Source organism: Cohnella mopanensis, from assembly GCF_022352055.1.
In the GTDB taxonomy this organism is placed as follows: Bacteria; Bacillota; Bacilli; order Paenibacillales; family Paenibacillaceae; genus Cohnella; species Cohnella mopanensis.
In genome coordinates, this window is record NZ_JAKRWM010000010.1 from 288358 (window position 1) to 403700 (window position 115343).

94 protein-coding genes, 1 riboswitch and 1 other annotated feature (2 of these 96 only partly in view) are annotated in these 115343 nt (G+C 51.0%); of the genes, 17 read left to right on the forward strand and 77 right to left on the reverse strand.

Annotated features, from left to right (window positions below; translation table 11 throughout):
- Both L3D05_RS17280 and L3D05_RS17285 read left to right on the forward strand, forming a co-directional pair.
- On the forward strand, positions 1–518 hold the 3' portion of the coding sequence (locus L3D05_RS17280) for a TetR-like C-terminal domain-containing protein (RefSeq protein ID WP_239617545.1). The gene continues 46 nt to the left of window position 1, outside the view; only the last 518 of its 564 coding nucleotides appear in the window; the start codon falls outside the window, past its left edge; its stop codon occupies positions 516–518.
- Between the two features lie 122 nt (positions 519–640).
- On the forward strand, positions 641–1750 hold the full coding sequence (locus tag L3D05_RS17285) for an HD domain-containing phosphohydrolase (RefSeq protein WP_239617546.1): 1110 nt from the start codon (positions 641–643) through the stop codon (positions 1748–1750).
- Positions 1751–2352: 602 nt separating this feature from the next.
- Here the strand turns inward: L3D05_RS17285 and L3D05_RS17290 are convergent.
- The 15 genes from L3D05_RS17290 to L3D05_RS17360 form a co-directional block, all read right to left on the reverse strand.
- Complete coding sequence (locus L3D05_RS17290; protein ID WP_239617547.1) at positions 2353–3006, reverse strand: fumarylacetoacetate hydrolase family protein; 654 nt, start codon at positions 3004–3006, stop codon at positions 2353–2355.
- The gene (locus L3D05_RS17295; RefSeq protein ID WP_239617548.1) at positions 2999–3766 is read right to left on the reverse strand and encodes a glycerophosphodiester phosphodiesterase; all 768 of its coding nucleotides are present in this window, start codon (positions 3764–3766) and stop codon (positions 2999–3001) included. The genes L3D05_RS17290 and L3D05_RS17295 overlap by 8 nt, the downstream gene beginning before the upstream one ends.
- A 61-nt stretch (positions 3767–3827) precedes the next feature.
- Positions 3828–5078, reverse strand: coding sequence for a CapA family protein (locus L3D05_RS17300; protein ID WP_239617549.1), 1251 nt, complete (start codon positions 5076–5078; stop codon positions 3828–3830).
- Positions 5079–5190: 112 nt separating this feature from the next.
- Positions 5191–6150 (reverse strand): ROK family protein, encoded by a 960-nt coding sequence (locus L3D05_RS17305; protein ID WP_239617550.1) that lies wholly within the window; start codon positions 6148–6150, stop codon positions 5191–5193.
- 2 nt (positions 6151–6152) lie between these two features.
- Positions 6153–7745, reverse strand: a complete 1593-nt coding sequence (gene nagZ / locus L3D05_RS17310) for a beta-N-acetylhexosaminidase (RefSeq protein ID WP_239617551.1) — start codon at positions 7743–7745, stop codon at positions 6153–6155.
- 45 nt (positions 7746–7790) lie between these two features.
- The gene (locus L3D05_RS17315) at positions 7791–9413 is read right to left on the reverse strand and encodes a response regulator (RefSeq protein WP_239617552.1); all 1623 of its coding nucleotides are present in this window, start codon (positions 9411–9413) and stop codon (positions 7791–7793) included.
- Positions 9414–9420: 7 nt separating this feature from the next.
- Entirely contained in the window at positions 9421–11265 is a 1845-nt protein-coding gene (locus L3D05_RS17320; RefSeq protein ID WP_239617553.1) for a cache domain-containing sensor histidine kinase, read from the reverse strand.
- A gap of 223 nt (positions 11266–11488) precedes the next feature.
- Positions 11489–12310, reverse strand: coding sequence for a BtpA/SgcQ family protein (locus tag L3D05_RS17325; protein WP_239617554.1), 822 nt, complete (start codon positions 12308–12310; stop codon positions 11489–11491).
- Between the two features lie 34 nt (positions 12311–12344).
- Complete coding sequence (locus L3D05_RS17330) at positions 12345–13220, reverse strand: carbohydrate ABC transporter permease (protein WP_239617555.1); 876 nt, start codon at positions 13218–13220, stop codon at positions 12345–12347.
- Positions 13221–13265: 45 nt separating this feature from the next.
- Positions 13266–14573, reverse strand: coding sequence for an extracellular solute-binding protein (locus L3D05_RS17335; protein ID WP_239617556.1), 1308 nt, complete (start codon positions 14571–14573; stop codon positions 13266–13268).
- A 14-nt stretch (positions 14574–14587) separates the two neighbouring features.
- Entirely contained in the window at positions 14588–15415 is an 828-nt protein-coding gene (locus L3D05_RS17340; protein WP_239617557.1) for a carbohydrate ABC transporter permease, read from the reverse strand.
- An 18-nt stretch (positions 15416–15433) separates the two neighbouring features.
- Complete coding sequence (locus L3D05_RS17345) at positions 15434–16183, reverse strand: HAD family hydrolase (RefSeq protein WP_239617558.1); 750 nt, start codon at positions 16181–16183, stop codon at positions 15434–15436.
- Positions 16180–16965: an SDR family NAD(P)-dependent oxidoreductase gene (locus L3D05_RS17350; protein ID WP_239617559.1), complete on the reverse strand. Its 786-nt coding sequence runs from the start codon at positions 16963–16965 to the stop codon at positions 16180–16182. Before L3D05_RS17350 ends, L3D05_RS17345 begins: the two co-directional genes overlap by 4 nt.
- Before the next feature lie 15 nt (positions 16966–16980).
- Positions 16981–18480 (reverse strand): FGGY-family carbohydrate kinase, encoded by a 1500-nt coding sequence (locus L3D05_RS17355; RefSeq protein ID WP_239617560.1) that lies wholly within the window; start codon positions 18478–18480, stop codon positions 16981–16983.
- A 255-nt stretch (positions 18481–18735) separates the two neighbouring features.
- The gene (locus L3D05_RS17360) at positions 18736–19482 is read right to left on the reverse strand and encodes a DeoR/GlpR family DNA-binding transcription regulator (RefSeq protein ID WP_239617561.1); all 747 of its coding nucleotides are present in this window, start codon (positions 19480–19482) and stop codon (positions 18736–18738) included.
- Positions 19483–19722: 240 nt separating this feature from the next.
- Here L3D05_RS17360 and L3D05_RS17365 point away from each other — a divergent pair, with 240 nt between their 5' ends.
- The 3 genes from L3D05_RS17365 to L3D05_RS17375 all read left to right on the forward strand — a co-directional run bounded on the left by L3D05_RS17365 (position 19723) and on the right by L3D05_RS17375 (position 22129).
- A complete protein-coding gene (locus tag L3D05_RS17365; RefSeq protein WP_239617562.1) occupies positions 19723–20541 on the forward strand; it encodes an ABC transporter ATP-binding protein in 819 nt (272 codons plus the stop codon).
- Positions 20542–20647: 106 nt separating this feature from the next.
- Positions 20648–21340: an ABC transporter permease gene (locus L3D05_RS17370; protein WP_239617563.1), complete on the forward strand. Its 693-nt coding sequence runs from the start codon at positions 20648–20650 to the stop codon at positions 21338–21340.
- Between the two features lie 6 nt (positions 21341–21346).
- Positions 21347–22129 carry an ABC transporter permease gene (locus L3D05_RS17375; RefSeq protein WP_239617564.1) on the forward strand — a complete coding sequence of 261 codons (783 nt, stop codon included), beginning with the start codon at positions 21347–21349 and terminating at the stop codon, positions 22127–22129.
- Here L3D05_RS17375 and L3D05_RS17380 read toward each other — a convergent pair.
- The 4 genes from L3D05_RS17380 to mobA form a co-directional block, all read right to left on the reverse strand.
- Positions 22108–24339, reverse strand: a complete 2232-nt coding sequence (locus tag L3D05_RS17380) for an ATP-dependent helicase (protein WP_239617565.1) — start codon at positions 24337–24339, stop codon at positions 22108–22110. The two genes, L3D05_RS17375 and L3D05_RS17380, sit on opposite strands and share 22 nt — an antisense overlap.
- A gap of 89 nt (positions 24340–24428) precedes the next feature.
- A complete protein-coding gene (gene mobB, locus L3D05_RS17385) occupies positions 24429–24938 on the reverse strand; it encodes a molybdopterin-guanine dinucleotide biosynthesis protein B (protein WP_239617566.1) in 510 nt (169 codons plus the stop codon).
- 40 nt (positions 24939–24978) lie between these two features.
- Positions 24979–26238, reverse strand: a complete 1260-nt coding sequence (locus L3D05_RS17390) for a molybdopterin molybdotransferase MoeA (RefSeq protein ID WP_239617567.1) — start codon at positions 26236–26238, stop codon at positions 24979–24981.
- A gap of 55 nt (positions 26239–26293) precedes the next feature.
- Positions 26294–26926: a molybdenum cofactor guanylyltransferase gene (mobA, locus tag L3D05_RS17395; RefSeq protein WP_239617568.1), complete on the reverse strand. Its 633-nt coding sequence runs from the start codon at positions 26924–26926 to the stop codon at positions 26294–26296.
- Positions 26927–27145: 219 nt separating this feature from the next.
- Here mobA and L3D05_RS17400 point away from each other — a divergent pair, with 219 nt between their 5' ends.
- The gene (locus L3D05_RS17400) at positions 27146–27946 is read left to right on the forward strand and encodes a hypothetical protein (protein WP_239617569.1); all 801 of its coding nucleotides are present in this window, start codon (positions 27146–27148) and stop codon (positions 27944–27946) included.
- Between the two features lie 569 nt (positions 27947–28515).
- Here the strand turns inward: L3D05_RS17400 and hemG are convergent.
- From hemG to hemE, 3 genes are read right to left on the reverse strand one after another with little or no spacing between them, the layout of a single operon-like run.
- Positions 28516–30057 carry a protoporphyrinogen oxidase gene (hemG, locus tag L3D05_RS17405; RefSeq protein WP_239617570.1) on the reverse strand — a complete coding sequence of 514 codons (1542 nt, stop codon included), beginning with the start codon at positions 30055–30057 and terminating at the stop codon, positions 28516–28518.
- Positions 30057–31001 carry a ferrochelatase gene (gene hemH, locus L3D05_RS17410; RefSeq protein ID WP_239617571.1) on the reverse strand — a complete coding sequence of 315 codons (945 nt, stop codon included), beginning with the start codon at positions 30999–31001 and terminating at the stop codon, positions 30057–30059. The genes hemG and hemH overlap by 1 nt, the downstream gene beginning before the upstream one ends.
- Positions 30998–32053 carry a uroporphyrinogen decarboxylase gene (gene hemE / locus L3D05_RS17415; protein WP_239617572.1) on the reverse strand — a complete coding sequence of 352 codons (1056 nt, stop codon included), beginning with the start codon at positions 32051–32053 and terminating at the stop codon, positions 30998–31000. Before hemE ends, hemH begins: the two co-directional genes overlap by 4 nt.
- Positions 32054–32239: 186 nt before the next feature.
- Here hemE and L3D05_RS17420 point away from each other — a divergent pair, with 186 nt between their 5' ends.
- Entirely contained in the window at positions 32240–33457 is a 1218-nt protein-coding gene (locus L3D05_RS17420; RefSeq protein WP_239617573.1) for an MFS transporter, read from the forward strand.
- 85 nt (positions 33458–33542) lie between these two features.
- Here L3D05_RS17420 and tyrS read toward each other — a convergent pair whose 3' ends face one another.
- Positions 33543–34832 (reverse strand): tyrosine--tRNA ligase, encoded by a 1290-nt coding sequence (tyrS, locus tag L3D05_RS17425; RefSeq protein ID WP_239617574.1) that lies wholly within the window; start codon positions 34830–34832, stop codon positions 33543–33545.
- 51 nt (positions 34833–34883) lie between these two features.
- Positions 34884–35112 (reverse strand) — a binding site (T-box leader).
- Between the two features lie 372 nt (positions 35113–35484).
- Here tyrS and serS point away from each other — a divergent pair.
- Positions 35485–36774, forward strand: a complete 1290-nt coding sequence (gene serS, locus L3D05_RS17430) for a serine--tRNA ligase (RefSeq protein ID WP_239617575.1) — start codon at positions 35485–35487, stop codon at positions 36772–36774.
- A 358-nt stretch (positions 36775–37132) separates the two neighbouring features.
- Here the strand turns inward: serS and L3D05_RS17435 are convergent, their stop codons facing one another.
- From L3D05_RS17435 to L3D05_RS17460, 6 genes are all read right to left on the reverse strand, one after another.
- Positions 37133–38089, reverse strand: coding sequence for an ABC transporter ATP-binding protein (locus L3D05_RS17435; RefSeq protein ID WP_239617576.1), 957 nt, complete (start codon positions 38087–38089; stop codon positions 37133–37135).
- Entirely contained in the window at positions 38082–39116 is a 1035-nt protein-coding gene (locus L3D05_RS17440; protein WP_239617577.1) for an ABC transporter ATP-binding protein, read from the reverse strand. The genes L3D05_RS17435 and L3D05_RS17440 overlap by 8 nt, the downstream gene beginning before the upstream one ends.
- Before the next feature lie 13 nt (positions 39117–39129).
- Positions 39130–40044: an ABC transporter permease gene (locus tag L3D05_RS17445; protein WP_239617578.1), complete on the reverse strand. Its 915-nt coding sequence runs from the start codon at positions 40042–40044 to the stop codon at positions 39130–39132.
- A 3-nt stretch (positions 40045–40047) separates the two neighbouring features.
- The gene (locus tag L3D05_RS17450) at positions 40048–40977 is read right to left on the reverse strand and encodes an ABC transporter permease (protein ID WP_239617579.1); all 930 of its coding nucleotides are present in this window, start codon (positions 40975–40977) and stop codon (positions 40048–40050) included.
- A gap of 147 nt (positions 40978–41124) precedes the next feature.
- Positions 41125–42795 (reverse strand): peptide ABC transporter substrate-binding protein, encoded by a 1671-nt coding sequence (locus L3D05_RS17455; protein WP_239617580.1) that lies wholly within the window; start codon positions 42793–42795, stop codon positions 41125–41127.
- Positions 42796–43385: 590 nt separating this feature from the next.
- Entirely contained in the window at positions 43386–44024 is a 639-nt protein-coding gene (locus L3D05_RS17460) for an O-methyltransferase (protein WP_239617581.1), read from the reverse strand.
- A gap of 211 nt (positions 44025–44235) precedes the next feature.
- On the opposite strand from L3D05_RS17460, the gene L3D05_RS17465 reads away from it, so the two are divergent.
- Entirely contained in the window at positions 44236–46215 is a 1980-nt protein-coding gene (locus tag L3D05_RS17465) for an LTA synthase family protein (protein ID WP_239617582.1), read from the forward strand.
- 64 nt (positions 46216–46279) lie between these two features.
- Here the strand turns inward: L3D05_RS17465 and L3D05_RS17470 are convergent, their stop codons facing one another.
- From L3D05_RS17470 to L3D05_RS17555, 18 genes are all read right to left on the reverse strand, one after another.
- Positions 46280–46534, reverse strand: coding sequence for a YuzB family protein (locus L3D05_RS17470; protein WP_239617583.1), 255 nt, complete (start codon positions 46532–46534; stop codon positions 46280–46282).
- Positions 46521–46823 carry an iron-sulfur cluster assembly accessory protein gene (locus L3D05_RS17475; RefSeq protein WP_239617584.1) on the reverse strand — a complete coding sequence of 101 codons (303 nt, stop codon included), beginning with the start codon at positions 46821–46823 and terminating at the stop codon, positions 46521–46523. Before L3D05_RS17475 ends, L3D05_RS17470 begins: the two co-directional genes overlap by 14 nt.
- A gap of 102 nt (positions 46824–46925) precedes the next feature.
- Complete coding sequence (locus L3D05_RS17480; protein WP_239617585.1) at positions 46926–47528, reverse strand: cupin domain-containing protein; 603 nt, start codon at positions 47526–47528, stop codon at positions 46926–46928.
- Between the two features lie 70 nt (positions 47529–47598).
- Positions 47599–47829, reverse strand: a complete 231-nt coding sequence (locus tag L3D05_RS17485) for a hypothetical protein (RefSeq protein ID WP_239617586.1) — start codon at positions 47827–47829, stop codon at positions 47599–47601.
- A 78-nt stretch (positions 47830–47907) separates the two neighbouring features.
- Entirely contained in the window at positions 47908–48801 is an 894-nt protein-coding gene (locus L3D05_RS17490) for a M14 family metallopeptidase (protein ID WP_239617587.1), read from the reverse strand.
- Positions 48802–48936: 135 nt separating this feature from the next.
- Entirely contained in the window at positions 48937–49749 is an 813-nt protein-coding gene (gene racE, locus L3D05_RS17495; RefSeq protein ID WP_239617588.1) for a glutamate racemase, read from the reverse strand.
- A 163-nt stretch (positions 49750–49912) separates the two neighbouring features.
- Entirely contained in the window at positions 49913–50230 is a 318-nt protein-coding gene (locus tag L3D05_RS17500) for a YtxH domain-containing protein (protein WP_239617589.1), read from the reverse strand.
- 61 nt (positions 50231–50291) lie between these two features.
- A complete protein-coding gene (locus L3D05_RS17505) occupies positions 50292–50729 on the reverse strand; it encodes a hypothetical protein (RefSeq protein ID WP_239617590.1) in 438 nt (145 codons plus the stop codon).
- Between the two features lie 180 nt (positions 50730–50909).
- The gene (locus tag L3D05_RS17510; protein WP_239617591.1) at positions 50910–51332 is read right to left on the reverse strand and encodes a DUF86 domain-containing protein; all 423 of its coding nucleotides are present in this window, start codon (positions 51330–51332) and stop codon (positions 50910–50912) included.
- Between the two features lie 18 nt (positions 51333–51350).
- On the reverse strand, positions 51351–51488 hold the full coding sequence (locus L3D05_RS17515) for a hypothetical protein (RefSeq protein ID WP_239617592.1): 138 nt from the start codon (positions 51486–51488) through the stop codon (positions 51351–51353).
- Position 51489: 1 nt separating this feature from the next.
- Positions 51490–51777: a Dabb family protein gene (locus tag L3D05_RS17520; RefSeq protein WP_239617593.1), complete on the reverse strand. Its 288-nt coding sequence runs from the start codon at positions 51775–51777 to the stop codon at positions 51490–51492.
- 438 nt (positions 51778–52215) lie between these two features.
- Positions 52216–52596, reverse strand: a complete 381-nt coding sequence (locus L3D05_RS17525) for a cupredoxin domain-containing protein (RefSeq protein ID WP_239617594.1) — start codon at positions 52594–52596, stop codon at positions 52216–52218.
- A 157-nt stretch (positions 52597–52753) separates the two neighbouring features.
- Positions 52754–54178 carry an NAD-dependent malic enzyme gene (locus tag L3D05_RS17530; RefSeq protein WP_239617595.1) on the reverse strand — a complete coding sequence of 475 codons (1425 nt, stop codon included), beginning with the start codon at positions 54176–54178 and terminating at the stop codon, positions 52754–52756.
- A gap of 120 nt (positions 54179–54298) precedes the next feature.
- Positions 54299–54760, reverse strand: coding sequence for a phage holin family protein (locus L3D05_RS17535; RefSeq protein WP_239617596.1), 462 nt, complete (start codon positions 54758–54760; stop codon positions 54299–54301).
- A 290-nt stretch (positions 54761–55050) separates the two neighbouring features.
- The gene (locus L3D05_RS17540; RefSeq protein ID WP_239617597.1) at positions 55051–56835 is read right to left on the reverse strand and encodes an alpha-glycosidase; all 1785 of its coding nucleotides are present in this window, start codon (positions 56833–56835) and stop codon (positions 55051–55053) included.
- A gap of 30 nt (positions 56836–56865) precedes the next feature.
- Complete coding sequence (locus tag L3D05_RS17545) at positions 56866–57690, reverse strand: sugar ABC transporter permease (RefSeq protein ID WP_239617598.1); 825 nt, start codon at positions 57688–57690, stop codon at positions 56866–56868.
- Complete coding sequence (locus L3D05_RS17550) at positions 57687–58997, reverse strand: carbohydrate ABC transporter permease (protein ID WP_239617599.1); 1311 nt, start codon at positions 58995–58997, stop codon at positions 57687–57689. Before L3D05_RS17550 ends, L3D05_RS17545 begins: the two co-directional genes overlap by 4 nt.
- 66 nt (positions 58998–59063) lie before the next feature.
- Complete coding sequence (locus L3D05_RS17555) at positions 59064–60392, reverse strand: sugar ABC transporter substrate-binding protein (protein ID WP_239617600.1); 1329 nt, start codon at positions 60390–60392, stop codon at positions 59064–59066.
- A gap of 246 nt (positions 60393–60638) precedes the next feature.
- On the opposite strand from L3D05_RS17555, the gene L3D05_RS17560 reads away from it, so the two are divergent.
- On the forward strand, positions 60639–61658 hold the full coding sequence (locus tag L3D05_RS17560; RefSeq protein ID WP_239617601.1) for a LacI family DNA-binding transcriptional regulator: 1020 nt from the start codon (positions 60639–60641) through the stop codon (positions 61656–61658).
- Positions 61659–61737: 79 nt separating this feature from the next.
- Here L3D05_RS17560 and L3D05_RS17565 read toward each other — a convergent pair whose 3' ends face one another.
- The 8 genes from L3D05_RS17565 to L3D05_RS17600 form a co-directional block, all read right to left on the reverse strand.
- Complete coding sequence (locus tag L3D05_RS17565) at positions 61738–68367, reverse strand: S-layer homology domain-containing protein (RefSeq protein WP_239617602.1); 6630 nt, start codon at positions 68365–68367, stop codon at positions 61738–61740.
- Between the two features lie 161 nt (positions 68368–68528).
- A complete protein-coding gene (locus tag L3D05_RS17570; protein WP_239617603.1) occupies positions 68529–71255 on the reverse strand; it encodes a discoidin domain-containing protein in 2727 nt (908 codons plus the stop codon).
- A 16-nt stretch (positions 71256–71271) separates the two neighbouring features.
- A complete protein-coding gene (locus L3D05_RS17575) occupies positions 71272–73689 on the reverse strand; it encodes a glycoside hydrolase family 31 protein (protein ID WP_239617604.1) in 2418 nt (805 codons plus the stop codon).
- A 76-nt stretch (positions 73690–73765) separates the two neighbouring features.
- The gene (locus L3D05_RS17580) at positions 73766–75217 is read right to left on the reverse strand and encodes an ABC transporter substrate-binding protein (protein WP_239617605.1); all 1452 of its coding nucleotides are present in this window, start codon (positions 75215–75217) and stop codon (positions 73766–73768) included.
- A 127-nt stretch (positions 75218–75344) separates the two neighbouring features.
- Positions 75345–76217, reverse strand: coding sequence for a carbohydrate ABC transporter permease (locus L3D05_RS17585; protein WP_239617606.1), 873 nt, complete (start codon positions 76215–76217; stop codon positions 75345–75347).
- Between the two features lie 3 nt (positions 76218–76220).
- Positions 76221–77141, reverse strand: coding sequence for a carbohydrate ABC transporter permease (locus tag L3D05_RS17590; protein WP_239617607.1), 921 nt, complete (start codon positions 77139–77141; stop codon positions 76221–76223).
- 98 nt (positions 77142–77239) lie between these two features.
- The gene (locus L3D05_RS17595) at positions 77240–78571 is read right to left on the reverse strand and encodes a response regulator (protein WP_239617608.1); all 1332 of its coding nucleotides are present in this window, start codon (positions 78569–78571) and stop codon (positions 77240–77242) included.
- A 26-nt stretch (positions 78572–78597) separates the two neighbouring features.
- Complete coding sequence (locus tag L3D05_RS17600) at positions 78598–80415, reverse strand: cache domain-containing sensor histidine kinase (RefSeq protein ID WP_239617609.1); 1818 nt, start codon at positions 80413–80415, stop codon at positions 78598–78600.
- A gap of 182 nt (positions 80416–80597) precedes the next feature.
- Between L3D05_RS17600 and L3D05_RS17605 the strand changes: the two genes are divergently transcribed.
- Positions 80598–82577, forward strand: a complete 1980-nt coding sequence (locus L3D05_RS17605) for a methyl-accepting chemotaxis protein (protein ID WP_239617610.1) — start codon at positions 80598–80600, stop codon at positions 82575–82577.
- A gap of 69 nt (positions 82578–82646) precedes the next feature.
- On the opposite strand, the gene L3D05_RS17610 is transcribed toward L3D05_RS17605, so the two are convergent.
- From L3D05_RS17610 to L3D05_RS17625, 4 genes are all read right to left on the reverse strand, one after another.
- Complete coding sequence (locus L3D05_RS17610; RefSeq protein WP_239617611.1) at positions 82647–85016, reverse strand: sialidase family protein; 2370 nt, start codon at positions 85014–85016, stop codon at positions 82647–82649.
- Positions 85017–85302: 286 nt separating this feature from the next.
- Positions 85303–86292, reverse strand: a complete 990-nt coding sequence (locus tag L3D05_RS17615) for an aldose 1-epimerase (protein ID WP_239617612.1) — start codon at positions 86290–86292, stop codon at positions 85303–85305.
- Between the two features lie 80 nt (positions 86293–86372).
- Positions 86373–87197, reverse strand: coding sequence for a hypothetical protein (locus tag L3D05_RS17620; protein WP_239617613.1), 825 nt, complete (start codon positions 87195–87197; stop codon positions 86373–86375).
- Complete coding sequence (locus tag L3D05_RS17625; RefSeq protein WP_239617614.1) at positions 87163–88437, reverse strand: M48 family metallopeptidase; 1275 nt, start codon at positions 88435–88437, stop codon at positions 87163–87165. The genes L3D05_RS17620 and L3D05_RS17625 overlap by 35 nt, the downstream gene beginning before the upstream one ends.
- 165 nt (positions 88438–88602) lie before the next feature.
- Here L3D05_RS17625 and L3D05_RS17630 point away from each other — a divergent pair, with 165 nt between their 5' ends.
- On the forward strand, positions 88603–88941 hold the full coding sequence (locus L3D05_RS17630; protein WP_239617615.1) for a L,D-transpeptidase: 339 nt from the start codon (positions 88603–88605) through the stop codon (positions 88939–88941).
- Between the two features lie 23 nt (positions 88942–88964).
- On the opposite strand, the gene L3D05_RS17635 is transcribed toward L3D05_RS17630, so the two are convergent.
- Positions 88965–89942: a glycosyltransferase family 4 protein gene (locus L3D05_RS17635; RefSeq protein WP_239617616.1), complete on the reverse strand. Its 978-nt coding sequence runs from the start codon at positions 89940–89942 to the stop codon at positions 88965–88967.
- Between the two features lie 162 nt (positions 89943–90104).
- On the opposite strand from L3D05_RS17635, the gene L3D05_RS17640 reads away from it, so the two are divergent.
- Positions 90105–91055 (forward strand): aldo/keto reductase family protein, encoded by a 951-nt coding sequence (locus tag L3D05_RS17640; protein ID WP_239617617.1) that lies wholly within the window; start codon positions 90105–90107, stop codon positions 91053–91055.
- 90 nt (positions 91056–91145) lie between these two features.
- Here L3D05_RS17640 and L3D05_RS17645 read toward each other — a convergent pair whose 3' ends face one another.
- From L3D05_RS17645 to cobJ, 11 genes are read right to left on the reverse strand one after another with little or no spacing between them, the layout of a single operon-like run.
- Positions 91146–91703, reverse strand: coding sequence for a nitroreductase family protein (locus L3D05_RS17645; protein ID WP_239617618.1), 558 nt, complete (start codon positions 91701–91703; stop codon positions 91146–91148).
- A gap of 6 nt (positions 91704–91709) precedes the next feature.
- Positions 91710–93107 (reverse strand): cobyrinic acid a,c-diamide synthase CobB, encoded by a 1398-nt coding sequence (locus L3D05_RS17650; RefSeq protein WP_239617619.1) that lies wholly within the window; start codon positions 93105–93107, stop codon positions 91710–91712.
- Positions 93104–94258 (reverse strand): cobalt-precorrin 5A hydrolase, encoded by a 1155-nt coding sequence (locus tag L3D05_RS17655; protein WP_239617620.1) that lies wholly within the window; start codon positions 94256–94258, stop codon positions 93104–93106. Before L3D05_RS17655 ends, L3D05_RS17650 begins: the two co-directional genes overlap by 4 nt.
- The gene (gene cobM, locus L3D05_RS17660) at positions 94255–95034 is read right to left on the reverse strand and encodes a precorrin-4 C(11)-methyltransferase (protein ID WP_239617621.1); all 780 of its coding nucleotides are present in this window, start codon (positions 95032–95034) and stop codon (positions 94255–94257) included. The genes L3D05_RS17655 and cobM overlap by 4 nt, the downstream gene beginning before the upstream one ends.
- Positions 95031–95741, reverse strand: a complete 711-nt coding sequence (gene cobI, locus L3D05_RS17665; protein WP_239617622.1) for a precorrin-2 C(20)-methyltransferase — start codon at positions 95739–95741, stop codon at positions 95031–95033. The genes cobM and cobI overlap by 4 nt, the downstream gene beginning before the upstream one ends.
- Positions 95734–97017, reverse strand: coding sequence for a precorrin-6y C5,15-methyltransferase (decarboxylating) subunit CbiE (gene cbiE, locus L3D05_RS17670; protein WP_239617623.1), 1284 nt, complete (start codon positions 97015–97017; stop codon positions 95734–95736). Before cbiE ends, cobI begins: the two co-directional genes overlap by 8 nt.
- Before the next feature lie 31 nt (positions 97018–97048).
- Positions 97049–98155: a cobalt-precorrin-5B (C(1))-methyltransferase gene (locus L3D05_RS17675; RefSeq protein ID WP_439647956.1), complete on the reverse strand. Its 1107-nt coding sequence runs from the start codon at positions 98153–98155 to the stop codon at positions 97049–97051.
- Position 98156: 1 nt separating this feature from the next.
- The gene (locus tag L3D05_RS17680) at positions 98157–98807 is read right to left on the reverse strand and encodes a precorrin-8X methylmutase (RefSeq protein WP_239617624.1); all 651 of its coding nucleotides are present in this window, start codon (positions 98805–98807) and stop codon (positions 98157–98159) included.
- Position 98808: 1 nt separating this feature from the next.
- Positions 98809–99582, reverse strand: a complete 774-nt coding sequence (gene cobK / locus L3D05_RS17685) for a precorrin-6A reductase (protein ID WP_239617625.1) — start codon at positions 99580–99582, stop codon at positions 98809–98811.
- Positions 99583–99601: 19 nt separating this feature from the next.
- On the reverse strand, positions 99602–100660 hold the full coding sequence (locus L3D05_RS17690) for a sirohydrochlorin chelatase (RefSeq protein ID WP_239617626.1): 1059 nt from the start codon (positions 100658–100660) through the stop codon (positions 99602–99604).
- A gap of 25 nt (positions 100661–100685) precedes the next feature.
- Positions 100686–102425 (reverse strand): precorrin-3B C(17)-methyltransferase, encoded by a 1740-nt coding sequence (gene cobJ / locus L3D05_RS17695; protein ID WP_239617627.1) that lies wholly within the window; start codon positions 102423–102425, stop codon positions 100686–100688.
- A 108-nt stretch (positions 102426–102533) separates the two neighbouring features.
- On the opposite strand from cobJ, the gene L3D05_RS17700 reads away from it, so the two are divergent.
- Together L3D05_RS17700 and L3D05_RS17705 are read left to right on the forward strand one after the other, a co-directional pair.
- Positions 102534–103481 (forward strand): hypothetical protein, encoded by a 948-nt coding sequence (locus L3D05_RS17700; RefSeq protein WP_239617628.1) that lies wholly within the window; start codon positions 102534–102536, stop codon positions 103479–103481.
- A 22-nt stretch (positions 103482–103503) separates the two neighbouring features.
- Positions 103504–104367: a hypothetical protein gene (locus L3D05_RS17705; protein ID WP_239617629.1), complete on the forward strand. Its 864-nt coding sequence runs from the start codon at positions 103504–103506 to the stop codon at positions 104365–104367.
- A 66-nt stretch (positions 104368–104433) separates the two neighbouring features.
- Positions 104434–104659: riboswitch (cobalamin riboswitch) on the reverse strand.
- A 96-nt stretch (positions 104660–104755) separates the two neighbouring features.
- Here L3D05_RS17705 and L3D05_RS17710 read toward each other — a convergent pair.
- The 5 genes from L3D05_RS17710 to L3D05_RS17730 form a co-directional block, all read right to left on the reverse strand.
- Entirely contained in the window at positions 104756–105112 is a 357-nt protein-coding gene (locus L3D05_RS17710) for a (2Fe-2S) ferredoxin domain-containing protein (protein WP_239617630.1), read from the reverse strand.
- 168 nt (positions 105113–105280) lie between these two features.
- Entirely contained in the window at positions 105281–106168 is an 888-nt protein-coding gene (rarD, locus tag L3D05_RS17715; RefSeq protein ID WP_239617631.1) for an EamA family transporter RarD, read from the reverse strand.
- A 164-nt stretch (positions 106169–106332) separates the two neighbouring features.
- Positions 106333–108027: a type 2 periplasmic-binding domain-containing protein gene (locus L3D05_RS17720; RefSeq protein WP_239617632.1), complete on the reverse strand. Its 1695-nt coding sequence runs from the start codon at positions 108025–108027 to the stop codon at positions 106333–106335.
- A 108-nt stretch (positions 108028–108135) separates the two neighbouring features.
- Positions 108136–109743: a response regulator transcription factor gene (locus L3D05_RS17725; protein ID WP_239617633.1), complete on the reverse strand. Its 1608-nt coding sequence runs from the start codon at positions 109741–109743 to the stop codon at positions 108136–108138.
- Positions 109744–109780: 37 nt separating this feature from the next.
- A complete protein-coding gene (locus L3D05_RS17730; RefSeq protein WP_239617634.1) occupies positions 109781–111559 on the reverse strand; it encodes a sensor histidine kinase in 1779 nt (592 codons plus the stop codon).
- Between the two features lie 150 nt (positions 111560–111709).
- On the opposite strand from L3D05_RS17730, the gene L3D05_RS17735 reads away from it, so the two are divergent.
- Together L3D05_RS17735 and L3D05_RS17740 are read left to right on the forward strand one after the other, a co-directional pair.
- Entirely contained in the window at positions 111710–112663 is a 954-nt protein-coding gene (locus L3D05_RS17735; RefSeq protein WP_439647957.1) for an ABC transporter permease, read from the forward strand.
- Positions 112664–112678: 15 nt separating this feature from the next.
- A complete protein-coding gene (locus L3D05_RS17740; RefSeq protein ID WP_239617635.1) occupies positions 112679–113551 on the forward strand; it encodes a carbohydrate ABC transporter permease in 873 nt (290 codons plus the stop codon).
- Positions 113552–113957: 406 nt separating this feature from the next.
- On the opposite strand, the gene bglX is transcribed toward L3D05_RS17740, so the two are convergent.
- Positions 113958–115343, reverse strand: partial view of a beta-glucosidase BglX gene (gene bglX, locus L3D05_RS17745; RefSeq protein ID WP_239617636.1) — the 3' portion only. It continues 813 nt past the right edge of the window; 1386 of the gene's 2199 nt are visible here — the last part of the coding sequence; its start codon lies off the right edge, out of view; the stop codon is at positions 113958–113960.

Below are 115343 nucleotides of genomic sequence, written 5' to 3' on the forward strand. Positions count from 1 at the left end.
ACATTGCCGACCGAATCGGTTGGGAACAAATCACCTTAGCGAACGTAGCAGGCCAATTAGGCATTAAAACCCCTTCCTTATATAATCATGTTGAAGGATTACCCGATTTGCGCCAGAAGTTAGCCTTATACGCTTCCGAGCAATTGCGGGACCAGCTTCATGACGCGGCCATCGGCCACACCGGCAAACAAGCGTTCATCGAGGTCGGCAAAGCTTACGTTGCCTTTGTTCGCCAGCATCCCGGTCTATACGAAGCCATAAACCGTGTATCCGAGCCGAAACCCCAGATGTTCGAGCAGACCTCAGAAGCCATCTTGAATCTGTTCATTCGGCTCATGCAACCGCTCGGCATCCCCTCGGAGGAAGCCGTTCACGCGATACGCGGTTTACGCAGCATGGTGCACGGCTTCGCTTCGTTGGAGGCAATGGGCGGGTTCCAAATGCAGGAAGACTTAATGGAGAGCTTATCCAAAACCATCACCTACTATATCGACGGCTTAAGTAAACACTTCAACTAAAACAGCCCTATTCTCCTAAAAGCAACTTTTTCGATTCGAAAAAGTTGTTTTTTAACGTAAAAGGGCAGGATTCGACAATACTCTCGCGAATAATGGAAAGGAAGGCTAAGGAGTGAAATACGTTGTACAAAAATGAGCTGTCGCCGGAAGATTTATTACGGATTATATTTGACTATACGGCCAAAATCGCCAGCGAGCGAAAATTGAATGAAGTGCTAGTCCTTATGGCCAACATGGGTCGGGAAATGATTCTATCCGATCGATGCACGGTTTGGCTGATCGACTTGCCGAATCATGAGTTATATACGACGGTGGCGCACGGCGTCGACGAAATCCGCATTCCTTACGGTACAGGTTTTGTCGGAAGCGCGATCATTTCTGGAGAGCCTATCATCATCGATGATGCTTACGGTGATCCGAGGCACAACTCCGAGAATGACCGAAAGACGGGTTACCATACGAAATCGATTATCACCGTCCCGTTCCGCAACAACGACGGCGAAATCATCGGAGCTTACCAAGCCATTAACAAGTTGACCGCCATCGGCCATTTCACTGCGATGGACTTAGACTTACTCTCACTGGCTGCCTCGTATGCCGGCAAATCGCTCGAGTCCGTCATGCTCCATCAGGAGATTATCGATACCCAGCGCGAGATTATATCGGCGATGGGTGAAATCGGTGAAATCCGATCTAAGGAAACAGGCAATCACGTTAGACGTGTCGCCGAGTATTCTTATATCCTTGCACTCGGCCTAGGCCTCGGCACGAGCCAAGCCGAATTGCTGCGCACGGCTTCCCCGATGCACGACATCGGTAAAGTCGCGATTCCGGATGCGGTATTAAACAAACCGGGCAAATTGACGGCTGAAGAGTACGACCTTATTAAATCTCATACGGACATCGGACACCACTTACTTCGGGGCTCCCGAAGAGAGCTGCTGCGCACCGCCTCTATCGTAGCCGAGCAGCATCATGAGAAATGGGACGGCAGCGGTTATCCGTTAGGAAGAAAAGGCGAGGAAATCCATATTTTCGGACGAATCACCGCTGTTGCCGATGTATTCGACGCCTTAAGCGCAGAACGGGTATACAAGGCAGCATGGCCATTGGAAAAGATCGAGAGCTTATTCCGCAAGGAACGTGGCCATCACTTCGATCCGGCCGTGGTCGACGTATTCTTCGCAGAGCTGCCGAAGCTGCTTAAAGTACGCCAGCAACTCACCGATTGAGAGACTTCCTAGAAATAAGCTTGTTAGGCAGGCTTAAATTGCCAAAATGCTGATGAGCGCATGAATTAAGCCTGTTCGGCAGGCTTAAATTGCCAAAATGCTGATGAGCGCATGAATTAAGCCTGGTCGGCAGGCTTAATTTGCCAAAATGATGATGAGCGCATGAATTAAGCCTGGTCGGCAGGCTTAATTTGCCAAAATGATGATGAGCGCATGAATTAAGCCTGGTCGGCAGGCTTAATTTGCCAAAATGATGATGAGCGCATGAATTAAGCCTGTTCGGCAGGCTTAAATTGCCAAAATGCTGATGAGCGCATGAATTAAGCCTGCTCGGCAGGCTTAATTTGCCAAATTGCTGATGAGCGCATGAATTAAGCCTGCTGGGCAGGCTTAAATTTCCAAAATGCTGGTGGGCTCATGAAATAAGCTTGCTTGGCAGGCTTAATTTGCCAAAATGTTGATGAACTCCTTGAATTAAGCCTGCTCGGCAGGCTTAATTTTCCAAAATGCTGGTGGGCTTCGCAGTCCTAGGACTGTTGTACACGTTTGTATCGAGTTGTCAGATAAGCATGAAAATATGGATTTTTTACATTCTCATGACTTTACCCCTCAAATTTTGTCATCGCTACACCCAAGCTCGTCTCGTTCCACCAAACGTCCAGCTTGTCTCCGTCGTTCAGCTCGCCTACCCCTTCGGGTGTTCCCGTGAAGAGAATATCCCCCGTTCCCAAGCCATAATTCCGGCCTACGAAATCCACGATTTGCTGCAAATTGAATACCATATCCCGCACATTTCCGCGCTGTACCTCTTTACCATTCAATCTCAAGCCGAAATCATTTTCCGCCATAGCCTTTAAACCCGGATAGTTCAGCCAACGTCCGAGCGTCGCCGAATTGCGGAAGCCTTTAGCTGCCAACCATGGCTGCCCTTTCGCCTTCAGTTGGTCTTGAACGTCTCTAAGCGTAAAATCCAAACCCACCGTAAACGAAGTAATGATCTCATCGCAAGAAATGCCAGGCTCGTACGGTTTTCCTACGGCGAAAACGAGCTCCGCTTCGTAGTGGATACTCCCTTGCGATCCCGGAATCGCGATGATCCCTTCAGACATATCCGTAGCGGCATGGGTCGGTTTAGTGAAGATCATCGGAGAAGCCGGAACTTCGTTGCCAAGCTCTGCGGCATGAAGCCGATAATTTCTTCCGACGCAATAAATGTTGCGCAAGTTGGAGAAGGAAAGCTGATCATGATTATTCATGGGATGGATTCTCTTCTTTCATTACGGACAACCAGCGGTCCGGGTAGTTCGTGCACAGTTGAAACGGCTCAGAGCGGGTCGCTAACCTACGCAAATCGCCAATCGAATTAACCGTCCAAGCCATAACATCGATTGAGGCTTCCGACGTCTGTTCCAGCAAGGTCTCGTCGATATGCCTGAAACCGATGGAGAGATAGGTCGCGTCTAACGAGATCAACGTCTGAACGAGATGCTCGGGGCGTTCATCGATAATAAGCCCCAACCTTAAAGAGGGTGAATACCGACGAACGGCCCGAAGAATATCCGTGCGGAATGAAGTCACAATGATCTTATCCTCTAAACGGTGGGAACGAATGACCTCTACCGCCCGTTTTGCCAATAGGTCATGATCGGAATCGTCGCCCTTCAGCTCGACGTTTAGTAGGCATTTACCGGTTGTAGCGTTTAACACTTCATCAAGCGTAGGTACTCCTTCCGATGAGAAGGAAGAGTGAAACCAGCTGCCTGCATCCAATTTGCCCAGCTCTTCGGCTGTATGATCAATGACCCGGCCCTCGCTGTTCGTTGTCCGTTTCAAAGTGCTATCGTGAATAACGACCGGAACCTCATCCCGCGAAAGATGGACGTCTAGCTCGATCCATCCGACGTGGGCTTGGCTAATCGCCAAGTGAAAAGCAGCCATCGTGTTCTCGGGCGCTTTGCCCGAGAAGCCGCGATGGGCAACGCACGGGTGAAGATTAGCGAGACTTTTACCATTCATGGTGCCGACCCCTTTAATATGAAATCGAAAAGGCAAGTTTCGTAATCCTTTTACAAAACTTTTAATGCCGTGCCACAATAGTCCCATCCTCCTCTACGGATACTCCGTAGGATAATGCCGATAGGCGTGCCAACAAAGCCTTTCCTTCCTTGTCTTCCATTGGCGCAGGCTGCGAGTTGGTCGCGAACATCGGTGCGAATTTTAATGAGCATGCTCCGTCCTTACTACATTCCGCGTTTAACACGCCTGTTTCCGATGATTTGGTTGAGGTAGTCGAGAAAACGAAATTGCCTAAGCTATATGCGATCCATTTGCCCTTATATGCCTCAAAGCCTTGCAATACATGAGGATGGCCTCCGATGACCAAGTCGGCTCCGGCATCGACGAAGCGATGGGCTAAATCCGTCTGATGGCTGACCGGACGGTCTTCGCGTTCCACTCCCCAATGGACCATAACGACAACAATATCCGCATTTTGCTTAGCTTCCTTGATCGCGGCGACCGCGCGATCGGGAGAGTATGCTTCCGCGACTCCCGGATGCGTCCGGTCCGCTTTCCAAGACACTTCCGGCACGACCCGCGTCACGCTGACGTAACCTATAGTAAACCCTTTGCTCTCTATGTATGCAGGCGCGAACGCCTCGCGATCGTCGTTACCCGATCCCGCATGTTTTAACCCGGCATCGTCCAGAGCATCCATCGTGTCGCTAAGCCCTTCCCAACCGTAATCCAACGTATGGTTGTTAGCGAGCGATAAGAAGTCGAAGCCGGCCTCCTTCAAGGCTGGAATGGCTTCCGCGCTTCCCCGAAACACATACTGCTTGTTCAACGCGGGAGTGCCCCTTGTCGTAATCGGCGTTTCAAGATTGCCTGCCGTTATATCCGCAGCCTCCAAAGTAGCTTTGGCTTCCCGGAACGGATAGTCAAAGCCGTTGGACTTCATTAGCTCGAGCACTCTCGCCGCAGGCAAAATGTCGCCGACGAAAGAAAGCGATATTTTATCGGCTTGTTGTTCCGGCTCGGTGTACCCCCCTTCTTCTTCCGTCTTGGATGATGGAGCAGAATTCGTTGATTCGTCCGTGGATTCCGGAGAAGTGGACTTATCGGAGCTTCCCGAAGGCGAAGCGACGCTTTGCGCCTGTGAATTACCGGATGGGGATGGCCCCTTATGATCGTCATTGGACTTCCATATGAATAAAACAACCGCGACGATACAGCTTAATAATATTCCGTTCACGACGAGCAGAAGCCGCGTTTTACTTCGTCGTCTCGATTTCTCTTTATTATGCGTACGCGACCGTGAATAGGTCATATTGGCACCTGTCCCTCCGTCTCTCTTGCCCGTTATTATACAACATGGAATCGGAAAAGACGATTTCCCCGCACCATAATCGGGAGGAAAATCGCCTTTATTCGCACTTATTTTACGAGATTAGCCGTTTAGCGGCATATTCCGCGCTGCCATAAAGCCCGGAGTCATCCCCTAACGAAGGGGGAGCGACGAGAAGCCTCTCACGATACAGAGGATGTAAGCTTTCCGCTACGTATTTCCTTAACGGCCCGAAAAATACGTCTCCGGCAGCTGCCACTCCTCCGCCTATGATGATCACATCGGGGCTAAGCAGGGCAACGGAAGGGATGAGCACCCTCGATAACCAATTCGCCGTTCTCTGGAACACTTGCCCGGCAAATGCGTCTCCATCGTCATAAGCTTGCCATACGTCCTTGGAAGTGAGCTCTTCACGCATATGGGCGGGAAAACGATCCGCTAGAAGTCCAACCCAGCCCGCGGATAATCCATCCTGCGCTTGGCGGACGATGCCTGAAGCGGAGACGACCGTCTCCAAGCAGCCTTTCATCCCGCAACCGCACATGTACGGAATATCCGGGTAGGCGATATGACCGATTTCTCCGGCCAAACCTCCTGCCCCCCCGTGAAGATGACCGTTCGTTACCCATGCGGATGCCATGCCCGTACCTAGCGTGACTCCTAGAATATGCGAAAATCCTTGGCCTGCGCCTCTTAACGATTCTCCATATACGATCATTCTCACGTCGTTCTCGACGGTAACGGGAACCCCGATTAACTGGCGTAGCCGTTCCGCGACGGGAATATCGTTAAAGGGCAAGTTAGCTGCAGTAACGAGTCCCGTCTCCGCATTAATAAACCCAGGAAGCCCTATTCCCACGGTGCTCAGGCGCTGCTCGGATACATTCTCGACAATGAGAAGCTCCCTGCATAAGTCCGCCAATTGCTGCAATAGCTCCTGCGAGCTCGTCTTGACCGTTCGCGTCTTACTTTTTCGCAACAGCTTGCCGTCCGCTCCGAACAGTCCGGTTACGACGTTCGTACCTCCCACGTCCATCCCAATCCGGTAGCCCATGCCTACTCCTCCGCGGATACACGTGAGTATTGTCCGATCGTTACCGGGAGCTTCGCAGTAACGGGAAGCTGCCCGGATAGAACTCCGGCCAACGCTGTCATCATGGCTGGCTTGTTCTCGTAAGTACACAGGTATGTGGACACTTCCGGTGCAACCAGGAGATCGTATGGGGTTCTTGTGGATACCCAGACGAATGAATAATTGCCTTTCGCAGACAGCTCCCGTATCAATTCCGATTGCTCGCGCGAGAATCCCGCGTCGTAAGAAGCGAACACGACCGTCTTGCAACCTTCAGTAGCCGCGATTACCGCTTCTACATCATCGGATGTCGGCTTAAGGCCTATTCTGACTTCCCGAACGTCATATCCTGCTTGTTTGAGCGCAGCCCCTAACGTCCACTCCTGCGCGATCACTTCGATAACCTCGGTCCAGACTCTAGCTTCGGTCCAGACGACGACCGTAGTGCCTTCCTTAGATAAAGGAAGGTTCCCTTCACCCTTGACTACCGTGACCGCCGATTCGCTAAGCTGGCGTTGCACTTCTTCCGCGCGTAGTCGGTTCGTTGCCGGAAGGACATCGTGGAACAACCCCCGATTGTGCTTCAATTCCCATATTCTGCGCGCGGCTTCCTCGATTCGTGCTTCCGGAATTTCTCCCGTCATGACCGCTTCCATCACCGCTTCCAGCGCCGCCTTCTGACGAACCAGACGATGGCTTACGAGAATGAGATCAGCCCCCGCTTTAATGGCCTCAACCGCTCCGCGAGCAACTCCGATCGTCTCGGCAATCGCGTTCATCTCCAAGCAATCCGTCACGATGACTCCATCAAAACCAAGCTGGTTGCGCAGTAGCCCCGTTAAGATCCGCGCGGAGAGAGTCGCGGGAATGTTGTCCGGTTCAAAAGCAGGGAATACGACGTGAGCCGTCATAATGGCATCCGTGCGCTGTTCAATCGCCCGGCGGAAAGGGAGCAGTTCCACTTCGTTTAGCCGGCCGACATCATGAGGCACTAGCGGAAGATCATAGTGGGAATCCACCGCCGTATCGCCATGGCCCGGAAAATGCTTAGCGACGGCAACAACTCCGCCTTCCCGGTACCCATGTATGGCTGCCACTCCTAGATCCGCAACGCGATTAGGATCTTCGCCATAGGAACGAACCCCAATAACCGGATTTTGCGGATTATTGTTCACGTCCAAGCATGGAGCAAAGTTCATGTTAATCCCGATTTCCCGCAGCTCCGCCCCGGACCATTTCGCCGCTTCGAAAGTCAGGTCCGCATCCCCTGCAGCCCCTTGCGCCATCGCGCCAGGCATCACCGTCACGCCATCCTCTAGACGGACGACCATTCCGCCTTCCTGATCGATCGCGATAAACAAAGGGTCGGCAGATGCTTTCTGAAGCTTCGCGGAAAGCGCCTTAACCTGGGAGGCATCGCGAAGGTTTCGCCTGAAGTAAATGATCCCGCCAATTCCGTAATCCTTGATCAAATCTATGATCTCTTTTGTAGGCTCCAACCCTTCGAATCCACACATGAAAATCTGTCCGATCTTCTCCTTCAGGTCAAGCTGTTCAAAAGTTCTATTCAATGCCATTATACTCTCTCCCTTTATCGTCCCTCTTCGTTCAGTTCAACCTTCCTAATTCGTCCATGCCGGAGGCTCCGCTCCGGATTGATTCTGCTGCCGTTCCCGATATTCCGACGGTAACATCCCCGTATATTTACTGAACACTCTAGTGAAATAACGTCTTTCCGCATAGCCGACCATCTGGCCGACTAATGTCACGCTCTTATCGCTTAAAGCGAGCAAAGATTTGGCCATTTCCATTCTTTGCTTCGTGACGTATTCAACGAATGTTTCTCCGAAGTGTTGCTTGAACAGTAAGCTGAAATAGCTGCCGCTGATGCCCAAATATTCCGCTAGCAAATCTATGCTTAACTCTGCCGACAAGTTGCGTTCGATATAATCTCTCGCCGAGAGCATAAGAACGTCGCTCGTCTTTTTCTTCATTACGCTCTCAATCGATTGGTCCACCAGCCGGTTAATAACCATTAGAGTTTCACGAATCCCATGATGCTGATCGATCTGGCTCCAGATCGCGATTTCCTCTTCCCGGCTGATGACTTCCATTTCTCGCATTTCCCTGAGCAAATGAATACACAAATAATGAACGATTGGAGCCACTCTTTCGAACGACGTCTCCGGCAGCAACCGAAAGCTATCGTTCAACTCCTTCAACGCGGATTCGGTTCGGCGGCGGTCGCACCGCTTCAATCCGGTAACCATCTCTTCTATGCGGTCCCATAGCTGCTGGGAAGTGTCGGCATTCCCTCTGACCTTCTCGGACAAGATGACGTTCGTATTGGCCGTAGGAGTCAGATTAAGCGAACGTTGTAAGCTCTTATAGGTTTTAGCAAGCTGCTTCAAGCTCACTTCGGATGGATGAACCGCGATGCGTATGTTCAGCTTAAGATAACTTTCCACCGCTTGGCGAAGTTTCTCCGCCCATACTAAGCACTGTTCGCGGTCATAAAGATCCGGAGGGACTCGTTCGATTAGCACGCACCATTCTCCGCTTCTCACTTGCAAGACGGAATGCGGTACTTCGAAAGAATTGAGATTTTCCTGCAAAATGTTATGGATCGCGAAATTCCAAAGCTTGCGTTCCTTGTCGTCCCATGATCTTTCCCTTTTGGAATAATCCGCGACATCGACCAGCATCATCGCGAACGCCAAGTTTTCCGATTCCGTATCGTCCAGCTTCAGGAAAGGTCGGCTGGCGGATCCGCCGAGATCGATTATGCGATCATAAAGCACCTTCTCGTAAGCGAGATGAAAAACCTGTTTCCACTCCTGTTGCATGGAGTGCTGCTCCAAGCTTCTTTCCCGAATACCCAAGGTCAACCGCTTGATCGTTTCCGCAAGTTCTTCGTAGTCGATCGGCTTTAGAATATAATCCTTCACTTCATAACGAATAACCGAACGCACGTAGCTAAAGTCCTGATAACCCGTCATCATGATCACTTCGGCTTCCGAGTCGAACTCGCGAAGAGCGCCTAGAAATTCAATTCCATCCATGACCGGCATGCGAATATCGCATAGGATGAGATGCGGGCGTTTCAATCTGGCCATTTCCAGCGCTTGCTCGCCGTTACGAGCCGTACCGATTAAATCGATATCGAGAGCATCCCATGGAATAACCGCGGTTAAATTTTTTAGAATATTAACTTCATCATCCACCAATAGGGCTTTAAGTCTCATAAGCAAATCACTCCCGAGGGGTTTGAGGTATTAAACATTTAATGACTGTCCCATGACCCGGTGCGCTACATAGAATAATGCCGTACCCTTGTCCATAGTGAATCCGCAGTCGATCGGCGACGTTGCCTACCCCAAGGCCGCGGCGTTCTCCGGTTTCCGGCGATTCTTCGGCCATTTCCTGCAATGTCGTCATCCCTCTAGTCGCGAACTGCTCCAACTGTCGCTCAGATATGCCAATACCGTTATCCTCTACGTAGAAAGCGATATTCGATCCTTCTTCTTGGGCTCTAATATGGATACGTCCCATGTATTCGATCCCCTCGAAACCATGCTGAATGCTGTTCTCGACAAGCGGTTGAAGCGTGAGCTTTAGAATGGATCTGGTCAAGAGCCCTTTCGGAACGTCGATCGTATAGTCGAACAGCTCCTCGAATCGATACTTCTGAATTTCCAAGTAACTCGTCAGATGCTCCAATTCTTGTTCGATCGTGATTTCTTCCTTCTGTTGGATGCTGATCCGGAAAATATTCGCCAGCCGTTGAACCATCTTGCTTACTTTGCGCCCTTCGTTCTGCACCGCCAAAATGTTAATGGACTCAAGCGCATTGAACAAGAAGTGAGGCTTAATCTGAGCTTGAAGCAGCATCATCTCCGCTTTGCGCTTGCGCGATTGCTCTTCTTTGACGTCGTCGAGAAGCTCCTCCACTCTTGTGACCAAGCTGTTGAAGCCTCGGGCCAGCGTCGACGTCTCGTCTTTCCCAACGATCGTTACGCGCGTCGTTAGATCTCCCCGCTCCACCTGGCGCATCGCCTTAACAACGCGAATAATGAAGGTTACTGTTCTGCGCACGAACATGAGATTAAAGACAAGTGCCAATATGAGTGAAATGGAAGTTACGACGACCATCCAGCGAAGCACGATCGCCATATCCCCGGACAAATACTGCCACGAGGTCACCATGACAAGCTTCCAATCTCCGACGCCTAAACGCTGCAATTGCAAATCTTGAACGGAGACGAAGCTTTTTCGGCCGTCAAAGGATAAGGTCTTGCTCTGCGGCTTACCGCTGGTCAAGTCGATTCCTTTGATCGAATCCACGTACTTCGAGATATTTTGCCCTTCCGCTACCGTTTCGTTATCGAATATGATGTTGCCGTTGCCGCCGACGATGAGAAAACGCCGATCTATTTTTCCTTGGCTGCTATAGAAGCTGAATATCCGGTTTAGCTCGGTCATCTGAAACCGCGTGACTAGAATTCCTTTGCTCTTCAGAGTATCAATATCCAGCAACACCCGAATCTGCGTGAATAAATTGTTCTCGCCAGTCAGTTTCACGTCTTCATTGGGCCCGACCCATACCGGTGCCCCATTTTTCTTGAGGACTTCTTGATAGATAGGGTTATTCTCCAGATCTTCGCGCGCGAGCGGGGTATCTTTCGTAAAATTGACGGTCACTTGTTGGTTATCGTTGCGATAGTGCGTGACGGATTTTATCCCCGGGTAGGTGAGCAGCATTCTTTGACGAAGCTTCTCCTTCTCGAGCAATTGAATGTAGTCAGGCACCCTGGACGCATCTCCGGCAGCATCGGGGCTGCCCCCGTTCGGGTCGATCGATTGCTCCGCGGCCTCAACGCTATCCTCTGTCGTTACCCAGAAATCGGAGAAATAGTTGGCTTCTTTGATCATGTTGTTGATGTTTCGGCCGATCGCTTTCAATGTCAACTCCGTCTGTTCCGCATATTTCTCTTGCGTTACCTTCTGGAATACGAGGTAGGATACTGTGCCCAACACGAACAAAGGTACGATAATAAATGCTAAAAATGCGGCGAAAATGCGTTTGCTCAGACTCATCTGAAGGTGTCCGTCCTCTCGAGTAATTTGAACTCATTATAGCAGTAGGAGGACCTGATCGACATGAGCGGAAGAAAGATTCCGCTTCCTACATTATAAAACCGAATAGCTCGCCTATTAGTCGCTATTTCCATCATGGGGGGATAAAAATGAACAAAACCCCGATCCGTTAAAAACCCGGATCGAGGTTGCTCGCAAATTCGTTATGGCATACAGTTCCCGATTAAACGACGATCGCGTCTTTGCGGAACGCCTTAACCTTGTCCATTAACGCTTTCACGCGTTCGATGTCGACATGATTCTCGAATACGCCGTCGTGTTTGAACGTCGTTCCGACAACGGCGCCGTCGGCCACGGCCAATTGTCGTTCCACGTTCTCCAAGCGGATGCCGGTATTGGCCAGCACGACCGTCCCGTTCGCCGTTTTTTTGACGCGTTGCAAAATTTGATCATCCGTTTCCGCGCCGGCAGTCAATCCCGACACGCAGAGCGCATCCGGACGGTTGTTGAACACCGTCGATTTGACGACGCTTTCGATCTCGCGATCGGCTACGTATTTGGCAGCCTCCGGTACGATATTGAACAATAGCTTTACGTTGTCTGCGCCGATGCGATGCTGATGGCGGATCGTCTCTCCCACATTCGTATTCCATAAACCGAAATCGCTGGCGTAAACGCCCGTGAAAATTTCCCGAACGAACTTCGCCCCGGTTGCTACCGCGAGATCAAGCGATTTCTTGGCATCCCACAATACGTTCACTCCGAAAGGAATTTTAATTAGCGGCATCAACTCGCCGATAATGCGGGCCATTGCAGCTACAGTCTCGGTTTTGACGTCGGTCAAATAAGGAAGGCTGAACTCGTTGGAGAACATGACGGCGTCGACGCCGCCTTCTTGGAGCGCCAGAAAATCTTTTCTGGCCATCTCAATGACGTACTCCATTCCTTTTTCGGCGTCAAAATGCGGATCGCCTGGCAATGGAAGCAAGTGGCACATGGCGATAATTGCCTTTTCTGTTCCGATGACTTCTTTTAACCATGTCATTCCAATCACTCCTATAATGTAAATTCTGTGTCTGTTATCTAGGCTGAGGCTTTCCTCTGCTGACTCTAACGAACAAGGTGCTGATCAACATAATGACGATAAGCAGCAGGTAGGACATAGCCGAGGAGTACCCTGTGTTTAAGAAGGTATAGGCTTGCTTGTAAATGTGATAGCTGATGACTTCCGTCGTCGTTCCCGGTCCGCCCTTCGTCAATACGTAGATAAGGTCGTAAGTCTTGATGGCGGTTATGACGCGGAATAGGACGGCCACGACGATCGTTTCCTTCATCAACGGCAGGGTTACATGCAGAAAGGTTTGAAATCTGCCGGCCCCATCGATGGTGGCAGCTTCATAAGGCTCTCCGGGTAAAGATACTAACCCGGCAAGCAGCAACAAGATCATAAACGGCAACTGATGCCAAATGTCCACCAGGACGACTGTCATCATAGCGAGCTTAGCATCTCCCAGCCATGCTTGCCCTTCTACTCCGATCAATCCGAGTAAATAGTTGACGATTCCCAGATCAGGGTGCAGAAGCAGCCTCCAGATAAGACCGACGGCAACGGGGGTGATCAGCATCGGCACAATGATGATCGTAAAAAAGATCTTTTTGCCCCGTTTGATCCGATTGAGCAACAACGCGACGGCCAACCCGAACAGAAACTCCAGCGTAACCACGATGACCGTAAAGACGATCGTATTCCAACCCGAATCAATAAAATAAGTATCCTTAAACGCCTTGATATAGTTATCCAGTCCGATGAACTCTCCGAACCCCTGTTTCTTCAAAGATGCGTTCGTAAAGCTCATGATCAGCGAATAGACTAACGGATAGATAACCGTCACGGCGAGCACGATCAAGGAAGGAACGAAAAAGATCAGAAATTGCTTGCGTTTTACCGAAAACATCGGCCAACCACCTCCTTCCCGGGATCAAATAATCATTCCTTGCTTCTATTCCAATTCGGCAATTTCTTTAGCCACGGTATCCAATGCCTTCTGGGCGGATTTACCTCCCGACACCGCTTCGGACAGTTCGCGACCTAAAATCTCGATCAGTTGCGGCGCTTGCGGAATAATCGGAATCATGTGCGAATCATTAATGATTTTTTGTACTCTTACATAATGAGGATATTGTCCTAACACGTCGCTGTCCGTGAATACGTCGTTTCTCGTCGGGGAACCCCCTGCCAAAGCGCGTTCCTTAGCGATATCGAACGATTCGACCCATTTAAGGAATTTCCAAGAAGCTTCCTTATCCCCGGCATTCTTCGGAATCGCCCAGCCCCATCCTCCATTAAGCGAAACGCCGCCAGGAACTTCAGCTACGTCAACCTTGCCCGCGACTTTGGATTCATTCTCGTCTTGCAGCTTGTTCAACATCCAGTTGTAGGTGATGAACGAAGCCGCATTACCTTGAGCGAATACGTTAAACGCTTCGTCGAAGCCGAACCCTGCCGCGCCTTTCGGAGCTGCATTCTTCATGTTGTCGATATACAAGCCGAGCGATTTCGCGGCGTTCGCATCGTTGATTCGGACGGAACCGTCTTCGTTGAAAAAATCGCCGCCGGAGCTGAACAAGTAGTTGAGCCATTCGACGCTGATCGGATCCGGGCGCAGGCCCATCATAACGGAGCCATACATGGAATTTCCGTTTTCCTTGGTAATAAACTTGCTGATGTTCACGTACTCTTCCAGATTGTCCGGAAGCGTCAATTCACGGCCGAACTCGGCTTGGTACTTAGCTTTCAAATCGGTATTGTTGAAGATGTCCGTGCGATACACTAGAGACATCGCGTAGTTGTAGAATGGAAGCATGTAGGCCGTATCCTTTACTTGCCCTACCATATTCCACATCGATTTCGAGTACACGCTCGTATCGAACTTGTCTCGGGCAATATAGGAATCAAGCGGTTCAAGCCATCCCGCATCCGTGAACTCCCCAACCCAATAGTTATCCACGACGATAATGTCGTAACTGCTGGTTGCATTGAGCAATTGCGGCACGAGTTTCTCGTGCATGGAAGCATAATTGACAGCTTCGATATTGACTTTAATACCTGATTCCGCCGTGAACTTATCGACCACTTGCTTGACGAAATCGGTATCCGGTACCGACTCCATCAGAATATTGAGTTCCTTTTTACCGCTGCCTGCCGCGCCGGAACTTTCGGATGCTTCCTTGTTGTTTCCGGATGAGCATGCGGAAAGCAGCGACATTACGAGCACGATTGCCATCAGCACTATTCCATGTTTCTTCATTTAATTGATCCTCCTTATTTGACAGAGCCCATTGTCATACCGTTGACCAGGTATTTCTGTATAAACAAAGACAGGAATACAACGGGAAGAATGATGATCACCGTCGCAGCGCACAATTGGGCAATCATAACGCCTTGTTGGGTTTCCATGTTGGCGATCGCCACCGGAAGCGTGCGCGCTCCGGTGCCCGTCAGTACCAAAGCGAACAAAAACTCGTTCCATGCCATCAGGAAGCTGAGAATTCCTGCCGCCATTATACCGGGAGCCGCAAGCGGCAGAACCACTCTCGTGAACGCTTGCATTTTCGTGCAGCCGTCGATCTCGCAAGCTTCGTCCAGGTCTTTCGGTATTCCTTCGAAGAACCCGATCAGAAGCCAGATCATATAGGGCAAACTAAAGGATAAATAAGTCACGATCAGTGCCACCCAAGAATCGAGCAAATCCAGCTTCTTGATCATCATGAAGATCGGAATAACCATTACGATCGGTGGAAGCATCTGGGTTCCCAGAATCGCAATCCGCAAGAAGTTGCCGCCTTTCACCCGTCGCGCGATCCAGTAGGCCGCCATTGCCCCAAGTATGACGGCAATGAACGTCGAAACTAGCGAAACGACCATACTGTTCATAAAGTATCTTCCGAACGGGTTATCGGAGAAGATAGCCCGATAGTTGTCCAACGTCGGCTCTACGAACCATTTCGGGGGAATCTGATAGGCTACCGCCTTGGTCGTAAAAGACGTCCGAACGATCCAAAGAATGGGCAGAAGAAAAATAAGAGCAACTCCTGTAAGCGCGGCATAGGTTAGACCGTTCAGCAGCCTTACGCTCTGTTTTGCGTTCATTTGATTCACCTCCCCCGCCTAAAACTCAATTTCCTCTAATGAAGAGATAATCTTGGACGCATAAGGCCGCATCTTCGTCTCCATCCCTCCATCGTCCGGTATGCCGATTCCGATGCTTCCCGCCTCGTGCGCCATTTGAACGTCAACGTAGGAATCTCCGAGCATGAGCAATCTGCCTGTCGGAACCCCAAGAATGTCAGAAGCTAGATGCAGCATGTCGGGACTCGGCTTGCCTTTCTTCACGTCTACCGGCGTGATGATGAATGAAAGATCATCCGCACGATCGTATACGTCTACCGATATCCGAGTCCGCTCCGCATCGTCGGAAGTGGCGATTCCATATGGAATTCCGGCCTCCCGCAACCTGCGGAATATATCGGGGAAACCGGGTTTCGGATGCAGCACTTTACGCACGTCGAATCTTTCGTCGGAGCGCCTGAAGGCAGCCGCTGCTTGATTACGGCACCACCCCCACTCCGATCCGGTGGCGTCATGCAGCAACGCTGCCGTAACGGTAGCTTCCTCCTGGGGAGAAGCGATCGCGAAGATGCCGTTCGGATCGATGTCCGCGACCTTGCCGTCCTCTAACCGGACGCCGAACAAGCGGCACCATTCCTCGATCGGAAACCGATCGATCTCGGCCAAAGTCGCAATACGGATGTCCCCTAGCCCTTTCCAGAAATGCAGCGAATCAAAGAGCAGCCCGTCCTTGTCGAAAACTACGCCATCGATGTCATATTCATCCGTGCCTACTCTTATCTTCGTCAACCCAATCCCGCCCCTCCGGTTACGTCCATCGCCTCGCCGCTAATGAATTCGGCTTCGGGCGACGCGAGGAATCCGACCGCTCTGGCAACGTCTTCCGCGGTACATAACCTGCCAAGCGGCGTGTTGCGGATATACTCGTCCTTCACTTCTTCAGGCGTCATGCCTCGAAGCGAAGCTTCCCACTCCAACTCGCGTTCCTGCATGCTCGTTTTCACATATCCCGGGCATACGCAATTGACGGTAATTTTGTCGACCGCCAGTTCCATAGCCGCGCTCTTCGTAAAGCCGATAACCGCCCATTTGGAAGCCGCGTAATGCGCCAGTAAAGGGACGCCGCGTTTGCCGGCCATGGAAGCGGTATTCACGATCTTGCCTCCCCCTCTGTTTCTCATGATGGGAATAATCGCCTGCGTGCAGAAGAACATGCCTTTAATGTTGACGTCGAAGTTGAAGTCCCACTCTTTTTCCGTCAACTTTTCGATCGTATTCATCGTGGAGACTCCGGCATTGTTGACGAGAATATCGATCCCCCCGTATTGGGCCGCCGTTTCACCGAACACGCGTACGACTTCTTCCTTATTGGTTACGTCGAGTTTCTTCGCCGAATGAGCCGGAGATTGCGGCTCCAACAGCGCCACGGTGCTTTCCGCGGCTTCCGCGCGCATGTCCGTCACGACGACTGTTGCTCCCAAGGAAGCAAGCTTGAGCGCGATACTTTGGCCGATTCCGGCTCCGCCCCCCGTAACTAGAGCGATTTGGTTCCGCAATGGTTGGTTGGTCATGCTGTGGTTTCCCCCTTAGTAAAGTGACTGCAAAGACTCAAACGACGGCTTCAGCTGTCGATATAAGTCCCGGTAAATCCGATACGATTTATCGTAAACGTCCGAATTGGACGGTATCGGCGAGAAATCCCGATAATCTTGAAGGAAGCCGTGAATGTCCGACCAATCGTCGAACAACCCGGCGGTCATACCTGCCACGAATGCGACGCCGAGCGCCGATCCGGGATGGGAAGGGAATGACCGTATATCGCATTTCAGCACGTCCGCGGCAATCTGGCACCAGAATTTACTCTTCGCCCCGCCGTTGGTCGCGTACACCTTGTTCGGCCTGTAACCGTGCGACTCTAGAATTTCGAGATGATGCCTGAAACCGTAAATAACCGCTTCGAGGATAGCCCGGAAAATATGACCTCGTCCGTGGGACAAAGTAAGGCCGAACATGACGCCTCTCGCTTCCGGATCGAAGATCGGGGTTTTCTCTCCCAGAAAATAAGGAAGGATGATCAATCCGTCCGCTCCCGCCTTTACTTTAAGCGCCGCCTCGTCCAGTTCTTTGAAAATATCGTCGCTCTCGGTGCGGAGCAAATCTTTGATATACCATTTCACGAGCGAACCGCTAGCTGCCATGCAGCCGTTCAGCAAGTAACGTCCCGGAACGACGTGATAGTCGAAAAACAACTCCGGTACCGTTACGATTTCATTCGTACAGTAGAGAATGTCTCCCGCGCCTCCAAATTTGATCAACAGATCTCCCTCGTCCACGATGCCCGCCGCCAAAGTTGAAGCGACATGGTCCGCTGCACCCGCGATAACGGGAATCCCCGCCGGAAGTCCCGTTAATCTAGCCGTCTCTTCCGAGACGGTTCCGACGATGTCGGCTGAAGCGCGAACGTCCGGGAACAGGTCGGGATCAATATTGAATCCTTTAAGCTGATCGGTCAGCCAAGCGCCTTCGTGAATGTCGTATAAACCGCTTTCAACCGCCCAGTTCACTTCCACGGAAAACTGTCCGGTCAATCGATAAGTCACGTAGTCGTAGGATCCTAAAATCGTCGACGTCTTGTTCCAAACTTCCGGTTCGTTCGCCTTTACCCATAGCAATCTTGGCAATACGTGCTGTTGATTCGTATATCCGCCCGTCAGACGAAAGAGGGTATCTTGGTCGAGGGTTTTCTTCAACCATTCGATTTCTTTGCCGGAGCGCGCGTCGTTCTGTTGAATCGAACGTCGCAACGGATTCCCTTCCGAATCGAGCAGCACGATCGCCGGCACCATGCCGCTGACGCCGATCGCTTCGATTCCCGCAATCGCGTGCGGAACCTCGCGCAACATCCGCTCGATAACGAGCAACGTGTTGCTCCACCAATCTTCCGTGTTTTCCTCCGCCCATCCGATTTGTTCGGAATAAAGATCATGCGGAGAGCTTGTCTCGTAGACGATTCGCCCATCGCGCGAAATCAGGATGGCTTTGACGGATGTTGTGCCGATGTCGATCCCTAATGAGTAGCGACTCACAATCCATCCTCCTTCAATTTGCATTTTTATCGAACACACTACGGGACTTTGATGTCATGTTATCTTACAAAATATCATTCTGTGATCTAAATATATCACGAGCTTACATTGTGGTCAATAAAAATCTCATTATGATCAATAATAATCATATTGTGATCATTTAATGATCAATATATTTGTGTGTTTTAGTTTTACGCATAAAAAAAGACGGCTTTCGCCGTCTTTTTCTCGCCAAACTCCACCTTATTTTACTCCCTATACGAAAGTCCATTTGCCTCGAAAAGGAATTTGCTCATGCATCGATTCAGGATCTTCGTTCGTTACGATTTCGTCTATCTCGTCGAACTCGCAAATCTTAACGAGCGACGTTACGCCGATTTTCGTCTTGTCGACCAATGCCACTACGTGCTTGGAACGTTCGATGAACGCTCGTTTGATCTCAGCTTCCTCCAGATTGAAATCGGTTGGTCCATTATCTTTGGAAAGTCCGGCCATTCCCATGAAGAAGCGGTCGAAGTGAAATTTCATGATCGTGTCGCGAGTAATCGAACCGACAAGCGACATCTCCGTCTTGCGAAGATTGCCGCCGACGAGATACAAATTTACGTTGCTCTGCGAGAGGATGTTTGCTGCCTGGAAGGAGAACGTAAATACAGTAACGTTGTTTTTACGAAGCAACTCCTTGGCAAGCTCCGTAACCGTTGTACCGATATCGAGAGCAATCACTTCCCCTTCGCACACTTGATCCGCCGCATAGGCCGCGATTCTTTGCTTCAAGTCGGGATTTTGCTTCATTCTTAGATTAAAAAGAGGCTCGATCCCGAGGCCGGGAAGAAAGGCCCACCCCCGCTTTCGAACAAGCAGTCCTTTTTGCTCCATCTCCACAAGATCCCGCCGTACTGTTACCTCGGACATTTTCAAATAGGAAGCAAGCTGTTGGACTGACGAAGGCGATTGCTGGTGAAGAAGCTCAAGGATGTCTTTTTCACGTGCGTTGTTCACATTCGACCCTCCATTTTCAAATAGGTTTATCACAAACATAACAAATGATCATCATTTGATCATTGCCTATTGTATCGGATTCCATAGCTTTAAGCAATAGGTAACGCTCAAAGCGGGCACTTCCTGCACAATAGGCTAGAAGCCGATAATAACCTGCGAAATAGACGGTTGACATACTTTAATGAAGGTGATAACATCTTGTTCCTTTCGCTTTGTCAATCCATACAGGAGGATAAATCATTGATAACCGTTAGCGGAATTAGTAAGAGCTTCAAAGTAGCGAAGAGATCTTCGGGGGTACGAAGCGCGGTGAAGTCGCTGTTTCGCAGGGAGTATACGGAGGTTGCCGCTTTAAGCGACATTTCGTTCTCTATCGAGCCGGGAGAAATCGTCGGCTACATCGGACCGAACGGGGCCGGCAAATCGACGACGATTAAAGTCATTAGCGGGATACTCGTGCCGGACAGCGGAACTTGCAAAATCATGGGCTACACGCCTTGGCTCGACCGAGTCGCGTACGTGAAAAACATCGGCGTTGTATTCGGACAACGATCCCAGCTCTGGTGGGACGTGCCGGTCATCGATTCCTTCGATCTGCTAAGGGACATCTACGATGTACCAGAAGCCGAGTATCAAAGCAATCTCAAGCTCCTTACGGAAACGTTAGACCTCGAGGACATTATTCGAACGCCGGTTAGGCAGCTAAGCCTCGGACAGCGGATGCGCTGCGAAATCGCGGCCTCGCTCCTGCACAGCCCCAGCATCCTCTTCCTCGACGAACCAACGATCGGGCTCGACGCCGTCTCCAAAATCGCGGTGAGGCAGTTCATCACACGAATCAATCAAGAGAAGGGCGTCACGATTATTCTGACCACCCACGATATGAACGATATCGAAGCGCTCGCCCAAAGGATCATTCTCATTGGGAAAGGCTCCCTGCTCTACGATGGTGACATTCACGCATTGCGTGATAGATACGTTAATGCTTTCCCATCCGAGTCAACGCCTTCGATCGAAGAAATCATCGTACGGATGTACGAGGAGTACCAAATCACATGAAATCATACTTATCCGTCTTCCGGTTGCGACTCGTCAACGGTCTGCAATATCGTTCCGCCGCGCTCGCGGGAATCGCGACGCAGTTTTCTGGGGATTCATTATTATTATGGTATTCGAAGCCTTCTATAGCCAAACTAGCGTCACGCCGACCATCTCTCTGCAGCAGTTGATTACATACGTCTGGCTACAGCAAGCTTTCCTCTCGTTCATCATGCTATGGTTCAGGGATAACGAACTCTTCCAGCTCATTACTTCAGGCAATATCGCCTACGAGATGTGTCGTCCAACTGGCATTTACGGGTTCTGGTACGCCAAGCTGCTTGCCCAGCGTATATCGAGCGCAGTGCTTCGCTGTGCGCCTATTCTCGTCGTCGCCGTATTCTTGCCGCAGCCTTATCGCCTATCGCTGCCGAGTGATCTGGCCACCGCCACCTTATTCGTCATCGCTCTTCTTCTTGGACTACTTATCCTCGTGTCGATTTCCATGCTCATCTACATTTCTACTTTCGTCACGATGTCTGCCGCCGGCTCGCTGCTCATGTTCGGGGTAATCGGCGAATTTCTCGCGGGAATGGTCATTCCGATCCCATTAATGCCCGATTGGCTGCAATCCATCGTCAACGTTCTGCCTTTCCGGTTAACGGCGGATTTTCCGTTCCGCGTCTATTCCGGACATATTCCCGCCCGCGAAGCGTTGGAACTGATTCCCATTCAGCTTGTCTGGCTATTCGCGCTATTGCTAATAGGTAAGTTCGCTATGGGCAAAGCGTTGCGGAGAGTCGTCATACAAGGAGGTTAGAATGCAATGCGATTGTTCGGCAAATACTTGCTCATCTTGTTCAAATCCCAAATGCAGTATCGGACTTCCTTCTGGCTGCTCTCGTTCGGCCAGTTCTTCATCCCGTTCTCCGTCTTCGCCGGACTTTATTTCATGTTCGAACGATTCGGTCAGATCAAAGGCTGGGATTTCTACGAAGTTGCCCTGACTTTCGGCGTCATCCATATGGCATTCTCAATTAGCGAATGCTTCGCTCGAGGATTCGACATGTTCTCCAGCCTTGTCGTGAATGGGGAGTTCGACCGATTACTCGTAAGGCCTAGAAGCACCATACTTCAGGTGCTTGGTTCCAAATTCGAATTCACCCGCGTCGGAAGGCTCTTGCAGAGCGCTCTTGTGTTAGCTTGGGCAATCAGTCAAGTTCAAGTGGAATGGACCGTCATGAAAGCACTGACTTTGCTATTCATGATTGCTAGCGGAGTATTCATATTCGCGGGAATATTCATCCTGATGGCAGCGATGTGCTTCTGGACCATCCAAGGACTGGAGATCGCCAACATCTTCACGGACGGAGGCAGAGAGATGGCCCAATATCCTTTGAACATTTATCAGAAATGGGTGTCCCGCTTCTTCACGTACATTATCCCGTTCGGGTGCGTCAATTACTTGCCGTTGTTGTTCATTCTGGGCAAATCGGAAGGAAATCCGCTTATCCATATGCTGACGCCTCTTGCCGGGTGCGCCTTCCTCATCCCATGTTTGTTCATCTGGAAAATTGGCGTACGCCACTACCGTTCGACCGGATCATGAGCATCCGGTTCGAGCAGTCCCATCTCGATGCAGATATTTACCGACAACCGTTTCGTCTCCGACTGAAACCGGATTTCGACGCTATCCCCGAGGATCAGGACGATATCCCCGCTGCCGAAAACGCGATGTTTAACTCTACTCCCCACGGCGAACTGTTTCGAATCCCTTATCGCGTTCGGATTGTACGGAACGGGTGGCCTTATTTGTCCGGCTTGCTTTATTGCAGGTTTGCCCGCCAGGTTCGGTTTCCCGATTTCCTTAGGCGGGTTTTGAATATTACGCACGTCCGTAACGAACTGCGAAGGTTTGACTTGCTCTCCGTCCCTTATTTTGTAGCTTAACAGTTCTAGCTCTTTCCTTGCTCTTGTCATTCCGACATAGAAGAGCCTTACCGCCTCCTCCATTCCGTCAAGCTGATCCTTCTCGTATTTCTTGATATCTTCGTTGGAAGGCAAAATGCCTTCGACCAAGTCCACCATATAGACGTAATTGAATTCCAAGCCTTTGGCGCTATGAAGAGTGGACAAGGTGACCGCGCTTCCCTTCTTATTCGACTTGGAAGCTTTCATGGACTTCTCAAGAAACTTCAACCGCTTGGCGAAATCCTCCATCGTGTCGAGCGGCTCCGCGATTTCCTCCAGCGTATTGAGGATTCCGATCAAATATTCTTTGCGGAATCCTAGACGCTCGCACATTTTCTCGATGGCTTTATCGTAACCGAGCTTCTCGCGGATGGTCCGTATAGCGGCAAGCGGCTGCGCTCCTTGCAGCTGGACGAACGTTTCTTTGCCCGCCTCCAGCTGCTTAATCTGATACTCTTGCAAAGGAACGTGCTTGAGCAGGCGATCGAACACCGACATATCCGCGTCCGTGCTCAACGCCATCAACGCAGCCATTTGCTGTTTCGTAATATAACCGTTGAATTTGGCATGAATTTTTTCCAAAATATCCGGTCTTTTATCGTTAAACGTCATACGCATGAAATTCAATATATCCTCGACGACCCAATGGGAGAAAAAACGGTTGTCCCCGTCTTTCATGTAAAAGGGAATCCCCGCCCGATCTAAAGCGTTCATCAGCATGATCGAAGAGGAATTGTTGCGGTATAACACGGCTACTTCGCTCAGGTCGTTCCTGTCCGAGATTTTCTCGACGATGTACTTAGCTTGATATTTGTAATCGGGAAGCTCCGTGATCGCAATGGGTCTATGCTCCGGATTACGCGTGAACATATTTTTGTCGTATCGGTTTTTGTTGCGCTTGATGAAACGGTTGGCGATATCCACGATGTTGGGGGATGACCGGTAGTTTTGCTCCATTTTCAGAATCGAGGCTTGCGGATACGCCTGCTTAAAATCGAGCAAATATTGAGGCTCGGCCGCGCGCCAAGTATAGATCGATTGATCGTCATCCGCCACGACGTACAGGTTACCATGTGCCCTAACAAGCTTCTCCACGATCGCGTGCTGGACTAGGGACGTATCCTGGCTTTCGTCGGTCAGGATATAGTCGTATCGGAGTTGGAATTTGTTTAGAAGCGCATGTTCCATCGATAACGCTTCGTTCGCGATCGTGAGCATGTCATCGTAATCGACCAATAATTGAGCCGTCCCGGTCTGCTTGAACTTCTCGTACTCCTTGTATATCGTTTCCGCCTTGGGCACGTCACACTTGGCTAGCGACAACCGATCATGAGGAATAAGCTTGTTCTTGATGAAGCTAATGTAGCTCGTAAGCTCCTCCATTTGGTCATCGGTGGGGTGATCGCCATTCGTTCGTTTGTAGATGTCGCGCAATATTCTCGTTTTGCCCCATTGTTCGTTCTCACCGTCGGATCCCCCTTCGATCATCCGGTAGGACATTCTTTTCCCATGAAAATACTCTCTGACTACCTCGAAGGCGAAGCTATGAATCGTAGAGAAATCAGGGGTTTGTTGCTGCAGCGTCGGGAACAAATGATTAAACCGTACTTTCATGTCCTGAGCGGATGCCCTGCTGAAGGTTACTGCCTTAATGCGCGACGCCCTTACTCCCCTCGCTTCGATTAAGTACCCGATGCGCATGATCAAAGTCGTCGTTTTCCCCGAGCCCGGAGAAGCCAGTAATAGCAAGGCACCGTCCGTATGCGATGCGGCTTGCCGCTGAACCTCGTTAAGGACGACTCCCGTTTCGGTTTCTTTACGCGAGAAATAATCTAGATGAACATTCATAATTGCGATTCCTTTCGCTTGCCCTAAAATAAAAAAACACATTCACCTGGACGAATGTGTGAGCGATCTCGTCATGTTTGTGCTCGATCCTATAGCGTAACCCTTTGTACGTAGGTGATCAACGGAGTAAAAGACGTAACATCCGGTTGGACGAATAAAGGAACGGACTTTGTTATCGCGATATCCTCTATCGCTCGATTGGGTTCGCGGATCGCTGCGGCTATGACGTTAGGTAGGGAGAAGAGATTAGCATCCTCTTCGCTACGGAGAAGTACGACTTTAGGATAAGAAGCTTGCTTAAATCCCTCAATGACCAAAAATTGAACCGATTCCGCTTCCATCCCGGCCACCAATCGCTCGATTGGCGTCGACTGTTCTTGGACCCATGCCGTGCGGGAGGGTGATGTAATCCCCGTGATGTGGGCACCTGCTTGCCGATGCTGCCACGTGTCTTTACCCGGAAGATCGGGTTCGAATGTATGCGCGTCATGCTTTAAAGTACCAACCCTTATCCCCTGCGCGGAGAACTCCCGGACGAATGCGCACGTTAGCGTCGTTTTTCCGGCATTTTTGTATCCGACGATCTGTACGATCTGCATAGGCTTATCCCTCGTCTCTCCAACGGGTTACATGCTACCTTTATTTCAAACGCCAAGCCGTTACGAGATGTCCCTTCTCTAAGCCTTCTTTCAGCGGAGGAATCTCGATCAGGCAATCGGCGTCCACGATCGTGGTCATCAGGCTGGACTTGTCGTCACCGGTCGGGGTCACCCATACCGTCCCGTCGCGCAGCTCTGTTCGAGCCCGAATAAATCTGCGATAGGCGTTCACTTTAGGAAAATGTTCGCCGAGATAAGCCTTGAAGCTTGCAGTGGTTTGCCTTCGTACCCCTAACATCGCTCTTAAAGCAGGAGCGGCGAACAAATGGAAGCCGACGAAGCAAGCCCCTGGATTGCCCGAGAGCGCAAGAAGCAGCTTATTGCCTGCGATAGCCGCGCTTGTCGGGCTGCCTGGGCGCATCGCGATTTTGTTGAATAACAGCTCTACTTCGGGAGCGGCCAGCACGTCTACCATCACATCGTAATCCCCGACGGATACACCCCCTGAAGTCAGTAGCATATCGCACGTCTGCAATCCTTGGCGAACCAAAGCTTGCGCCGCTTCTGCATCGTCCGGTACTTTACCTAGCATAATGGGCTCTCCGCCGCATTCCCTGACCAGTGCGGCAAGCATCGGAGCGTTACTGTTGCGGATCTTGGCCGGGACCAGCGATTCGTCGACCTCAAGCAGCTCGCTTCCGGTTGAGAGTATCGCGACACGCGGTTTCTTCGAGACGGTAACTTTCGCATATCCGCATGAAGCAAGAAGGCCCGTTTCTCCCGCTCCGATTACTTTTCCTTCGGTCAGAAGTAGGGCTCCTTGCTCTATTTCACAGCCGATATCAGCTACGTTAGAACCTTGAGGAATGCTTTTGCCGATCTGGACATACGGTTGTCCATCCCTCGTGAGGGTTGAGGTCATTTCCAACATCACGACGGCATCCGCGCCTTCCGGAACCATTCCTCCCGTCATGATGCGGGTCGCCTGTCCTGATCCGACCGGATACTTGGGCACGACTCCGCTCGGTAACGATTCCAGCACCCGTAGCTCGGCAGGGCTTGCTATCGTCGACTGCTCCAAATCGACTGATCGAACCGCATAGCCATCCATCCCCGACCGACGAAACGGAGGAAAAGGATGAGGCGCGATAAGAGCCTCGCTTAATCGCCGTCCCCAAGCGTCGGCTAGAGGCACTTGCTCGGCGGGAAGCGGATGTATGCGTTCAAGGATAAGCTTCTGAGCATCTTCCGGTTGCAGAGCTGTGCGACGAAATCGATCAAGGCTGTCAACGGGCTGCATGAAGGACTTGGCTCCTTTAAGAAGTTACTCAATATATAACGGTAAACTTAATCTACTATTGCTCCCGGGGATAGCGGTGACGATTCAAGAGCTGAAAATTCGCTTTCGCATGCTGCTCGGGCGTATCGATATCTTCCGTAAATGTTAAAGATAGTCCTTCGTTCGTAAATTCTCTTTCCTCTATCTCGCACCAATCGATCTGGTCCAGCAAAGCCATGAACTTGCGTTTTCCCGCCTGTAGCAGCTTCTCCGCAACGGCTCCCGCCTCCTTGCGATAGAGGGCGTGCAGCGGCTGCAGCCTGCCGCCAATGAGAGGTAGCGCCGCTTGATAAGAGCCGTTGATCAAGCGCTCTTGCAGATAAACTGCCGACGCAACATCGAGAAAGGGTTGGTCACAGCCTACGACCCAGACAATCGGACGAGTTGCTGCGGTAAGGCCAGCATGGAGCCCCGCTAGCGGTCCCTCTCCCTTGTACGAATCGGGTACGATTCGAAGGTTCGAGGTTTGTGGCAAGCGTGCTCGGAGCCCCTCATCATTGGACACGATTATGACTTCATCCGTCCATTGTTCCACGGCCCGAAGCTGGCGCTCGATGATCGTCTCCCCGCCAACGAGGAGCAACGCCTTGTTCACGCCGCCCATTCGTCTCCCTTGCCCCCCGGCCAAAATAACCGCCGACCTGTCCATGGCGCTGCCTCCGACTGAGCTCAAGATACTTACTATAAGTGACTCTATGAATTAATGAAAATGAAATTAAGATAGGAATCGATAGTCAAATAAAAGGATTACTTTATTCTATCCTTACGTGATGCGCCATGACAACCCTCGAGAAGCTGGTTAATCGCGAGGGTGCGCTGCAGTCAGGTTTGGACGGACCGCTACTGGCAGGTTGGTTACTTTAGAGCGTTGCAGTCAGGTTTTACCGGTCTACATGGGTATTTGAGCTACTTTGGAGCGCAGCAGTCAGGTTTTACCGGACTACACGGACTTTTGAGTTACTTTGGAGCGCTGCAGTCAGGTTTTACCGGACTACACGGGCTTTTTAGCTACTTTGGAGCGCTGCAGTCAGGTTTTGCCGGACTACACGGGCTTTTGAGCTACTTTTATATGCTGCAGTTAGGTTTTACCGGACTACACGGGCTTTTGAGCTACTTTGGAGCGCCGCAGTCAGATTTCACCGGACTACACGGGCTTTTGAGCTACTTTGGAGCGTTGCAGTCAGGTTTTACCGGACTACACGGGCTTTTGAGCTACGTTGGAGCGCCGCAGTCAGATTTCACCGGACTACACGGGCTTATGAGCTACTTTGGAGCGCTGCAGTCAGGTTTTACCGGGCTACACGGGCTTTTGAGCTACGTTGGAGCGCCGCAGTCAGATTTCACCGGACTACACGGGCTTATGAGCTACTTTGGAGCGCTGCAGTCAGGTTTTACCGGGCTACACGGGCTTTTGAGCTACGTTGGAGCGCCGCAGTCAGATTTCACCGGACTACACGGGCTTATGAGCTACTTTGGAGCGCTGCAGTCAGGTTTTTCCGGACTACACGGGCATTTAGGTTACTTTGGAGCGCTGCAGTTAGGTTTTACCGGACTACTCGGGCTATTAAGCAACTTTGGAGCGCCGCAGTCAGGTTTTTCCGGACTACACGGGCTTTTGACCTACTTGGAGCGCCGCAGTCAGGGTTTTCCGGACTACACGGGCTTTTGACCTACTTGGAGCGCCGCAGTCAGGGTTTTCCGGACTACACGGGCTTTTGACCTACTTGGAGCGCCGCAGTCAGGGTTTTCCGGACTACACGGGCTTTTGACCTACTTGGAGCGCCGCAGTCAGGGTTTTCCGGACTACACGGGCTTTTGACCTACTTGGAGCGCCGCAGTCAGGGTTTTCCGGACTACACGGGCTTTTGAGCTACTTTAGAGCGTTGCAGTCAGGTTTTGCCGGACTACACGGGCATTTAGGTTACTTTGGAGCGCCGCAGTCAGGTTTTGCCGGACTACACGGGCTTTTGAGCTACTTTAGAGCGTTGCAGTCAGGTTTTACCGGACTACACGGGCTTTTGAGCTACTTGGAGCGCCGCAGTCAGGTTTTTCCGGACTACACGGGCATTTAGGTTACTTTGGAGCGCTGCAGTCAGGTTTTTCCGGACTACACGGGCTTTTGAGCTACTTTAGAGCGCTGCAGTTAGGTTTTACCGGACTACACGGGCTTTTGAACTACTTTGGAGCGCTGCAGTTAGGTTTTACCGGACTACACGGGCTTTTGAGCTACTTTGGAGATCACCTATCTAGAATCTGTTGTGCGGCATGCTTACCTTGGGCAATACAGTCTGGTAAGCCGACGCCGCCGAATGCGGCGCCCGTCGCATGAATGCCGGGGAGCTGATCAACCAGGCTATCGCGGAACGTAGCGATGGCGTCCAGATGTCCGACCGGATACTGCGGCATGGAATGGCGCAATCTCGTGATCTCGACGAATTCAGGCGTCGCGGTAAGACCCGTTAGATCCTGCAAATCTCGCTGGACGACACCCGCCAAGACGGCATCGTTCAATTCTACGCCTTTCTCATCCCCGGCTCGACCGACGTAACAACGAATGAGACGTTTGCCTTCCGGCGCGGTATGCAACCACTTGGATGAAGTCCAAGTACTTGCCGTGATATGCCTATGCTCCCCACGCGGCACGAGAAACCCTGAACCGTCGAGGTCCTGATTAAATCCAACCTCGTCATAGGCAAGGACGACGTTAGCGACGGAAATGTAACGAATGTTCGTTAACGCGGACACATCGACATGAGGCGTAAGCAACTCTGCCGTTGCGTATGCGGGTAAAGTTAATAGAACATCGTCTGCTTCGACCGTCGAACCGTCGGATAGTCGAAGCTGATAACGTCCTTGCGAATATGCACCCTCACCTGCAACAGCAACATTTTCCAGCGATTCCACTTGGGCTCCCAACCGTATAGAGCAGCCTTCCGCTTGCAATCTCGATTCGAGAGCTTCAATAACGGTTGATAAACCGTTGCGGAACGTCATGAATACGGAAGCGGGTAAAGAAGCCGAGGCTACGGAAGTAGCCCCGGATCCTTCCCCAGAGCCAGCATCTTTAACAACTCCGGCTGCGACACCGCCGCCCGCATCCTGCTTCGCCTCAGAGTGCGCTTTCGCTTTCGCAGCCGCGAGTTGAGCCTCTCTTGTGCCCGCGATTAAGCTACCGAACTCTTTCACCATCGTCTTAAATTGCGGAAAAGTCGCTTCCAACCCTAGACGATACAAGTCGCCCGCGTGAATGCCCGCGAGCAGCGGCTCGAATATCCGCTCGACCATTTCCTTGCCCATCCGGCGTTCCAGAAAATCTCCGACCGTTTCGTCTGCGGTTACGTCTCCGGCAGGGATTTCCAGATCCTCCAAAGCACGCAGCTTCCCTTCCTCGGAAACCAGATCCGTCCGCATGAACTTCTCCTGATCGGATGGGATACCGAGCGTTAAGCCTTCCGGCATCGGATGAAGCTGGCCATCCAGTGAGATGTAGGTTTTCTTGGCTAACGGATTCGTTCCCGTTAGTTCCCCATCGATCTCAAGCTCCTTGGCAAGCTCGATCATCGGAAGCTTCCGGGCAAGGAAAGAATCCGGGCCACGCTCGATAACGTAACCGTCCCGCCTTAACGTGTTCACTCTGCCGCCCAAACGGTTTGATCCTTCGAGCACCGTTACTTCAAGCTTCTCCCCGCGCTCCTTGGCGAGCTTAAGTAAATAAAAGGCGGCGCTAAGGCCGGTAATACCGCCGCCTAGCACCGCCACCCGGCGAATTTGTTGTTCCATCAATTCGTCCTCCCGTTCGCTAATCCGATAACCGTATCCGCCAAGGCGGCCATGTATTGAGGGTCATCGTTCAGCATACGAATTCTCTCTAAGCGAATATTGCGTTCCTCCGCGAATTTCCGCGCCTCGATATCGATATCGTACAGAACCTCAAGATGATCCGACACGAATCCGACTGGCGTTACGAGTACCGACTTTACCCCCTCGGAACTTAGTCGTTCCAACGTTTCGAGAATATCCGGTCCGAGCCAAGGCTGTCCGGTCTGTCCGGCGCTCTGCCAAGTAAATTGCCACTTGTCCACTCCAGCGGCTTTGGCAACCGCAGCGGAAGTAGCCAGCAATTGGTCCGCGTACGGATCTTTCATTTCCAGCACTTTCGCCGGCAGGCTATGCGCGCTGAATAACACTAACGCTTCTTCGCGCATGTCGCCAAGCCGTTCCAGCCCGTCTTTGACCCGTTTACTCAACGCATCGATCAGTTCGGGATGCAAGTGATACTCTTGTACCGCTTTAAAAGCGATACCGCATTTCTCCGCTTCCTCTTGCGCACGTTTCATATAACCGCCGACGCTCATAACGGAGTATTGAGGCGTCAGTACGATTCCGATCGCTTCCGTAATGCCATCCGCTGCCATAGCCGCGACGCCGTCTTCGATATAAGGCGCTGCATGCTTCAAGCCTTGGTAACACACGTAAACTCCTTCGCCGGCCAATTCGTCCAGTGTCCGTTGAAGTGCGGCAACTTGACCGTTCGTATTTTCCCGAAGCGGGAACACGCCGCCGACAATGGCCTGATAACGACTCGTGAGATCTTCAAGCTGCTCCGCCGTAGGAGGATGTCCTCTGCGAATATGCGTGTAATAGGCCTCGATGCCTTCAAGGCTTTCCGGCGTTCCATAGGACATTACGAGTATTCCGATAGCGTTCTTAGCCGTCACGCTCATGAATTTACCCCCGCCGCAAGCTGCTGCTCGCTATATAGATGAATGAAATCCGTTAATTCCCGCAATTTATCCAAAGAAGCTTCCGGGTACAATCCATGTCCCAGGTTAAAAATAAAACCAGGCTCCTTCATCCCTTCGTCTAGCAATCTACGGGCATGCTCATGAATGACTTCGGTCGGTGCTGTCAACACGTAAGGATCGAGATTTCCTTGAATCGCGAATTTATGGCCTATGCGGCGTCTGCCTTCGGACAAAGGAACCCGCCAATCCAAGCCGATGACGTTAACCTTCAACTCGGTCAGATGCGGAAGCAGTTCTCCCGAGCTAACTCCCGGGAAATAAATTTTGGGAACGTCCAAATCGGATAAGTTCGCGAAAATACTTTCCACATGGGGCAGTACGAATTCTTTAAAATCGTGAGGCGCAAGAGAGCCTACCCAGCTATCGAATAGCTGCACGGCTTTCGCTCCAGATTGGATGTGCGCACGCAAATAGGTAGCCGCCATCTCGGCAAGCTTGCCCATTAAACGATGCCAAACCTTAGGCTCGCTATACATTAACGCTTTCGTCCGAATGTAAGATTTGCTCGGACGGCCCTCGATGATGTAGCTCGCAAGCGTAAACGGTGCCCCTGCAAACGTAATTAGCGGGACAGTAAGCTCGCGATCCAAAATCTTGATCGTTTCAATCACGTGAGCTAGATCGCCTTCCACGTCGATAGGAGTCAGACGATCCACGTCGCTCGCGCTTCTTACGGGATTGTGGATGACCGGTCCGACATCCTTGACGATATCGAAGTCGATTCCGATAGAAGCTACAGGATTCATGATGTCGGAATACAAGATCGCTGCATCTACTCCGAGCTTCCGAATCGGCATCAACGTCACTTCTGCCGCTAGCTCCGGTTGCTTGCAAATTTCCAGCAAGGAGTATTTTTCTTTTATTTTACGATAATCTGGATCGTATCGTCCGGCTTGGCGCATATACCACACTGGAATGCGTTCAACCGTCTCTCCGCGACATGCTCGCAGGAATAGATCGTTATTCGTCATTTAGGGTTGCCTCATTTATGTAACAGATTGTCTTTCATTGCTTTCATTATGCCCCTTTTACACCGCCCGAACAACCTCAGACGCCTTGCGGAGTATGACAATAGTTTGACAATGCTGTTATTAGGCGCCCGATTAGCCTATGATATACTAACCATACAGAAGTAAGTCAGGGGAAAGGAGCAGCGGATGCAACGTTGGAAAATTAATCTTATCGTTCTCATGTGCGGGAACTTTCTAGTAATGGCGGGGATGACTATGATCATGCCCTTTCTTTCATTATATTTGCAGCAAGACCTCGGATTAACCGACAAGCATGAAATTGGGGTATGGGCGGGATTTATCTTCGCGGCCAACTTTATTACCTCATTTTTGTTTCAGCCCTTATGGGGCAAGCTCTCCGACAAATACGGGCGTAAAATGATGCTGCTGCGTTCGGGATTCGGAATGTCTATCGTTATGGTGATGATGGGCTTCGCCACCGCGCCATGGCACCTGCTCGCGCTGAGGATGCTAAACGGGGTCATCTCCGGCTTTACGCCGGCAGCAGTCTCGCTCGTATCCGCAACGACGCCGAAGGACCGAATGGGCTTCGCGATGGGTACTTTACAATCCGGCGGTACCGCCGGGACGATACTCGGTCCTTTCATTGGCGGATTACTGGCGGATAACTTCGGTTATCGCCCGATTTTCTATATTACCGGATCGTTATTGTTCCTTGCATCGGCGATTTCATGGCTATTGGTCCAAGAAAATTTCGATCGCACGGCAGCCGCGCTCAAAAAACAGATGAGCGTAATCAAAGGATTTCGCGACTTGATGGTCATCCGGCAACTGCCCGTATTGCTGACCGTAACGTTCCTGATCCAGTTCGCCATGCTTAGCCCGATGCCGCTTATTCCGCTGTACGTTCAAGATTTGCACGGCACGACAGAGAACCTGGCGTTCTACGCCGGATTCGTAGGCTCGGTAACCGGTATTTCGAATATGATCTGCGCCCCTGTGCTTGGACGGTTAAGCGACCGGATCGGGGCATCGCGCATTTTGCTCGTATCGTTGGCAGGCGCGGCGATCATGCTCATTCCTCAAGCTTTCGTCGGCTCCGTCGGACAACTGCTCGTGTTCCGGTTCCTGCTCGGCTGCTTCATGGGCGGACTCATACCGACCGTGAATTCGCTCGTTCGCCGATATACGCCAGACGGTATGGAAAGCCGAGCCTTCGGCTTCAATAGCAGCGCGCTCAGCCTAGGCAATATGATGGGACCGATCATGGGCGGCGCGTTGTCGGGTTTCATCGGGATCGAAGGTTTGTTCATCCTCTCGGGCGCTTTACTGTTTATGACTTGTCTATGGGCTACATATGCCTTACGGTCGTCGCGGCAAAGTCGGCCAGTACGGAGGGGTTAATCCCCGAACTCGTAAAAAAAGAAGCTGATCCCGTTGGGGAATCGGCTTCTTTTTTTGCGCTTTGCGCTTTAAGTCCAACGAAAGTCTACTCGAATTTAACCAGGTAGTAGTTTTTCTTGCCGCGGCGAAGCACGACATATTTGTCATGCAGACGCTGTTCCTTCGTCACGACGAATTCAACGTCTTGTTGCCGCTGCCCGTTCACGTACACCGCGCCGCTCTCGATGTCCTGTCTGCCTTGACGTTTCGAAGGGGCGACTTTCGCTTCGATCAGAAGATCCAGCAACGCGATTTCCTCTTGGCCCGAGACGATCGTAGTCGGCATGTCTTGCAGCGCTTCTACGAGCTCTGCCTCGCTAAGCTGGGTCACGTCTCCCGAGAACAACGCCTGCGTGATCTTCTCCGCGCTCACGACAGCTTCTTCGCCGTGTACGAGGCTCGTCACTTGGCGCGCTAGCTCGCGTTGCGCTTCGCGCTTCTCCGGACGCTCGGCAAGCTCGGCCTCGAGCTCGGCGATGCGCGTTTGGTCCAAGAAAGTGAAATATTTCAAGAACTTAATGACATCGTTGTCGTCCGTATTGATCCAGAACTGGTAGAAGGCATACACCGATGTTTTGTTGCGATCTAACCAAACCGCGCCGGATTCGGATTTGCCGAACTTCTTCCCATCGCTCTTCGTAACGAGAGGCACTGTCATCCCATAGGCGTCGCCTCCGCCCATTTTGCCGATCAGGTCAAGCCCCGCCGTAATGTTGCCCCATTGATCGCTTCCGCCTACTTGAAGCGTACAGCCGTGATCCGTAAGCAGCTTATAGAAGTCGTAGGATTGAAGGATCATGTAGCTGAACTCCGTGAAGGAAATCCCGTTGGCTAGACGCGAATCGACCGAGTCCTTGGCAAGCATGTAGTTGACGGTAAAGTTTTTGCCGATATCGCGAAGGAAAGTAATGACGTCTAGCGATCCTAACCAATCGTAGTTGCTGACCAGCTTCGCGGAATTAACGTCGGGATTGAAATCGAGAAACCGGGAAAGCTGATCCTTCAATCTGTTCGTCCAGCCCGCTACCGTATCCGCCGTATTCAACGAGCGCTCCGCCGAACGGCCGCTTGGGTCGCCGATCATGCCCGTACCTCCGCCGACAAGCGCGATCGGATTATGTCCAGCTCTCTGGAAGTGGCGCAAAATCAAAATCGGCAGCAGATGCCCGATGTGTAAACTGTCCGCAGTCGGATCAAATCCGCAATAGAGTACGACCCGCTCTTGGTTCAGCTTTTCTTGAAGACCCTCGCGGTTAGTCATTTGGTGAATTAAGCCTCTGTATTCCAGTTCCTCCAGCAAACCCTTGTTCAGTTCTGGCGTAATTGAATTCGTCATTGCCTATCGCTCCCTTTGTTCTGGAATTAAAAAAGACCCGCCCTGTCAATAGACAGGGACGAGTCATCGCGGTACCACCCTAATTGAAAACGCGCGCTTGCGCATTCTCCACTCTCGTCGAATAACGGCCGACTTCCGTCTTGTCCTTCCGTACCGGTACGGTTTCGGTTCAAGATGCTCCAGGACGTAATTCGCGCTTGCTCGCGTACCGGCTTGCATCGACCGCCGGCTTTCTGTAACGCGTTGGACGAACGCTACTGATTCCCTTCATTGCTACTTGTTTATTAACATCGTTTGAATCACTTTAAACGATGCGCAACGAGATGTCAATCCGGCTTCTCTTAAATTGGCGAATGCCATCTTTTTCCCGCTTGATCGGGTGAGGCGATTACGATATACTACAACAAACTTCATCATCGTAATCATGCCTATGAAGAGCATCCAACTCTGAGGCGTTCCCGTCAAGGAAATCGATAGACTCCAGGTCACGATCTCCCTAAGTCAACCGTAGCCGCACGTTACAGCGGAACTAAAGCGGATCGAACAGTTCGGCTGTTCGGTCAATTTGGGTGGCACCGCGAGAATTAAACGCTCCTCGTCCCATAGAGACGAGGGCGTTTTTTTGCATTTTATCCTAAAGGAGCGCGGTAACATGTTGGACATCAAATGGATTCGGCAACATCCGGACACGGTTCAGGAAGCGGCGGTCGCGAAGCGGATCGACGTATCGATTCGGGATCTGCTCGAATGGGACGGTAAGCGGCGTTCGCTGATCACCGAAACGGAAGGACTAAGGGAAACGAGAAATAAGCTATCGCAGCGGATTGCGGAATTGGCGCTCCAATCGAATGAGCGCGAGAGGGAACAAAAAAAACAAGAGGCTAAGCAAGTGAACGAGAGTTTGCGATTGGCGGAGACCGAGCTGGCGGTTGCGGAACGGCGATATCACGAATTAATGATGCTCGTACCGAATATCGTCTCTCCAGATACGCCCGTCGGACGATCGGATAAGGACAATGTGGAAATCCGTCGGGTCGGCGAGCCAAGGACGATGGATCTCTGGATGAAGGATCACGTCGCGTTAGGAGAGCTTCACGGGATGATCGACGTTCCTCGAGGGGTGAAAGCCGCGGGTACGCGGAATTATTACCTGACAGGCGACGGCGCTCTCCTGCATCGCGCCGTCCAGCAGCTCGCGGTTGATCTACTCCTCGCCCAAGGCTTCACCCTGCTGGAAGTGCCATTGATGGTTCGTCCGGAGACACTGTACAATACGGGATTTTTCCCGCTGGGCAAAGATCAAGTATACCGGATCGAAGATGAGAACAAATTTCTGATCGGAACTTCGGAGGTGCCGCTCATCACCTATCATGCCAACGAGATCGTCGATGCGGCTAAGCCGATCAAACTGGCTGCCGCGTCCGTCTGTTTCCGTAGCGAGGTCGGATCGACCGGCAAAGACGTTCAAGGCCTTTACCGCGTCCATCAATTTGCCAAAGTGGAACAAGTCATCTTGTGCGAGGCGGATGCCGATTTGTCAGACCGCCTGCTTAGCGAGATTACCGCTAACGCGGAACAGCTTCTGCAGCGGCTCGAGCTTCCCTATCGGGTAGTGGCCGTATGTTCGGGCGACATGTCGCAGAAAACCTACAAACAATACGATATCGAAACCTGGATGCCTAGCCGTCAATCGTACGGCGAAACCCATTCCTCTTCGAATGTGCACGACTTCCAAGCGCGCCGCTCGAATATTCGATACCGTGACGACGATGGGAATTTACGTTTCTGCCATACGCTCAACAATACGGCCGTCGCGAGCCCTCGCATTCTGATCCCTCTGATCGAGAATCATCAAGCCGAGGACGGATCGATTCATATTCCAGAGGCTCTGCGTCCTTATATGAACGGTCGGCATCGCCTCTATCCGATTCGAGTGGATTAATCTGGGGGGCGGCACAGTCTGGGGAGTGCCGCTATCATCGCAAGGCGGCCTATCATAGAAATAGAGGCACGCAGTGCCGCTATTGGGCTCTACAAAGTTGGTTACGGTGGAATAACGGCAGGGAATACCGCTATTGGGACGTGAACGCGTAGTTGACGTGGCACATCGAGAATATAGCGGCACGCGGTGCCGCTAATGGGCTCTACAAAGTTGGTTACGGTGGAATAACGGCAGGGAATGCCGCTATTGGGACGTGAATGCGTAGTTGACGTGGCACATCGAGAATATAGAGGCACGCAGTACCGCTATTGAATACCAAAAAGCCCCAAGTCACTAGACTTGGGGCTTAGTTTATTAATTAGAGCAAATGGCAAGCCGCGAAATGGCCCGGTTCGACTTCCTTGAAGGGAGGCATTGTCGCCGCGCATTCCGGCATAGCATGCGGACAGCGCGTACGGAACGGGCAGCCGCTAGGCGGGTTCAACGGGCTCGGAATCTCGCCCTGAAGAATAATCCGCTTGCGCGCCTTCTGCAGATCGGGATCCGGAATCGGAATCGCCGACAGCAGCGATTGCGTATAAGGGTGCATCGGTTTCTCGTTCAACTTATCGGACGTTGCCACCTCGACCAGTTTGCCCAAGTACATAACGCCGATCCGATCGGAAATATGCTTGACCATCGCAAGGTCATGCGCAATGAACAAATAAGTTAAACCGCGTTCCTTCTGCAGCTTCTTGAACAGGTTTACGACTTGAGCCTGAACCGAAACGTCAAGCGCGGAGATCGGCTCGTCCGCAATAATGAATTGCGGCTCGATCGCGAGCGCTCGCGCGATCCCGATCCGTTGGCGTTGACCGCCCGAGAATTCATGCGGGAACCGTCCCGCATGCTCCTCGCTCAAGCCAACGTCTCTAAGCAACTGATTGACGCGCTCCTTCTTCTCCTTACCGGAGTAGAGCCCGTGAATCTCGATGCCTTCGGCAATGATTTTACCGACGGTCATACGCGGATTCAGAGAAGCGTAAGGATCCTGGAACACCATCTGCATGTCGCGATGGAATTGGTTCCGGTCGGCGCCTTTCATCTTCTGTACGTCTTTGCCGTTAAACAAAACTTCCCCGCCGGTAGCCTCATAGAGGCGGATAATCGTTCGGCCTGTCGTCGACTTACCGCAACCCGACTCTCCGACCAAACCGAACGTCTCTCCCCGATTAATCGAGAAGTTCAAGCCGTCAACCGCCTTAAGCACTCGATTACCGCTTAGTTGAAAGTGCTTCTGCAAATCTTTTATTTCTAAAATTTTATCTTCAGCCATGTGATCCCCTCCCTATTCCAACGGGCATTTCTACCTCGGGAGCGTCCGGATGATTGAGCCAGCATGCCGCACTATGATCCGCCGACACTTCGAAGTGTTCAGGGTCGATCTCTTTGCACACTTTCATCGCATAGGGGCAACGAGCCGCGAACGCGCAGCCAACCGGCGGCGCATACAAGTCCGGCGGCGTACCCGGAATCGAGGCTAGCTCGTTATTCTTATCGCTGTCGAGCCGAGGAACGGAACGAAGCAATCCCCAAGTATAAGGATGTCTAGGATTATAGAAAATATCGTCAAGCGTACCTCTCTCCACCACTTTGCCTGCATACATAACGATAACTTTATGGGCCATCTCGGCCACAACGCCTAAGTCATGCGTAATCAGGATAATGGAGGTTTCGGTTTTCTCTTGAATATCGCGCAACAAATCGATGATCTGCGCCTGAATGGTTACGTCCAGAGCGGTTGTCGGTTCATCCGCGATCAACAGCTTCGGATTACAAGCGAGCGATAATGCGATCATCACCCGTTGACGCATCCCGCCGGACAACTCATGCGGATACTGCTGAATCCGCTCTTCCGCATTCGACATTCCTACGAGAGTGAGCAATTCGGCAGACCGCTTAAACGCTTCGGCTTTGCTCACCTTCTGGTTGTGCTTGCGAATGCCTTCGGAGATTTGCGCCCCGACCGTCATAGTCGGATTTAGAGATGTCATCGGATCTTGGAAGATCATCCCCATATCTTTTCCGCGCACGCGCTCCATCTGGGACTCCGTCATTTTAGCGATTTCGTGTTTGCCGTCGAACAAGATGGAAGATCCTTCTTTAATATAGCTGGGCGGAGTCGGGATCAATCTCATGATTGTCTGCGCGGTTACGGATTTACCGCAACCGGATTCGCCTACGATCGCAAGCACTTCCCCTTTATCTACGGTGAAGGAGACGCCACGTACCGCCTGAACTTCACCGGCATACATTTTGAAGGATACGCGAAGATTTTTGACCTCAAGTATGGGTTTACCCATTCGGCAGCCCTCCTTATTTCCTCATTTTCGGATCGAGAGCATCTCGTAATCCGTCGCCAAGCACGTTAAAGCTAAGCAAGATTAAACTAAATACGATCGTCGGGAATATGATCCGGTGAGGCTGATACCTCATATAATGAGCACCATCGTTAATCAAGTTACCTAGAGACGCCATAGGAGGACGAATGCCGACCCCGATAAAGCTCAGGAACGATTCGAAGAAAATCGCCGTAGGTACGATAAAAGTGATCTGCACAATTACCAATCCGATTACGTTAGGGATTAAATGCTGCAGAATGATTCGCTTAGGCTTTGCTCCTAACGTACGCGCAGCTAGAACGAATTCCTGTTCCTTCACGAGAAGAAGCTGTCCCCGCACCAGACGCGCCATTCCAACCCAGCCTGTTAAGGCATAGGCGATAATGATGGAGCTAATGCCTGGCCCAAGGAAAACAATCAGAATAATGGCAAGCAACAGCAAAGGAATGGAGTAAATAACCTCGACTATCCGTTGCATGACATTATCCACTTTCCCGCCAAAATAAGCCGAAATCCCGCCGTAGAGTACGCCTACGACTAGATCGATCAAAGCAGCGATTACCCCGATGAGCAAGGAAATACGAGTCCCCCACCACACACGGGTCCACAAATCCCTCCCGAAGTCATCCGTTCCGAAGAAATGGCCCCAAGAAGGTTTAAGATCGATATCTTTCAAATATTGCGTCTCGTAATCAAACTTGCTGAACATTGGAGCAAATATGGCCAATATCGTCATCAGGACCAGAATGATCAATCCCGCCATGGCCATTTTATTAGATCTCAAACGCCTCCACGCATCCTGCCAATAAGTTAAGGATGGCCGCACAATGGACTCTGCGTTTGTCGTTTTCTCAGCTGGTTGAAACTTGTCTTTCGATAGGCTTTCCATCGTTTACCTCCTCCCCGACATACGAATCCTTGGATCGATAAGGCCGTAGGCAATATCGGTTAGGAACATAACAACGATGAGAATCGCCGCATAGAAAATAGTCAGTCCAGTAATCATCGTATAATCTAACGTTGTAATGGAGCTTACGAATTGATAGCCCAAGCCCGGGATGACAAAAACGTTCTCGACAACGAGAGTACCGGTAATGACGCCGACGGCAATGGGTCCTAGAATCGTTACAACTGGCAATATCGCATTTCGTAACATGTGGCCCGTCACGATTTTCCGTGTCGAAAGCCCTTTTGATTTCGCTGTTTTAATATAATCCAAGCTCGCTACCTCTAACATGGAAGCGCGCATCATCCTTGCGAGCGTGGCGATCGTTCCAAGCGCAAGCGCGAAAGCCGGCAAAATGCGATTCTCGGGACCTTCCCACAAGCCTGGAGGGAGAATTCCCCATTTGTTACCTATATAAAGAGATAACAACGGAGCTAGCACGAATGAAGGAATCGAAATGCCGATAAGAGCAATAATCATGGCGGAGTAATCCTGCCATTTGTTATGCCGTAGAGCGGCGACGATCCCAAGGGTTAAACCAATAATAATCGCAATAACAAGCGATTCTACTCCGAGCTCTAAGGAGGCCGGGAACGATTGCTTGATTACGCTAACGACTGAACGGGTCGGGAATTGATAGGATACGCCTAGATCCCCTTGAGCGACATTGCCCAAATACTGCAAATACTGCTGCCATTCAGGCTTATCCAAGCCATATTGGGCTTTCAGTATCGCCAAGTTCTCTGGAGGCAGCTTTGCAGCGACTTCTCCAAAAGGATTTCCCGGCAGTAGCTTCATGAGAAAAAAAGTGGCCGTAATGATGACCCATAACGTAATGATCATATAGATCAAACGACGCAGCACGTAGTTCAGCACGTTGAAATCCTCCTTTCCGGGAATGAATAATTTTCCTATGCCCTACAATCGACATGAAAGAAGCCGTTCTAGCAACGGCCTCTTTCATGGATTGTTCCTTGTACTGAATGTACGGCATGTATCGTTCTCAGTGAACGGAGCTTCAGATTACTTAATCGAAGTCCATTTCAATTCGAAGTCAGGACCGTAAGGAGGCAAGATCAAGCCTTCTACTTTGTCTTTAATCAAGAACGGAGAAGAGCGGAAGAACAGTGGGAATACCGCTGCTTCTTCAAGCAGGATTTTTTCTGCTTCATGCATTTTTTCAGCGCGTACTTTGTTGTCCAGCTCTTTTTCAGCGCCTTTGATCAATTCGTCGTACTTCGCGTTTTTCCAATCTTGCGTATTGAAAGGACCGCCGGAAACGTACATATCAAGCCATGTCATAGGGTCATTGTAGTCTGCGCCCCACAGCGTGGAAACGATCGTGTAGTTTTTGCCAAGCTCTCTTTCAAGACGAGTTGCGTGAGGCAATGGTTCTGCAAGCACTGTGATGCCAAGATTCGTTTTCCACTGGGAAACGAGGTACTCGAGCATTTTCTTGCCTGTCTCCGTATCGTCGCCGATCACGGACAATTGCGGCAAGGAAGTGATGCCAACTTCTGCCAAACCTTCAGCAAGCAAGGCTTTTGCTTTAGCAGCATCGAATGCAACTTCAGTGTCGCCTACGACTTTACGGAATTCCTCGCCGTTACCGTCACTGTTGCCGTTCGGTACATAACCTGTAGATGCTACAGAACCGTTTTTCAGAACGACATCGACTAGACCTTGACGATCGATTGCCATGCTGAGCGCTTGACGAACTTTAACGTTAGCGAAAGCAGGTACTTTCGTTTGTTGGAAGTTCAAGTAACCGGTAACGAGCTCGCTCTTGCGGTGAAGCTCTGTTTTACCTTCATAAGGCTTCATTTGGTCGCCTTTGATATCTGCGTAATCCGTTTTTTTGGATTCGTACAAGTTCAAGCCGGTTGAAGTATCTTTAACGATGTTCAAAGTTACTTTGTCCAGCTTCACGTTGGCTGCATCCCAATATTTCGGGTTTTTCTCAAGCACCAGTTGTTGCTCGTGATCCCATTTCGTCAGGACGAACGGACCAGCGCCAAGTACTTTGTCCGCATCTGCGCCGCTTTTACTTCCTTGAGCTTCAACGAACTCTTGTTTTTGCGGGTAATAGTTCAAGAATGCAAGCTGTGCCGTGAAGTAAGCACGAGGGATATCCAAAGTGATTTCGAGCGTTTTGTCGTCAATCGCTTTAACGCCGAGGTTTTCTTGAGCCGTTTTCAATTCTTCAGGTGTTTTGGCATCTTGTACAGCTTGTCCGCCTTTGAGCCATGTCAGAATGAAAGCGTAAGATGCCTTCGTTGCTGGATCAAGCGTTCTTTGGTAAGAATAAACGAAATCTTTTGCCGTCAAAGGCGATCCGTCCGCCCATACAAGACCGTCACGCAGTTTAATTGTATAAGTCAAACCATCTTCGGAGATCGTCGGCAATTCCGCCGCGAGTGCCGGTTCTGGGTTCATGTCTTTGTCCAAACGATACAAGCCTTCGCTGATTGCTCCGAGAATCGTGAACGATGCGGCGCTTTCCGCGATCGATACGTCTAGTGCCGGAGGATCGGCGCGATAATTCATAACCAGCTCTTGTTTGCTGCCTGTTCCGGAGCCCGTAGATCCCGAAGCAGAAGGTTCGGAGTTCTTGTTGTCGTTGCTGCACGCCGCTAACAGCGTACCGGCTAACGTGACTGCCATTGCAGCCGAGAAAATTTTCTTGAATTTCATTCTGTTGCCTCCCCATATTTTTACTGACTATCATTGCTGTTTTCCATAGCTTCTATGCATCTTTCGTTGCATGTCCCCCATGTCTTTGACTGAAAATTGCCAATATTTCCAATATTGAAAAAACGACAATTCCACTCCTCCGCAAACTTCAACTCCTGAGACGGAACATCGTCCCCAATGTAGGTTATATGCACCGATCAGACTGAATTTTACGGAACAGAAGTCATCCTACTATATATCGTTCGGATTTTGCAATGAGAGTTTCTTCCAACGACATGATTAATAACCCGTTGCGTAAGTTTAAGTGACATAATGATTACATAAATCAATTATTTTTTGCATATTCATTCTTTGTTCATGAATATAAATTCATTTTCGTTGCCGTGTTTGTAAAACGCTATTTTCAATGTTTGAAATTCCGTTCAGATTAAATCCACAAAAAGGAAACCCGTAATTTTATTGGGTTGAATGTTAGTACAAAATTAATTAAATATTAGATTTGTATTAAAAAAGCATAATGTATAGCAAAAAACCTCTAGAATAGGATTGAAAATCCAATTCTAGAGGTTCTTTAAATGACTGCGTTTTCTTTATATTGTTCTAATTTGAGCTAATGCAAGTCCATCGTAAGCAGGCAGATGGACACCGGTTAGTCTTGGATCCTGTGCAATCGTCCGGTTGAAATGTCGGATCGCCAGCACCGAAGGCCCTTGCCTGGCTTCATCGATCGTTTTACCTCGAAGAAGCGTATTGTCCGCGGCGATAATCGCGCCTTCATTCGCTAATAGAATGCACTCTTCTAAATAATGAGGGTAATTTTCTTTGTCCGCATCAATAAAGAAGAAGTCGAATCGCGCCCCCTCTTCCCGAAGCCGCGCTATACTAGCCGACGCGTCTCCGACCCGATAGTCCACGAAGTGCCCTAAACCGGAAGAAGCCATATTCGCTTTGGCGATATCCGCATACTCTTGGCGCAGTTCGAGGGAAACCAGCTTCCCTTCTGTCGGCAAGCCTCTCGCCAAACAAATTCCGCTATACCCCCCAAGCGCCCCAATCTCTAGTATAGAGCGAGCTTTCGACAGCGATACGAGAAAAGTAAGCAAACGGCCATAACCCGGCGCCACTGAGATGTCCGGCATTCCGGCAGCTTGAATACTTGCGTTCACCCGCTCAAGATCGGTATCTGCCTTATATAATTCGTCAAAATATTGATCAGGCGACTGGGCCATTATTATTGTCTCCTCCTTGGATTCCATAATTGCAGCTTCAATTTAACTCCGATTACACCCCAACATTCTACCACAATATTTGTAATTTCCCCTTCATTAGGGCTATACTGATTTTTGTTTAGCATTTTACATTACGTTGATCAATCGGCACGGCGAATTTACCTACTTAGTGTATGTAAAAGTTGCCGCGCTTAGGAAAGGAAGTTATGTCATGTTAGCGCAGTTACAAACTGCTGCCCGGAAAGGGCTTTATGGCGCCTTAAGAGGGCTCCGGTTCTGGCCATGGGGAATTACATTACTCGTTGCTTCAATGTTATATAAATTGAACGAGCTTGACCATCAATTTAACGTTGGAGGAATGAATTACTGGAAATGGGCCGTTAATATGGGCGCCGTGCTTCTCGCCTCCTTCTGGACCATCTTCTTGGGGCCACGCGCCAAAGCCATATCGCTGGCTCTCTTGGATTTAGCACTCTCTTTCCTACTATTCGCCGACCTTATTTATTTCCGATATTTCAAAGATTTCATCTCCGTCCCCGTCCTTCTTCAAGCCGGACAGGTTGGAGAATTGCAAGCGAGCATCTGGAGCCTCATTGAACCGGGAGATTGGCTTTTCTTCGCGGATATCCCGGTTGCATTCGCGCTAGCCGGCTGGGTGCTGTGGCGCCGCTCCGCTAAAAGCAGATCCCTCACGATCGATTCCGGCAAACCGGCGCTTAAATTTTTATGGCGCAAATTCATTCCGGCTGCGCTCATATTCGCAATGGGCTGGGCACTGCTGTATTATCCGATCCAGGAACAGAAAAACGGCTGGGCTCGCGGTTTGTTCGTAGGCAACTGGTGGAACGTACCGATCTATAATGTGACCGGCTTGCTTGGATTTCATGGCTACGATACTTATCGCTACGCCAAGGAGCATTGGTTCGGCGACAATCTGTCCGAGGAACAGCTTCAGGAAGCGAAGAACTGGTTCACGGAACGTAAACAGCTTCAGAAGCAAATGGAGTCTGAGCCTCTATTCGGACAGTACAAAGGAAAAAACGTATTTGTCATTCAAGCCGAAGCCTTTCAAGAGTTCGTCATCGGACAGTCGATCGGAGGAGAAGAGATTACGCCTAATCTGAACGAGCTGATCGGTCAGAGTATCTACTTCCCTAACTTCTATCACCAAACCGCGCAAGGCAGAACGTCGGATGCCGATTTCCTTACCAGTTGTTCTATGCATCCTCTGCCGACCGGTTCTGCTTTTATCCGGTTCGCCGGCAACGAGTTCGACTGCGCTCCATCGATCCTGAAAAGCGAAGGCTATGATACGACGGTTCATCACGCCTACGACGGAAGCTTCTGGAATCGGAACAATATGTACCACAATATGAAGTATGATCAGTTTTATAATATCAAGGACTTCACGATTGACCAACCTATCGGTTGGTCGCTAGGTGATCCCTCCTTCTTCCGCCAGACGGTCGAACAATTAAAGGAACGCCAGAAGTCGCCATTCTATTCGATGTCGATTACGTTATCCAGCCATCATCCGTTCAAGCTTCCTTATTCCAACCAAGAGCTGGACGTCGGCGATCTGCAAGGGACGATCTTAGGGGATTACGTTCAATCGATGCATTACGTGGATTCCGCCGTAGGTTCGTTAATCGAGGACTTGAAGGAAGAAGGCTTGTGGGAGAACACGATCCTCGTGTTCTACGGCGATCACGATAATTCCGTCTACGACTGGAAACTGTACGAACAGTACTTCGGCAAGCCGGTGTCGGACATCGACAAAGATCGAATCGTTCGCAAGGTTCCCTTCCTCATCCACTTGCCTAACGACGATAATGCAGGCGTGGTGGACAAAGCAGTCGGACAGATCGACACAACGCCTACCCTTATGCATTTGCTCGGAATTCCCGCAAACGATCGATATTTGATGGGAATTAGCATGCTGTCCGAAGCGAAGAAATCCGTCGTCTTCCGCAATGGAGGATTTACCGACGGCAATGTCTACTTCGTACCGAGCGCCGACGGGATTGCCAGCAACGGCACCTGTTACGACGTCTCTGGCGGCAATGATGAGAAGACGGATACAGCTTCCTGCGTGGCCGGAGCGGAATCAGCCAAACGCGACTTAAGCGTCTCCGACACCGTCATCGAGCATGATCTGATCGCGAAGTTCCATGAGGAAGACAAAGAATAAAGCATATACAAAGGCTCCGCCATCCATGAGGATGGCGGAGCCTTTGGCTTAACGACATTTCGGCTTAAGACTTCACGTATTTGCGAACTTTCTCGATCACTTCGTCTTCCGTCGGAGCGGTTACGTAACGCCCATTAATAAAAATGAATGCGTATCGAGAACAAGGGCCGCAATACGATTTGCACGCTACCTTGATCTCTGTCCCGGGCGCCAGCTTCTGCAGCTTAGGCAAGGCCGATTTGATCCTCATATGTTTGCACTTATCGCAAATCCGTATATCGTTAAGCGGAGCTAACTGTTCGTTGTCAGTGGTCTCCATGATTACCCTTGCTTGGATTCGTAATGACGAACCCTTCTTTCGGAAAATATAAATAGTCGATCTTGACGCCATCCAGCAAGGATTCCCCTTTGCTTAGAATAACGTCGATGCCCTTATCTGTCGACACGACTTCTTCGGCGTCGGTCGGCTTAGCCAAATCCATGCCATAATGCGCATGGTCTCCATGGCTATGCGTAATGAAGACTTTTAATTTCAATTCCGCGTTCTCAGGCTTGTCCAATTCACGGCGCAGCACGTTAGCCGCATTCCTTGTGATTTTACAGTTCATCTGGCCATTCACTCCCGTCAGGTTCTCCGTTCTATTGTAAGTATTTTAAAGTGGGAACACAAGAGAGACGGCGCAAGTGTCCGTCTCTCTTCTATATCTTCATTAACGATACTGATGCGGGCCCGGTTGCCGATACTGAAGATTCGTCGACGTTCCTACCGCTGGCGGGCGCGAACAATCCTTAGGCGGTCCGATGTACGCGGTTGTAGTAATCGGCGCAAATGTTTCTTTGACTTTCGACTCGTTCAAGCAGTACGAATGCGCCCACACGCTCGCCGGGGTTAACCTCAATATATCCGACCCGAAGATAGCTTCCGGGATTGGCGCGTCGAAGATGGCAAGCAGATGGGTATTGTCCACGGTCGCAATCTCATAATGCCACCATCCTTGCGGGACGTTCGCGACCTGTCCGGGTTGAATCGGAAAATTCAACAGTTGATTCGTAAATGGATTGATAAGGGAGACGACTGCCGCACCCGAAATACAATAAACGAGCTCAGACGCATTCTGATGCAAATGCGGTTCAACTATGTTACCGATGGTCAAATAAATATCTAATAACGAAGTGTTTCCCAATGTGTTCAAATCGTTAATCGATAGACGGTTTATATAATTCCGCGCGTCTTTCCTGAAGAACAAGTCGTTCTTCAAATCAAACGTAAATTGGGCCGTCGGTGATGCGTAATCCATATATGATATCGCCAAGCCGTCCACGCCTCTCTCAGCTTAAGTCGGAGTATACAATGCATGTATATGCGAATGCCTAAGCGGAGGTTCAAAACGTATATTTGTTTTCCATCGCCCGAGCGTACCAGGTCGCTACTAAAGCGGTAAAGGCAGCATCGTCGATCGGCATGAACGGCATGAAATCGGGCAGCACCCAATACAACGCGACCGGTAGAATAAACAGCAGCTTGTCTTTTATTGACACCCGCGGCGAACGCAAAATTCGCCATACCCGGCTAGGGAGATGCCTCCATAAGGTTGTCCATGATCTACGCGCCATAGCGGCAGCCCCTCTCTGAGCTTGACGCCGCCCGCTCAGGCAGCTTTTATCAGTGTACCCTGCCTCTTCCTCCGCGAATCATTCGGGCGTGCAATCGAGCGCTTCCGCCAGCAGCCTGGCAATATCGTCGTACATTTCGTCAACGCCCTCCAAGGGCAACGGGTTATGACCCCAGCCGACTTCTACCGTAAATCCGGGACGACGGAATTCGGAGATGAACCAGTCTTTATATCCCGCATCGCTCCCTTCTAAGTATACGGCGCGATATCCCGCCGAAACCGCCAAGCGATTCGCCCAAGCTCGCGCTTCATCCGGTTCTTTGTTGCGATAATTCCAGTAGATTTCCTCCCCTTGCGTATGCAGCGAGATTACCGCGTGAAAATCGTTCCGCTCCGTGAAATCGGCTAATGCGGCCGCTTCAGGCTCCGACAACGGCTTTTCTCCGCCATAGTCGCGAGGTGCCGGCGAAAGGATCGCCCTGCGTTGCCGTTCTTCCTCCCAGTATGCGGGGAATTGGTCGTTAAGGTCTACGCCTCTCGCATTCGCCTTCCACCTGTGGAAACGATTCGACCCCCGGTTCCACTGAAGCAAATCCTCGTAATACGGATGATTAGCTGTCAACCCTTCCTGGACAAGCTCAACACCATCCGGATTGACCATAGGAACGATCCACAAGCTACAACGCGCGAATAAATCCATGGCCGATTTCCCCCAGAAAGAAAGCTTATTCGCGCAAGCCTGAGCGTAGTCTTCCGCAAACCTCATCAACAACAGGGAAGTGATCCACTCATTGGCATGGCAAGCTCCGTTAAAATGCCAGTTGAACGAACCCTTTCCTAATCTCAAGTAAGGAATCGGCTTACCTAGCACGCTACTTCCTATCGATCCCACTTTAACCATCGGGTATTTTCTATCGATCCTTCTCAAATCCTTCGACAACTGCTCCGGACCGTAGTCCGCTTTGCTGGCCATGGATACCCCTCCTATTCGTCGGCGGTTCTAATGGCTATGAAGGCGGACACCGACATATTACTTTCCTCGCGCAAAAAAAAACGAGCGGGCTGAACGTCCGTCGGAACGTACAACCCGTTCGGGTTACAGAGATCATCAAACCCCGATACGGGGAACCTGCCATACGACCGGCGTTAACCGGATTTGTCTTCCTAACCACTCTTGAGCGATCTCTTGAAACTTACCCGGCTCTCCGCTGCAAAAAAACTGATGAATAGGCACTTCATTCGGTTTAGCCAATTCGTTATTCGCATCTAGAATCGAATGGATTTCCCTAGCGGTTTCTTCGGCCGAGTTGATCAAAACGACATCTGAGCCCATCGCTTCCGATATACTCTCCGCGAGAAAAGGGTAATGGGTACATCCTAGAATTAAACAATCCATGGTCGTATTCCGTAAACTGAGGAGCGAATCAGCTACGGTGTTGAACGTCTCGACGGAGCGGAAATTGCCGTCTTCCACAAGCGGAACGAAAGTCGGACATGCAAGGCTAACGACCTGCACCGGAGGCGAAAGCTTCTTCAGCGCAATATCGTACGCCCCGCTATTGATTGTCCCTTCCGTACCGATCACGCCGACAACTCCGGACTTGGACCGCCCGACCGCTGCGCGAGCGCCAGGACTTATCACGCCGACGATCGGCAGTTCTACCCTCTGCCGAATATCCTCCAAAGCGACTGCCGTTGCCGTATTGCAGGCTATGACGATCATTTTGGGGTCATAGTGAATGAGATAATCCACGATTTCGCGGGTAAATGCGACGATCTCCTCCGCGGGTCTGGAACCGTAAGGCGTTCGTGCGGTATCGCCGAAATACACTATTTTTTCATGGGGAAGCTGACGCATCACTTCCTTGACGACGGTCAGCCCCCCTACGCCGGAATCAAGGACCGCGATCGCTTGCTGCACGGGAACACCGCTTTCTTCACAGATGATGAAGTCATTTCATCATACTTTATGAGTTCCAAGCGCAAAAGGTACCTACATCTTAGCTGATTTTTGGACAAGAATGCGCCCCAAAGCGCCCCCGCGGGAGAGGGAAGCGCTTCAGGGCGTTATGGATCGGCAAACTTTACAATGCGGACGATTTGTCTTCCTCGTATGATTCCTCTGCAGCGGCGACTTCCTCGGACTCTACGGATGCATTCAATTTACGAGAACGAATATCGGTCACCAGACTCGATGTCCGTTTCGCCAGCGATTGCACGGCTGATCCGGCTTGCCGGCTAATGTCCGCCGTTTTCTCGCCGACCTTCTGAGCGGTTTGAGCGATATCCCCGCGAAGCTCGCGTCCGGATTTCGGAGCGAACAGCAATGCAGTGACTGCACCCGTAACGGCCCCCGTCAAAGTTCCCCACAGAAACGATTTTACAACTTTCTTATTAGACATGTTTACACTCTCCTTCAGTTGTATCCGCACTCAATCCTGAGCTCCGATAACTGCTGGATGGTTACCCTCTAGAGGCTCGACGCTTCCACATGGACCACAATTGTCGGCCTACGTCCGCGAGATCAGGCGTCTCTTCGACGTCCGGTTCACGATCGACTGCGGAAGCTTGAAGAGGAGCGGTTAACTTCTCGCGGTATAACTCCGTAACGTGTACTGCCGTTTGTGCGACCGTCTGCACAGCCTCGCCTAACGCCCGCGCCCCCTCCGCAAACGTGACGAAGCCTTGCATGCTCTGCCTGGTTACGGTGATCGCCTCGCTAGCTTCCTCCGCCAATCGACTGCATTGACGCAGTGAGACTTCCGCTTCTTTACTAACGTTAGCCACAACATGATCCAGTCGTCTAAGCGACCTTGTTACGCTTACGATCCCGTAAAGAAAAGCAGCAGCAATGACCACCATAGCGACCGCAACCCCGTACCCCGCTAGCTCCCACGCCACCCGTCATCCCTCCAGTAGCTCTTAACCCGGGCGAATGCCCATGCGGTTAATCCAGTATAAGTAGCTACGGCTTGACTTGACACAGCGGACGTGCCAAAAATCATTTAAGAATCGAATAAAAAGGAGCCAACCCCCAGGTATAAACCTTGTGGGATGGCTCCTTCTATATGTGCTGAACAGCTAGATCAATTCTTGTTGCAAGTAAGTTTCCACTTGATCCGAGAAACCCATCAACACCCTCGGCAGCTCGGCTGTCAGAGGATGCAACTCGCTTCGCGGCCACAGATCGTATTCTTGAACGAGCGTCTTGCGCAATAAGACCAATCGGCGCAACGGTTCGGATACTTGCTCGGTAATGACGCCTTCTCCGGCGATTATCTCAATGATGTCCTCGTAACTGCTCGCATCGCGCATAATAAAACCGTCAATCAACGCGTGTCCTACATCCGTCACAATCTCCGCGGCTAGATGAAGCGCTCGTTCCTGCGCTAATCCTTCGATTAAGCCACCGCTCCATTCCACCGTCGCAGCGGATAAAGCTTGCGCGATTTCCGGTAAGCAGGCTAATCGTCTGCGGATGCTATCGACGTTCACGTCATACATAGGTGAACGGCCCCCTTGTCATTTCTTCTTGCTTCTACCTCTGCGCTTCAGCCATACGACCATGATCACGGCACTGATCAGGATGAGAAGCGTATAGGTGGCCATCTGATATACGTCTCCCATATTGGAGGGATCTTTCTCCACCAGCATCCTCATCTTAACTCTCGTAATCGACGCTAACGGATGCTTCCCTTACGGACAACATATGCTCGATCACTTTCTTGTGCACGGGGTGCACTTGATAAACCTGCAAGTCTTCCATGGAATCGAACTTCGTGTACAAAGCGATATCATAAGAACGGTCCGAATGAATCACATCCATTCCGACCTCCAGATGGCGGAGTACGTCGATTTTACCTTCCATGTCGCGAAGAACTTGCGCCGTGTTAGCAACGCTTTCCGGACTGCGGTCTTTCAATTTGAATAATACGATATGAGTAATCATTTTTTCCCATTCCTTTCTTAACATGAGGATTTAGAGTGCCGTGCATACTACCCGTAAAGTGATAAAGAAGGGAGTCACATGAACCATTATGCGTCACACCATTACTATAGCATGTACTCTGATCGGTGTTGCACTATGTCTTTTTAATGTGACAGGCTACGACCCCCACAATTTATTCCTCATGATGTTTAGCGTCCCGATGTGGTTTGTCGAGGTGTTTACCGATCTCCATAAGGTAAATATATGGTTTATGTACGCGTTAACGGTGCTCAGTTGGGCACTCATCGGGTATTTAGGCGACCTCGGCGTCTCGAGAATCCGAACATGGAAACATCTGTAACGGAACGGATACGAAAATCAGCGAACGTTTAGGGTAACGGGAAAAAGGAGCCGCTACGGCTCCTTTCCTATCCCTAATGGCGAGGCCGTTGCGAAACGTTACTCGACGATTAATTTCGATTTCATATCCCCGTGACCTTGACCGCACATGATGCTGCAATGCATCTCGTAAGTTCCCGGCTTATCGAACGTAACTTCCAGCTCCGGTGCGTCCTTGCTCAGCTCAATGCCAAGTCCAACGATTTCGACGCCATGGTTACCAAGCGTGTTGGAGAATTTCACTTTGTAGTTCGTTCCCGCTTTAACATGGTATTCCGTTTCGTCGAAATTAAAGTTAGTAGCTTTGATCTTGAGCAACTCTTGGCCTTCTTTAAGTTCGGATGCCTCATCCTTAGGTTTCTCAGGCAGTCCGGTCGCCATCAAGTATACCCCCATTGCGCACGCAATCGTGATCAAAGCGGACAAAAGCCATTTATGCATCGTTTGCTCCCCTGCTTCCTACAAATTGTCTACCTCATATTTTACCTAATACAAGCATTTGAACTCAAGCACTAGTCTGAAGAGAATGGTCAACTTTTTATACTTTTGACAAATTGATGAACAACAAAACCGTTTTTTCACTTTTTTTGTCCTTAAATTAGTCTAAGTTCCGAAAATCGCTAGGAACCTTTCGGGCTACCCCGCTATGTATAGCTTCAAGAACTACGGCTTTGCGTACCGCGGGTACCACTTTATCGTTAAAAACGCTCGGGATAATATACTCTTCGTTTAATTCCTCTTCCGTCACGATGGAAGCGATCGCGTGCGCTGCCGCAAGCTTCATCGATTCGCTGATCGTGCTTGCCCGGGCATCGAGCGCTCCGCGGAAAATGCCCGGAAAAACCAGCACATTGTTCAGTTGATTAGGATAATCGGAACGTCCTGTCGCATAGACGCGCACATACGATCCTGCTTCTTCCGGAGAAATTTCCGGATCCGGATTCGCCATGGCGAATACGATGGGATCCGGCTTCATTCTCCGGACGTCCTCATTATGGAGTAGTCTTGGCCTAGACAACCCAATGAATACGTCCGCTCCTTCGATAACCTCGGACAACCGGCCTTGTTCATTATGCGGATTCGTTAGGGCTGCGTATTCATTCCATGCAGGATTATCATAATGCGCGCCTCGATGGATAGCACCATCCTTGTCTACACCGACGAGATGGGTCACGCCAGCCGCCAGCAGCATACGCGAGCATGCCACGCCTGCCGCGCCGATTCCGCAGACGACAACTTTGATGTCGCCGATCTCCTTGCCGACGATTTTCAACGCGTTAATAAGACCCGCGAGCAGTACGACGGCCGTGCCATGCTGGTCATCGTGGAAAACGGGAATATCCAGCTGCTCCTTCAGGCGACGTTCGATTTCGAAGCATCTTGGCGACGATATGTCTTCCAAGTTGATGCCTCCGAACGTTGGAGCCAGCGCCTTAACGATGGCAATGATCTCTTCCGTATCCTTCGTATCCAAGCAAATCGGGAATGCATCGACGTCGGCTAGTTCCTTGAACAACATGGCCTTCCCTTCCATAACCGGCATTGCCGCATGTGGACCGATGTCCCCGAGGCCGAGTACCGCCGTTCCGTCCGATACGACGGCAACCGTATTCCGGCGAATCGTAAGCGAATGGGCTTTACTGATATCGTCCCGAATAGCCAAACACACCTTCGCTACGCCTGGCGTATAGACACGAGACAAATCGTCGCGATTTTTGATCGGCACCTTCGATTTCACCTGAATTTTACCGCCTAGATGCAGTAAAAAGGTCCGATCGGATACATTCACGAGATGGATGCCTTTCATGGCGCTAACGGCGACAGTAAGCGTCTCTAAGACAGAGGGCTCGACAACGCTCACCGTGAGATCGCGTACTTCCGTCTTTCTGCCCGGTTGGATGACGTCTATCGCGACGATATCGCCGCCGTTTTGTCCGATTAAGGATACTAGTTCTCCGAAAGTAACTACCTGCTTGTCCATTTCAACGCGAAGTATGAAGCTATTGCCGCCTTCCAATCTCATGATGATCCCATCCTCCCTAATGTGAAGGTACTTTGTCATTATGATTATATCCCGAGTTGCGCAAAAACAAAAAACCGTATCTCATCGCCATAATAAATGCGTGAAATTCGGTTGTTCGAGTCACGATTTAGGTTCCTTGGGATTTTCGGGAGCATCCTCGTTCTCAGGACCAGCGGGCACATCCGGCTTGCTTTCACCAGCCCGGTCTCTTAACACGAGTACGATCCGTTTTAATTGCTCCGGCAACGGAAGACCTAATCTTCCGTAATTCTCGATGACGGAGAGCAGTTCGTTCATCATATAGAAGAAAACGGCGCTTCCCATAACGGCGTCTACTCCAAGGATCAAGTCCAATCTATGCGCGATGATCAGAACAAGCAAGATAAGCCCCTTCTTGAACAAACCCCAGAAGCCGACGTTGCTGTTCAGCCCGCTGCCTTCCTTTATTGCTGCCGTTACGCCGGTAAAATAGTCGATCGCCATTAGAACGAGCAGGAAAGTCAACGACTCGTTCCATATGCCGAAAGAGAAGGAAACCATTGCCCCCATAATCGCGGTAATTGCTCCGGCTTGTACCTGCATTCCCCTTTCCCCCTCGAAATCCGTATTTACTGATATAGCTTATTCCGAGGTGGACAAGACAGGAACGGTGTTTTAACGAATGGCACTTAACCCCTAGCACGTCCAAACAAGAGAGCCCCGATTTCTCGGGGCTCTCCCTCCTAAAGATGAGCTTCGTTCCGCGGCCGGGGGGTGCCGCCTATTAAATCTATGCAAACCTTCAAACCTGATTGATCATCAGACCTTAAGTAGATAGGCTGAATCGGGGGGGGCAATTCGGTTCGACGGCTACATCCTGAACAGTGCTCGGTTTAAGAAAATAAAACAATGGATGCGCTGTAAGGCGGCAACTTGAGGTGCCCTTGCCCCTTACTCCACTCCCATTCGCTTGAGCCGAACAACGGGACTATCTTCTGTGCTTCGATACCCTTCGGAGCCGTTAGCTCAAGCCGTCGCTCGTCCGGACTATTGTTGAGAACAATGCCCACGCACTGATCCGGGAGCTGGCGCACGAAACCGATTCCGTTGCTTGCCTCGTCTACGAACCACATTCTGAACTGTCCGCCGCGCAATGCCGGATATTCGCGCCGAAGAGCGATTAACCGCTTGTAATGCGCGTGGATGGTTGTATCCTGATTTGCCTCATCCCATACCATCGGTTTGCGGCACAGCGGATCTTCTCCTCCGGTCATGCCTATTTCATCGCCGTAATAGATCATAGGCATTCCGATGTACGTCAATTGAAACACCGCCGCAAGCTTGAGCCGAGCAGTCTCCTGCTTCTGCTGCCAGCCCCAGACGCTTCGGGAACAAGCGGTAAGGAAACGTTCTGTATCATGGCTTCCGATAAGGTTAAACATCGCCGAATTGGCCGCGTCCGTATATTGCATGCGGACCGATTCGATTTGCCCGGCGAATACGCGTGCCGTAATGCTCTGCTCCGCGAAGAAGCCGATCATCGCATCCCGGAACAAATAATTCATGACGCCATCGAATTGATCGCCTCTAAGCCACGCTCCGGATTGGTGCATGATTTCGCCTATCAGGAGCAGCTCGCGATCGATGCCTTTGATCTCCTCCCGCAGTTGACGCCAGAAGCTATGGTCGATCTCATTCGCAACGTCCAGCCTCCACCCGTCGATGCCAATCTCTCGTATCCAATATTTCGCTACGTCCAGCATATAACGGACAACCTCGGGATTGCCCGTATTGAGCTTCGGCATGGAGGGGGAAAGAATACCGAACGACTCATAGCTTGGTTCAGGCCTTTGGACGATCGGGAAGCGGTCGATGAAAAACCACTCTGTATACTTCGAATCCGCGCCATTGTTAATGACATCCTGGAACGCGAAAAACCGATCGCCGGAATGGTTGAACACTGCATCGAGCACGACCTTCATCCCCAGCGTATGCGCCTCGTCCACAACTCTTCTAAGATCCTCCAGCTGTCCGAAATGCGGATCGATAGAATAGTAGTCCGAAGTATCGTACTTGTGATGAGATGGCGATTCGAAGACGGGAGTTAGATAGAGAACGTTAACGCCAAGATCATGGAGGTACGGCAGCTTCTCGTATAAGCCATGAAGATCTCCTCCATAGAAGGAGTCGCTTAGCGGATCTTCGGAAGAAGTCCAGTTTCTAACGCCTGCAGGATTGAGCGCTGCATTTCCGTTCGCGAATCTCTCCGGAAAAATTTGATAGACGACGGCATCCCGAATCCATGACGGAGGTTGGCCTCCGAAAGCGGCAGAGACGGATGCGCAATGAAAGTACCCGGCGGACTGGCGAGTGTTCGATACGCCGTATTCTCCGCACCAAACCTGCGATCCGTCAACCCCTGTCAGCAGAAATTGGTAACGAATTCGCTTCGAGCTCGAGTAAACGACTCCTTCGAAATAATCGTGCAGCTCTGTTGTCGCCATTAACTCAAGCTTAAGCGGAACTCCATGTCCCGGCGGTTTATACCGGTCGGAATGAAGCAACGTACAATCCGACACTTCGCCCCGCTTGGCGCGAATGCGAATCTTCACTTCGTTTGGGCCGATCGTGAAGAGATAAGGAATATCGTTAATATGATAGATGGCTTCCTTCAGCATAATTGCGATTGCTCCTTGACGCGATTTGTATTATCCTTTGGACGCTCCCGACGTCAACCCTTCAACGAGGAAGCGTTGCAGCCAAATAAATAAAATAAGGACCGGAATAGCGAGCAGTACCGCGCCCGCAGCAAAAAAGGTGAAATCGGTCGACGTCTGCTGATTGACGATATTGTACAGTCCGACAGCGAGCGTCGATTTGTCCTCCGTCCTCAGAATAAGCCTTGCGAATATAAAATCGATCCAAGCGCCGTTGAATATAACGAGGCTCACATAGGTCAGCATCGGCTTTGATAGTGGGATCATAACGTTCGTAAATACTTTCCAGTTGGAAGCGCCGTCGATACGCGCCGCTTCCTCCAAGCTTTTCGGAATCGTATCGTAGAACCCTTTCGCCACGAAAACATTGCTGATAAAAGCCCCCGAGCTGTAGACGAGAATCAGCGCCCAGTGAGAATTCAACAAATTAAACTGAAGCATTAAAATATAAATGGCCACGAGCGACATGAAGCTTGGGAACATGTTCAGGACAAGCATCCCCGTCAATCCGAACTTCCGGCCAACGAAACGAAACCTGGCCATCGCGTACGAGCCTAACAAGGTCATCAGCGTTCCTAGAATGGCGGACAACACCGCTACCTTGATCGTGTTCAAATACCATTGGACATATTGATACCGGGTGCTCGTAAACAACTCCTTATAATGGTCGAAGGTGAACTTCTTCGGGATTAACGTCTCGCTGTAAAGGCTATTCCCTTCCTTCAAGGAAGACATAACGATCCAGAGGGCCGGATAGACAATAGACACGGTCAACAAAGCAAGAATAATGTACGTGATAAAATGACGAGTCTTCATTGGATCAAATCCTCCTCTTTGAAGGATCGGGTTTTACGGAAATTGAGGATCGAGATCGAAGCGATAAAAATAAAGACAAGAATACTCAGCACCGAAGCGAAGTTATATTGGTTGTTCGTCAAGGTCAACTTGTACAGCCATGTGACCAGCAAGTCGGTCCCCCCGGCGTAAACATAGTCGGGCATGACGGGGTTGCCGTTCGTTAACAAAAAGATAACGTTAAAGTTGTTGAAATTGCTGGCGAACTGCATGATTAATATCGGAGCCGTCGAGAACAACACCAGTGGAAGCGTGATTACCCTAAAGGTGAAAAACCGCGAAGCCCCGTCGACTTCCGCAGCCTCGTAGAGGTCCTTGGGAATCGTCGTCAGAATACCCGAAACCAGAATCATGATTAACGGAAAACCTAACCACAAATTAACCGATACGACCGTAATTCTCGCCCACGTAGGATCGTTAAGCCAGGGGATTCCGCCTAGGCCAAGCAGTTCCAAATACTGATTGATCGGTCCGAACTCTTCATTTAACAAGTTTCTGAACACGAGCAGCGAGACTAGATTCGGCACGGCAAAAGGGATGACGAGCATCGTCCGCCAGAACGTCTTCAAACGGATGCCCTTTTGTTGAATAAGAACGGCGACGATCGTACCTAGCATATACGTCGAAAGCGTAGCGAGGATTGCCCATACGACGGTCCATGTCGCTACGCCGATTAACGTTTTGCTCCAAGAGCCCAAGTTGACCAGGTTTTTGAAAGTATCGAAGCCAATCCAATGAACCAGCTTCGCGGGCGGTAGATTCGGAGCCGCGAAATCGGTAAAAGCGACCAGTACCGTAAAGACGATCGGCATAACCGTCAGAAGTACGGCAGCCGTGATCGGAATAGCGAGAATTAAATAAGGAAAATTGCGATTCGCCATGTTGCTCCAGCTAACTCCGAAGGAGTGAGGCTTAATTCCCTTCTCCCTGTTCAAAGCTGTTAGTCTGGCATCGCGAATGCATATAAAGTACAAAAATAAGAGCAACAATACGAAAATTAACGAGATCAGCCCTTCTACCATCAAGAAGATGGAATGGTCGCCTTCCACCATCTTGAATTCCTTGCCGATCTTAACCATTCCCCTAGGAGTTTCTCCCAAAGTAATCAAACCTCGTACCGACTTCGCTAATCGCGTTACGATCCAGTAAATTCCGGCGATTTCGATTAAGGCGAATAGCAAGCCTTTAACAAACTGGCGATTGTACCACTGCCCTAATCCCATGAACAATACGGATAGCAACGTCGCTTGAGGGGTATGTTTGGCCATGCGATCCGATGCTCCTCTCTCCGAAGACATCCGGCCTATGCCGGATGTCTTCGGACGTTAGCTTATTTACTGCGCTGCTGTCGAGCTGATTAAATCTTTAACCGTTTGAACGGTTTTATCCATTGTCGCTTTAACATCCGCATTGGAATCCCAGATCGCGGCCCATGCAGCATCCGTCGGAGCATATAGGCTGTTCATCTCCGGAATCGAAGGCATCGGCTTGGAATTTTTGAATTGTTCCACGATACCGCTCAGAATCGGGTCGTTCTTGATAAGAGGATCTTCATTCGCTTCTTTATTGGCAGGAATGATATTGGCCAATTGAAAATCCTTAAGCGCGTTTTCTTTGGATGTCAGGAAGTTAGCGAACAGTTTAGACGCGTTCGGATATTTCGTGTAGGAGTTTACGTAGAACGACCTTACGCCGGATAGGGACAGAGCTGGCTTTCCGTCCGGAAATGCCGGCAATGGAGCAATGCCGAAATCGACTTTTCCTTTGTATGCGCCTATCGACCATGGACCGTCGATCGACATCGCAAGCTTGCCTGTCGAGAACAATTCGCTTTGGATATCGAACGTAAAGTCCGTTGTTTTGATCGGGAAAATCTTTTTCAAGCTTTGGTAGTATTTAAGTCCTTCAATCGCACCATCGCTGTTGAGGCCGATATCCGTGCCGTCCGTATCGTCTTTACCGAAAATATAGCCGCCTTTCCATTTGACGAACATGCTATTGAAATACAAATTGTGCAGCCAGCCGATCGCGTATTTCTTGTTCGATGGATCGTTGTAAGACTCCGCGAATTTGATAACGTCGTCCCAAGTTTTAGGAACTTCCTTGACAAGCGCTTTGTTATAGAAAAGAGCGTACGTTTCAATCGTTTGCGGATAGCCATACAAAATTCCGTTGTAAGAGCTTGCATCAAGCGCCGTTTGAAGGGTATTGGCTTTCGTTTCCGCTTCGAAAAGATCGTTAGGCAGAATGAGGTTAGCCGCTGCCAATTTGGATACATGGTTATGCGGAATCATAAGAACATCGGCTGCGAGATTCGCCGGTCCGTCGGTTTCCAATTTCGTCGCTTGGTCCGGGATGTTCACTTCTTCGATCGTGACGTCCACGCCGTATTTAGCCTTAAAGTCGGGTATAACGCTTTCGATGAATACTCTTTCCGTTTTGTCCGACCAAATTTTCAGTGTTGCGCCGTCTTCTGCTTTAACATCCACTGGAGCTTCTTCTGTAGCGCTTTCATTTGGGGTCGTAGCACTTGCGCTTTCCGCTTCCGTTGCTGCGGGGCTTGTGCTTGGGGACGACTCATTACCGTTCTTATTCCCGCCGCATGCCGCCAGGACTAACACCATCATCGCTGCTAGAGCCAGTAATCCGATTCTTTTTTTCATAAAATTGTTGAACCCGCCCTTCGAATCGTTTATGATTTAGGAAACCGGTTTCCTGTGATCAAAGTAACATACCTTTTTTAGGAAATCAACAACTTTTTATTTATGAATTGGCGTAATCTTCTAGCTTAGCTATAATGGACATCAGGCGGCGACTGTTGGCTAGCGAGTATCATAACGTCTCCGTCCTAGAAAAGGGTAAGCGTTCTAGCAGCTTATCTTTCTGATCGCTGAAAAGGAGAATTCTTCATGAAAACTACGATTAACGATATTGCTAAAGCGGCTAATGTCGCCAAATCTACCGTTTCGAAAGTATTGAACGATGCTCCTACCATCTCGGAAGCGACCAAACAGAAAGTACGGGCTATCATGAAAGAATTACAATATACGCCAAGCAGCATTGCCACCCAATTGGCACGGCGGAGCAGCATGAATATCGGATTTCTGATGAATTTCGACCGGAAGGACGACTTTCTCAACCCTTTCTTCTACAGCTTGCTTGGCGGAGCGGAGAGCGTCACCTTCGAGCATCAGTATGAATTAACGATCTCGAATATTAATAATCGGGACAACGATTTCATGAACCAATATGTCTATAGCAAGAAACTGGACGGAATGCTCATTAACCCGTCCGTACTGGACAAGGATATCGCGAAGGAGTTGGAACGGTTAGCTTTTCCGTTCGTCATCGTGGGGCAACCTAAAGAAGATTACGGAGTCGGAGTCACTTGGGTCGATATTGACAACAATGCCGGCGGTAGCATGGCGGCTAACCATCTGTTAGAGCAGGGCTATTCTCGGCTCGCTTTCCTTGGAAGCAATCCCGAAGATCCGATTTCCCATAGCAGGCTTACAGGTTATCAGAACGTAGTCTCGTCCTTGCGCGAAGCTGTCGATAGCAGCGCTTATATTCGCTTAGGAGAAGCTAACGAGGCGCATGGCTATCGGATGATGAACGAGCTGCTAGATTTGGAGATTCCTCCGGATTCCGTTATTTGCGTCAACAACTTCGTTGCATTTGGAGCCTTGAAGGCAGCATCCGATCGCGGTATTCGGGTGCCCGGGCAGCTTGGCATCGTTACCTTCGATAACTATCCGTTAGCCCCCTATACAACGCCAGCTATCACGGCGCTCGATATCGACACCTTTAATTTGGGCGTGCTTGCGACGGAGGTACTGTTCGACAAGATTGAACAGCTTGAGCCGGGCCGGCAATTCCAATCGATTAAGCCGGAACTGATCGTTCGCGAATCTTCCAGGCGTAAATAGTTGCACGAAAAAAAGGATCGGGCAGGGTTTAACCTGCTCGATCCTTTTTGTTTCCCGTTAAGAACTAAATTTCTTGCCGTTAAATCAATTTCATCGCTTGAAGCAGTCTGCTCAGAATGACTGCCGCCTCCGCTCTCGTCGCCAAATCGCCCGGCACGAAGGAATCGGATGTTTTGCCCTGCATGATTCCTTGCCCCACTACCGTGTTAACCGATTCAAGCGCCCAACCGTGTATCGTTCCACGATCTTTAAACCCGTTCGCATGTTCTTTAGACCCGGCGTCGGTTACCTCGGTAAGGCTTATCGCCCTAGCTGCCATGACGGCCATTTGCTCACGCGTGATCGTTAAGCCCGGACGGAAAGCATGGTCCGAATAGCCTTGAACGATTCCGTACTGCGAAGCGACCTTGACCGACTCCGCGAACCAGTCTTCCGAACGGACATCCGTAAAGGCGACATCGTTCCCCTTATCCCGGAGCCCTAACGCGCGAACGAGCATCGCCGCGAATTCCGCCCTTGTTACCGTTTGGCCTGGCGCGAAATCATCGGACGAAATGCCGTTCAGGATCAGCTTGGATGCCAGAAGCGAAATGTCCGATTCCGCCCAATGTCCTTTCGTGTCCTTGAACGACTTCGAATGGACGGCAACGACATAGATGCTATTGCCCGTACTCTTGATCGTAACCGTCGTTTGACCGTTTGCCGTGTTGAATTGAGCCGGCACGTAAGAAAATTTTCCCGAGTCAGGGTCATAGACGAATACCGCTGCTTCCGATCCTTTGACGACATCTTGTAACGTGATCGTTCTCTCTACGAATGTCGTTCCGAAACGGTGGAATTCAGCCGCAACAGTCTCTCCGCGATAGAGCTTGATGGTGAAATCGATCGGTTGTCCGACCACTTTCAATCCTTGCGATTTCGCCTGCTCGACGATCTTACTCGCCGTATCCGAATCAAGCGTGCGAATGGTGAATTCCCATATCGCGTTCGCTTCATCTCCGATCGCGGACTGCTTCAGCAGTTGGACGATCAGCTTAGCCGGAAACTTGTAGCTGGCAGCCCCGTGTTTGACGAGGATGTACGACTCGGAATGGGCTTCGGCAAACTTCCTAAGCGCCGCAACCGTAAACGGCACCTTCCCGATAGATTTGCTTCCGTCCGTATCGAATACGATGACATTCGAATTCAGTAAGGCAGCATCGGATAATTTCTTGTCATTGTCGGCGGCGGAGCCTGGAGCCGGAGCACTTCCACTTCCACCGCCACCGCCACCTCCTCCGCCGGGGGTTACGGTGCCCGGATTCGCCGCGACATCCAAAGTAAATACCCGTGTATCCGCTCCTACCCGAACGGTGACTTTCGCTTGACCTACGGCATTGGCATTAACCTTGCCTAGCGTACCCATCGAAGCGATGCTCGCCGGTTCAACTTGAACGATCGCGCCCGACGTCACGTCCTGCCCGGCCTTGTTCCAAACCCGGAGCGTCTCCGGTTGTCCGACGCGCAACGTTAGCGGACCCGTGCTTCCATTGTCCATGCGCACGCGAAACGGCTTAGCCATTGAAGCTAACCCTTCGTTCTGCTCGAGCAAAGTAAAACCTTCAGGCAACGGACCTACCATTGCCATTCGTTCGCCTCTTACGATGACGTTATCTAAGATCAGCTTGCCTTTGAGGCCCGTCGAAGCTTCGATTCCGTTCGTTCCGGTCCCGTCCACTACGACGTTCTGCAGCAAGACGTTATCCATGTTAAACGTCCCATGAGCGAATACGCCGCTATTCGTGCTATCCAGCGCCAAGTTGTCCCGAACGATAATATTGCCGTTCAAATCCTTGTCGCTGGCGAATAACCAGATCGCCCCGAGGTTCAGTCCATAACCGGAATCGAAGCTGCCGGTCCGAATTAACGTATTACGCTCCACGAGCGTCGTTCCGGAGAAAGGAACGGGATTAAACCGGGTGGATACCGCGATGCCCGCTCCGTTAATGATCGTATCGACGGCAATGTTATCTTGGATTTTGTTATCCCGTCCACCGAAAACGACGATGTTATCCGCAAGCCAAGGCAACGATACGGTATTAAATCTCGCCGTGTTGTTCGTGCTGGCCATTCCGCCGGTGGACCACATCGCGATTCCGTCGTCTCCCGGATAACGGATATCCGATTGCTCCATTAGGCTATCGCTTGTACCGACGCAGAAATTGATTCCGTCCGCCATCAGGTTTCTCAAGCGAAGCCCCATCATATAGAGGCCTTGCGTCAACTCGTCGCTCGTCTTGGGCTTAGTGAGCCATAACCCGGTTTTGGAATGCTCCACCCACACGTTCTGAATGACGGAACCTAGCCCGAACGCGCCTTCGAACGCATGCGTGCTCGCTTCGTCGTCGCGAACGTTCAGATCGCCGTCGATCAGCAAGTCGTACACTTGAATATTCGCGCCTTTGCCGAAGAACTTCGCGCCTTTAAGCGTCGTGTACCACATGCCCGCTCCGCGGATCGTAATCCCGTCGAGATAGAGCAATTGTCCGCCCGTCTCGAATTCCCCGCGAGGAATCCATAGCCCTTTGCCCTGCGCTTTGGCAGCCGCCATCGCCGCTACGAACGCCGCCGTATCATCGATACCGTCATTCGCAACCGCCCCGAATTCTGCAATTGATATAAATTGCGCCGGCTGCTCATAAGGATCGGCCACCTGCTCCATATCCGCTAAGTCGATAATGTAATAGTCCGCCGTGCTGGACGCGTCCTTCTGCAGCCTAATCTTGGCTCCGGCAGGCACATCGCCTATCAACGCATGAATTTCATCGAAGAAGCGGTGCCCGCTGCCTTGATTCGGATCGTTCGACCAAGGATAGCTGCCGTATTCCCACGCATGTTTGGAGGTCAAGCTTAAATTTTGCTTGAACGCCCCGTTCACGTAAAGCGCAAGATCGGCCTGCAACCCCGCTCCGTCCGCGCTGTCCGGTATGGAATATCTCAGCACGATGGAATTTGCCGGCTTCGCTAGCGTGAATTCCACGTATTCGCCTGTCTCTTCAAGCTTAACTGCTTGCCTGCCGGACGCCTCCGATGCCACTTCCAAATACGTCCTGGAAGGACCTATGACTTCCGCGTTCGTCGAAGCATGCTCCGCTTCATAGGTCGTATAAGGAACAGTAGCTCCTCGATATTGCTTGTTCACGCTTGATTTAATAATCGCATAATCAATCGCGATTTGAGTTTCGCTCTGCGATGTGCCCTGCAAAGTAAGCGAATTCATGCCCGATCGCAGCTCCGCGTTCAAGACGATATTCGTCCAACCGCTTGTCGTCGATAACAAGATCGGCGCTAGCGAATAGCCGTTAACGAGAACGTTCAACGTCTGCGGCGCTCCCGCGTTACGATAACGGATTACCGTCTCGTAGTTGCCTGCGGATTGAGCATGAACGGCGAAGCTGATCTTGCTCTTATTCGTAACGAATCCTTCCGCATATCCGCTGCCCGAATACCCGGTTCCGGTGTTTCCATTCCGAACTCCGCCCGTAACGAAAGCGTCCTCGGCTTCGTATTTGACGTCGGAAACGACCGGTTCCAAAGTCCACAACGAATCTGCAGCATTGCCGGCATCGCCAAGCGCGACGCCGGATGCGAGAGCTAACAGCTTGCCCCCGTTCTGAGAGGCGTTGCTTAGCAGCTTGTAACCCAAACGGTCCTCGATCGTCCACTGATCGTTAAGAGTTCCGCCTGATGTATCTCCGATCGTGGCTAACCGCCCCGTTCCGACGTTCTCGATCAGCTTGCGTCCGTTAAAATCCTTCACGAGCCACTGCGTTGCCGGATCCTGCCTACTGGCGGAATCGAGCAGAAGTTTGCCCCCGCTCTCGACCAACACTTTGCTTCCAGCGGCGGAATGAGAATGGGAGACAATACGGACAACGTTCGTATCGCTCTGGAGCGGCGTTGCCGTAACCGTATTCCTGCCTTCTTCCCAAGAAGGCGCTTCAAACTCGGCGGGCGCAAGTTCCAGCGTCCACTGGACCGAACCGAAGTTAATCGGATACAAACCCCTTTCCGCGTATCCCGCTCCGCCTTGAACATTAATCAATTCGTCGTCGATTCCCGCTTTAAGGTTGCGGATGACGTAGTTCAATCCATCCGGGGAATGCTCGACCGCCCAACGATAAGCAGGATCGGACGAGTCCGCGAGAGGCATGCTTTCGATTACCCGGCTAGCCAAGCTTGCTTTGATCGCGTGGCCGGTTACCCGGTTAACGAGCCGCTGATACCCGTCGATCGTCTCGATCTTCCAATGGGAGTAGCCGTTATTGTCGGCCGGGTGGCCGTACATGACGACACCTTTGGCATTCTCGTACAAGTACATTCCGCTCGATACGCTTTTGATGCGGATTTCATCCGTCGGTATCGGAGCTGCCGGAACCGTTGCGGGTTCCGCTATGAATTGGGCCTTATCCTCCGCCGAGATGTTTTTACTCACTTTAAGAGCTCCTGAGCCATCTGCATACCAATAATGCTCGCCTGTCCAGCCGCTGCGGATAACGGTGTAGCCAGCGGCCGGAGCCGCGCTGACATACCACTTTACGCTACCCCATGACGGATAGATTTGCTTAAGCGTCTGAAGCGGTACGTCTGGGCTTTCTTCCGTCTCATGTCCGCCTGCCGCGAAATGTTCCATGGAAACGTAATTGCCGCTCTTCCTGTTTTTGAGCCTATACGTACCTACGCCGTCGCCCGTGTCCTCTTTGATCCAGACCGAGGACAGATCGTCAGCGTCTGCATCCCTGAACAGAAGCTCCCCGGAGTCCCCGCCGGAATAATTCTCGTACAAGTACTGTCCCGTCAGCTTGTTCTTGAACCGGAAAGCCGTCGGCTCAGAGTCCTTCACGATGGAGAAACGCCATCTCGGGCTTCCCCATCCAGGGTTAATCGCGCTGTACTCGGCGTATTTGGTTAAATTTTGCAGGTTGATGTATTTTTGCTGGCCCGGGACGTCATTTTTGTCCAGAACGCTATGAATGAGCTTCACGCCGCCCAAATCCTCAATGACCCATACGGCGCTTCTCCAATCGTCCTCGACGGCACTGACGTTAATGCGGCCGCCGGACACCGATTCCATGTTCACGTAATGGCCCGTCGCTCGATTCTTGATTCGTTTGCGCCCTTCGAATCTTTCGACGACCCACTGCGCTCTTTGATCATCCAATGCCGCGTTCCCGTATTTCAGCTTGCCCTCCATATCCTCATAGAGAACGAACGGCTGCCACTCATTCTGAATCCGAACGTAAACCGGGCTTCCATCCGTTACGAACGCAGGATCCTCGAATAGCCACTGCGCCGGGTTGGAATTCGGATCGACGACGCTAGCCTGCGCTGCTCCCGTCAAATTCGCGACATTCAAATAATGATCTGAATATACCGCGCTTTGAACCGACACGTAATCGTCATATTCCATTGAAGGCTTAACGAACCATCGATCCGAACCTGAGCCGTTAGGGTTCGCGACTGCTCCTAGCGGATCCGTATCGTTCACGAGGTTCTGATTGGTCACATAATGGCCAGTAGAGAGATTACGAATTCTTTTGGCTCCGTCGAAATCTTCGGTAAACCATAAGTACGATGACGCCACGGCCTTGCTGTTATCCAATGGGCCGTATTTGACGATCCCGTTCTGTTCATAGAGGTATTTATCCCCTACGTCGTCGAGCGTAAAGTTGACGATTCGGCGGGGCGCCGTATCCGGTGCCGCTTCTACTCTCCATAACGAGCTGCCCCATTCCGGCTGTGCCCAGTTATTCGATCTTGCGTTCGTGTCATCCGGGAATTGCGTATTCAGCACATAGGTCAAGGAAGGCGACGCTTGCATCGCTTCGACGTTCTTGAAGTAGAAGAATGAAGGATCCGCATTCTCCGCCATGACCCATTCGCTCTTGGCGAGATTTGAGGCATCTATGGGAAGCGCTTTGATCGGTGCCCAATCTATCCCTTGGGTAATGACGTGGCCGCTGGCGCGATTGCGGATGATGACCGTCTTCGAGCCTCCTTGGGGATTGGATTGAACGTCCAAATACCAATGGGACGTTCTGTCCGTTGCCGACGGTTCTCCGTATTTCACGTTTCCTTCAGCATCCTCAAGCAAATATTGCCCGGCCTTGAACTGATTGGCAAGCCGAACCGGAACGGAGTCTTCGACCGGCTCGAACGCCCACTGCGGACTCTCGAACGTAACGTTGATGTCGTTGCTAACCTGCGCGTAACCGAGCTGGTTCTCCTCATGAATGACGTAATTCGCGGAGGCATCGCGGGCATTCTTGATAATATAATAGCCTGGACGGTTGGTCGTTTCCTCCACGATCCACTGGTCGTCTACCGTGCTTTGCGCAACGGCGATGCTTTTAAGCGGATCGGTCCGTTGCATACCCGGTGTCATCGAAACATAATGGCCCGTTGAGCGGTTTTTCAACCGCTGAAATCCGCCGATTGTTTCTAGCTGCCAATGCGAACTTCGATCATCGCCGCTGGCAGCCCCGTATCTGACCGTGCCGTCGGTCCCTTCGTACAAATAGTTGTTTTGCCACCTGTTTTTCAACCTCACATAGGAACCTGAATCCCCTATCGAAGCTCCACCCGATGGCTCGTCCGCATAAACCGGGAACGCAGACCCGATCAACAGCACCGCCAGCATTAAGATCGACCACACTTTAACCCGCGCCATAACAATCCTCCCAATAAAATGTCAACGCATGCTATTCCATCATAGAGTGGAAACGCTTACCAAACGATGTGTATTATTAAAAGAAATAGGCGTTATCTTACGACTTCTAAAGCGCGAAAAAGGCTGTCGCGACAATACGCGACAGCCTTCCTCATCCTGCGTCAATATGCTTCAAACTCCGCGATTTGCGCGGCTGGCCATGCCGTGTTTCCGGTAATCGTCAACCGAACGAATTTCGTCGTCACGCCTTCCAGCGGAATCTCCACTACGTTGGCGTTTTTCGGATCGAAAGTATACCGTTTCGGCGCCAATATCGACGTAAACGACTTTCCGTCCAAGCTGACGAGCACTTCGATTTCTTGATCCCTCGATTCCCAGGCATCCTGCGGAGGCAACTTAAGAATCAACATCGCGACCGGCTTCTGCTCGCCGAGTTCGAGCGTTAGAGATTGAGGAAATTTCTTGGCCGTACTCTCCCAATACGTATACGGATCGCCGTCTACGGACAATTCCGCGGGAAACGCCTCCGCCGTATTGGAAGTCGAGAATACCTTTTGTCCCAACGCTACATTAACCTGTTCTTTGATCTTCTCGAAAGCTTCCGTAGCTTTGCTAGCTTCCTTAGACGATTTGAGCTCAACGTAACCGACTTTCTGCTCTTTGATCAATGCCACGTAGTCGAAAATCGCATATTGGCCCTCATCTTTGACCGGGAGCTCGGCGATTTTCGTTCCATTCGCCTGATACGCTATCGCGGCGACGTGCGGCCAATCTTTTCCCTTACGAATCTTAAGGGTCGTATCCGAGCCGATAGGTTGATAGACGCGCACGGAGTTCTCATCTCTCACTTCGACCAGATGATGAGCGCCGGCGTCAAGATCTAATCCGTTCAACCGCGAGTAGTTGCCTGCTCGGCGATTGCCGTCGTCGGCCTTGACGTCGTAACCTCCCGGAGCAAGCGACACGTCTCCATCCAGAGCGTAATCTTCGTCTTTGCTCCAGTTCGCCGTAACCGCATAGTTGCCGAAATCCGTCCGCGTGACGTTCGGCGTCACTTGCTCGAAGCTCTCAACAAGCGAGTCTACGTACTGCGACAGAACGTACTTTTGGAATACGCCGACCGCGTCTATCCATGGGTTGCCGACGCCATTGAAGAAATCGGCGCTTAGATTGTAGCCCATAGCCAAATTCCATCGGAGCATGTCTTGATCGTCCGTCATCGTTTCCGCCGCCAGATCATGATGATACTGCATCACCTTGTCGCGCAGAATCATACCCGACAGAGGGTAGTAATCCGTATAGGAGGCCGTATTCTTGCGATAACCAAGCTGATCCCACAGGTAAGTCGAACCCATGAAGCCGACCGCGTCGTCCGCTAGGACGTCCGTTCCGTCTTCCATGTACATGTTGTGATCCAAAGAATCGAAGTACTTCCTTACGCCTTGGAAATACGCCGTCGATGGATCCGTTCCTTCAGGTATCGTCTTGTTGAACACATAAGGAGAATTGCGTATGCCCCACTGATCTTCGAATATCCCGTCGAAACCGGCCTGCTCCGTCAGCTTCTTATGCTCCTCCGCCGTCCGTTGCTGGAAGAACGGATGTCCGGTATTTACCACGTAACCGCTATGGCTGCCGTAATCCTCTTTCATGATCGCATTATTTTCCTTTGTCACGATCAGATCTTCCATTGTCGTTCCGGATGGCAGCTTTGCCAGCGTCGGGGAATGGTTTCCCCACCAGCTCATGTTCGTGTAAGGTACGACGCGATTCCCTTTGTCCTTCGCCGCTTGCATGAACGCCAGGAATGCCGGTTCCCCGCCCCATGCCGGATCCGGCGGATAGAAGTCCGGATAATTCTCGTCATGTCCGCCCTTCTGGAAACCTACGAGATGAACGACGCCGTTATAGTTCATTTTGTCTACAAAGTCGCGGGTCAGTTTGCTCCAACTGCCGTCCTTGATTGCGGAAATATCCGTTTTGTAGAACGGCATTTCGAAATAGGACTGCTTCTCTTTGCCCAGCTTGTCGGACAACGATCGATATTCGTCTATGTTGTTCAGTTCTCGATAACTCGCTGCCGTTGCTTCGTAGTCCCCGATCTCGAGTACGATGGATGGACTGCTCCACCGTTTTTTCGGATCGATCCATGTTTTGTAGTTATGAACGATTCCCGTCTTGCCCGCATCATCCACCTGGCTCTTGAAACCGATGTCCGTCATGGCGACGATATCCCCGGTCAGATCGTATATCGCCATGTTACCGCCGGTCGTCCGCAATCCGAGATAGGAGGCAAACATAACGCCCGGGTATTGATCCTGAAAGGAATTGCTTTCCTTGAAAAAAGTATCCCTAAGCTTAGCGCCGGGAAGCATCGGCAATAAGCCGTCTTTCACGTCCGCGGAGTTCACCTTCAGCTCGTAAGGGAACCGGAAAGATTTAATCGCTTTGTCCGATTGGTTGTCTACCTCCGCGTTCAAGGTGATCCTCTTGCCGTCTTCGAAACGGGCGATCACGTCAACCTTTACTTGTCCGCCGTAGTGCAACCGCAGTTCGCCCTTTCGTGCGTTCCAATCGTAGGAAAAAGCTTCCGCTTTCTTACCGTTCGTAGAAGAGTCGTCTTGGAGGAAAGCCCACCATAACGCGTTCTCCCGATTGCCCAGCGCAATATTGTTAGCGGAATCTTTGTTCTTAACGTACGCGATCGCGCCATTGTCGGCGCGAAAAGCGATCTCGTAATCTCCTCTGCCGACAACGAGCAACCCTTCTTTCTCTTTAAAGCTAGCTTTAGCGTTAAAGGGCGAAAAGAAGAAAAAGTACGCCGCCGCTAGCAGGATAACAATGATCGCGATCGAGATCCATGATGCTTTCGATTGCCATACGCGCATTGCCGCATCTCTCTCCCTATAACCGGATTCGTAATTCGAAGGATTGGTTGGCCGTTATTTTAACTTGCAGTTCCCGCTTCTCCCCGTCGTAGCTCCACGTATCCACTTCCACTCCGCCGGTCGAGCTCATCTCTTCGGGCTTAGCTTCCAGCGGGCCAACCGTCAAGTAGAGAGCTTGAGAGCTTTCCAAGCCATCGTGCACGTAATCGCAAGCGATCCGCAAGCCGTCAGCTTCCGATTCCCGCGAACTCCACTCCCTTAGACGATACTTGCCGTTCTCAAAGGCATAAGTGCGCCCGTCGTCCTCGTATTGCGCGAACAGGGATTCGCCCGCTTCGCTCGCTCCGACGTAGAATCGGATCCGAGACGGCTCCTCCGTGACCTGTCCGGTCGATTGCCGAAGCGCTTGTTCCGGGATAATGGCGCCCGCTTTCACATAGAGGGGCATCGTTTCGAGCGGAGCGGCGGCAAGCACCGATCGTCCTCCTTCGAATTTCTCTCCTGTCCAATAGTCGTACCATACTCCCTCAGGTAAATACACCGATCTGGATTTGACGCCCGGCCGGTAGATGGGAGCCACTAGAATACTAGATCCGAATAAGAACTGATCGCATAGGTTATAGACGTCGCGATCGTCCGGGTATTCCATGATCATAGAGCGCAAGATCGGCACGCCGGTCTTATGAGCTTCATAGAAGAGTGAATACATGTAAGGCATTAACCGGTAACGTAATCCGATATATTCCCGGCAGATTTCTTCGACTTGTTCCCCGAACATCCAAGGTTCCTGGCGGCGGGAGTCGATCATCGTGTGATTGCGGAAGAAAGGGAAGAAAGCCCCCATCTGCGTCCACCGGGCTACCAATTCGCCGGATGCGTGATGCGAGAAGCCGCCGACATCGGGACCCGCGAAGGCGATTCCCGACATTCCGAGGTTCAAGACCATCGGAATGCTTAGTGCCATATGCTCCCAGAAGCTGCGGTTGTCGCCCGTCCATACAGTTGCGTAACGTTGGATGCCCGCGTAACCTGCCCGCGTGAGGATGAAAGGACGGTCGCCGGACAATCCACGCTTCATGCCTTCGAAAGTCGCTTTGGACATTAAGAAACCGTAGAGATTATGCCACTCTTCGTGGGTTTTCGCATTGCCGTTGTTGCCGTGAACGACGTCGAGGTCCATCGTCTTCGTCGTTTCGTTGAACACGGAAGGCTCGTTCATGTCGTTCCAGATTCCGTTAATGCCTTGCTTAATATAGAATCGGTGTTGATCTCCCCACCACTCCGCCGCGGCATCGTCCGTGAAATCCGGGAACGCGCTTAGTCCCGGCCATACTTTCCCGATGAAGATATCTCCTTCGAGCTTGCGGCAGAAATACCCGTTCTTCACGCCTTCCGCGTATACCGGATATTTCGGGTCTTTTTTCACGCCCGGATCGACGATCGGCACGAGTTCGAAACCGAGCTCCTTCAGCTCGGCCATCATTTCCATCGGTTTAGGGAAACGCTTGGCATCCCAAGTGAACACTCTGTATTCGTCCATGTAATGAATGTCGAGATAAAGAACGTCGCACGGTATTCCTTTCTTCCGGAAGGTCCTGGCGATGTCCAGCACTTCCTCTTGGTTCATGTAGCTGTACCTCGACTGCTGATATCCGATCGCCCACATCGGCGGCATGTACGTTTTTCCAGTCACGTCTGTAAGATGCTTCACGACGTCTTTAATCGATGGTCCGTTAAAAAAATACAGATCAAGCTCGCCGCTGTTGATGCCGACGGTATAACGATCCTCATGCGTCCGCATGTCGAAGACGGTTCTGCCGGGGTTATCGAGCAGCAAGCCATAGGCGGGTTTCCCGTATTCATAGTGAATCAAGAAAGGAATCGATTGATATAAGGCATCCGTATCTTGCACATGAGGCTCGTAAACGTCGCTGTTCCACATCTCGTAACGTTCGCCGTTCTTATCGAGGAATCCGGTTTTCTCCCCTAGACCGTAAATATGAGATTCGCTTGTTTTAGCCGCTGCGAATTGAATCTTCGTCTTCTCGTCCCACGCGATTTCCTTCTCCTCTAACAGCAGACGACCTTCCTGATCGAATAGGCGCAACGAGAATTTAAGCGGATTTATGACCGCATGAAGAGCTGGAGTTGAGATGACGATATGGCCGTCCGTCTCTTCGACTTTTAGTGCCGTAAGCGCCGTCTGTTCTACGATGGCGGGAGTCGCACGCAAGTCGGGCTCGTCTCCGAAAAAAAGCTTCATTCTAAGCGTCTGATCGTTAACGAAAAGAAAGATCACATTCGCGTATTCCCCGCGCAAGATGACGCTTCCTTCGCCGATGTCCGTCTTATGAATTCGACCGATCGAGGTCGATAACGTCGTTTCCTTATGGTCGTTCGGTTTGTCCGGCAAAATCGCTTCGCTAGTTAGCATGTCGTAAGTTCTCCTTTGATAGATTAGAGGGTTGCCCCTTGCAAACTTTCGTTCGCCTAGGCAACCCTCTTTCCAACTATTCTACTTTGATTTGATTGTAGAATTTCTCTTGTACGGTTTTCGCTGCCGCGTCGAGCTGCGCTTTAAGGTCTACGCCTTTTTTGGAGAATACTTCTTGAATGACGTTCGTCATCGCCGCATAGTACTCTTGCGTATTAAATTGCGCTTCCGGCTTACCGTCCAGCAATCCCATCAACTCGTTGCTGTATTGATATACGTTGTCGTATTTATCGTATACGGCTTTCATTTTCTGGCCGTACTCGGAATCTTGTGCGAAGTATTGGATAACCGGCGGTACGAAAAATTTCTTCTCGTCTTTACGCGCTTTGATGTTGACTTCGATCGACTCCAACCCTTTGTCCGTGAAGTAATCGAATACCGCGTATTGGAACGCCATTTGCTGTTCTTCTTTCGTTGCGTTCGGGTTGATGACGAGGAAGTCTCCGCCAAGTACGCCTGTATGCTTGCCGCCAGCTGCCGCTACCGGCATCGGATAGACGACCAAATCTTTCGGCTGCATGCCGCCTTGGTTCAGCCCTTGGTCAATCGGACCGTCCGGACCGGCGATAACCATTGCCGTTCTTCCTTGGGCGAACGCGCCGACCGCATCTCCCCATCCTAATGCCCAGTCAGCCGGAATGACGTTTGCTTCTTTCAGCTTGCTGTAGAACTCAAGAGCTTTAAGGCCGGCTTCGGAGTTGAATGCCGCCGTAACTTTGCCGCCTTCAACCTTCTGGATTTCGCCGCCTGCTTCGAACAGGAAGTTCGTCCAGTTCCAGCCGGCTTCGTTGCCTTTACCCATTGGAGCGATACCGGAAATCCCTTTGCCTGGATCGGCAACCGCTTTAGCGGTATTCAGCATGTCATCCCAAGTCCAGTCTAACGGAGGAACCGCAACGCCTTTATCGGTAAGCATTTTAGTGTTCACAACGGTACCCACTACGTAACCTTGTTGCGGAATCCCGTAGATTTTGCCGTCGATGTTGAATTGGTTGAGCAAGATCGGGTTCAATTGATCCTTCTTGTCGTAAGAGTTGAACAGCTCGGTAATGTCGGCTGCCCAGCCTTTCTCGGCAAGGAACTTACCTTCCGTTGCGTAAGTGTTGAAGAGCGTCGGTGCTTCGTTCGCTCCCATTTTGATTCCGATTTCGTTCGGATTGTACTGCCAGTCGCTCTTCACGATTTCAACGTTAGGGTAAACTTCGTTGAAACGTTTGATTCTGTCATCTTCCAGTGCCCGTTTCTCGACTTGATCGGGAGTCGGATAATAAATGCTGATCGTCGCTTTGATCTGCGTCGGGTCTACCGCGGGAGCCTCAGCGCTCTCGGATGCCGGCGCCGAGGAAGTATCGGCAGGGGTGCTTGCTGATGTCGATGAAGGCGAAGCGTTGTTGTTCTTGCCGCCGCAAGCAGCTAGTACTAAGCTGAATACGAGAAGACAAGCGATAACCGTTGAAATCTTACGCATTGTTGGAAATCCCCTTTTCGTTTTGATTGTTTTGCTTACACGCTCATCATAATGGAGGCGCATTCACCCTGACGATGTGTATTCCTATTTCGATTGTGTGCAGATTTACGCATGCTGATTTTGGACATTATCCCTTAACTCCACCTAAATGCAGTCCTCGAACGATGTATTTCTGGAAGAATAAAAAGACGAGAACAGGCGGGAAAGTAATCATCGAAAGGATCGCGAACTTCAAGTTGAGGTCCAGTCTTCTAACATTAACTACGTACTTATAAATGGCTGTCGCTAGCGGATATCGTTGGTCGCTGGAAAGAATGAGCTGCGGCCAATACCAGTCGTTCCATGCCGTGGAGAACACGAAAATAGCTAGCGTCGCGAAGATCGGAATCGACAACGGGAAAGCAATTTGGAAAAACAGTCTCGGCTCGGAAGCCCCGTCGATTCTTCCCGATTCGAACATTTCTATGTTGATTCCATCGAAGAACGACTTTAGCAATAACAGATAGAAAGCGTTCGCGCCAGCCGGCAGCCATAGTGCCCAGAACGTATTCATGAGTCCGAGATCGCGTAAATTGATGAAATTCGGAATGATGTAGGTCGTAGGCGGAATGAATAAGGTCAACAAGAAGAAGTACTGAATGACCTTCTTATATGGCACGTTCATCTTAGACAAGCTGAATGCCGCGAATCCGACGACGAGAATCGTCATGGCCATGTTACCGGCGAAAATGTATAACGTATTTCGGACGAAGAGCGGCAGCTTGATGTAGATCCAAGCTTTATGATAATTTTCGAAATGCCATTCCGAAGGCAGGAACGTCGGCGGAAAGGAATTAACTTCCGTATTGAGCTTAACCCCGTTGAAGAAAATGATGATCATCGGGTATAGCATCGAACACACCATGACGAGCACAATAAGGGTCATGAGGTAGTATACGATTTTGTTACCCGGCTTCTTCAAGTCGTAATTCGATAGAATTCCTCTGTCTGTTGTTTTCAAAGCTTATGCCTCCCCCTTGTTGGACATCCGGTACTGGATTACGGCCAGTAATCCAAGCACTAGGAACATCAATACGCCAAGCGCGGAAGCCGTTCCGTAATCTTGCCGCGTGAAGGCATATCTCTGGACAAGCAAGGCATAAGTCAGCGTTGCGTTGTTAGGGCCTCCGTCCAATAACGCGTACTGCGTTTGGAAGCCTTGAGACGTCGCTATTAACTGCAGCAGGAACAATAATACGATCTGGTTCTTAATAGCCGGGAGCGTGATATGGCGAATTCTCTTCCATATGCCGGCACCGTCGATTTCCGCCGCTTCGTACCAATCGCGAGGAATGCTGAGGACGGCCGCCAAGTAGATCAGCATAGCGGATCCGAAGGTTTGCCACGTTTCCATGAAGACGATGGAGATCATGGACCATGCCTTGTCCGTCAGGAACAATACGGAATCGAAACCAAGCTTCGTGATGACTCTGTTAATCGGGCCAACCGGGTCATACAGCCATCTCCACAAACTGTACAAGACGACGACTGGAACGACGTATGGCAAGTAGGCCGCAATTCTGGCGAAGCCTTGGAACCTTCTCATTTCCGAGATCGCAATAGCGAAAAGAATCGGTACCCAGAAGCCGATTACCACCCCGAGCCCCATGTAATACAGCGTGTTTTTGACCGAGATGGTCACTTCCGGATCTTTGAATACCTTGGAATAATTAGCCCAGCCTACGAAAGAATCCCCTTTGACAAAATCGATGTGGAAGAAGCTGAAGATGATCCCTTTGCCGATCGGCATCCATAAGAACGTGAAGAAGATGGCTACCGCGGGAAGTAGGAACAAATAGCCCCAGATGTGTTTTTTCCACTTTGTGGGAGGTCGCTTGGTTTGGGATTCCAAGGGACGTATTGGAACAGCGCTTGTTTGGTTCATTGGGTCTCCCTCATTCCTTATTATCTATCAATAAGTACTATTGTAGAAAAAGGAGAGCGAAGTGAACATGTGCGTATCTATTGGGATCATAGGCAATCTTACTTCTTCATTTCGCTCGGGCTCATCCCGAAGTATTTTTTGAATATTTTGCTGAAATGCTCAGGGGATTCATAACCCACTCTCTCCGATATTTCGTAACGTCGCAAATCGGTATTCTGGATAAGCCGCTTGCTCTCTTCCATACGCAGCTTAATGACGTATTCCCATAGATTAATGCCTTTGTTTTTCTTGAAAAGATAGCTGAGATAGTTGGGGCTGACATGATTCTTCTGGGCAACCTCGTTCAGCGTAAGTCCTTTCTGCGCATAGTTGGCATGAATATATTCATGAGCCCGCTCTACGATAAGATTGTTCTGGGCGGCCAACTCCTCTTCGGTCGGATCCTCCGTATACGTCTCCCATTTGAAATCGCCGTAATAGAACACATGGTGATCCTTGTGCTCCCGATTCCATACGATCGCTTTATTGACTTGATCGTTCAATTCGGATAGAAATTCGCGGCCTTTCAGAATCTGGCTAATCCCGACGACGCACTGAAATCCAAGAAACTTATGAACGTTAAAATGCAGGCTGCGCCCGATCATTTCAAGCTGATTAATTTTATCGACGCTGGAATCTCCGTACCTCGCTTCGTCCCATTGGATGATCATGCTGACGTCTAGGTTGGAGGAATAGAACGAAAGATGATCCCATTCCTTGTCCAGCAGCTCGTTAACGATGTTCAATACGGCATATTGCAGCAACTTTGCATCCTTCTCTTCGATTACCGCTCCTTTCGCGCTAGAGCTCAAGTCCAAGCGGATCTTGATCATCGCGAAATAAGGCCCTCGCAGAGAGATTCCGTTTTGTTGCTCCAGCTTCGCCATGTCCGGAGTAGATCCCGAAGGGTCTTCGGAGAGCATCCGATTCAACATTTCGGTTCTTTGCGGTTGAGGCTGATCCATTCGAAAATGTTCGCGGAGGCTCGAAAATAATTCCGCCTGATCCTGCACGGGGCGATCCATATGCAACAGAACGTGACGAACGGAATTCAGCAATTGCTCGCTGTTAATCGGCTTGATCAAATAATCGCGCGCACCCAGTCTCATCGCGAGCTGAGCATACTGAAACGTCTCGTGGGCGGATATGACGATCACCTGTACCCACGGCTTTATGATTTTCGCCTGTTGCATCAATTCGATTCCGCTCATTGCTCCCATTTGAATATCCGTAATCAACAAATCGATCGTTTCCATTTTCAAATAATCCAATGCTTCGTAACCGTTGTGCGCGGTATAAATATTTTGGATGTTAAGCCCCGACGTTTGAAGCAGGCTAGCTAATCCCCGGCAGATAAGCGGCTCGTCATCCACGATCAGAATATTGTACATAGCGATAAGTCCTCCGTTTCGTGAAGTTAATCTTGCTGGTCGGCGCTTGTTCGTTTGGGAATCAAGACGATCACTTTCGTGCCTTCCGGCTCGCGAGGTTCGTAATGCAAGCCGTATCCTTTGCCGAAATGCAGTTGGATTCGCTTGTTCACGTTCTTGATTCCATATCCGCTCGTCGTCTCCGAAGGCTCGTTCACTAGCAATCGGTTAATGGCGGCGTAGTCGGTTTCTTTATATCCGTTATCTTCGACGGCAATGATGACATTCTCCTCTTCGGAATGGGCGGAAACGATAATTTCCCCGTCTTCGCCCATATTGATTACCCCATGGATAATCGCGTTCTCGATTAACGGCTGCAGCGTAATCTTAGGAATCAAGTAAGAAGTAACCTCTTCCCCGATGCTCCAGCGAATGCTGAAGCCGTATTCGTACCGTTTTTGCTGCAAGCTCGTATAAGCCATGGCGTGTTCGAGCTCTTCCTCGATCGTGATCAGTTCTCTGCCCCGGCTCAAGCTGATCCTCATGAGCTTCGATAGTTCCTTGATCATCTCGGCCGACCCCGTATTCCCTTCCAACGAACTTTTCCAATAGATGCTTTCCAGCGTGTTGTACAGCAAATGAGGATTGATTTGTTGATAGAGAAGCTGTAATTGGGACTCCTTCTGCTTAATTTCCATGACATATTGCTCGTGAATCATGTCATTGATCCGGTTGGCCATATTATGGACGGAATAGATCAGAACCCCAACCTCGTCGTTTCTCTCTTTCGTCGGAGCTCTCGATAACGGCTTGCCCGGCTCATGGGATCGGGCGAACATCGCCAGCTTGCGAAGAGGATTCATAAGCGATCGCCAAAAATACATCATGACGACTATCGCGAACAAAGAATAGACGATCGAAATCGTCTGGATAACTTGTTTCAAAGCGCTTTGCTGCTGGAGAAGCGATTTCGTAGGAATCCTGTAGACGAGCTTCTGATTCAAAGAGTATTTCGTATGGATAACGTAGATGTAATCATCCGAAACCGCGCTAAACGTCTCGTCCATCGAATCATTCGTGTTCAACCCGTGCGGCAGCTTCAACGTTCGCCCCATATCCTCGGTTGTCGTCGCGAGCACCCTGTCGGACCAATCGGTCAAGTAGATTTGTCCGCCTACCGGTAAGGAAACCGTGCTGAAAGACTCTTCGATCTTCTTGTCCATCTTCGTAGCTACGAGTACGCCGACGATGCTTCTGCCGTTCGTGACGCTGTTGACCGTGCGGAGATAAGCGAGCGTTTGTTGATCTCCCTTCGGGCCGAAATTGTCGATCAACGTCAGAACGCCTTTTCCTTTGGCCTCAAGCGCCGCCTTAATCCACGGGGTTTTCGTCTCGTCCGAGAAGAAGAAAACGGATGAACCGTTATTCCGCCGGTTAATATCCGGAATCGAAGGCGCGAAAGGATAGCTATTGTTCGGATCATATACGAATAGGAAATAGTAGATCGCTTCCCCGCCGAATAAGCCAACGGAATTGTTGCCGAGCAGAGTATTCACTTCCCCGTATTTCACGACGCGGTCGAATTGCACGTCCTTATCATCGCTGGTCATGCTTTGCGTAATCGGGTTCTGGATGATCGTCGTCATAATCCGGCTGATCGTGTCGATATCCCTGTTGATCAGGAAATGGTTTTGTTTGTTCAGCTCTTCGTAGGCGCTCGTCACGTGTTCCTTCAGAATTTCCTCGGCTTTCGTGTTGGCGTACCAATTCAATATAAACACCGGACTTACCAATATTAGAAACAACAAAATTAACTGTTGCCTTACGTTCATTCTCGTCAAAGGGTTTTTTAACCTTGCGTCCATTTGCTTCCTCCCCAACGATTTGTCGAAACCTATTATGTACTCTATCTGGATCATTGGGCAGAAGATTGTCGTATCCTCGTACTAGCGCGACTATTTTACGTAGAATAACACATTATCAGTTTATCGTTAGCCTATAAAATGAAAGAGAGGTAAAAACCATTTCCATATATGGAGGAGTCATCATGCGTATGTTTCGTTCGGTAGGCGCGAAATTATTCATTCTGTTTTTTGTTTCGACGTTTATTTCCGTTCTCCTTGTTGGAATGATTTCTTATAACAAATCTCAGTCTATTATCGAAGGAAAAATAGAGTCGGTCTCCCAACTTACGGTCAAGGAAGCGACGGAGAAGATTGGCCTCATGTTGAAGCAATTCGAGGATATGTCGCTTCAATTTTCCACCAGCCGCGACCTTCAGCAGCATCTCGACGTCATTTTCGATCCGGCGGCAGACCCGGCGGAATTGATGAACGCGAAGATGGCCATTCAGGATACCCTTAATCAGATCGCCAGAACGAATACGTTCATTAAATCGATTTCGTTATTCAATACCGCAAACGAGAATCAAACGATTTCGTCCGTATCCACGGGATTGATAACGATAGACCGGAAAGCCGAATGGTATACGAAAGTGACGGGCATGAAAGGAACGGCGCTATGGCTGCCAATGATCGAGAACGGCTATACGGGCATGGCGAAAGGCAATCTGTTCGGTTTGTCCAGAATGATTAACAAATTTCTGATCGTATTCGAGATCGATGCGACGATGCTCTCGCAAACTTTGGAGTCGATCCACTTCAGCGAAACGTCCAAAATGATTCTCACCGACGACAAAGGAAAGATCCTCCTCTCCTCCGTTCCCGAGGATGCCGGACAAACGTTCGCGGAATCGAACGAGTCCAAACGCAATTTGATCGTATCCGCGCCGCTTAAGAAAACCGCGTGGACGCTGACCGGAATCGCCCCGCTAAGCGAGTTGGTCGCGGATACGAAAGTCATCCGTAACCTGACTTACTTAATGTGCGCAATAGCCGGGGGCGTCGCTATCGCGATCGGATACCTTATTCTCCTGTACATAGGCAAGCCTCTCTTGAAAATACGCAATCTACTGAATGAAGCCGCGAAAGGGAATTTAGATGTCCGAGTGGAGATCAAGAGGAACGACGAGATCGGGGAAGTCGCCACTAGCTTTGATACGATGATGCTGCATATGAAACGATTAATCGAGCAAACCCAATCGTCCGCTCGCAAAGTATTGGACACCTCCTCCAGTTTGCTGCACGTTTCGCAGACTACGGCGGTTTCGTCCGGAGAAATCTCGCTCGCTACGGGCGAGATCGCCCAAGGCTCCACTCAGTTAGCCGCGGAGGCGGATCAAGTGTTCCAGATCGTGGACTCGATGAACGCCGATCTATCGAACGTCGTTAGCACGACGGACGAGATTAACGTCTCCTCCCTGGAAGTGAAAACCGCTTCACTGGAAGGCAAACAGTTCATGCAGGATGCCGCTCAAGCGACATTGGAATCGGAATCTTCCATCGATCTGCTCGTCAAACGGGTAACGCAGCTGGAAGAAAGCACGGACGAGATGCAGAAGGTATTCGGCTTAATGAATAAAATCACGAAAGATTCCAAGATCCTGTCTCTGAACGCGGGAATCGAAGCTACCCGATCAGCGCAGCAAAGCGGCGGATTTAAGGTAATCGCTAAGGAAATGGGACAGTTATCCGATCAAACCCATGATTCGTTGGAAACGGTTAATCGGATGACGGAGACGATACAAGATGAAATCTCGCAGACGGTCAAAGCGCTGAAACTCGCTCTACCGCTGTTGCAAAGCCAAATCCAATCCGTTAAAACCGCCAATGATATTTTTATACGCGTCTACGGTAAAGCCGAAAGCTTCTCGCTTTATGTCGATCGAATCAAGCAACATGTGAATGAACTCGAGACGAAGCAGCAGCATCTCAATAGGACGATCGCCAACGTGAGCAGCTTTTCCCAGCAAGCATCGGCAACGTCCGAACAGGTTGCCGCGCTCAGTTCGGGACAGCTGCAATCCAGCCAAGAAGTCGTCGGAATCGCCAAGGAACTCGAGGGTCTGTCCCTGGCTTTACAACATACTCTCGGAAGCTTCTCCTCCCATAAGCTAGAAACACGTTAATAAGCAAACAGGCTGCCCCTTGATTGATCTAAGGGACAGCCTGTTTGCCACTGCGCTATACTCTCTGTTTTACTTCTGATTAACCGAGTTGCCTATGACAATACCTAGACCATTCGTTCCGACATAGACGCGGCCGAATACTCTCGGATCCCCTGTAATCGTCCGATTAGCCGAACCGAATTGGTGTTGATCGTCATTGATGCGAATCCACGATTCACCGCCGTTATCCGAACGGTAAATGCCGAATTGGCCGCTGATTTTTGCATAGGTGTACAGCGCCATGTATTTGCTTCCTTTAGCTGCTTTTCCGAATCCGATCGTTGCCGCTTCCTGGACGTCCTTTGCTTTCGTAAACGATTTACCGGAGTTGATGGAGTGGAACAATCCGAAGTTGCCGGTCTTGTTCGTATTGTCGCTTGCTCCGGCGATCCAGATATCTCCCTCTTTGCCCGGAGTAGCTTTGAACTTGCTTGTTAACGTTTTTGGTAATCCCTTAGCATTGGAAGCCTTGAAGGATTTACCGAAATCCGAACTCATATAGAACTTGCCGTCTGCGTAACCGTATATTTTGTTCGGATTAACGCGATCGGAAGAAACCATAGCTCCCTGCGGGATGCCTTCGGAAGCTTTCCAAGTGGCTCCCATATCCTTGCTATAGCTAACCGGCCTAGCGATTGTCGCAGAGGATGCCGATGGGCTCCATACGATCGTTTTGCCGTTCGCGCTTACGGCTACCCAGCCGCCGCCGGTTTGATCCGCTGGATCTGCTTGATCCTTCTTCTCGCCGGTAAGCGGCAAAGGCGTCCAAGCATTCGCGGCAGGCTTCCAGGTTTTCCCGTTGTCGGTCGATACGCCCATGCTCGCATTGATGCCGTTCTCGTTGCCGACGCGTACGACGATATTCGGGTTCGCTTCCGCGTAATCCAAATCCGTGCTCGTGCCGAGGTAAGGTCCCGTAATCATATTAGGCGCTTGGGTCAGATCGTCGTGACGGAATCCTCCGATGTCGCCCATCGAGCTCAGAAGGGAAGCTCCCGAAGAGGGACTGATGAGTCCAAGTATTGAGGTTTCCTCAATTCCTTCCGCTTTGACGGAAATTTTCACTTTCTCGCCTTTGTCGAGCGCGGATAGATTATCGGAACCGTAAAGCGTTGCTCCCGTTCCATAAAGCATGCTATCGGAATTGAACGGATCGATCTCCAAATCGCCGATCATCCAGCCGAGCTTCGGAGAAATCTCGGGCGTTTCTTTCGGATTTTTCTGAACGCCCCAATCCAACCATGGGGACAATTTGTAGTCGATCGTAAAATTGTCCGTTCTTGCCGGAGGCCAGCCTACGCTGTAATCTAGAGTCGTGAACGGTTTCCAAGTTTTACCCGCATCCGTGCTGCGATAAATAAATTCATCCGGGTACCACTTGTTCATTGTGGCTACGACTAAGGTATCCGGGTGTTGGGCGTCGACCGCCAGACCGCCGTATGGATTCGACTTGTCTCCGGTTGGGCTGATATCGGTCCAAGCTCCCGACTTCGTATCGAGCTTCCATACGGAGCCTTCGCCTCCGTTATAGGGACCGACATCATGCGCGTATGTGACATACATGACGCCGTTCGAGGATAGTACACCGTGATGCGGAAGAAACCCTTGCTTCGGTTGATTCGGTACAGATTCCCATGTCTTTCCGCCATCCGTGCTGCGATAGATGCTATTGTCTCTATTCGCGACACCCGCATAAATCGTTTGCGTCGTCTTGCCCTTGCTTCCCGTTGTCGGATCGAAAGTTACCCAGACGACGCCGAGCGGGTCTTTGAAGTAGTCCTCGGATACTTCGCCTTTTGCCGTAAAGCTCTCCACCTTGTTCCAAGTGACTCCGTAATCCGCGCTTTTCCACAGTCCGTTGTCGCCTCTAGCTCCAAAATATAGGATACTGTTATCGTTCGGATCGATTGCTAGCCGTTCGCCCATCGACCGCCCTGGCATATTCCCTCCGAACTTGAAAGGCAGCCCTGTTCTTTGCCAGGTTTGGCCTCTATCGGAGGAACGCAGCATGACGCCGTTCATATCCGTCCATTCGTTCGTGTATGTCCCCGCTGCAATGTATAAGCGATTAGGATCGACGGGATCCGTCGCTAAGCTTTCAACGCCTAGCATGTTCCATTCCTGCATGCTTACGGATTCTAACAATTGAATCCATTTACCATTCGCAGGATCGTAACGATACGCTCCTCCCATATCGGTTCGGGCGTATACGAGACCTTTCTCGGACGGATTGTAGATGATTCCAGGGATGAATCCGCCTCCGACGATTTTGGCTCTATCCCATGCGTAAGCTTCTTGCTTGATCTTGGATGACGGAGCTGCGGCAGCCGCAACAGCCGTTCCGCCCATTAATGCTACCGCTAGAGCGGCGATCGTAACTAGACTAAGCGTCTTCTTCATGAACGATAATCCTCCTCATTGTCCTAATAATGGAAACAATAATAGCGATGTCTTATCGAGAGCCGGATCGTAAAATCTGAAAGCGTTTTCCATCAGGGATATTTTAACAAGCGCAAGCGTCAAAAAGTACCTCACAAATTAATGGTCATTTCATTGCACAATTAGAGCCTATTGCTTCTCAACGCAAAAAAAGGCTGCTCATAAATGACTTATGAGACAGCCTCTTCATCCAATTAGTTACTATAGGAGCCCGGACGATATGTTGTCCGAATTCCGGAATATCCCCTTACTCCGCGTACATGCGGCTGACCGCGCTCCAAGTTTGACCCGGCTCCAGACGAATCAAGCCGGTTTGAGCCGCATCAAGTTCAACGTTAGGCGCGTTAACCATTCCGGTTTGCGGTTCCGGACAGAAAAACTTGCCGTTAGCGACTGCATTATATACCATCCAATGTTTATAAGCATCCCCTGCTTCATAAACAAACCGAACATTGGCGCGTCGATCCAACAAAGTCATCGCATTAAATTCCGAGCTAGCTGCCGTATAATGGTTGTCGAGCGCCTCGAAGTACGGATCGCCTTCGCCTTTCTGCAGCAACAATTCCCCATCGCTTAATGGAAGTTTGCGTCCAGTCGGCAGCATTCGGTCGTTCAGTTCCCAGCGCTCGCCTATGGAAATGCTGCATTGAATATCTTCTTTGCTGCTTCCCGGAGCGAATGGAGCGTTCACGCTCGTATGGAATCCAAGCATGAAAGGAATCGCTTCGTCGCTCTCGTTCACGGCATCGAACTGCTGTCTGAGACCGTCTTTGGATAAAGTGAACGTCTGGGACAACGTGACCCGATGCGGAAAATAAGTATACCCGGGATGTTTCTCGTCAAATCGAAGCCTAACCGTCACGGAGCTGTCTTGCTCCGTACTGCCGTAACTGGCGACTTCCCATTCCGACTTATATACGAAGCCATGGATATGGTTCCCCGTCTTCTCTTCGTTCACGGGCAGCTGATAGCGTCTGCCGTCGAATTCGAATGCCCCGCCATCATAACGGTTCGGCGGGAATAGCACCGGTATTCCATGCAGCATCGGCGTCTCAACGAACAGAGGCCAGTCCTTTCCTTCGGGCTCTCTGATGAAACGGAAATCGCGTTCGTCGTCGCGGAACGAAATCAGATTACCGCCGATACGCGGCAACATAATCGCCGAGTAGTTACCGAATTTTAATAGAATAGCAGGCTCGTTCTCATAGATTCCTTGTTTGGCGTAATGTTCCGTCACGTTGTATCTCCACCCATCTCTATTATGTATTGAGTATATAAGCCGATGAACGGCGACGTCAACTTCGTCTGTGCATTAGATTATTTTACAACCGCGGAGAGCCAAGAGAGGATCGCTCCCAACGTAACTTCCAGATTCGATATTCCGTTTTCGTTCACATAAGGCGCGCTATCGCGAAAGTAATCCGCATGTTTACCTATGATTCGTACGGCAACGATTTCAGAGGGAGCGTGTTTGTTCTTTTGCCAGTAAGGTAATCGTTTCCTCTGTCCACCCGATGCTCTAGCTTCCGTTACCTGAACCGCCGTGCCGCCGATTGTCCATCCTCCGTACGTTCCGATCCGCGAAACGAAATCCGAGGATCTCCGAGTTACAGCCGTCCCTATATCTCTTCCCGCCGCATGAATCGAAAGCGTGAACGGCTTGAGCCTTTCCGGAATCCGACATCGCGGAGAACCGATCATCACGACCAAACAAGACGAACAAAATCCCTGCTCCAGCAATAATTGACCGGTATGGACGGCCGCGACTCCCCCTCCGCTGTGGCCGATCAGAATCGTCGTGCTTTTCCTTCCCTTTTCGCCTGAATCGAGCGACTTGCGGATGGCTTGTAAGGCTCGATTCCCTCCGATGGAATTCGAGATGCGCGCTGGGCGGAGCCGAAGATCCGACCGGATCTCCCACAGTTGCGGGAGAACTCTCCTGGTCCAATCCCCATAAGGGAACAATAGCTCCGTATGAACGGGCTGCCCCTCAGATCTTAACGCACTAAATAATCCTATCCGCTCAAGCTCCGACAGCAGGGTCATCCGAAGCTTCTCCATGAACAAGGGAGACGTCCCCAGCCCCGCCATGAAGTACAGTTCAAGTTTATTGCCCTCTTGCCCGATCGAATCTCTCTGCATCGATAATCCTTTCCATGTCCGACGGATGGTCGCTTCGGAGCCACTTCACGAGTAAAGGCGGATGTATATCGCTCAACACGACTACGGACATTTTCTGATTCATCGAGATCGAACCTTCCGCGCTGCCGATTAGCTCCATCGCATAACGATCCGCCGAAGCCTCGGCTTGCCTGGATACGTAATTTGATAACGGTAAAGATGCGAAGGAGAGAATGGAGAGGAGCAGCAACACTAGCGGTAAGGCCGTCATATCCGACTCGGATCGAATTCCCCATTTCGCGCCTCGGTTGCGAATAATGATTTTATAAAGCCAACTTCCGACGAATAACAGAACGAACGATGACCCTACCGCGCCGACTGCGCTCCATTCCAGGTGATGCTTAACATAGTGGCCCATTTCATGCGCCATGATCAGGAGAATCTCTTTGTCGTTCAAGCTTTTGAGCGTAGTATCCCAAAGAACGATTCTTAAGGAGGAACCGATCCCGTTAACATATGCGTTCATAGCATTCGTCTTGGCGGACATGTCGACTTCGTATACCCGATGGGCGGGAATATCCGCTTTGGCCGCCAGCTCGAGAATTTGCCGTTCCAACCCCGGATCGGACAAAGTCGTGAAGCGGTTGTATAACGGATCGATCACGACAGGCTGCACGTACATCATGAACAGCGTGAACGGGATTGAGATAAGCCAAAGCTTAAGCCACCATTTGCCCCCGCGTGAAATGATCCAGAAGGCGAATGCCGATACCGCAAGCATCGTCAAGTAGCTAATGCCGAATCCTACAAGCTTATCCCTTAGCCAACCGCTGACCGGCTGCGTTGATATGCCATAGGCTTTCGATAAGTTATAACCCGCAACCCGCAACGGAAAATAGAGCAAGTAAGCAACCGCATTCAGGACCAGGATGTACACAGGAAACTTGACGACGATTGGCAAGCGGTAGCTATCCAACAGAGCTCTCCATTTCTTCGCGAATCCGCTCGCCAAAATCGCAAAATAAATGAGCCATTCCCAAGGTCCGCTCATGAAGAAAATCCAGTTTCTGGCCGCATTGAGCGTTTCGCTCTTTGACAATTGGTCAGGTGTATAGAACGTGGTGGGGTCTGCTGCCGTTCCGCGGTAAGCCTCGGGGACTTGGTTCGGCGATGTGTACCATACGTAAGCCGCCATAATGACAGCATAGCAAATGAATATCAATGAATATCGCAGCAAAGCCGATCCTTTAAGTAAGCGCATATCGAGGTTACTCCTTATGCTTAGTTGTTATGATCATAACATAATGTAGAGACGGTATTCCCATCCCTTTCCATGGAAAGATGATAACGACGACTTGTTTGCGTCCATTATTCCAGTATCGAGCTACCACACTCTACATAAACATAGGATTAAGGGGGAATGTCCATGCCCAGCTATCGCATTATCGTCGATCTGTCGGACCGTAATCTGTATTTGCTTGACGGGGATGTTGTCGTGAAGTCATACCCGGTCGGCATTGGCAAAATATTAACGAAAACGCCAACCGGCGATTACATGATCGTAAACAAACAAGCCAATCCGGGAGGGCCTTTCGGCGCTTTCTGGATGGGCTTGTCTAGACCTCACTACGGAATACACGGCACGAATGACCCCTCATCGATCGGCCGGGAAGTCAGTCACGGCTGTATTCGTATGTACAATGAAGATGTCCTGCAGCTTGCCGCGATCGTGCCCATAAGAACGAGAGTTACGATTAGGTATTGAGCGCTCCCAACAAACGGATCACGTTACGGGCCGCTTGTCGTAAGTTGATTAAGGAGCTTTTCAATTTGGATAATTTGGGCCGAGAAGGAATAGCGAAGTTCAATGAACGAGCGATATTCGCTTGGCCGATACCCCTCTTCCGTTACCATTTCGAGCAGATCATCCATCGTATTCCATAAATAAGCTTCCTCGTACACTTTTTTCGCTCCATAAAAATGATGAACAAGCGGCTTAATGCCTGTCGCCATCGCTTCCATGATGGACTTATGCTGGCTTTCGAGCGGACTTGATGACACAATAAAATGTTTATCCCGCAAATACGGATTAACATCGTTCTGCCAGCCGTCGAATTGAATGCAATCCGTTAAACCTAATTCGGCAATCATTTGATTAAAATACGACTGGAAGCGAATCTCTTGATAGGTACCGGCAATAAATAACTTATATCTGGCATCCATTTTATGAATTGCATTAAAGGCATGCAACAATATCATAGGCCCCTTCTTATAGTTGATATAGCCGACATAAGCAATGTTGAAGCCTTTGTCGCGCTCGACTAACGGATATTGGTCCATGGGCACGCCATTCGGGATAACGACGGTTTGCTCCAGTCGTAAAGCCGGCACATGCTTTAACACATACTCTTGAATAGGTTGGCCTACGAACACGACTTTATCGACGGCTCGCCAATTCACGTGATATGGATAATAGGCAAAAGCCTCGTAGCTATGCAATCTGCAGACGACCTTCCTGAAGGATGCGATAGGTAGCTTGCTAGCGTGAACGATAAGATCGTCGCACCATTCGAACCAGCAGATGTCCGCCCACAGCATGTCCCGTTCGATCTGGCTCACTTCCCTAACGGTTACTTTTTTTACCGCATATAAATGGGAGAGGTGGGCGATGATCGGATTAATGAAGGCATCCTGATCGGGTTTGACGAAGAAAACGATTTTGGGCATTGGTTGCCAAGCGAGTTCCATGTTCGTTCGATCGTTCATGACCAATCCTCCGTAACTACCATTTATCGATCCCGCTGACTTCCGCAAATAGTATATGAAGGCTTCTCCTAAGGTGATTGGACCGATCGTATCGTATACGGGATGCAAATATGCTAAAATGATATCTGTAATCAACTTAATGACAGAAGGGATGACTTTGCTATGAATTACCGTAGACTAGGCCGGAGCGGCCTTAAAGTTAGCGAAATCAGTCTGGGCAGTTGGCTTACATACGGAGGTTACGTCGAGCAAGAGCGCGCGGCGTCCGCGATTCGCAAAGCCTACGAGCTCGGGGTTAACTTCTTCGATACCGCTAACGTGTACGAGCAAGGCGCCGCTGAGAAGGTCATGGGCACCATTCTTCGCGACTACCCGCGAGAAAGCTATGTCCTCGCTACGAAAGCATTCTGGCCGATGGGTGAAGGTCCGAATGATCGCGGACTGTCCCGCAAGCACGTCACAGAGCAGATTAACGCGAGCCTCAGCCGACTGGGGCTTGATTATGTCGATATTTTCTATTGCCACCGCTATGACAAAGAGACGCCGATCGATGAGACGTTGCGCACGATCGACGATTTCGTTCGACAAGGCAAAGTTCTCTATGTCGGCGTTAGCGAATGGACAGCTGCGCAAATGGAGGAAGCTCTAGGAACGGCCGACCGTTATTTGCTCGACCGGATCGTCGTTAGCCAGCCGGTATACAACATGTTTAACCGATATATAGAGAAGGAAGTTATTCCTCTCGGCGAAGCGAAAGGAATATCCCAGGTCGTATTCTCGCCGCTCGCCCAAGGTCTGCTGACGGGCAAATACGATTCCGTCGCTTCCATTCCATCCGACAGCCGCGCGGCTAAGCTGGAGTGGGTGAAGAACGGTATCACGGAAGAGAAAATCGAAGCTGTCAAGAAGCTGGCGAACATCGCCCGCGAGATTGATCTCACGACGGGTCAGCTTGCACTTGCGTGGATTCTCCGTCAGCCTAACGTTGCTAGCGCCTTGGTCGGAGCTAGCCGGCCGGAGCAAGTCGAAGAGAACATTAAGGCAACCGGCGTTAAGCTTTCGGAAGAAACGCTAGCTGCAATTGAGGATATTCTGGCTTCGGTTAACGCGTAATTTTAATATCAAAACCCCCATTCTCATCGTCGGTATTATGCGACGGTGAGAATGGGGGTTTCTGTTTAGGGTATGTTTGTATGATGTTCTTTACAAAAAAGTCGTTTTCTCGCGGGACGAGGTTCTTGCCGTCGTCGGCGTCTCTTCCGCAGGATAACCTATGAACAACGTTCCGACAACCCGTCTGTCGGCGGGTGACCCGATAAACCGATGCATGCGCTCATCGTGAACGAGACCGACTCCTCTCGTGCGCCATACGAGACCGAGTCCAAGCTCGCCCGCGGCGAGCCACATGGAATGAATGGCGCAGGCTACCGCGTATTCATTGTCCTTGCTGGAGGCTTCGTCATTCGCGATCCTATCGGACGTAACGACGATTACTAACGGCGTTGACGTGACGACCTTCAGCGATTCCGCGACCAGATTAGGCTTCGTTGGGAAACGCTGCTCCAAATATTGTTGCGCCATCGCTTCGTATCGTTCCTTCGCATCGCCTTGAATGACGTAGAAATGCCAAGGCTCGCGCAGCCGGTCGTTGGGAGCCAGCACGGCTGCTTCGAGAAGCGCTTGAATTTTCGCCTCCTCGACCTTGTCCGGCTTGAGGTTCCTTACCGCTCTTCGCTGCTGCAATAATGAAATCACCGACATCGTTATTCAGTCCCCTTCCCCTTGATAAGCTTGACAACGTGCGACCCATCGCCCGACCATGGCAGGCTCGGAAGCGAAATGAAAATGAACGTAGCCTGCAATCAAGTTACCCTCTTCGTTGCGATATCCGTCCTGCTTTTTCCCTTGCCGACCCGAAGTTTCGTAGGCATAAGTTGTATTCTCTTCGGAATCCGGAACATAGGCAGAATAGTGGAACTCGTGGCCTTTCGCCATGTCTGAGGTACCTAGTAGAAAATTGCCTTCCGTTCCGCTTACTTCCCTATAACCGAGCGCCGCCAGCTTCTTCTGCATGCGCACGAAGCCGGGAACGAGTCCGAGCATCGGATACCGTCGGCCGCTCGTATCCTCGATCGCCTGGGTCAAATACATATATCCGCCGCACTCCGCCAGTGTAGGAATGCCCGATTCGACCGCTTGACGGATCGACTGTTTGACCGCTTCTCCCGCGGCCAGCGTCTCGGCGAATTCCTCCGGGAATCCGCCTCCCAAATACAAGCCATGAACATTTCCCGGCAACCGTTCTCCGGCAAGCGGCGAGAAATAAACGATGTCCGCGCCATGAGCTTCCAGCAGCTCGATATTTTCTTGATAGTAGAAATTAAATGCCGCATCTTTCGCTACCGCGATTCGGACCGGTCGGATCGGTTTGCCGCCTCGCGACCGGAACAATCCGGTCTCAGGTGCTTCCACTCCCGCCGACTCCGCAAGCTCCCATATTTTATTTATGTCAATCGTTGATGAGATCAAATCGCCTAGCCGATCGAAGAAAGGCTGAAGCTGTCCTCGCTCGATCGAAGGAATCAGGCCAAGATGCCGCTCCGGAATTTCAATCTCGTCTTCCCGCTTCAAGTAACCGACGACGGGTACGCCGCACTCCTGTTCAACGGCATCGCGAACGATCCGGTAGTGGCCTTCGCTTCCGACCTTGTTCGCGATAACTCCTGCAATCCTGACGCGAGGATCGAGGCACTGGAACCCTTTCACTATCGCGGCCACGCTTCGCGCCATGCTTTGGCAATTAATGACGAGCAGCACGGGAGCTTCCAGCAACAGGCTGATCTCGGCGGAGCTTCCTACGTTGTCCGTCGCATTTTTGCCATCATAGAGTCCCATTACCCCTTCTATGACGGATATATCCGCGTCCCGGCTCGCTCTCGCGTAGACCTCTTTAACCGTCTCATGCGTGAGCATATAACTATCGAGATTACGGGAAACCCTTCCGGTAACCGCGGTATGATAGGTTGGATCGATATAGTCGGGGCCGCACTTGAAGCCTTGAACTCGGTGCCCCGCGCGTTTCAACGCCGCCATAAGCCCGATCGTCAGCGTTGTTTTTCCGACGCCGCTTCCCGTTCCGGCGATTACGATTTTGCGAACCGTCATCCCTGCAACTTCCTTCCTGCTGCTCGCCAGCCTTGTTGCCTGATTCCTACTGAGATTGTAACGTTACCCGATTTCTTCTTGAGCAACGCTAGATCCGTTGAGCCCGTATAGAGCTTGACCGCGGGTTCGCTCACGCCGTAAGCGCCGGTAAACTTGAATACCGTTTCGGAAGGCGCTTCGATCGTCGCTTCGTTTAACTGCTCCGGCGTATACGTGACCAGCTCCCAACCGAATTTGTTGGCTACCGCCAGCAGCCCTTCCTCGTCCTTCTTCAAGTCGATCGTGCAGACGGCTTGAACGCTCTTGATGGACAATCCGAGCTCCGCCAAGGATTGTCTCACGACCGACTCAATCTCTTCGGCTGGCGTTCCGCGGTTACATCCGATGCCGAGCGCGATCACCTTCGGACGATATAACACGCCGTTTGCCAGAATCGCTTCTTCTTCCGGCGACAAGATCCGGTGGGTCACGACGAGCGCGGCCTGCGGTTTCGCAAGCAACCCCTCCGATAAGGAACCATACGTCCGAATATTCGCGGGAAGCGGCGTGTCGTATAGCCACCATTCCGGTTCTCCGGATTCCTGAACGACGGCCACCTGCTCCTCGTTCACGACCGATGCGCTTACCGGTGTCAGCTTCTCGTCGGATTCCCACACCCAGCCGAAACGACGGCCGAACAAATCTACCGCTATCGTACCTTGCACGTCCGATGCCGTAGTAATGACCGCTCTCGCTCCGATCGCCGCGGCTACTTCCCGGGTCAATTCGTTCGCTCCGCCCAAGTGACCGGACAACACGCTAATGACATGCTCCCCTTTGTCGTCTATGACGACGATTCCGGGATCTTTCTTCTTATCCTGAAGCAAAGGAGCGATCATGCGAATGACGGCTCCGAGCGAAATGATGATAATAAGGCCCTTATACGCCGGAAATAGGGCGGGAAATAGCAGCCTGACGCTGCCCTCGAATAGCTGAATCCCTCTTTCTTCTTCATCTCCGCGCCCAAACTTCGACATATAGTAGAGATCGGAGTGGCCGAACGAGGCATGCAGCTTACGCGCGTGCTCGACGCCGTGCTTCGTGATCGCCACGATCGCATAATCCCCGTTCCGCTTGATAGCGGGGATTTCTCCTTCCAACAGCGAGATCAAGACGGCTTCACCCCTCTGCGGAACCGATGGGTAAACTCCTTATCGTACAGCTTGGAGCGATACTCCTCGTTGCTGTGAATTTCGGGATCCAAAGCCCACCCAGCTAAAATCATCGCATGCGATCGAATGCCGTTCTGCTGCATGTCCCGGTCTAGATGAGCGAGCGTCGTTCGAACGATCTTCTGATCCGGCCACGTCGCGCGCTGAATGACCGCGACGGGCGTCTCTTCGCTCCACCCCGCGTCGGTAAGTTCCTTGACGACTTTCTTAGTTAACGTAGCGCTTAAGAAAAGCGCGATCGTGCAATGATGGGCAGCCAAATCCCGCAGTTTCTCCAACTCGGGTACCGGCGTTCTGCCTTCCGCCCGCGTCAGGATCAACGTCTGCGTAAGCTCCGGAATCGTAAGCTCCGCTCCGATCGCCGCGGCTGACGCGAATACGGAACTGACTCCCGGTACGACTTCATATCCGATGCCCTCCTTCTTAAGGAGTGCGATTTGTTCCATAATAGCTCCGAAAACGGCTGGATCTCCCGTATGGACCCTGGCAACGCTTTTGCCTTGCTTCACCCGGTCGACCATAATGGCGACCATCTCGTCGAGCGCCATTCCCGCGCTCTTCAAAATTTCCGCGCCCGGCTTCGCCTTGGCGATTAATTCTTCGTTAACGAGCGAGTCCGTATACAATACGACGTCCGCTTCTTGCAGTAGCCGCAAGCCTTTAACTGTAATGAGATCCGGATCACCTGGACCCGCTCCGATAATATGGATTTTCATTTTCTCACCACCATCAACGTTAAGTATTCTAACTCGCGTCCTTCAAGTACCCGAATATCGCGCCAGATCATTTCCTCGGAAGACGTAACTTTCGTCAACACCGATGCTTTGTCTAGCAAACCGAGATCGCCTAGCACGCGAATCATCAGGTCGATCACTTTGGCCACTTTAATCAGCACGACGCAATGATGCGACTCGATCGCATGGCGCATCGCATCGTAGTCGTCCATCGCGGGAACGATCGCGATTTGCTCGTCGCCGTCCGCCAGCGGAATTCCGAGGCGGGAGGCCGAGGCGTTCACCGACGATATTCCCGGAATCGAACGGATTTCCACTTCCGGATGGCGTTCTTGCATCAATCTCATCAGATGAATGAAGGTGCTGTAGATCATCGGATCGCCTTCCGTAACGAATGCGACGTTCTTCCCTTGCTCAATATGCGTCCATACGGTGTCTACCGTCTTATTCCACTGCATCTCCAACGCTTCGCGATCTCTTGTCATCGGGAAGGTCAGTCCGATCATTTCTTTCTCTTCCGTGTTCACGTAGAGCTCCGTAATCGTCAAAGCATAGCTCTTGGCGCCTTTTTTCTTGCGCGGATACGCAATGACGGGGCTCTCCCTGAGAATGCGGAACGCCTTTACGGTAATGAGCTCCGGATCCCCGGGTCCGACGCCCAGACCGTACAATATGCCTAGCTCACTCACTTGCGCATGTCTCCTTCTCGTTCGCCGCATCGGGCTCTTTATGTTTGGCCGTAATGATATAAACCGGATTCAAGCCTTCGAACCGGGTCATGTCCAGAATCGGCTTACTCCGGGAAATCTGCACCATCGAAATATTCACGGCAAGTCCTTCCGCCGCCAGAATTTTGTTGGCTTCATATAAGTTCTCGATCGTAACGGCGTTAAGAACGATTCTGCCGCCCGGCCGAAGCCTCTCCGCGCATATCCTTAGTAACTCCTTCATCTCGCCGCCCGTGCCGCCTAGAAATACCGAATCGGGATCGGGAAACGACTCCAACCCCTCCGGCGCCAGTCCTTGAACCGCAGTAATGTCCGCACGGAAACGGCGCATGTTCTCCAAGCAATTTTGAAGGTCCGCGGCGTTCTTCTCGATGGCGTATACTTGACCTTGCTTAGCGATTCGCGCCGCTTCTATCGCGACCGAGCCCGTGCAGGTTCCGATATCCCAGACGATGCTATCCGGTTTAAGCGCCAGTTGGCCGAGGCTTAATACGCGAATTTCCTTTTTCGTGATCAATCCTTTATCCGGTTTCCGTTGCGAGAAAGCTTCGTCTTCGATACCAAGCGGCCACGAAGGGATAGATGCCGACGCGTCTGCATCATGCCTGAGAATAACTACATTTAACGGGGAAAACGTATGCCCCCCTGCTTCCTGTAGCTCGTACCATCCGCATCGTTCCGACTCGCCATCCAAATTCTCGGCCACGAACATCCGGTATTCCGTCATTCCGAAATCAAGCAAGTATGCGGCGATCGCCCCCGGATGATTGTTCTCGTCCGTCAGAAGCGCCACCTTCGATTTGCCGTCGATTCGTTGAGCGAGTCCTTTCATGCTCCGTCCGTGGAGGCTGACCACTTCGGCATCTTGCCAGCTCTCGCCCAATCGGGCAAAAGCCGCTTGAATCGAGCTCGTCGTAGGATAGATTTCTACATCTAGCTTCGAACTCAGATATCCCCCGATTCCATAAAATAAAGGATCCCCGGATGCAAGCACGACGCACCTTTTTCCTAAACCCGCTTCTTCGATCAAGCGGTTGGCCGAATTCGCAAGCGAGCCTTTGAGCACGATTTTTATCCCCGTATACTCAGGAAAAAAAGCCAACTGCCTCTCGCCGCCCATCAACACTTCGCTACTCTCTATCCAGTTCAGATATGTCGGTAACAGACTTTTCTTGCCATTATCCCCGATTCCGATTATTTTCGGTTTCCAGGCCAACCGGTTGTCGCCCTTATCCACTCCGCATTCACCCTTTCCCGGCTATCGTCCTTTATCTGCTTGCTTGTCCTAGCAAGACGGCTTTCATAGATATAATGACGGTTTCCAAGTCCATTCCGCCGCCTACCTCGCGCAACCCTTCTTCGCAGCAATAAGCGCATAACCGTTCGAAAAAAGCGCCATATCCCCACTCTTGCATCCAATCTCCGACCAGCGCCGCCGTATTGGCTTCCAGAATAGCCGCTTTCTGTTCAGCAGAAACGCCTGCTTCTTCCGCCACCTTGGCAAGGAAACCGAAGTCGACCGGCGCGCTTTTGTTATGTACCATCATTACGCCTTGGGCGACTTTGGAGAACTTCCCCATCATTCCGACGAGCGTGACCTTACGTACGCCTTGTTTCTTGCAATGCAATAGAGCGAAGCCGACGAAGTCGCCCATTTCGATGAAGGCTTCTTCCGGAAGCTCGGGATACATCTCCATGCCGTACTTCTCGCTTCGCCCCCCCGTCGACAGCACGAGATGGTCGCACCCGCACTTTACCGCAACGCGAATCGCCTGTACGACGCTCGCCTTATACGCCGCGGTAGAGAAGGGGACGACCGTCCCTCTCGTTCCCAATATCGAAATGCCGCCTAGAATGCCTAGGCGACCGTTTAGCGTTTTCTTGGCAATCTCTTCTCCGTCCGGCACCGAGACCACGACCTTCACTCCGCGCTCCAGCTTGAACAAACCGAGCACGAACGCGACCGCATCGCGGATCATTTTGCGCGGAACGGGATTGATCGCGGCTTCTCCGACGGGTACGGGCAATCCGGGTTTGGTCACCCGACCGACCCCGATCCCTCCGTCAATGACGATGCCCGGCTCGGGCATCCATGACACGCGCGAGATTATTCGCGCACCATGCGTCGCATCCGGGTCGTCTCCTCCATCCTTGATCACTTCCGCTTCGGCGAAAGTATCGGAGAACTCATTCCTTACGATCTCGAACGCGACTTCTATTCCGATAGGCAGCTTAATCGTCGCTTCAGCTTGAGCTTCTTGCACGATAAGAGCGACGAGAGCCGCTTGAGTAGCCGCCGTCGCGCAGGAGCCGGTCGTATAGCCGTGCTTTAAGGGCTTCGTCTCTTGGTTATCGCCTTCCGCCGCCATCGCCATCTTAGCCCATCCGTTCCGCCATCAACGAAATCGCGTTAACCGCGGCAACCGCAACCGGACTGCCGCCCTTGCGCCCGATGTTCGTGATGAACGGGATATCCAGCTTCGCAAGCTCCTCCTTGGATTCGGCGGCCGATACGAATCCGACCGGAACGCCAACGACGAGACCCGGCTTCGCCGCTCCCTCTTTCACGAGACGAATGAGCTCCAGCAGAGCCGTCGGGGCGTTACCGATCGCATAGATGCCTCCTTCGGCTTCCAAAATCGCTTTGCGAATAGAGATGATCGCGCGGGTTGTATTGAGTCTCTTAGCCTCTTCCATGACGTCGCGATCGGAAATATACACTTTCACAGATCCGCCGAATTTCTCGATCCGCGGCTTGCTTATGCCGACTTGAACCATTTGAACATCCGCAACGACCGGACGTCCGGCACGAATCGCTTCGATGCCCGCTCTAATCGCATCCCGATGAAATACCAAGCTCCGCCCTAATTCGAAATCCGCCGAAGCATGGATGACCCGTTGCACGACCGGATATTGTTCCGCGGTAAAAGGATGTTCGCCAAGCTCTTCCGTAATCATCTCGAAGCTGCGCTCTTCGATCTCCTGAGGTTGCACGGTCAACGGTTTAAAATCGGTATGAAACTCCATGTTAAGTCCTCCCTAATATTTCGTTCGATTTCGAGATAACGCCCTCGAACTCGTTAAAGTAAATTCCGTAAGCCACAGCGGGACGACCGATGATGATCGTCTCGATCCCGAGCGCCAGCGCGGATTCCAGCTTCTCGTCCACCGCTCCTACCTTGCCGCTTTCCTTCGTGATCATTAAGGTCACTTTATAATGGCGATACAACGCCTCGTTAAGCTCTTTGGAAAAGGGACCTTGCATCGCAACGATGTTTTTCTGCTCTAAGCCGAGCTCTTCGCATTTCTCCATATTGTCTCTGCGAGGCAGCATCCGGGCGACCAAGGTCGTATCCGGGAGTGACAGCAGACGCTTCGCAAAGATCGCAAGCGTCTTGCTTCCCGTCGTCAGCATGATAACGCCTTTCCGTTCCGCGGCCAGTTCAGCTGCCTGTTCGTAATCGTCCACGTATGTAATAAGCGGGTTATCCTCGAAAGTAAGACGATCCCGTTCATAGCGAATGTACGGAATCCCGATCGCTTCCGAAGCCGCAATCGCGTTACGAGAAGCTTCTTCAGCGAACGGATGAGTAGCGTCGACAACGAGCCTAATTCCTCTATCTTCGATAAGCCCCTTTAGCGCATCTTGAGGCAGTCTTCCGGTAAGAACCGGCAAACCCGCTTCTTCCATCGATTTGGCCGCGCTCTCGGTAACGACCGTCGTCAATAGCGAATGGCCTTCCCTCTGCAAGAGAAGCGCCAGCTCGCGGGCATCGCTCGTTCCGGCCATGACCAATATCATTTTGCACCGCTCCTTCCGCTTATGAGGATACCGACGCCGATTTGCCGGCTACGGTTTTGTCATGGGAATGTTCATGCTCGTGCTCGTGCTCGTGCTCGTGCTCGTGCTCGTGCTCGTGATCATGGTCGTGGTGGTGATCATGGTCGTGATGGTCGTGGTTGTGATCATGGTCGTGGTTGTGATCATGATCGTGATGATCGTGGTCGTGGTGATGACCATGTCCATGGTGATGATCGTCATCGTCGTGATGGTGGTGATGATCGATATGCTCCATAGCTGCCGTACGGTATTGGCACATATCGCAGTTCATCTTAGCTTCGCCTAGCATCGCTTCCAAAGCTCTTTCCCGCAAAATATGCTGAAGCAGAGGATGAAAACCGAAATAGTCCGCCAAGGCGAATTCGCTATCCGGATACTGTTCCTTATAGCTCTCCAACATTTGTTCCATTCTCTTAATCAATACGCCCGTGAACAGAAAATAAGGAAGAATGATAACTTTGCGTGCTCCCAGCTTCAAACAACGCTCCACACCTTCGTCTATTAAAGGTGCCGTTACTCCGATAAACGCCGTTTCCACCCATTTAAACTTCATTTTCTCCCAGAACAAACGAGAAATTTTGAACAGGTCGCTGTTCGCGTCGGCGTCGCTGCTGCCTCTTCCGACGATAAGGATGGCCGTATCTTCGTTCTGAAGCTCGTCTGCCCAATCGTTAGAAGGCTTTACGCTTTCTAATCGGGAGCTTAATATTTGCAACACTTGCTCGTGTACCCCGATGGGCCTGCCGTAAACGAATTGAATATCCGGATAATTAACTCTTGCTTCGTCTATTTCCGCAGGGATATGGATCTTTGCATGGCCGGCCGAGAACAACGTGATCGGAACGATGGCTACACGAGTGGCCCCTTTGGCTATGCACTGGGCGATTCCTTGCGCGATCGTCGGCTTAACGAATTCTAAGAAACAAGTTTCTACTAAATAAGAGGAAAGCTTCTCCGAGACGACTTTAACCATTTCCCGAATTTCTTCATTTCCCGCCTCGTCTTTGCTACCGTGGCCTACGAATAATATGGCGTCCATCCTATTAACAGCCTCCTTTATCGGTTTAATCACCGCAAATCGCATTTTCTATTTCGAATACGGGTTGGTCCTGATGACGGAACCCTTCGATTTCTTTGACTCTCTTGAAAAATTTATGGAACCGTTCGTTCGGATGGCCTTCCGCGCGATATCGCTTCACGATTCGGTCGATCATCGCCACGATCTCGGTTGGCTCGATGCCTTCCGCTACCGGCTGCGCCGGATGTACGTTCCGGCCGATCGTTTTGCCTCCAAGGAATAAATCGAATTTACCCTTCCTATAGACCACGCCGATATCTTCCTGCACGGCACCGTAACAAGCCATTCCGCAGCCGTTAAAACCGATCTTCATTTCCTTGGGCAAGCTAACGCCACCGACCTTCCGTTGCAGCTCTTCGGCGTAAGGAATGGAGTCACCTTTCTCCTTGTCGCAGAAATCGCAGGCTTTAATCTGCGCGACGTCGCCTATAGGCGAGAGCAGAAAACCTTCCTCCCGGAGCTTGGTCGTAATGGCATCTGGATCCGACGTAGGGACGCGGACGATCATCTGATGATGCGGAGTATAATCCATCGTCCCTTTCTCGCCGACGACATCGGCGAGCGCAAGCATCTGCCTGGACGTAAAGCGCTTATCGGCAACGCCGGTGCTGACCGCGAACTCGAAAATTTCCTGTTGCTTGAAGGCAACAGCCGTTGCATAGCCCGAAATGCTCCGTCCCTCCGAAGTCGACGGAATACCTCGCGCTCTGTCCACGAGTTGCAGGGCATCTATGGCTAATGCCAGCGATCCTACAACTTTGTTGCTGCTATCGCTAGGTTGTGTAAGCCGAGATGTCGGCATTTCATCAAGTTCATTTTCTTGTTCTTCGTCATCCGCATCGATTAGATCCTCGTTGTCTAGTTCCTCATCGTATAGTTCCTCATCCTCGTCCGTCCATTGACGCAATGCCCAAGGTTCAGCCTCCTGCTGCAGCCGTTGATGCGGACGAAGCGGCTGTACGTCCGCTCCCAACGTATATTTGCGCTGATAACCCCGGGGAGTAATCATAAGGCCATCGTAGACAACGGTCGAAGAATTTCCGATAATAACCGTCGTCAGCATGCCGATGTCATGATCCAACATCTCTCGTAAAGTCGTGAGCACCACATGTTGCCGCTCCCGATAGGCGCTCTTCACGATCCCGACCGGCGTCTCGGGGGAACGATATTTGAGCAATATTCGTTGGGTTTCCACGATTTGGCGCGTTCTTCTTCCGCTCCGCGGATTGTACAGCGCGATAACGAAATCAGCCTGCCCCGCGGCATCGACCCGTTTCGCGATCAAATCCCATGGGGTTAGATGATCGCTGAGGCTGATCGTGCACGCATCGTGCATGACAGGAGCGCCAAGCAAAGAAGCCGAGGAATTGATCGCCGATATTCCCGGAATGATCTCGACTTCCACGCCTGTCTTCCTGTTCCATCCCTTTTCCATCAACACTTCATAGACTAATCCGGCCATTCCGTAAACTCCGGCGTCTCCGCTCGAAATCACAGCGACTTTCTTGCCTGCCTCCGCTTGACGAACCGCTTCCTGCGCGCGGCTTACTTCCTCCGTCATTCCCGTTCGCACGATCTGTTGATCGGTTAACAATCCCCGGATCAAGTCGACGTAAGTGTTATAACCGATGACGACGTTGCTCTCCTGGAGCGCTTCCCTCGCCCGCTTCGTGATATGCTCGAAGCTGCCGGGACCGAATCCGATAATTAGCAACTTGCCTGCCATTATTCGCACATCCTTTCGATTGCTAGGCTTTCGAATCCAGCACCTCACGGCACTTTTTTGGCCTTCATTTCCCGCGCACTGCCGAATCCGCACAAACAAGGTACTTTTTTGGCCTTCAGTCCGCACGCACAGCCGCATCCACACAATCAAGGTACTTTTTTGGCCTTCAGTCCGCACGCACAGCCGCATCCACACAATCAAGGTACTTTTTTGGCCTTCAGTCCGCACGCACAGCCGCATCCACACAATCAAGGTACTTTTTTGGCCTTCAGTCCGCACGCACAGCCGCATCCACACAATCAAGGTACTTTTTTGGCCTTCATACCCCGCGGACAACCGGATCCGCACAAACAAGGTACTTTTTTGGCCTTCATTCCGCACGCACAGCCGAATCCACACAATCAAGGTACTTTTTTGGCCTTCATTCCCCGCGCACAGCCGAATCCGCACAATCAAGGTACTTTTTTGGCCTTCATACCCCGCGCACAGCCGAATCCGCACAATCAAGGTACTTTTTTGGCCTTCATTTCCCGCGCACAGCCGAATCCGCACAATCAAGGTACTTTTTTGGCCTTCATTTCCCGCGCACAACCGGATCCGCACAAACAAGGTACTTTTTTGGCCTTCATTCCCCGCGCACTGCCGAATCCGAGCGACCAAGGCACTTTTTTGGCCTTCATACCCCGCGTACAACCGGATCCGCACAAACAAGGTACTTTTTTGGCCTTCATTCCGCACGCACAGCCGAATCCACACAATCAAGGTACTTTTTTGGCCTTCATTCCCCGCGCACAGCCGAATCCGCACAATCAAGGTACTTTTTTGGCCTTCATACCCCGCGCACAGCCGAATCCGAGCGACCAAGGCACTTTTTTGGCCTTCATACCCCGCGCACAGCCGAATCCGCACAATCAAGGTACTTTTTTGGCCTTCATTTCCCGCGCACAGCCGAATCCGCACAATCAAGGTACTTTTTTGGCCTTCATTTCCCGCGCACAACCGGATCCGCACAAACAAGGTACTTTTTTGGCCTTCATTCCGCACAACACAGCCTGATCCGCGCGACCAAGGTACTTTTTTGGCCTTCATTCCGCACGCACAGCCGGATCCGCGCGACCAAGGCACTTTTTTGGCCTTCATTCCGCACGCACAGCCGAATCCGCGCAACCTAGGCACTTTTTTGACCTTCATTCCCCGTGCACAACCGTATCCGCGCACCCAAGGCACTTTTTTGCGCTTCATACCCCGCGCACAGCCGAATCCGCACAATCAAGGTACTTTTTTGTCCTTCATTCCCCGAGCACAACCGTATCCGCGCAACCAAGGCACTTTTTTGGCCTTCATTCCGCACGCACAGCCGGATCCGCGCACCCAAGGCACTTTTTTGGCCTTCATTCCGCACGCACAGCCGAATCCGCGCAACCTAGGCACTTTTTTGACCTTCATTCCCCGTGCACAACCGTATCCGCGCACCCAAGGCACTTTTTTGCCCTTCATACCCCGCGCACAGCCGAATCCGCACAATCAAGGTACTTTATTGGCCTTCATTTCCCACGCACAGCCGAGTCCGCTCGACCAAGGCACTTTTTTGGCCTTCATTCCGCACGCACAGCCGAATCCGCGCAACCTAGGCACTTTTTTGACCTTCATTCCCCGTGCACCACCGTATCCGCGCACCCAAGGCACTTTTTTGCCCTTCATACCCCGCGCACAGCCGAATCCGCACAATCAAGGTACTTTTTTGGCCTTCATTTCCCACGCACAGCCGAGTCCGCACGACCAAGGCACTTTTTTGGCCTTCATTCCGCACGCACAGCCGGATCCGCGCGACAGGGACGACTTCCCTCACAAAATTACGAAAATAAAAAAAAGCATCTCCAACACAGGAAAAGTGTTAGAAATGCTTCTCAGCACGGAAACCTTTATATTAACGAGTATTTAATGAAGTACCCGTATCATGAATAAAAGGCAAGCCTATCCCTAACACCTCCCTAAATCCTCGTAGGTCGACAGTGTTTAGAAGTAGGCTGGTTTCCTGACTTGGAACATCATCCTCCGTTTACCTTCCCAGATCGCATAAAAGCTAGCTCCAGTGGCATATCAAACGGAAAAACTGCCGATCCCGAAGATTCGGCGTTCCTTACAGTGGCGGGTCCGTGTCGGTTTCTCACCGAACTTCCCATTTAAGCTCGCTTGAGATTTTCTCATGCAGCACCTAGATCTTAATGATATTCAATTGTCACGGTCATCTTATCATTGTCGTCCTATCGTTGTCTAGCGAATCGCGCGGTCTGGCAGACTCCTTTTCCCGACAGGAATCCCAACGTATCTTAAGCTTTGTCTATCCCTGTAACGGATGCCCCGGTTGCCACCGCATCAGGCTCGAAAGCATAGACTAGATTCGTTTCCAGCCTATCGCCCGAGACAAGCTTGCGGACTAATTGCTTGCCCGTTTCCGGCGTCATCTCCTTATACCATAGCCCTTGCGGGTACGCGATTACGACGCATGCATCCAAGCAGCGACCATTACAGCGCGTTCTTGTCGTATGGATGAGCCGATCGGCCTCCAACCGGGTTATCTCTTCCCTGATCGCCACGGTGACTTCCTCGCCCTGCTGCCGCATGCAGCTCCCGCCGTTGCAGATCAGCAAGTGGCAACTCGTTCCTTGCAAATTCCATGTGCTCAAACGTCACAGCCCCCTCTTCGCCCTCAGGCCGCTATTATTATACCATCTCGTTTCTCTTACGAAGATATCGAAATATAAAAATACAGCAAACAGAGCAAAGCTCCTCAACAATATCGCATAACCAATAAACACCCGTTCGGCTGCACAGTGCGGCAGCCGAACGAGTGTTTATTTGGCATTCTCAGGACGAAGAGCGCGAGCTGCCCGTATCGAAGACATCGCATATACGACAAGCGCGGTCCAGATCAAGCAGAAGCTAATGAGTAAGACGGTGCTTATCGTCTCCTTGAATACAAGCACGCTTATAATAAGAGTTAAGGTTGGACCGATATATTGCACGAATCCGAGCATCGAAAGCGGGAGGCTCCTTGCCGCTTTGGCGAACAACAGCAGCGGCGTAGCCGTCGCAACACCCGATAGCACCAACAATAGCAAAGAGGAGAGGGGTAGCGACCACGCCGTATCGAGATGCGAAGCGCCGAGATATCCCCAGTAGATGATGGCCACGGGAACGACGATCATCGTCTCCGTCATGAGACCGAGCGAAGCATCTATCTTCACTCTCTTCTTAACAAGTCCGTAGAATCCGAACGATAAGGCCAAGGAAATCGATACCCATGGGAAGCTTCCGTAATCGACGGCGACCAGCAGAACACCTGCTGCCGCCAACGAGACGGCTATCCATTGGCCTCCCGTCGGCTTCTCGCGCAAGAAGAATACGGCAAGAACGACGTTAATCAGAGGCGTTAAATAATAACCGATACTCGTTTCTACGACGTGACCGTTATTAACCGCCCAGATGAAGATCAACCAATTCGCGGTTATCAATAAACTGCTGAAGATTAAGGGAAGTAACGTTTTCCTGTCCGTAATCGTCGCCTTGAGCTCTCTCCACCGCTTCTGAACCGCGATAAGTCCGGCGACGAACAAAAAAGACCATATGATCCGGTGAGACAAAATTTCGCCAGCCGGCATCGTTTCGAACCATTTCCAATAAATCGGGAGAAGTCCCCAGATCGTATACGCGATGATCGCGTTGATTAGTCCGTTTCTCATGCTAGTCGATACCTCTTCCTGTTCTGTTCAAATAGACATGAACGGAATTATACCACCTTGGTCGCAGACTGAACACGGTAATTGTTAGTCGAAATGTAAAGATCACTCCCCTATTCGGCAATAATAACCGAATATAGGAGCGATCTTTAGTTACGCCGCCAAATTTATTGCGACACGGACTTGAACCATTCGTTAACTTCTTTCGTTACTTGATCTCCGCCGTTCGCCTTCCAGCTTGCGACGAATTCGTCGAATGCGTCTACCGGAAGCTTGCCGTAAATGATTTTGTTGAACGTCTCGAGCTCGGATTGACGAAGCAGGTTCCATTTCTCGATCATCGTTGGCGTTGCGGCGCCCGTAAAGTAGTTTTGCTTACGAATGTCGATCTGCGACATAACAACCTTAGCTGCATACCAGTTTTCCGGCTTGCGGAAAGTCGCGAGTTGATTCTCGTAAGGCGTTTCCGGCTTACCGCCATCCGCCAGCTTAACGAGAGATTTCATATATAGATCGGGAATACGCGCAGGACCCGTGATGTACGGGAACTTGTCGAAGAAGTCTTTACCGATCTTTTCTTTGTCATTCGTCGGTTGGCCGTCCACGACATCCCAGTCGTAACCTTTGGCGAAGCCGTACTCGTAAGGGCTTCCGACTGCCGGGTTAGCTAGATTGTCGAGCAAGTAATTGTAATACAGGATGATGGCTTCCGGATGTTTCGCGTTTTTGTTGATCATGAAGCTGCTGTTAACGCCGGAGTTCTGCCATTTGGTGCCCATCAAGCCGTCTGGGCCCGCGGGAACCGGATAAGCTTTGTATTTTGCGCCTTTTACGTTTTTCAACAAGTCCGGAGCCGGCCAGTCAGGCACCCAGTTCGCGCCCGGCAGTATGCCAGCGTTTCCTTTAGTCCAAATTTCGGCAGATTTTCCTTCGTCCCATAACGCGGAGTCCGGATGAATATAGCCTTTGTCCATCCATTCTTGCAGCTTGGCAAGCGCTTGTTTCGCGCCGGGATTAACGGAACCGTATTCGAGATTGCCGTTAGCGTCTTTGTTCCATTGCTCCTGAACGGAACCGTAAGCTCCGAATAACCAGTCCAGGCCGCCCATCCAAGTGTTCGTATTGTTCTTTAATGAGATCGCAAGAGGAAACACGTCTTTCGCGGCCAAGCCATCCGGATTTTGGTTTTTGAACTTGTCCATGATGTTCTCGAGATCCGCGATCGTTTTCGGTTGCTGAAGGTTCAGCTTTTCCATCCAATCCTCGCGCAACCACAGAAGCGTGTCGTCATTATCGGTATATTCCATGATCGGCAGATTCCACTTCTTGCCGTTCTTCGTGAAGGGATACCACAATTCAGGGTGCGCCGCCGCATGGTCTTTCCATACTTGAGTCGCGTATTTGTCGAACAGCTCGTCGATCGGGATGAACTGCTCGGAATCGATCAATTGATTCGTCAGAACCGCGTCGGTCGGCACTTGAACAAAGTCGGGCAGCTTCTCGCCGGAAGTAAGCGCGAGTTGGAGCTGTTGTCTGTATTGGTCCGAACCGGCTGGATACCAAGTATCCTTATACTGGATGCCTAATGTATCGAGCATCCAATGATCGTGGACGTTGTTGTCCTTCGTCTCTCCCTTGGTGTACTCCTTCGGCATGATAACCGTGCTAATGTTAATCGGCGGATCGTATTTGCCTTTCTCGAACGCAAGATCCGCTTCGGATTTGCTTGCGGATGCCGACTCGCTCGGGCTAGCCGAACCGGTTGCGGCAGCATTTCCGTTGCTCGCGTTGTTGTTGCTGCAAGCAGAAACGAGTAGCGATACGGCTACGAGTGGCAGCCATAGCTTTCTGAACTTAGCCATTTTTGATTTCCCCCTACGGTGTAAGATTGTTACATGTGTTACTTTACCAACGAGGCTAGGAGGTCATCTATAGGAGTTTATTAGTTTCCATAGGACTCTGTCATGTTGTTATTTTCCTTCCCGATATTCTTGCGGCGTAACCCCGAATTGTCTCTTGAACACTTTGATAAAATACGCCGGGTCCAAGTAGCCGATGTCCGAGCTGATCTCGTATATTTTCCTATCGGTCGTCTTCAGCTTATGGCATGCGGTCTCCAGCCGCAAACGGGACACGTATTCGCTCACGCCTTCACCCGTTTCGATCTTGTACAGCTTGGAGAGATGAGTTGGATGCAGGTTCACGTGATCGGCAAGCGCGCGCAGCGACACGTCGTGGTGCAAGTTCGCCTGTACGAATTCCTGGATTTTCATGACGTACACGGAGCGGATGTCTTTGACTTCGTTGGACGTACCCTCCTTCAACTTGCCCAGAGCAATAAGGGCCCAACTGCGCAGCTTGCCGATCGAGGAGAACGCTTCCCCGTTCTGCAACGCATCGATATCCTCTCCGAGCAATCCGGCTAGCGTATGCCCGTTACGATGGGCGAAATGGGTATACGCGGACGCGATAATATACCCCGATTCCAAGCAATGTTCCCAAGACTCCGACCACTTCTCGTCCAGCTCCGCAAACACGTCCCGAAGCTTCTGTTCCGCCGCTTCCCAACGTCCGGCTTCCAGCAGATTGTTTAATCCGGGCGGAGCATGAATGGCATCGAGCGCGCCTTGCGACAAGCTGTTCTCAACGTTCCCCGCACGCATGACGAATTCCCGTTCGTCCCCGACGATTTGCCTGAAATAAGCGAGAGCGTGCCGATATCGGTCGTAGAGCTGATCCGGGAAAACAAACCGTTCCGTCGTGACGATGGAAATGGCCCCCTTCAAAAACTGCTTTACTTTCGATTGGAGCTGCATGGCGAGCTTCTCGAGCAATATTTCTTTCCCGGAATCCTGTACCGTTTCCTTGAATTGCAATAAGAAAGCCAAATAACCATGCTCTTCCTTGACGCCCCACACGTTCGAGAGTTCGCCGAAAATTTCTTCGGCAATATTAATGACCGCGTATTCCAACAATTGCTGTCCGTTGTTGCGATATTGCCCGAATTCATCTTCCATCCGTACAAGTAAAAGCGCACACTCTCCGTTGCGGAAAGGCAAGCCGTAAGTATCGAGCTTCCGGTGCCAATCGTCCGTAGGCAACCTTTCGCCGCGGAATGCGCCTAATAGCAATTGTCCCCGCAATAGAGGCAAATTTTCCCTCAACGCATATTGGGTACGCTCGAAGGAACTAACGCTTTCCCATTCGTTCTGCAATTGCTCGACCGCGGATTTCACCGCTCCGAGCAATTCGTCGTCCGTCGGCGGCTTAAGCAAATAATCCACGGCTTGATGCCGAAGCGCTTCCTGCGCGAATTCGAAATCCGAATGTCCGGATAAGATAATGCATTTGATGTTCTTATCGCGCTGACGAATTTCCCCGATCAGCTCGATTCCCGTCATCTCGGGCATAAGAACGTCGGAAATCACGATATCGATCGGATGCGTCTCGATCAACCTCAGCGCCTCCTGCGCGGAATACGCTCTATGGACATGATCGATGCCCAGCGTATGCCACGGTTTGTTCAAAGACAGGTTGTCCACCCAATGGGCTTCATCGTCCACGATGATCATTTGCATTTGCTCGTGCTCCTTGTTGAATGGAATGATGGCGGCGTTAGTTCCCGGTAATTTCCCAAACGATCTCGGTACGGAATCCCCCAAGATCGGATTTCGCAAACTTGAGGTAAGATCGTTCTCCAAATTGATGGATAATCCGTTGATTCGTGTTCCAGAAACCGTAGCCCATATCTTCTTGCATAGGTCCCCGGTTTTTACGGTTCAGCGCCTCCAATTGATCTTCGGTCATACCGGGTCCGTCGTCGTCGACGAATAACTTGCAGAAGCCGCCCGTCATCTCGCCGGTAATTCGGATTTCCCCGGAAGAATAGCTCTTCCCTACCCCGTGAATGACGGCGTTCTCCACGATCGGCTGCAGCATCAGACGAGGAACTTGCTGTTTCATCATTTCCTCGGAAATATCGATATGATAATGTATTCTTCCGTTTCGCAGCTTCTGGATATCCAAATAATTGATGATCAGTTGGACTTCGTCGGCGAGCGAAGCCATCGGCCGCTCCATTCGCGTAATGTAGCGGTAATAGGCACTTAAGTTATATCCCATCGAAACGACGGCTTCCTCATCCTTCATTTGGGCCATATTAATCATGTATCCGATGCAATTGTACAGAAAATGAGGATTTATCTGCGCCTGTAATTGCTTCAATGTCGCTTCCTTGGCCAGAAGCTTCTCGTTCAGTACGTTCTCGATCAACGTTTCGATCTGTCGCGACATATCGTTGAATCGATAGAAAAGGAAAGAAAACTCGTTGTTGCTGTTGGAATGGAGCCGTACCGAGAAGTCCCCCCGTTGCACGCTTTGCAATCCTCGAATAAGCTTGCGGATCGGACGTTGGACGTTCCTGTACATGAGCACGGAGGCGGATATTCCGACAACGAAGAGCAAGACCATCGCCAAATAGAACAAATTACGGCTGAACGAGATCGGTCCGAGAATTTGGTCGAGCGGCACGATGTCCACCAAATACCATTCCAGATGAGTCGACTTCACGGCGCTGAGCAAGTAACGCTTATTGTCCAGTTCGACGACCTCTTGAATCGTATCCCCCATGCTTGGACTTTGACCATCCAAATAAGAGACAAGCTCGTTCGACAGGCGTTCGGAGGCGCTACGGTTCAGGATCGGAGCATCTCCTTTGTGATAGAACAACGGATCTCCTTGCCCGCCTGCTTTATAGGTATCCAGCATGTTCTGAATATTCTGTTGGTTAAAACTAGCTTGAACGACCAAGTTACTTCCTCTGAGCACGTCTTGCTGGCCGAACGAATCGGAATAAAACCAATGAAACTCCTTTGATTGCCTGGATTCCGCGTCCGCGCCCTCTCCATAAGACCATTTCCCCGTCACGTTATTTTTCAAATATTCCGCATCATACTCCACCTTATCGCTGGCGTTCGAGATCGCTTCTTTATTCAACTGGGAATACACCGTGAATTTGACCGGCCATATGTTCATGACCCCGGATTGAAGCATCATCTTCTCCTGGATCACGTATCTCGTCTGCATCCGGTCGTAAAGGTCGTCCCAAATGTTCAATCCGTTGAACTTGCGAACGTTCGGATCCCTGGAGAAGGTCACGACGAAGTCCATCGTCTGATTGATTCGCGATTCGATCTGGCTCGATAGAAAGGCAAGCTGCTTGCTGTTCGATGCCTGCAGCTCCTTATCGATGACTTTGGACGTAACCCCGTTCGAGTAAGTAAACAAGACGATAATCGGAATGAACAATACGAGGATCAAACCGTTGATTTTCGCGAACAGGCTAAACTTGGAACCCCATCTTTTTTTCACAAAATCCATGCCTTTGTTCAGCATCCTTAACCGGTCCCCCCAGGCAATGTCCCTAACAAAATACTATCGATCCTAACAATGTCTTATAGTTCGATGAACGTACGCGTTGTTACTATATATATCAGGGCTTCACCTCATAAGACAAATGAGATTTTATGGAAACGGGAGAGTGCTATGGAAGAAACTACACTGCGGAACGCAAACCTCAAAGCCGTCCGGAAATCCGATAAGAGAAAAGGTTACAAGATCCCGTGGACTTTGCACTTGATGGTGCTCCCGGCTGTTCTGCTCGTTTTCGTATTTTCCTACTTGCCCATGTCGGGCATCGTTATGGCTTTTCAGGATTATAAAGCCTCGCTGGGGATTACCGGTTCTCCATGGGTCGGCTTGAAACATTTTCATTACATGTTCGAGAATGACTACTTCGTCAAAATCATCGGGAATACGCTGTTGTTCGCTTGCTCCAAAGTCGTCCTGAACTTGATTATCCCGTTTACTTTCGCCTTGCTGCTGAACGAGGTCAGACATATGGGATACAAGCGATCCATTCAGACGCTCGTCTATTTGCCCCACTTTCTGTCATGGGTCATCCTCTCGGGCATACTGATCGACTTGCTCTCCCAAACGGGTATCGTTAACCAATTCCTAACGTACGTGTTCGATCTTAAAAAACCGATTTTCTTCCTAGGCGACGGAACTTGGTTCCGGCTTACGATCATTTTCAGCGATGTTTGGAAGGAATTCGGATTTAACACGATCATCTTCTTAGCCGCGTTGGCCGGAATCAACCCCTCGTTGTACGAAGCGGCCGAAGTCGACGGCGCGGGCCGTTTCAAGCAAACGATGTATATTACGATTCCTTCGCTCGTGCCGATTCTTATCGTCGTCGCCACGTTGGCTCTGGGCAACGTACTCAACGCGAACTTCGACCAAGTATTTAACTTGTACAGTCCGATGATTTACCAACAAGGCGACATCATCGACACCTTCGTCTATCGGGAAGGCTTGCTGAGCGGTCAATTCAGCTTCGCTACGGCAGTCAGCCTCTTCAAATCGATGATTAGTTTGATCCTGATCGTCATTTCGTATCGTCTAGCCTATAAAATCGCTGGATACCGAATCTTCTAGAAAGGATGACGCCGAATGTACCACAAAACATTGCCTTATCGAATATTTAGCGTATTTAACTATGCGCTGCTCGGTGTGATCTCGATCGTTTGTTTGTTGCCGTTGTTCCATTTGTTGATGGTATCCTTGAGCTCGACCGCTCCGGCTAACGCCGGGCTCGTGTCGTTCTGGCCGGTTGGCTTCACTTTCGAAGCGTACGCGAAAACGTTCGATAACGTGAACTTCTTGACATCCCTCGGGGTCTCGTTAAAAAGGACCATTCTCGGAACGGCGCTGGCTTTGATGGTCAATGCGCTTGCCGCTTACGCGCTTTCCAAGGATACTCGCGTATTCCGTGCCAGAAACATATATCTGTGGTATTTTGTCGTGACGATGCTCTTTACAGGCGGCCTTATTCCAAGCTACATCTTGATCTTGAAGCTTGGTTTGTTGAATAATTTATTGGCATTGATCCTGCCGGGCTTAGTCGCGGTCTACAATATCATCTTGCTCTTGAACTTCTTCCGCACCGTGCCGAAAGAGCTGGAAGAAGCCGTGTTTATGGACGGTGCTGGGCATTTTCGCAGCTTTTTCTCGATCTACCTTCCGATCTCCTTGCCGGCGATCGCTACGATCGCTTTGTTCACGATGGTCGGTCATTGGAACGCTTATTTCGACGGGCTGATCTACATGAAGGTAGCCGAAAAGCTTCCGCTCGCCAGTTTCATGCAAACCGTAATCGTAGCCGATAATATGACGGGTTTCGATGTGTCCGTCGTCGTTAACAAGTCGCAGCGCACGATCAAGGCTGCCCAGATTTTCATCGGCGCTTTGCCGATTCTGATCGTCTATCCTTTCCTGCAACGGTTCTTCGTTAAAGGAGTCGTCATTGGTGCCGTCAAAGAATAGGCAACTGAAGGGCGTGGCCGGTTACGCAATCGCGTGCCTGCCGCGCTTCTTTTTTATGACCGCCTCGTTACACTATGCGTACGTTACTGCGTACCTATTCGCTCTACCGCGTACACTTCCGCGCGCCAAGGTACTTTTTTGGCCTTCATTCGCTCCACCCCGTACATTCGATGCTCGCCAAGGTACTTTTTTGGCCTTCGTTCGCTCCACCTCGCACATCTCCCGCTACCAAGGCACTTTTTGTGCCCTCGTTCGCTCCACCTCGCACATATCCGGAACTCCGCGCCCTCCTCCATCCCGCTACCGGAAAAACGGTTGTACAACAGGAGCTGTCCCATGAATCTTATGGAACAGCCCCTGTTGCGTGCGTATCGGAATAGTTGTTTTCTTAATGTGGATACGAAGTTTATTTCACCAATTTGAACGGAAGCTCGGTATTTCTCTTGCTGTTAGGGCCGATGTAAGCGATGAAGGCTCCGGCGTCGCTGTCATGCACGAGATCCGAGTGATAGTAACGTAGTTGACTCTCGCTAATCTCGAATTCAAGCTTGCGGCTTTCTCCCGGCTGAAGCGCGACCTTGCGGAAATCTTTCAATTCCTTGACCGGCCGCACGACTTCGCCGGACAAGTCTCTCACGTATAGTTGCACGGTTTCCACTCCGGCCACGCTTCCCGTATTCGTCAGCGTTACCGTTACTTTGAGCGGCTCGTCTTGCGTCATGACGTTCGACGACAGCTCGGCATCGCCGTATTCAAAGTCGGAATAGCCGAGACCGAATCCGAAAGGAAGCAACGGTTCGTTCGGAATGTCCAAGTACTGGGACACGTAACGAACCTGTGCGTCCGGAGCTCCTTGCGGGCGCCCAGTGTTGTAGGCGTTGTAATAAACGGGCACTTGCCCAACGCTGTAAGGGAAGGACATCGTCAGCCGGCCTTCCGGGTTGGCGTCGCCGAACAGCAAATCCGCGACCGCATTGCCCGCTTCGGATCCCGGGAACCAAGCTTCGAGAATAGCATCCGCTTCCTCGTAAACCCCATGCAAATCGAGAGGTCGTCCATTGAACAGAACGACGACGACCGGCTTGCCTAGCGATTTGATCTTGCGTACCAATTCCAATTGGACTTCCGGCAAACGAATGTCCGCCCGACAGCCCGCTTCCCCGCTCATATCCGAATGTTCGCCTAATGCGAGGACGATCGTATCCGCAGCTTGAGCAGCCGCGAGCGCTTCCTGCCATTGCTCTTCCGTAGCCGTCTCGATTCCGCAGCCGTCCGCCACTGTCAATGAACCGGACATTTTGCTTCGCAACCCTTCGTCAAGCTTGACGGCATCTTCTTTGGAGCCTGTCCAAGACCAAGGTCCGAGCACGTCGCCATTGCTCGCGAACGGTCCAATCAAAGCGATCTTACGATCCGCTTTAAGCGGAAGCGCGCCTTCGTTCTTTAGCAGGACGCAGGATTTAACCGCAAGCTCCCGCGCCGCCTCGCGATGGGCTTCGCAGAACACGACGCTCTTCTCCCGCTCCGGATCCGCTGCCCGGTAGGGATTGTCGAACAACCCTAGCTTCTGCTTCAAGGTTAGAATCCGCAGCACCGCTTCGTCGATCAACGCTACGTCCACTTCCTTGTTGTCGATAAGCTCGGACAGATGCTTGACGTAACAGGAAGTCATCATCTCGATGTCTACTCCCGCTTTGATCGCCTTGGCCGCCGCCTCCGATTCGTCCGCCGCGATTCCATGAGCGATCAATTCTTTCACCGCTCCCCAGTCGGAGATGATGATCCCGTCAAA

What these genes read in the sequence shown, in the direction of transcription:
- L3D05_RS17300 (WP_239617549.1), bottom strand. Translation starts at nt 5,078, where the DNA reads ATGACCTATTCACGGTCGCGTACGCATAATAAAGAGAAATCGAGACGA.
- L3D05_RS17515 (WP_239617592.1), bottom strand. Translation starts at nt 51,488, where the DNA reads ATGAGGATGCTGGTGGAGAAAGATCCCTCCAATATGGGAGACGTATAT.
- rarD (WP_239617631.1), bottom strand. Translation starts at nt 106,168, where the DNA reads ATGAGAAACGGACTAATCAACGCGATCATCGCGTATACGATCTGGGGA.
- L3D05_RS17390 (WP_239617567.1), bottom strand. Translation starts at nt 26,238, where the DNA reads ATGCAGCCCGTTGACAGCCTTGATCGATTTCGTCGCACAGCTCTGCAA.
- L3D05_RS17620 (WP_239617613.1), bottom strand. Translation starts at nt 87,197, where the DNA reads ATGCAGAGAGATTCGATCGGGCAAGAGGGCAATAAACTTGAACTGTAC.
- L3D05_RS17340 (WP_239617557.1), bottom strand. Translation starts at nt 15,415, where the DNA reads ATGAACGCAAAACAGAGCGTAAGGCTGCTGAACGGTCTAACCTATGCC.
- L3D05_RS17675 (WP_439647956.1), bottom strand. Translation starts at nt 98,155, where the DNA reads ATGGCGATGGCGGCGGAAGGCGATAACCAAGAGACGAAGCCCTTAAAG.
- L3D05_RS17380 (WP_239617565.1), bottom strand. Translation starts at nt 24,339, where the DNA reads ATGAATGTTCATCTAGATTATTTCTCGCGTAAAGAAACCGAAACGGGA.
- L3D05_RS17650 (WP_239617619.1), bottom strand. Translation starts at nt 93,107, where the DNA reads ATGACGGTTCGCAAAATCGTAATCGCCGGAACGGGAAGCGGCGTCGGA.
- L3D05_RS17460 (WP_239617581.1), bottom strand. Translation starts at nt 44,024, where the DNA reads ATGGCCCAGTCGCCTGATCAATATTTTGACGAATTATATAAGGCAGAT.
- L3D05_RS17520 (WP_239617593.1), bottom strand. Translation starts at nt 51,777, where the DNA reads ATGATTACTCATATCGTATTATTCAAATTGAAAGACCGCAGTCCGGAA.
- L3D05_RS17485 (WP_239617586.1), bottom strand. Translation starts at nt 47,829, where the DNA reads ATGGCGCGTAGATCATGGACAACCTTATGGAGGCATCTCCCTAGCCGG.
- L3D05_RS17610 (WP_239617611.1), bottom strand. Translation starts at nt 85,016, where the DNA reads ATGAAGAAGACGCTTAGTCTAGTTACGATCGCCGCTCTAGCGGTAGCA.
- cobM (WP_239617621.1), bottom strand. Translation starts at nt 95,034, where the DNA reads ATGAAAATCCATATTATCGGAGCGGGTCCAGGTGATCCGGATCTCATT.
- L3D05_RS17475 (WP_239617584.1), bottom strand. Translation starts at nt 46,823, where the DNA reads ATGAACTGTAAAATCACAAGGAATGCGGCTAACGTGCTGCGCCGTGAA.
- tyrS (WP_239617574.1), bottom strand. Translation starts at nt 34,832, where the DNA reads ATGACGAATTCAATTACGCCAGAACTGAACAAGGGTTTGCTGGAGGAA.
- L3D05_RS17720 (WP_239617632.1), bottom strand. Translation starts at nt 108,027, where the DNA reads ATGGCTAAGTTCAGAAAGCTATGGCTGCCACTCGTAGCCGTATCGCTA.
- L3D05_RS17445 (WP_239617578.1), bottom strand. Translation starts at nt 40,044, where the DNA reads ATGGAAAGCCTATCGAAAGACAAGTTTCAACCAGCTGAGAAAACGACA.
- L3D05_RS17560 (WP_239617601.1), top strand. Translation starts at nt 60,639, where the DNA reads ATGAAAACTACGATTAACGATATTGCTAAAGCGGCTAATGTCGCCAAA.
- L3D05_RS17490 (WP_239617587.1), bottom strand. Translation starts at nt 48,801, where the DNA reads ATGGCCAGCAAAGCGGACTACGGTCCGGAGCAGTTGTCGAAGGATTTG.
- mobA (WP_239617568.1), bottom strand. Translation starts at nt 26,926, where the DNA reads ATGGACAGGTCGGCGGTTATTTTGGCCGGGGGGCAAGGGAGACGAATG.
- L3D05_RS17455 (WP_239617580.1), bottom strand. Translation starts at nt 42,795, where the DNA reads ATGAAATTCAAGAAAATTTTCTCGGCTGCAATGGCAGTCACGTTAGCC.
- L3D05_RS17330 (WP_239617555.1), bottom strand. Translation starts at nt 13,220, where the DNA reads ATGTTTTCGGTAAAACGCAAGCAATTTCTGATCTTTTTCGTTCCTTCC.
- L3D05_RS17725 (WP_239617633.1), bottom strand. Translation starts at nt 109,743, where the DNA reads ATGCAAATGATCATCGTGGACGATGAAGCCCATTGGGTGGACAACCTG.
- L3D05_RS17635 (WP_239617616.1), bottom strand. Translation starts at nt 89,942, where the DNA reads ATGAACGATCGAACGAACATGGAACTCGCTTGGCAACCAATGCCCAAA.
- L3D05_RS17735 (WP_439647957.1), top strand. Translation starts at nt 111,710, where the DNA reads ATGGAAGAAACTACACTGCGGAACGCAAACCTCAAAGCCGTCCGGAAA.
- L3D05_RS17325 (WP_239617554.1), bottom strand. Translation starts at nt 12,310, where the DNA reads ATGACATGGTTAAAAGAAGTCATCGGAACAGAAAAGGCAATTATCGCC.
- L3D05_RS17690 (WP_239617626.1), bottom strand. Translation starts at nt 100,660, where the DNA reads ATGGACGCCATATTATTCGTAGGCCACGGTAGCAAAGACGAGGCGGGA.
- L3D05_RS17295 (WP_239617548.1), bottom strand. Translation starts at nt 3,766, where the DNA reads ATGAATGGTAAAAGTCTCGCTAATCTTCACCCGTGCGTTGCCCATCGC.
- L3D05_RS17545 (WP_239617598.1), bottom strand. Translation starts at nt 57,690, where the DNA reads ATGAAGACTCGTCATTTTATCACGTACATTATTCTTGCTTTGTTGACC.
- L3D05_RS17600 (WP_239617609.1), bottom strand. Translation starts at nt 80,415, where the DNA reads ATGGACGCAAGGTTAAAAAACCCTTTGACGAGAATGAACGTAAGGCAA.
- cobJ (WP_239617627.1), bottom strand. Translation starts at nt 102,425, where the DNA reads ATGGCAGGCAAGTTGCTAATTATCGGATTCGGTCCCGGCAGCTTCGAG.
- L3D05_RS17575 (WP_239617604.1), bottom strand. Translation starts at nt 73,689, where the DNA reads ATGCTAACTAGCGAAGCGATTTTGCCGGACAAACCGAACGACCATAAG.
- L3D05_RS17550 (WP_239617599.1), bottom strand. Translation starts at nt 58,997, where the DNA reads ATGGCCAAACATACCCCTCAAGCGACGTTGCTATCCGTATTGTTCATG.
- L3D05_RS17420 (WP_239617573.1), top strand. Translation starts at nt 32,240, where the DNA reads ATGCAACGTTGGAAAATTAATCTTATCGTTCTCATGTGCGGGAACTTT.
- L3D05_RS17530 (WP_239617595.1), bottom strand. Translation starts at nt 54,178, where the DNA reads ATGAGATTGGAAGGCGGCAATAGCTTCATACTTCGCGTTGAAATGGAC.
- L3D05_RS17440 (WP_239617577.1), bottom strand. Translation starts at nt 39,116, where the DNA reads ATGGGTAAACCCATACTTGAGGTCAAAAATCTTCGCGTATCCTTCAAA.
- L3D05_RS17470 (WP_239617583.1), bottom strand. Translation starts at nt 46,534, where the DNA reads ATGGAGACCACTGACAACGAACAGTTAGCTCCGCTTAACGATATACGG.
- L3D05_RS17540 (WP_239617597.1), bottom strand. Translation starts at nt 56,835, where the DNA reads ATGCTGAAGGAAGCCATCTATCATATTAACGATATTCCTTATCTCTTC.
- L3D05_RS17335 (WP_239617556.1), bottom strand. Translation starts at nt 14,573, where the DNA reads ATGAAGAAACATGGAATAGTGCTGATGGCAATCGTGCTCGTAATGTCG.
- L3D05_RS17290 (WP_239617547.1), bottom strand. Translation starts at nt 3,006, where the DNA reads ATGAATAATCATGATCAGCTTTCCTTCTCCAACTTGCGCAACATTTAT.
- L3D05_RS17740 (WP_239617635.1), top strand. Translation starts at nt 112,679, where the DNA reads ATGTACCACAAAACATTGCCTTATCGAATATTTAGCGTATTTAACTAT.
- L3D05_RS17580 (WP_239617605.1), bottom strand. Translation starts at nt 75,217, where the DNA reads ATGCGTAAGATTTCAACGGTTATCGCTTGTCTTCTCGTATTCAGCTTA.
- nagZ (WP_239617551.1), bottom strand. Translation starts at nt 7,745, where the DNA reads ATGGCATTGAATAGAACTTTTGAACAGCTTGACCTGAAGGAGAAGATC.
- L3D05_RS17625 (WP_239617614.1), bottom strand. Translation starts at nt 88,437, where the DNA reads ATGCGCTTACTTAAAGGATCGGCTTTGCTGCGATATTCATTGATATTC.
- L3D05_RS17605 (WP_239617610.1), top strand. Translation starts at nt 80,598, where the DNA reads ATGCGTATGTTTCGTTCGGTAGGCGCGAAATTATTCATTCTGTTTTTT.
- L3D05_RS17640 (WP_239617617.1), top strand. Translation starts at nt 90,105, where the DNA reads ATGAATTACCGTAGACTAGGCCGGAGCGGCCTTAAAGTTAGCGAAATC.
- hemH (WP_239617571.1), bottom strand. Translation starts at nt 31,001, where the DNA reads ATGAGCGTGACGGCTAAGAACGCTATCGGAATACTCGTAATGTCCTAT.
- L3D05_RS17315 (WP_239617552.1), bottom strand. Translation starts at nt 9,413, where the DNA reads ATGAGACTTAAAGCCCTATTGGTGGATGATGAAGTTAATATTCTAAAA.
- L3D05_RS17465 (WP_239617582.1), top strand. Translation starts at nt 44,236, where the DNA reads ATGTTAGCGCAGTTACAAACTGCTGCCCGGAAAGGGCTTTATGGCGCC.
- hemE (WP_239617572.1), bottom strand. Translation starts at nt 32,053, where the DNA reads ATGACGAATAACGATCTATTCCTGCGAGCATGTCGCGGAGAGACGGTT.
- L3D05_RS17320 (WP_239617553.1), bottom strand. Translation starts at nt 11,265, where the DNA reads ATGAGTCTGAGCAAACGCATTTTCGCCGCATTTTTAGCATTTATTATC.
- cobK (WP_239617625.1), bottom strand. Translation starts at nt 99,582, where the DNA reads ATGATATTGGTCATGGCCGGAACGAGCGATGCCCGCGAGCTGGCGCTT.
- L3D05_RS17595 (WP_239617608.1), bottom strand. Translation starts at nt 78,571, where the DNA reads ATGTACAATATTCTGATCGTGGATGACGAGCCGCTTATCTGCCGGGGA.
- hemG (WP_239617570.1), bottom strand. Translation starts at nt 30,057, where the DNA reads ATGGAACAACAAATTCGCCGGGTGGCGGTGCTAGGCGGCGGTATTACC.
- L3D05_RS17645 (WP_239617618.1), bottom strand. Translation starts at nt 91,703, where the DNA reads ATGTCGGTGATTTCATTATTGCAGCAGCGAAGAGCGGTAAGGAACCTC.
- L3D05_RS17630 (WP_239617615.1), top strand. Translation starts at nt 88,603, where the DNA reads ATGCCCAGCTATCGCATTATCGTCGATCTGTCGGACCGTAATCTGTAT.
- L3D05_RS17375 (WP_239617564.1), top strand. Translation starts at nt 21,347, where the DNA reads ATGCGATTGTTCGGCAAATACTTGCTCATCTTGTTCAAATCCCAAATG.
- mobB (WP_239617566.1), bottom strand. Translation starts at nt 24,938, where the DNA reads ATGCAGATCGTACAGATCGTCGGATACAAAAATGCCGGAAAAACGACG.
- L3D05_RS17680 (WP_239617624.1), bottom strand. Translation starts at nt 98,807, where the DNA reads ATGGAGTTTCATACCGATTTTAAACCGTTGACCGTGCAACCTCAGGAG.
- L3D05_RS17525 (WP_239617594.1), bottom strand. Translation starts at nt 52,596, where the DNA reads ATGCATAAATGGCTTTTGTCCGCTTTGATCACGATTGCGTGCGCAATG.
- L3D05_RS17590 (WP_239617607.1), bottom strand. Translation starts at nt 77,141, where the DNA reads ATGAACCAAACAAGCGCTGTTCCAATACGTCCCTTGGAATCCCAAACC.
- L3D05_RS17555 (WP_239617600.1), bottom strand. Translation starts at nt 60,392, where the DNA reads ATGAAAAAAAGAATCGGATTACTGGCTCTAGCAGCGATGATGGTGTTA.
- L3D05_RS17305 (WP_239617550.1), bottom strand. Translation starts at nt 6,150, where the DNA reads ATGGGCTACCGGATTGGGATGGACGTGGGAGGTACGAACGTCGTAACC.
- L3D05_RS17370 (WP_239617563.1), top strand. Translation starts at nt 20,648, where the DNA reads ATGGTATTCGAAGCCTTCTATAGCCAAACTAGCGTCACGCCGACCATC.
- L3D05_RS17730 (WP_239617634.1), bottom strand. Translation starts at nt 111,559, where the DNA reads ATGCTGAACAAAGGCATGGATTTTGTGAAAAAAAGATGGGGTTCCAAG.
- L3D05_RS17565 (WP_239617602.1), bottom strand. Translation starts at nt 68,367, where the DNA reads ATGGCGCGGGTTAAAGTGTGGTCGATCTTAATGCTGGCGGTGCTGTTG.
- L3D05_RS17350 (WP_239617559.1), bottom strand. Translation starts at nt 16,965, where the DNA reads ATGACCAACCAACCATTGCGGAACCAAATCGCTCTAGTTACGGGGGGC.
- L3D05_RS17510 (WP_239617591.1), bottom strand. Translation starts at nt 51,332, where the DNA reads ATGTATGACGTGAACGTCGATAGCATCCGCAGACGATTAGCCTGCTTA.
- L3D05_RS17435 (WP_239617576.1), bottom strand. Translation starts at nt 38,089, where the DNA reads ATGGCTGAAGATAAAATTTTAGAAATAAAAGATTTGCAGAAGCACTTT.
- serS (WP_239617575.1), top strand. Translation starts at nt 35,485, where the DNA reads ATGTTGGACATCAAATGGATTCGGCAACATCCGGACACGGTTCAGGAA.
- L3D05_RS17500 (WP_239617589.1), bottom strand. Translation starts at nt 50,230, where the DNA reads ATGTCTAATAAGAAAGTTGTAAAATCGTTTCTGTGGGGAACTTTGACG.
- L3D05_RS17535 (WP_239617596.1), bottom strand. Translation starts at nt 54,760, where the DNA reads ATGCAGGTACAAGCCGGAGCAATTACCGCGATTATGGGGGCAATGGTT.
- L3D05_RS17570 (WP_239617603.1), bottom strand. Translation starts at nt 71,255, where the DNA reads ATGCGCGTATGGCAATCGAAAGCATCATGGATCTCGATCGCGATCATT.